Raw genomic sequence first — 112,621 nt, 5'->3', positions numbered from 1 at the left:
ACGAAAATTGCCAGATTGTCGGCGATTTTGTCCTTATTCTTGGGGATGATCGCCGTGTGTCCGGCAATAAAAGGCACCGGCACGCGGCGAAACAGCGCCACCACGGCAAACCAGTCGGCCAGCGCGCCGACCATCGCCGCCTCGGAAATGGCCTTCAGCCCCAGAATCCAAAAATTAGGCGGCAAAAAGAGGGTGACAACAAACAGGGCGGCGGCCGTCAGCAGCAACCCCAGCGCATTACGTTTACTTCGGCGAAGTTCATGTTCTTTATCCATTACAGAAGTTTAGGAACTGCGCGCAGGACTGTCAGCTTTTTTCTTTTTCTTCGAGGCTTGCTGGAATAATGAGAATTATTCTTGATATCGATTCACCGCTGATTAAACTGCCCAGCTATTCATATCTTTGCTGTATTTGTCGACTTTCTGGGAATCGAGATTTTATGGAGTTGTTACGCGTAGTGTTTAAGCAGTATCGCTGGCCTTTTCTGGCAGTGATGGCCCTGAGCCTGGCCAGTGCGGCGCTAGGGATTGGCCTGATTGCCTTTATCAATCTGAAATTGATTGAAACCACCGAAGCCTCTCTTGCCGTGCTGCCGGAATTCCTCGGTTTCTTACTGTTATTGATGGTGGTGACGCTCGGCTCCCAGCTGGCACTCACCACCCTCGGCCACCACTTCATCTACCGCCTGCGCGGGCAATTTATCAAACGCATTCTGGATACTGACATCGAGCGTATTGAGCAGATTGGTAACGCCCAGCTGTTAGCCAGCCTGAGTAGCGATATTCGCGCCATTACGCTGGCCTTTGTACGCCTGCCGGAGCTGGTACAGGGCATTATTCTGACTCTCGGCTGCGCCGCCTATCTGGCGTTTCTGTCGCCGAAAATGCTGCTGATCACCGTGGCGTGGCTGGTGGTGACCATTCTGGTTGGTTTCTCACTGGTGTCGCGAGTTTACCGCCATTTGAACCACGTGCGCGAAGCGGAAGATCGCCTGCAAAAAGATTACCAGATGGTGATCGACGGCCGTAAAGAGCTGGCGCTGAATCGCGAACGCGCCCGCAAGCTGTATGACGAGGAGTATGTGCAGGACGCAACCAGCTACCGCCACCACATTGTGCGCGCCGACACCTTCCACCTCAGCGCGGTCAACTGGTCGAACATTATGATGCTCGGTGCGATTGGGCTAGTGTTCTTTATGGCCAATACGCTGGGCTGGTCCGATACCAATGTCGCCGCCACTTACTCCCTGACTCTGCTGTTCCTGCGCACTCCGCTGCTACAGGCGGTTGGTGCGTTGCCGACTCTACTCAGCGCGCAGGTGGCCTTCCGCAAGCTCAACGGCCTGCGCCTTACCCCGTATCAGCCCGAATTTGCCGTAGCCCCTAAAACGCAGAGCTGGCAGACGCTGGAGCTGCGCGACCTGACCTTCAGCTATGGCGAGAAAGAGCAGAATGCCGGTTTTGGCGTCGGCCCGCTGAACTTGACCATCAAGCGCGGAGAGCTGGTGTTCCTGATTGGCGGCAACGGCAGCGGGAAGTCGACCATGGCGATGCTGCTGACCGGGCTGTATCAGCCGCGCTCGGGGCAAATCCTGCTTGACGGTGTGCCAGTCAGTGAGCCGGAGCAATACCGTCAGCTGTTTTCCGCCGTATTTACCGATTTCCACCTGTTTGGTCGCCTGATGGCCGCCGAGGGCCAGACACCCGATCCCGAGCTGGTGGAAGTGTGGTTGCAGCGCCTGAATATGAAAGAGAAGCTACAATTTGACGGCGACAGAGTCACAAATTTGCAGCTGTCTCAGGGACAGCGCAAACGCGTTGCGCTGCTGCTGGCGGCCTGTGAGGGGCGCGACTTCTTGCTGCTCGACGAATGGGCGGCGGACCAAGACCCGCAGTTCCGCCGGACTTTCTATCGTGAGCTGCTGCCGTTCCTGCGCGACATGGGTAAAACCGTGCTGGCTATTAGCCATGACGACCACTATTTTGAGCATGCCGATCGCCTGTTAGAAATGCGCGCGGGCAAATTGAGCGAATTACATGGCGAAGCCAGAGCAGACGCCAGCCGCGACGCCGTAGCGCAAATAGACCAAAAAAAGGAAATCGTTGATGAACTGGAATGAGGTGATGGTGTGGGGAGTGAGCGGGGTGGTGATTGCCGCAATACTTGCCGCGCTGTACAAGAAGGGCAAGCTGGGTAAAACGCCCGCCATTATCCTACTTTTGGTGTTGGTCATTGGCGGCAACGCACTCTACGCCGGGCTGATTAAACCGCGCATGCAAACTTCCAGCCAGACGGCGGAGATTGACCATGCGCTGGCCGAACTGCCTATTTTCAAGACCATCAATGAACAAGAGCCAGAGCTGTACCAGCAGATCCGCAGTAACATTCTGCGCCTGAGGGAAGAGGGGAAAACCCAGCAAGAGGCGATTGATACCGTCAAGCCTATGGTGTCGGCCTTAATTTCTCAGCGTATGAACACCGCCCCCGATGCCAACGTGCTGGCGGCGATGCGTGTCAGCCTGCAAGAGATGCAGGAGCTACAGGCGCGCCATGACGGCACCTGCTTTAAGTTCTTGTATCCGCACATCAGCGGCGGGGTGAACACGGCGCAGGTGCTGTCGCCAGAGTTGTTCAAAAAAGACCTCGACACCATGAACGACCTGCTGCAAGCCAGCGGCCGCGGGCAGAAAACCCAGCCTACCACCCTCAGTGCCGAGAGAGCTCAGGCGCTGATGGTGCCGGTGAGGGAGAAGTTGCATCAGGATTACGGCGACCAGTTGCAGATGTTTAATGATTTAGGCGCGGCGACCGTCGACCGTGCCAAGGTGTGTGACATTTCCATCAGCCTGTACTCCAATATTTTGGCCCTGCCGCAGGCTGACGCTGTCGGCCTGCTGCGCCTGATGCTGGGCAAGCAGGGGTGATCTGAACGCTCTCTGCCTCTGGCGTAGCAAACCGCTGGAGGCAGCTCTTTTTGGCATTCTGGGTGATTTTTCTTCCTTCCCGTTGCGATCCAGAAAAAACCTGATATTTTCCGCACCAATAATCGCTATTATCATCATTCTGAAAAATAATAATTCCCCCGAGTGTCGGATAGATTCCTTTATGCATAAATTCTTTAAAGCGCCCGTGGTGTGGGCACTCTTAGCCACACTGTTTATGGCGCCAATGGCAACATGGGCTGCCACTAACAATGACTCGGCCCAGACCAACGCCCCTGCGGGCGATGCCAACGCGACTCCTGAGCCGGTAAAAATCAACGTACCCGCCACGCTGACCGCGCTGCAAAAACGCCTTGATACCACTAAACAACAAGTTTCGTCGGCGAAAACTGAAAAGAAGCTCAACGGCTTAAACGACGATACGCTGAAGATTCTGGATGACACCGACAAGCTGATTGCGGCACTGGGGCCTATGCGTGCTCAGGTGCAGGCCCAGCTTGACGTCCTCGGCCCGGCTCCTGCGGCGGGGGCATTGCCTGAAACGGCCGAAGTGGTGCGCCAGCGCAATAAGCTTAATACCAGCAAAACTCAGCTTGATGCGCAAAATGAACAAGCCACGGCGATTCGCACCGGCGCGCAGAACCTCTCTACCCAAATTGGCGGGCTGCGACGCGACACCCTAAAAACCCAGATTGCCCTTAACTCAGGCAGTATTCTGGGCAAGAATTTCTGGATGGCGCTGTTTGAGCCGCAGGATAACGACCGCGCGCGTTTCGCTGATTTCGGTTCACAAATTAGTAGCGCTTGGGATCAGGCATGGCAGCCTGAATTCCGCGTGGGGTCGGCGCTTTACCTGCTGCTGGCATTAGCCGTTGGCCTGTTGGGGCGGCGTCTGTTGGACAAACCGTTGAACTGGATCCTCCAGCGCTGGCTGCCCGGCGGTCGTCTGCGCCGCAGCCTGCTGGCGACCATTGCGACGCTAGTGATTGTATTCACCCAATGGTTGAGCGTGAGTTTTTTCTGCCAGTTCTTCGTGCGCCTGCCGGATACCTCAGAAGCGCTGCTTGAGTTTGCTAACTCACTGATTGGCCTAACGGTCTTCTCTGCGCTGGTGGCCGGTTTAGGTTCGGCGCTGCTGTCGAACAAGCATCCTTCGTGGCGTCTGCCGGGGCTGGCGGATCCTATCGCCAAAACCTTGGCCTCCTTCCCGTTGATGCTGAGTGCCTTCATCCTGATTTTTGGCGTGGTGGAAGAGCTGAATAATCTGGTGGGGGCCAGCGTCTCTGCCACGCTATTCGGCAATGGCCTTTCTGCATTACTGGTGGCGGTAAGCTGTCTGATTGCGCCGATGCGCGTAAACCGTGTGCGCCGCCGCCTGCTGGCACGCGGGGAGCAGCCCGAAGCCCGTTCGACGCTGGCCGGTTTGATTCACTTGGCTATCAGCATTACCGCTATTGCCATCACCGTGGCGCTGCTGATTGGTTATATCCCGCTGGCCCGCTTCCTGACCTATGAACTGGTGTGGGTGGGCTTGGTTCTGACCTGCCTGTACTTGATGATTCATCTGGTGGTGGATTTCAGCGAGAGCTTCTTCTCACCCACCACCACCAGCGGCAAGTTGCTTAAAAGCAGCTTGAGCCTCAATGAGCGCCATCTGTCGCTGGCCGCCACGCTGTTCGCCGCCGTCGGTAAGACCCTGCTGATTCTGTTCGCGGCCGTGGCGCTGCTCAATGGCACCTTCGGAACTACCACGCCGATTGAGCTGCTCAGCAAAGTGGTGGATATCTGGGGTGGAAAAGGGCTGGAAGGGATGAATATCATTCCAGCTCACGCCGTTAACGCCTTCCTGTGTCTGGCGATTGGTCTGTATGTTCTGCGTTCGGCCAAACGCTGGCTGGATAACGACTTCCTGCCCAAAACCGCCATGGATCGCGGCATGCGCGCCTCGCTGGTGACGCTGTTCACCAACGTCGGTTATGTGCTGATCATCCTGCTGACGCTTTCCACGCTGGGTATCGAGTGGAACCGTCTGGCATGGATTGTCAGCGCGCTGTCGGTAGGTATCGGTTTTGGCTTGCAGGAGATCGTGAAGAACTTTATCTCCGGTTTGATTTTGCTGACCGAGCGCCCGGTGAAAGTAGGGGACTTGGTGACTATCAGCGGCGTTGAGGGGGATATTCGTCGCATCAACGTGCGCGCGACTGAGATCCAACTGAGCGACCGTTCGACGGTGATTGTGCCGAACTCACAGTTCATCTCGCAAAACGTGCGTAACGCCACCATGGGCAATGCGCAGGGTGTAGCAACTATCGCACTGACCTTCCCGCTGGACATCGACCCAGAGCAGGTGCGTTCGCTGCTGTTAGAGTGCTATGAGTTGCACGAGTCGATTCTCGAGACGCCTGCGCCTTCTGTCAGTTTCAAAGAGTTAGGCCCAAATGGCATTGTGCTGAGCGTCACCGGCTATGTCGCCAGCCCGCGCATGGTCAGTGGCACCAAGAGTGACCTGCTGTATGAGATCCTCAAGGCACTGCGCAATGCGGATATTAGTCTGAGTCAGACGCAGACCATGGTGTTGGAGCAACCGGTCGAAAAACGGTGATGTTTTTGCCTCGGCGGCAGGCCTAGACCTTGGGCCTGCCGCCCAAACCTGCTAACTTCAAATTCAAATTCAAATTCAAATTCAAAACCGTGGGCGTCGGCCCACACCGACCAAGGGAGGCGTAAACGCGCCTCCCTTGGAACCCTGCGTTTTTTATTGCTGTGAGATCGAGGCTTCGCAGGGTTGGAATGGACGTGTTCCAGCGGCCACGGTGTTCGCCGCGAAGTGCCGCCGCTTAGGCGGTTCCCTCTGTTCGGGATTACTCGGCCTCTGGCCTCGCCCTTCGGGTCGTTGCTTTGCAACGCTGTCTCGCTTCGCTCGGCTCGAGCCTTTGGTCTCGAACCACTCCCTCGGCGTCACTTCTGAACGCGGCCTACAGGCATTTACACCGAACCGTTCCATTGGGTTTTGGGTTTGCTTTGCTCCTCCCCCTGGTAAGGGGGAGGCTGGGAGGGGGTATTGCAGAAAAATCAGTGGCTTATGTGAGAAATACCCTACCCCAACCCTCCCCTAAATAGGGGAGGGAGCAGGTCAAAAACCATGAAACGGCTCGGTTGAAATGCCTCAAAACCGCAGTCAAAAATGGCGCTGAGCGAGAGGTTCGAGACCTATGGCTCGAATCCCGTGGCGAAGGCACCGCCTAAGCGGCGACATTTTGCGGTGAGGAACAGGTGTACCTGAAACACGTCCGCCCAACGAGCGAAGCGCGCAGTAAAGAGCCGGGGATTCTCAAGGGGTGCGGCGATAGGCGCCCCTTGAGGCCGGTGTGGCGGCAGCGCACGGTTTGGACCTTAAGGCCAGTTTGGGTGGCAACCCAATGTTTTAAAGCTGCCCTAAAGCCAGCCCGCTTTCTTCAATCGCCAGTAAAGCAACCCACATCCCACCACGGTTATTCCCAGCGTCAGCGGATACCCCCACCAGTCTTCCAGTTCGGGCATGTTTTTGAAGTTCATGCCGTACAGGCTAAATACCACGGTGGGAATGGCGAGGATCGCACCCCAGCCAGCGAGGCGTTGGACCACTTCGTTTTGATGCACGGACACCAGTGCGAGGTTGACGTGCATGGCGTTGGCCAGCATCTCGCGCATGTCGTCGGTGACGGTGATCACCTGATGGGCGTGGTCCTGCACGTCACGGATATAGGCGCGCAGGCCCTTAGGGATCAGATCTTCGAAATGGTGGCTGAGCTGATTACAAATATCTTCGGCAGGGACGGCGGCGTTGCGCAGCGAGAGCAGCTCGCGGCGCAGTTTATACACGTCCTGCACTGCGTTCTGGTCAAAGTCCGACTTAAACATCTTCTGCTCAATATGGTCGAACTGCTTGGTGTACTCGCTGACAATCGCCAAATAGTTATCCACCACCATGTCGAGCACGCAGTACAGCGCGTAGCCTGGGCCTTTGGCCAGCATGTCCGGGCACTCTTCGGCGTGGGCGCGGATCTGCTTATAGCTCGACGACGCGCCGTGGCGCACGGTGATCAAAAAGTTTTTGCCCAGAAACAGGTGCGTTTCGCCATATTCAATCTTGCCATCGACCAACTGGGCGGTGTGAATGACGATAAACAGCGACTCGCCGTACTGCTCGATTTTCGGGCGCTGATGGGCGGTGAGGGCATCTTCAATGGCCAAATCGTGCAGGCCGAACTCCTCCTGAATGGTGCGCATCAGGCTGTCTTCGGGCTGCCACAAGCCCAGCCAGACGAAGGTGTCCGGCTCTTTCAGCACCTCGCTGATATCTTCGGTGGTCACATCTTGCAGCCGCTTACCTTCACGATAAGCCACGCTGTTAACGACGGAATCACAACTCGGCTTCTTCTCTTCTTTGGTGATGGCATTCATTTCGCTGCTTCCTCAGACGTGGTCTGGACGCGTACATCGGTGGTTTCGGCCGGGCCGAAAACGGTGTAGGTCGGGAGTTTCACATTCTGATACGGCTCCCAGCCGCCGCCAAGGGCTTTATATAAAGAGACCAAGTCGGTACTGGTCTGCACGCGCGCGGCGGCAGACTGCTGCTTAGCCTGCGCCAGTTGGCGTTGCGCGTCGAGCACGTTGATGAAGGAGGATAGCCCTTTGCTGTAGCTGTCCGTCGCCAGTTCGAATGAGGTTTGCAGCGCCTCGGTGGTTTGATCCAACCCGGTGACCCGGTCCTGATCGGTGCGATAGTTGACCAGCGCGTTGTCGACATCTTGCAGCGCGGTGAGCACCGTCTGGCGATAGTTCAGCGCGGCGTTAGCCTGCTGCGCGCGCGACAGGTGCACACTGGAAACCAGACGGCCGCCCTGGAAAATAGGCAGGGTGACGGACGGGCCGAAGGAGTAGAAGTTGCTACTCCAGTTGTCCAGATAGCTGGCGTCGCTGTTACGCATGCCGAACTGGCCGGTCAGGGAGATGCTTGGGAACATCTGGGCGACGGACACGCCGATGTTGGCCGTCGCGGCGTGCAGGTCGGCCTCGGCTTTACGCACGTCCGGGCGGCGACGCGCCAGCTGTGACGGCACGCCCACCGGCACGGCGGCGGGCAGGGCGGGCATAGGTTTCACATTGGTCAGCTCGCCGTCGAGGGTGCCCGGCGCCTGTCCAAGCAGCACCGCCAGCCCGTTCATCGCCTGACGCTCCTGTGCCTGATATTGCGGCAGCTGGGCGCGCAGCGAGCCAAGTTGGGCGCGGGCGTTTTCCACATCCAGCTGTGGCGCAAGACCGTTCTTCTGCTGGCTCTGGGTCAGTTCTAAGGTTTGCTGGGCGACGTCTATCTGGGTTTGAATCGCCGCCGTGATGCTCTGCGCGCCGCGCAGCTGTAGATAGGCGCGAGCCACTTCGGCTTGCAGAGAGACTAATGCGTCATTGCGCTGCTCGATAGAAGACTGTTTCTGCGCATTGGCGGCTTCCACCTGCCGACGGGTGCCGCCGAACAAGTCCAGCTCCCAACTGGCATCAAAGCTGCCTTGGTATAGGTTCACTGGGCCGGTAGCGGCGTCGATGGCGCTGGACGCCTCAGGGCTGAGATTCTGCGCCTGATCGGCAAGTCCAGAAGACTCGAGCTCACCCTTCAACCCAAGCTGCTGGCGAGTAAATTTGGTGTTGGCCTGCACCGACGGCATCCACGCGCCGCGCGCCTGCGTCACCTGCTCGCGGGCGCCGGCGATGCGCAGCACCGCCTGCTGGAGGGAAATATTCCCGGCAATGGCGCGGTCAATCAGGCTATCAAGCTGAGGATCTTTGAAGGCTTTCCACCATACCGGATTTGGCTCCGAGGGCAAGGCGATAGAGGCTCCCTCTTTGGCCTGCGGGCGGCTCATATCGTTGTAAGCCGCAGGGGTTTTAGGCTTAGGCTGCTGGTAGTCCGGCCCGACAGAACAGCCAGTCAGAGCCAAAGCCAGCGCGGAAAGCGTAAATGTCAGAGTTTTCATTTTTATCAGTGTGCTCCGGCATTGCCTTCGCTCTTAACTGGCGAAAGCAGAAAACAGAAGGGGATCAAAATAGCGGCAACAATGGCGCAATAGCTGAACACGTCGATGTAAGCCAGAATGCGCGACTGGGAAATCATCTCCTGATACATGCGCGCGGTGGCGAGCTGCATCGGGTCGCCAACCACGTGGGCGAAGTCGCGAATGGCGGCGGCACTGCGGCTCACGGCCTGATTGAACTGCTCATTCAGCGGCGTCATGTTATGCACCATATGGGCGCTGTGTGCCTGAGTTCGCTCGGTCACGCCCGCGGTCGCCAGTGAAATACCAATCGACCCTGCCACGTTACGGAACATGGTGAACAGCGCCGAGGCGTCGGCGTTCAGGCGTTGAGGTATGGTCACAAACGCGATGGTGGTCAGCGGCACAAACAGGAAACCGAGGCCGAGAGACTGGGCGCTGCGGTACATCACCAGCGTTTCGAAATCGACGTTTGGCGTCAGGCTGCCGGAATAGAGGAAGGAAGCTCCCAGCAGGAAGAAGCCAAAGGCGATGATGTAGCGCGTCTGCACAATCGGCATCAGCTTCAGTACCAGCGGGATCGACAGTACAATCAGAATCGCCCCCGGCGACATCACCAGCCCGGATAAGGTCGCGGTATAGCCCAACTGCTGCTGGGCCAGCTGAGGAATCACCACCGAGCTGCCATAAAGAATCATCGCCATCCCGGCCATCAGCAGGCTGGAGACGGCAAAGTTGCGATCTTTCAGGCAGCGCAGGTTAACCACCGGTTTCTTAGCGTAGAGCAGCCAGTAGATTGCGCCGACAATGCCAATTGCCGCCAGAACCGCAAAGGTGACGATAAAGGCCGAGTTGAACCAGTTGTCGTCCTCGCCTCGGTCCATCATTACCTGCAAACAGCCCAGCCCAAGGGCAATCAGCCCGATACCGATATAGTCGATACTCAACTTGCCTTTGGCTTTGCGCTCCCACGGCGGGTCTTCCAACAGCTGGTAAATAGCCAGCAGGGCGATGATCCCCACCGGAATGTTGATGAAGAAAATCCAGCGCCAGCTGACGTTATCGGTGATATAGCCACCTAGCGTTGGGCCGACTACCGGGGCCACGATAATGGCGATGGATGACAGGCCAAAAGCTTTGCCGCGATCTTTCGGCGCGAAGTAGTCGAGCAGCACGGATTGCTGAATCGGCTGGAGGCCGCCGCCAAAGAAGCCCTGCAAAATGCGGAACAGGATCATCTGCCACAGCTCGGTGGCGATGCCGCACAGGAAGGAGCAGACGGTGAACATCGCGATACAGATCAGGAAATAGTTTTTGCGCCCCAACACCCGGCTAAGGAACGCCGAGATTGGCAGCACGATGCCGTTCGCCACCAGATACGAGGTGAGCACCCAGGTGGACTCGTCGTAACTGGAGGAGAGGGAGCCGGCGACGTGGGGCAGTGCCACGTTGACAATCGTGGTGTCCAGAATTTCCATGAACACCGCGATGGTCACGACGGCGGCAACCGCCCACGGGTTACTGGAGGGTCTCCAGCCGCTGCGATCGTCACTCATTCCACAGTTACCGTTGGGTCAACTGACAGGCCAAGTGGCAATGGCTGTTTTGGATCTAAACCACTGTCGATGACGATTTTCACCGGCACGCGCTGGACAATTTTCACATAGTTGCCGGTGGCGTTTTCCGCCGGGAAGGCCGAGAAGCGCGAGCCGGTGCCTTGCTGCACGCTGTCTACGTGGCCGTGCAGTTCGATATCCGGATAGGCATCAATCTTGATAACCACTTTGTTGCCGGGGCGCATGCGCTCAAGCTGGGACTCTTTGAAGTTGGCGGCGATCCAGATATTTGGAGAAACAATCGAGAACAGCGAAGAACCGGCCTGAACCAGAGTGCCTAACTGCACATTACGCATGGTGACGTAACCGTCATAAGGCGCGCGCACGTCGGCGTAGGAGAGGTTGAGATTGGCGGTTTCCAGCTGGGCTTTCGCCTGTTCGACCTGCTGTTGACGGGCTTCGACGTTGGTTTCGGCCTGACGTATTTGCAACTCAACCTGCGCCGCGACTTGCACCTGCGCCTTGGCATTTTCTAAATCAGCCTTAGCGGAACGCAATTGTGCACTGGCGGTATCAATGTTCTGTTGCGAGGTGGCTCTTGGGTCGACGCCGCGCTGACGACGGAAGTCGGCGGTGGCATTGAGCAAGTTGGCTTCGGCGCGGGTCTGCTGCGCCTGAGCCTGCGCCAGCTGGGCCGGATACTGCACTTTGGACAAGTCATATTGCACCTGAGCCTGATGCAGTTGCGAGACGGCAACGCCCAGCTGGGCCTGTGCCTGATCGCGCTGCGCCGTGGCGTCTCGTGGGTCAATCTGCACTAACAGCTGGCCTTTTTTCACCAACTGGTTGTCTTTGACCGCCAGATTGGTCACGTAACCGGAGATTTTTGGGGCGATTGTGACAGCGTCACCTTCGGTAAAAGCGTCATCGGTGTTGATTTGGTCCTTGGTCATGAACCACCACACCAGCGCCACAATCACCATGATGATCACCACCAGGCCGAGAATAATTAGCGGCTTTTTGCCCGGGCCTTTGCGCTTTTCGCCTTCTTCATCTTCGCCCTTATCTTCTTCATCTTCGCCCTTATCTTCTTCATCTGACGACTTTTTATCCTGCTTTTTACCCTCGTCGGAAGAGGGTGAGCGGTAACCTTCGCCTGATTTAACTTGGCTGGAGTCGAGTTCGTTGGAGGTGTCTGGAGACGATGATTCGTCAGGACGGTTGGCGTCATTTTTATTCGTTGTCATAATACTCATCTGGTTATCGGCGCTAGGCCGAACGTTAAATGAAACAATTCTCGTTTTACCCTAGATTGTATTGATGTAAAAGCAAGTAAATAACCGTCAACTTACCTATGTTAGAGCACGAAGATCCACACTATAGGTATGCTCCGAAAAAGCGCGTGAAGATGTATAATGCGTGGCTTGGCTTTAATTTTATCTGTGCGTATTTTCACTTTATGGAATCGCCGTATCAGGAACAGCGCGTGACTAATTCTTCCTATTTTATGAACTTGCGGGGCGCTCAATGAGCCGTCCAATCCCTTACCGTGGCCTAACGCGCGTGGCCTCGCTGATCTCCGTGTGCGTCGCACTGGTGCTGGTGTTTATCAAAGTGTGGGCGTGGGCCGCCACCGGCTCGATTGCCCTGTTAACCTCGGCGGCGGATGGCTTAGTTGACGTGTTGGCCTCGCTGGTGACGCTGATTGGCGTGCGCTACGCCGGGCGACCGGCGGACAAAGGCCATCGCTACGGCCATGGCAAAGCCGAGGCGGTTGCCGCCTTCGTGCAGGCTCTGCTGCTCGGCGCGGCGGGTCTGGTGCTCGGCGGTGAGTCTATCGGCCGCATCATTAATCCACAGCCGCTGGCACAGCTGGGGCTGGGTATTTGGGTGATTATCGGCAGCTGCTGCGCGGCCGTCGGGCTGGTATTGATGCAAACCTACGTGGTGAAGCGTACTGGCTCCACCGCTATTGCCGCCGACCGTGCGCACTACGTCACCGACGTGGCGGTTAACCTCGCGGTGCTGATTGCCTTGGTGCTCGAACGTCACCTCGGCTGGACGCGTTCTGACTCCATCGGCGCGCTGCTTATCTCTTTCTATATGATTTGGAATGCACGCGGCATGGCGGGAGATGCGCTCAAGCAGCTGCTGGACCGCGAGTTAGATATTGAAGATCGCAAGCGCGTGAAGGCGGCGGTGCTGAGCGTGGCGGGCGTGCGCGGGGTGCATGATATTCGCACCCGTAACGGCGGCGACCGGGTTTTCGTCGAGTTTCATGTGGAAGTGGATGGGTCGCTGTCCGTGGACGTCGGCCATGATATTGGCGACGCCGCTGAAATCGCCGTCAGCAAGTTGTTCACCGCCGCCGACGTCACCGCGCACCTCGAGCCCGAGGGCATAGATGACGACCGTCTGGACAATCTGCTGAATAATATTACTAAGTGATTTCTGCTCCCTCCCCTGGTAAGGGGAGGGCTGGGGTGGGGTATTATTCTCATATAAGGCACTGAGATTATTGCAATACCCCCTCCCAGCCTCCCCCTTTTCAGGGGGAGGAGCAAAAGCAAGTCTCAAATTTTAACTTAATGGTTTTTCATCCCCGCCGCTGTCATCAGCAACCTAAACACCGACGCCACGGCAAACAGGGCTAACACGCTGCCTAGCCAGATAATTGCCAGCCAGCCTACGCGCTTCCACCAAGGCTGACGGATAACCTTCTCATCATCCATTTCTCTGATCAGTTTCTTCATATTTCACCTCAATGATAACCCTGATCCGGGGTGACTTTGCCGCGGAACACGTAGTAGCTCCAGAAGGTGTAAACCAAAATTATCGGGATGATCACCAGCGCGCCAACCAGCATAAAGCCAAGGCTTTGCGGCGGGGCGGCGGCCTGCCAGAAGGTGATGGAGGGCGGTATGATGTTCGGCCAAATACTGATGCCTAAGCCACTGTAGCCAAGGAAAATCAGCGCCAACGTCAGCAAGAAAGGCGCATGGTGCGACTTACGGTTTACCGCGCGCAGCATCCAGATGGAGACCAGCACCACTAGCACCGGCACTGGCAAGAACCAGAGGATATTCGGCATGGTGAACCATCGGTCGGCAATCGCGCTGTGGGCGAGGGGCGTCCAAAGACTAATAATGGCGGTCACCAGCAGGAACACTAATAGCAGAGGTTTTGCGCGGCGCTGCATGTTTTCCTGCAACGGGCCTTCGGTTTTCATAATCAGCCAGGTACAGCCGAGCAGGGCGTAAGCCACCACGAGACCCACACCGCAGAACAGCGTAAAGGGGGAAAGCCAGTCCAGCGGGCCGCCCGCGTAGGCGCGATTCACCACCGGAATGCCGTTAATCACCGCCCCGAGCACTACGCCCTGACTGAAGGTGGCGAACAGCGAACCCCAGATAAAGGCTTTGTCCCAGATATGGCGCTTCTCCGCCGTGGCTTTGAAACGAAACTCAAAGGCCACGCCGCGAAAAATCAGGCCAAACAGCATCAAGGTTAGCGGAATAGCCAGTGCGTCCAAGATCACGGCGTAGGCCAGCGGGAAGGCACCAAACAGCGCCGCGCCGCCAAGCACCAGCCAGGTCTCATTGCCGTCCCACACCGGCGCGACGGTGTTCATCATTACGTCGCGTTCATGCTCCGCCTTAACCAGCGGGAAGAGAATGCCAATGCCTAGGTCAAATCCGTCCATGACCACGTACATCATCACGCCAAAGACGATGATTAAAAACCAGATTAGCGGAAGATCAATACCCATGGTGGTTACCCTTATTCTGGTCGTCGTTAGATTCCTGTGCAGCAGACAGCGGCCTTGCCGGAGTGCGATGCTGGCCTGGCCCGCCGTGGGTGGTTTCAGCACCTTCATGAGCCACAGGACCTTTGCGGATCAGGCGCATCATGTAGGCGTAACCCACGCCAAACACCGAGCAATAAATCACAATAAACAGCAGCAGGCTGATGCTCATCTGCATTGCGCCGTGGCCGGATACCGCATCTTTGGTGCGCAGCAGGCCATACACCACCCAAGGCTGGCGGCCAATTTCCGTCGTGAACCAACCGGCAAGCAGCGCCAACAGGCCGGAAGGCCCCATCCACAAAGCAAAGCGCAGGAAGGCGCGCGAGCTATACAAGGTGCCGCGCTTGCGCAGCCACAGGCTCCAGACGCCCGCCAAAATCATCAGCAGGCCTAGCCCAACCATGATGCGGAAGGAGAAGAAGATGATGCTGGAATTTGGCCGGTCCTCTTTGGCGAAGGATTTGAGCGCCGGGATCTGCTTATCCAGACTGTGGGTCAGAATCAGACTGCCGAGCCACGGGATCTCAATGGCGTAGCGCGTCTCTTCGCGGTTCATGTCGGGATAGCCAATCAGCACCAGCGGCGACGGCTTGCTGTCTTTATTCTCCCAATGGCCTTCAATCGCGGCAATCTTCGCGGGCTGATACTTGAGGGTATTCAGACCGTGAGCGTCGCCTAGGAAAGCTTGAATCGGTGCAACGATCAGGGCCATCCACATCGCCATCGACAACATGGTGCGCATCGCCGGGGTATCGCGCCCGCGCAGCAGGTGCCAGGCCGCAGAGGCGCCGACAAAGAAGGCAGAGGAGAGAAAGGCGGCGGTGGTCATGTGCAGCAGCCGGTACGGGAAGGAGGGGTTGAAAATGACTTTCAGCCAATCCACCGGTACCACCTGATTGTTGACGATTTCAAAGCCCTGCGGCGTCTGCATCCAACTGTTGGATGCCAGGATCCAGAAGGTGGACATCAGGGTGCCGAGCGCCACCATGCAGGTAGCAAAGAAGTGCAGGCCGGGGCCAACGCGGTTCCAGCCGAACAGCATCACGCCGAGGAAGCCAGCCTCGAGGAAGAAGGCGGTGAGTACTTCGTAGGTCAATAACGGGCCGGTGATGCTGCCCGCGAAGGAGGAGAAGAAGCTCCAGTTGGTGCCAAATTGGTACGCCATGACCAGCCCGGACACCACGCCCATGCCAAAATTCACGGCGAAAATTTTCGACCAGAAGTGATACAGGTCGCGATATTCCTCTTTCTTAGTTTTGAGCAACAGCCCTTCGAGCACGGCCAAGAAGCTGGCCAGACCGATGGTGATAGCGGGGAAAATGATATGAAACGATACGGTGAAAGCAAACTGGATACGGGCCAGTTCTAGCGCGTCTAGACCAAGCATAACAACCTCTTTTTTGCGTGGTAACCCTTTCAGCTTAGGCGTCATAAGCCATTTTGGCGCAACAACATTTGCAAATGAGGTTTCAGTGAAAGGGGCGGTACAACAGTAAAGCTTAGCGAGGAGGGGATTTAACCACAGGGCGGGTGAGATATAACAGTAACAGAAAAGTGAAATAGAGCTATAACAGTTCAGATTTACGCGTTGGCGTGAAAATCAAAACTCACTGCGTGAAAAAGCGATGACGTCAAGTTAGAAGCCGAAGCTCCTGCCTTCATCGCTTGGGTTAGCTCAGGTTATTTGGCTTTTTTCCGATTTTTAACAATCAGCGTGCCATCGGGGTGGAAATAGCGCGTTGGCCAAATTTCAGCTGGCGTCATACCCAGCGCATTGGCGATCAGCATCTCTCCCCGAGGCCAGCGGCGGCAAAGCGCGTTTGACAGGGTTGAAGAGCAGAGGCCGGATTGGCGGGATAGGGCTGCCAGCGTGGTGCCTCGTTTGTGCAGCTCAGCAATAATATCGGCCGGATGCCAGTTCTGAAAACGATGAGAGCCCACCGAAGCCTGAGATGTAGAGCGAGATAGATCGATATCTTGAGATTTTTTATTGGTCGTCATTTCGCATGATCCGTTGCAAAGTGATGATTACTAACACCCTAAGAGGTGCAAATCCCTTGGGTGATAGCCCAGACGGAGTTTGCACTACCGGCCACAACGGATCACCGGCCAGCCCGAAGGCTGCCCCGCCTGAGCCACCATAGAAGCATTGTTTATTACGTGAACGAGTAATGAGCAATAGGTGTGCAAAGGCTGACGTATAAATATTATATATACGTCAACGTTGTGGTATTCAGGGTGCAAATCCCGGCTGCGGATTTTGCCGCAGCGCAAGAACTATACTCTAATCACTTAGTTGATACCAAGTGAGAAAGGGGCGTTTCATTTAGTTATCTAAGTAAAAATTCAAAACTCAATAGAATAGTCGTCTAAAAGAGGGGGAGGTCTGCCAAACGAGATTCTTCATACTTCAAGGCTACGCGCTAAAATGATGATTGATTTTTTCCACGATCATACCTAAAGCTTTATTTTGCAATGAGGTTTTATTGTGCACCATATAGATACTGATGGGCGATAAAGGAAATTCAGTGCTCAAGCTTTTTATATTAAACGCATGTTCGACTTTTATGAAAAGCCAGGTTGGCACAATAGCAATGGTGTCCGAGTTTTCAACGACGGATAGAATTGAAAAGAGTGAACTGCTGCGGAAAGAAAAGACTCTTTCGCCAATATTTTCATTGATACTTTGCTGAGCAAGTTTGATCGCCGGGCCGTCCGATTCAAAAATAGAAAATTGCTCTAATGCCGCCTGCTCTTTGTTGATTGAATGACGTAATCTTGGATGTTCTTTGCGGCAAATAAATGTTAGTTGTTCATTTAAAATAGGGTAGGTGACAGAAGAAGAACTGTAATGAGGGTCGCAGTCAAAGACTAAGTCTGCTTTACGATATTGCAATGCTTCGCTTGAGAGCATGACCGAACTGCCATTATCGGCATGAACCACTTTGGTATTGGGCATGATTTCTTTGACCAATTCCATCAATACGGGAAGTACGCGCATTGAGATATAAGGTGGGCAGCTAACAATTAATCTATTTCGCGCCGTGGAGTTCATATAAACCGAGACATTTCTGGTTAATGTCTCAAAACTTTCCTGTGTGGCCGAAAACAGATTCACCGCCGTGACGGTTGCTGAAAGGTTACTCCCTTCACGGACAAAGAGGGGGTCTGAAAAGTAACCGCGCAACTTATTTAATGACTGGCTGACAGCAGAAGGGCTGATATTCAACAATACTGAGGCTTTAGTGACGCTTTTCTGCGAGTAGATCGCGTGAAAAGTGGTAAGAAGGTTGTAGTCAAAGCTTTTATCCCTCTTTAGGTCATCTTTCTTAAAATCATCTTTTTGTATGTCAGGGTTCACAATTACCTCCCCGTAAATGTAAATAAACTTTGTTATATATAAATGCTACAAATGATTTAAGTTACAATCAGTTGGTGCATGAATGATTTTTGTATTGCGCCAAAAATACTAAGAAAATAAAGCTCAATAAGATAGAGGGCAACACTTTAATTTTTAATTGTTACTTTGTTAATAGTTTCAAAGTCCTTTTGAAATAGTGGGATGGTTTTACTGTTAATATGCTAATTAATAAAAATAGTATCTAGAAAAAATGAAACTGCATAGATAAAATATATTATAGATTTAGTGAATGCTAGTATCATGACGGCATGGTTTTTAGTATGACTTCAATATTACTTTGCTTTTAGGTAGTGATGAATTTTAGCAGAAAAGGTAAGAATATTCTCGCATTGAAGAGTTGCACGATGCATTAATTATTTTAATAAATAAATTAACTTCGTCAGGAAGCGAATGTTAACGACTAAGGGACTATGATGAAAATGACTTCTTAATTTAAAATGAGGGTATTGGCAGCGGAGACGAAAGGGGCTGGAGGGGATCTTAAAAACGTCAATTGGGATTGTTATGCAGAGAAATGCAGGCAGATGACCGGAACGTAAAGTATCCCGTTAACGGCTGCTTATATGCAGATTGGGGACAAAATCACCCCGGGGGATGCTAACGCTGTCGCTAATTTCACCATTACTTACGAGTGATTCAGGTTGAAAAAAAAAGGCCGGAAAGTCTGCACTTTCCGGCCTTTTGCTTATTGATTAAATGACTGATTTACATCTTGCGGCATGATGACTTATTTAATCGCCATGGCCTCTTTCATGGTGAAGAACAGGTCAGTTTGATCCGTCAGTCCCACCACGTTGGCCGCAAACGGGCCGTAGGCCGCGACGCGCAGCTGAGTGCCGGTATGGCCTTGCGAATCCTCTTCCGAGTTGCCGTAGCTGATGGTCATTGGCGCACCGTCTTTGGTGGTCAGGGTCTGCGTCAGCCCCGGCGCTTTGGCATCTTTCTCCACAATCTGGCTGGAGTGCGCGTGGTCGGCGGTCACAATAACCAGCGTATTGCCGTCTTTACGAGCAAATTCCAGCGCTTTCTGCACGGCTTCGTCCAAATCAACGGTTTCGCCAAACTGGCCGCACGGGTTTGCCGCGTGGTCTTGTTTATCGATGGACGCCCCTTCAACTTGCAGGAAGAAGCCTTTCTCCTGCGTTTTCAGCAGATCGATGGCTTTCTCGGTCATTGCGGCAAGCGTTGGAATGTCGCTGGTGCGCTGTGGATTGGCTTCGCAGGTGACGGCCGGCTTGTCGATATTGCCGTGATAGCTGGCTTTCGGACCATTCCAGCGCACGGGTATATTGCCCGGCGAGAACAGGCCTAGCAGCGGTTTTTGCTGGTCGGCGAGGGTGATTTTTGTCAGTTCATCGGCGTTTTCCACCCACTGATAGCCCTGTGCGGTCGCCTGATCCTTCAGGGATTTCCCCGCGAAATCACCGCTTTTGGCTAACTGATTGAATGATTTCGCGCCGCCGCCCAGGGTCACGTCAGCCCGTGCTTTGATCAACTGCTCGGTGATTGAACCTTTGCCGCCGTTTTCCAGCGCATTGGTCGGGCATTTCTCACTGGTTTCTTCCGGGCCGTAGCACTTTCGGGAGGTGACGTGGGAGATTTGCGCGGCAGGGGTCGCATCTTGCAATTCTGCAGTGGAAACGTTACCCGTCGCTTTACCCGCGGCTTTCGCCAGTTCCAGAATCGTTACGTGATCTTTGCCATTCACATCCACACCCAGCGCGCCGTTATAGGTCTTCACGCCGCTAGACCATGCCGTGGCAGAGGCCGCGGAGTCCGTCACATAGTCGGGTTTGTGACTCTTCTTATCCAAAGAGTAGTGAGTGTATTGGCCCGTTAACGGCAGGGCATCGATGCCTTTGAAGTAGCCGCCCGCGCCTTCGGCATAGTTACGCGCCGAGGTGATTTCTGAGTCGCCCATGCCATCGCCAATCAGCAGGATGACGTTTTTTACCGTCTTATTGGTCAATGACGCTTTCAGGGCTTCGGTCTGATCGCCGGTCAAACGGCGCGCGCCGCCTTGTTCGGTGATGTCGCCTTTGGCGGCGCGGGAGGTTAGGGCGTCATCGGCAATCGCGCTGCTGGCAGAAGTCAGAAGCAGGGCGGTAACCACAGAACGAGCAACAAAAGAGAGAGGCAGGTGCATAACAAAACTCCGTGTAATGAAGACCAGAAAACAAGAGATACAGTTTGTCGTACTTTGTTACACGGGAGCATAAGTCAGCGGCGTGACGCTTTTATGACATGAAGGATTTTTAGCGAGGAAAATAAAAAAGCCCCTCGAAAGGGGCTTCAGGCAGGTCTACATGAGAGACTTAGTTAACCTGAGTCGGCATACCGGAACGCAGTTCGATAGCGCGCTGTACGATTGTTTGGTTAACGCTTGGGTCCATGGCGACTGCGCCCACTTTGCCAGTCAGAGAAACAGGCAGTGGCTCTTGCGAGTCAAACTCTTCCTGGTTAGCAGACAGTGGGTTATGGATCTCAATGTAACGCTTACCGTTTGGCTCAACGGTGGCTTTCAGCGGCTCGTTGATGAACTGTACGCGAGTGTCTTGCGGCACGTTGTCGAACAGCCATTTGATGTCAGCATCACGCAGACGAACACAGCCGTGGCTCACGCGCAGGCCAATACCAAAGTTGGCGTTAGTCCCGTGAATCGCATACAGGCGACCAACGTACAGCGCGTACAGACCCATTGGGTTGTCCGGGCCAGCAGGGAATACCGCTGGAAGATATTCACCGCGAGACGCGTACTCTTCGTGCATTTTCGCCGTTGGTGTCCAGGTTGGACCGGCTTTCTTACGCTGGATGGTGGTTGTCCAGTTCAGTGGGGTATCTTTGCCTAATTCACCGATACCGATTGGCAATACCACCACGGTGTTGCTGCCCTTCGGATAGTAGTAAAGACGCATTTCAGCACTGTTTACTACGATACCTTCATGCGGGGTATCTGGCAGGATCAGCTGCTGAGGAATAGTCAACACGGTGCCCGGCGTTGGCAGGAACGGGTCCACGCCTGGGTTGGCTTCGAGCATGTTGCTCAGGCCCATTTGATACTGTGCGGCAAAACTCTCAAGAGGTAATTTGCTGTTTTCTGGAACGGTAACGGTGATGTTTTCCCCGACTAACCGCCCGCCATTGGCAGGAAGAGGATACACCACGGCCGAAGCTGACTGGCTGTACGCAGCAACTGCCAAAACCATAGTAAGGATAGCGCGAATGCTCATTTTCATATTTGTCGTTGGTTCTTAATGCCACACAGGCAGTTGTTGTCGAAGTGTTCCCCCGGTGTTAACAGAAACAACCGGATGACTATTGTAGGTACACACTTGACCTGAACGAGAATCTTTATGTGTAACCAATCACATTTCTGGGCCGCCAATTATAAGGATTTATTTCAAACAGGCCAAAGCTTTTACAGGATGTCGGAAAAGTTCCCTAAACAATCGCATTTTTTGGAAGTAGGATCACAGACGTTTTACATTTCATGACACTAAACCGTTATTTCCGACAAAACGGCACCATCAATAAAGCCGCCAAAAACATCCACGCCATCAGCATAAAGACATCATTGAAAGCCAGCGTGAAGGCTTCATTGGCGACCTTGATGCCAAACAGGTTTTTCGCCATCAGCAAGGCATGAGCCGAATCCGGCGTCAGTTGCCCAATGCGCGTCGCCAGGCCGCCTATCACCGTCTGCGCCTCTTGCCCGTAACGGCCTAATACGTCGCCAAAGTGCGCGGTGTGTTCGCGAGTCCAGTCCTGCAACCAGGTGTTCACCGTGGCGATACCAATAGCGCCGCCAAGGTTGCGCATCAGATTGAATAAGCCCGATGCGTAGCGCAGTTCCGGCCCCTGAAAGGCGGTAAGCGCCATGTTTACGCTCGGCACAATGCACAGCATGATAAACAGCCCACGGACGATTTGCGGCCACAAGAACTGATCCGCGCCCCACTCGGGCGTGACTTGCGAGGTCAGCCACATGCTGGTTGAAAAGCCAATCAGCCCGGCGGTGATCAGTATGCGGCGATCCACTTTGCCAATCAGTCTGGCGGCCAAAATGGTGCTGAAGAACTGCCCAATCCCCACCACAAACACGGTGGTACCAATCTGTAAGCTGTTGAAATCACGAATGCGTCCAAGAAAAACCGGCGTCAGGTAGGTCGAGGCGTATAACCCAAAACCAATCACCAGATTAAATACGCAGGCAAAGGTAAAGGTCGGGTCGCGGAAGGGCGTCAGGCGCACAATCGGGTTTTTCGAATAGAAAGAACGCTCCAAAAACAGCACAAACGCCACCAGTGAAAACCAGGCTGAGATCTGAATGTCCGGGTCGCTAAACCAGTTCTGCCGCGGCCCCTCTTCCAGCACGTACTCCAGACAGCCCAGCGCAATTGCCATTGAGAACAGATGCACCCAGTCGATGCGTTTGAGCATCGGGAAATCGGCTTGGTCGACATGAATGAACATCACCGCGCCAATGGCCACCAGCACCCCCGGCACAATATTGATGAAGAATATCCAGCGCCAGTCGAGCCATTCGGTGACTACGCCGCCGACGGTCGGGCCGAGCGTCGGGGCCAGCACGCTGACCATGCCCAAAATCGCCGGGATCAGCGCCTGCTGCTTGCCTTTGAACAGCGCAAAGCCGGTGGAGAACACCGTCGGCACCATCGCCCCCCCGGTAAAGCCTTGCAGCGCGCGGAAGAAGATCATCGACTCGATATTCCACGCCAGCCCGCAGCCAATGCTGCTGAGGGTAAACAGCGCCGCCGAGGCGCTAAAGAGCCAGCGAGTGGAGAGCGCCTGAGTCAAAAAGGCCGAGAAGGGGATCATTACCAGTTCGGCAATCAAATAAGAGGTCTGCACCCAGCTGATTTCATCCGGGCCGGCGGAGAGTCCGGCCTGCACGTCATTGAGCGAGGCGGCGACGATCTGAATGTCGATCAGAGCCAAAAACATGCCGAAAGCCATGACGCTGAAGATTAAAAATTTGCGCGCAGTGGGCAGGTCGCTGGGGGCGATCGCCGGGGCGGCAGAAGAGGGAGCGGTCGCTTCTGACATATCAAACACCTTTTTGAACTTGTTTATATGATGCGCATCATATTAATATGATCACCATCATGCAATGAGTGAGAAGAAAAATGAGTGAAGCAACAGTTAACGGGGCGTCGGACATTCAGGGGAAAGAGAAATCGCGCCGTTCGCCGCGCATTTGGGTGGTGAGCGGTATTGCGCTGGCGGTGGCATTGGGCGGTGCTGCGTGGCTACTGGCCGCGCCGTCGTCAGAATCAACCGACGACGCTTACGTCAGTGCTGACGCCACCACCGTCGCGCCGAGGGTCAAAGGCTTTATCTCCAACGTGCTGGTGAAACATAACCAGTGGGTGAAGGCGGGGCAGCCGCTGGTGGTGATCGACAGTGAAGAGTTCAACGCGCGCGTCGCGGCGGCGGAGGGTGACGTGGCCGATGCTAGGGCGCAGGTTGAGGCCCAACAGGCCGCGCGCACCGCCATCCGTTCTTCCCTCGCCGAGCAGCAACACGCTCAAGACGAGCAGCGGCGTTATCAGTCGCTGGTCAACAGCGGCGCGACTTCACGCAATGACGCCGAACGCTTCAAAACCACCGCCGTGACCGCCGAGCAGAATGCCGCCCATGCCAGCGCGATGCTGGACGTGGCGCAGAATCAGGCGCAGGTGACTCATGCCCAGCGTGCTGAGATCCAGGCATCGCTGGCACTGGCGCAGGCCGCGTTGCAGAAGGCGCAGGCGGCATTAGATTTAGCCCAGCAGGATCAGCGCCATACCACCATCACGGCGGCGATTGACGGCGTGGTCGGCAACCGACAGGTGCAAATTGGTGACTACGTGACGCCGGGACAGCGCCTGATGACGCTGGTGCCGCTCAATGATCTGTACGTGGTGGCGAACTTTAAAGAGACGCAAACCGCGCATATTCAGCCGGGGCAGAAAGTATCCGTTAGCGTCGATGCGCTGCCCGATGTGAAATTACACGGCGTGGTGGACAGTCTGGCGCCGGGGTCGGGTTCCACCTTCGCGCTGTTGCCATTTGAGCCGGGCACGGGGAACTTCACCAAAATCGTTCAGCGCGTGCCGGTGCGCATTCATCTCGATAGTGATCAGCAGGGGCTGGCTGCGCTGCGACCGGGCTTGTCCGTTGATGCCAAGGTTAGCCTGCATGAGTGAATGTCGCGGCGCGCTGCGGTAGACTATCCGGGCTAGAGGTCTCACCAATCAGGGAGTTAATCATGCGTTACGAAAGTGAACATAAGGCGAAAATTCGCGAGCAGATCCTCAAAGAGGCGGCTAAGGCAATTCGCATTAATGGTCCGGAAAAGGTCAGCGTAGCCGGGGTGATGAGCCAGGCTGGGTTAACCCATGGCGGATTTTATGCTCACTTCGCTTCGAAAGAGGCTCTGGTTGAGGCCGCCATCGGCCAAATGTTTGACCAAAGCATGGCGCGCTGGGATAGAGACAACCAAGATTTGGCCCCGCGCGAACAGTTGGCGGGATATATCGACTTCTACCTATCGCCGTGGCATCGGGACAACCCGTCGCAGGGCTGTCCGGTGGCAGTATTACTCACCGAAGCGCCGCGTATGACGCCGCCGTGCCGCACGGCTTTCGCCCAAGGCATCGGCAGGCTACGTGGCATGGTGATTGGCCAACTGCGCGAGATGGGCGTGGATCAGCCAGAAACGGCGGCGGTGGCGCTGAGCGCCGAGCTGATGGGCACGCTGTCATTGGCGCGCTGTGAGCCGGACATTGCCAAGTCGGATGCCCTCTTAGCCGCTGCCAAAAAACGCATCATGGCCCGGCTGTCGCTTATTAATCACTGATCCGGCCTGATTCGTAGTAATAAAAAAGCCCTGAACATTCAGGGCTTTGTTTTTTTGTACTCAAGGGCAACGTGTGAAGGTTTTCCCTTTTAAGTCAGCAATTAGAAGTCGTAACCCACGGTGGCGACCACGGTGCGCTCCTGACCCCAATAGCAGTAGCTGGTGCCGTAACAGGCCGCGACATATTTCTTGTCGAACAGGTTGTTAGCATTCAACTGCACGTACGCGCCTTTCAGCTGCGGGTTGAACTGCGCCAGGTTCATACGAACGGAAGCATCAACCAGCGTGGCAGACGGCATGTGCACGGTGTTTTCGTTATCCGCCCACTGAGTGCCGATGTAACGCACGCCCGCGCCCAGATCAACACCGACCGGCGTATTGTACTGGCCCCAGATAGAAGCCATCTGTTTTGGCGTCACGTAAGGGGTGTTGCCGTCGTTAGTGGTTGAATCGTCAAAGCGCACTTTGTTGTAGGTGTAACCTGCCATCACGTTAAAGCGATCGGTAACTTGCTTCTTCGCTTCCAGCTCAAGGCCCTGTGAACGGATTTTACCCGCTGGCTCATAGTAGCTGCCGACCACCACGCGGTTGCCCACGTCGTCCTGCGTCAGATCATAAATCGCCGCGGTATACATGTCGGAAGTGCCGACCGGCTGGTACTTGATACCGGCTTCGTATTGCTCACTCTGCATCGGTTTCAGCAGGGTGTTGTTTGGACCCGGCAGAGCAGAAGGGGTCATCGCCTGACTGTAGCTGACGTATGGAGAGATGCCATTTTCAAACGCGTAAAGCAGGGAAGCGCGGCTGTTGAAGTGGCTGTCAGTACGCTCAGTGGTCACGTCGGTCAGGCCGATGGTGTCCACGGCGGCCGTTTTAGTTTTCAGACGGTCATAGCGGCCGGACAGGGTCAGGTGCCACTGGTTCCACGCCATATCATCCTGAATGTAAGTGCCATTCTGCTCATAACGGTTTTTGCCGGTTTTATCACTGTAGAACGCCAGATTTGGACCACCGGTGTAGCCGGTGTACGGGTTCAATTGGCTGGCCGTTGCGCCCAGAGATTTCAGGTCATTCATAAAGTAGGAGTAGTCGAAACCAACCACCACTTTATGTTCCAGCTCGCCGGTCGCGAAGTCCGCTTCCAACTGGTTATCCACGGCCACGCTGTCCAGGGAGGAGGTTTCGCCACTGTAATAGCGATTCATCAAGGTGCGATCGGCATTCCAGCCAGCCTGATAAACCTGATCCAACTCGGTGTTGGAGTGGGTGTAGCTGGTGTTTTGGCGGAAAGACCATACGTCGTTAAACGCGTGGCGGAATTCGTAGCTGTAAATCTGCTCCCAGCGTTTGAACTGGTTCAGCGAAGATTCGCCGTCGAAGAAGCCACGGCTCAGGCGATCGCCGTACAGGCTGCCGTCGGCTGGCACGGCGGCGTGATAGCCACCGGACGGATCTTTTTGCAGATAAGCGCGCAGTAACAGGGAGGTGTTTTCATCCGGTTGCCACATCAGCTGTGGAGAGATCGCATAACGCTCTTCACGCTGGTGGTCGTACTGAGTGTCGCTGCTGCGGGTCATACCAGTCAGGCGAAAAGCCCACTGATCATTAATGGCGTTGGTGTAATCGAACGCGCCGCCCTTGGTGTTTTGCGTGCCGCCGGACAGGCGGAAGTGGCCCTCTTCAGTAAATTGCGGGCGCTTGGAGGTTTCCATCACGATGCCGCCCGGAATGCTCTGACCGTAGAGAGCAGAAGATGGCCCTTTCAGCACGTCGATGCGCTCGAGGAACCAAGGGTCAACCTGAATGGAGTTGTAGCTGCCGCCGTCGCTCAGAATACGCAGGCCGTCGAGGAAGGTGTTGTTGACGTCACCGCCGTGGAAACCGCGTAGAGAAATGGTGTCGTAACGCGTTGCGCCACCGGCGAAGTTGGTGAACACGCCCGGCGTATAGTTCAGCGCGGCGTTAACGGTGGTGGCGTTCTGGTCGTCCATCTGCTGACGAGTCACTACTGACACAGCCTGACCGGTGGTGATGATCGGCTGATCTGTTTTGGTTGCTGTACGACTGGTTTTCGCGTTGTAACCCTGAGTCGGCGTGTCGGCAGTTTGTGGCGGAGCTGCGGTCACAACAACGGTATCTTCAGCGAATGAGGCAGCAGGAAGCGTCAGCGCCACGGCGCATAAGAGCACCGAGCGTTTTAGAGGGAAGGCCAACAACATATTCAAAGTCCCTATAGATATCGAGATGAAATATCGAGTTATGAAAAAAGTGTGTGTAAAAAGCCCATGACGGTGTCATCTGAGCTTAAAAGCCGGGCATTCGCGGGGAGTTATTCCCACAACAAAAACACCCGCTTAAAGTGGGTGTTTATTCATAACTTACGTGAATGCTAAACTTAATGATAATTGTTATCATTATTGTTTTTCAATTTCAAGGGAACTTTTAATAAAATTTTAAAATGAGGTTGTTTTTTATCCTTATATTTTTCATGGTATTGCCTACTTCCTGTCGGCTACGCGTCGTAGAGTAAATTTTATTTATTACTCAAATATCTCTAAACCTTTGCCCTAAATTTCCGATAAGAATTCAGTTCTTGGTCGTTCTATTTAATTTTTAGGGTTAATAAGGGATTTTTGATGAAAAAAGTATTACTTACCGCTGCTTTTGCCGTGCTGCTGTCCGGTTGTGCTCAACAGACTTTCAACCTGGGTCAGGGCGTGGCCACGAAGCCGAAAGAAGTGACCACGCATCACTTCTTCGTTAGCGGTATTGGTCAGCATAAAATGGTTGATGCGGCGAAAGTCTGCGGCGGCGCAGATAAAGTTTCTCGCGTAGAAGTTCAGGAAACTTTCCCTAACGTTCTGCTGAGCATCGTGACCTTTGGTATCTACACCCCACGTGAAGCGCGCGTTTATTGCGCATAATAGGAAATTTTTCCTAGCTAAACGGGCGCCTGGTGCGCCCGTTTTCACATCTGAACTCAGGCGGAAAAAGGCTTAGAAGCAGTAAGTTTAAAAGCTACATAACTCATTCACGATCCCTACAGGCAAAAGCCGGAACTTCACATTTTCACCAGAGTCTTATTGGCAAGTTTCACATGGATGAAACTGAAGGTCAGTTAAGGGCTGGGAAGGGCAATTTTGCCCTCCTGCAACAATGTTGGAATTTTTAAGGGATTAATGAAATGAAAAAAGTTTTACTTACCGCGTTTTTTGCCGTGCTGCTAACCGGTTGTGCTCAGCAGACGTTTAATATGGATCAGGGCATCTCTTCTGAGCCTAAAAAAGAGGTCACGCACCACTTCTTCCTGAACGGTATCGGCCAGACTAAGACCATTGATGCGGCGAAAGTCTGCGGCGGTGCGGATAAAGTCGTGCGTGTTGAAGTTCAGGAAACCTTCCCTGATGTGGTCTTGCGCGTGCTGACGTTTGGCATTTACGCGCCGCGTGATGCTCGCGTCTTCTGCTCTTAATGAGTCGACGTTAGAAATAAAAACGGGCGCTCATCGGCGCCCGTTTCTTGTTTTAAACTGTGGCTTAACCTAGCGCCAGTCCCAGCACCGCGCCCACCGCCAGCACCCACAGCGGATGAAAACGCTTGCTCACCGCCAGCAGCGTGCAGATAGCAATTACCGCCGCCATGCTCAGATTCGGCGCCGTGGCCTTGGCTATCAACAAGCCGCTGGAGACTACCAAGCCGACAGTCACCGGCACCAGTCCGCGCTGAACGATTTTCCGCCATGGCCGGTCTTTGTAGCGCTTCCAGCCTCCCATTACGATAAGCGTAATGATGGAAGAGGGCCCGAACTTCGCCAGAGACGACACCAGCAGCCCCGCCCAGCCAGCCACCTGCCAGCCAACCAGCGGCACTATCATCATATTCGGGCCGGGGGCCGCCTGCGCCAAGGCGAACAGGGCGCTGAACTCCTGAGCACTCATCCAATGATGCACTTGCACCACTTCGCGCTGCATCTCCGGCAGAATGGTATTACCGCCGCCGAAAGCCAAAACGGAAAGCTGGGTAAAGAGTAAAGCGAGAGAAATCAGCACCGCGCTCATGCTTTGCTCCTTGCACAGATGAAAATACTAATGGGTGCCAGTACCAGCATTACCGGGAGCATCGGCATTCGCAATCCGGCTATCGCAATAACGCCAATCGCCACCAGCGCTAGCTGTAACCATTTGCCCCACAGCGGCGCCAGCATCCTGATGCCGGTGGAGAGCAACAGGCCACCCGCCGCGGCCGCCAGCCCGGCAAACAGATGCTCGATCACCACGTCGTTTTGATAACGGGCATACACCAATCCGAGCAGCACCACGCACATGGTTGGCGCCAGAATCAGCCCCATCAGGGCCGACAGCGCGCCGCGCAGCCCACGAAACTCCATCCCCAGCGCCACGGATAAATTAATAATATTGCCGCCCGGTAGAAATTGGCACAGCCCTAACAATTCGGTGAATTGCTCAGCGCTCAGCCAACGGCGCTTCTCGACCAGCATGTGTCTCGCCATTGGCAGCACGCCGCCAAATCCGGTCAGCCCGAGAATGAAAAAGCCCATAAACAGTTGTCGACAGTCGGGTGAGTGCAGGTCGCTTTCATGGTGAGAACGAGTCTCTATAGAGTGTTGAGTCATAATGGCAATTCCCTGAACAGCGTGCTTTACGCTCTGGTTTTTTTGCCATAATGCGCGGCGGCGTGCCATGATGTCTAATGCATTTAATGACCACAAAGGATACCTAAAAGGTATGTCAAAACTGGATCTGCGAAAACTCCGCGCGTTTGTTACCGTGGTTGAAGAAGGCAGTATTTCCCGCGCAGCCGAGCGTCTTTTTATTCAGCAGCCGCCGTTAAGTCGCTTATTGCAGGGGCTGGAGCAGGATTTTGGCGTTCCACTGCTGGTTCGCCAGCCGCGCGGCGTGGTGGCGACCGATGCCGGAAGCGTGCTGCTGCAAGAGGCGCGGGCGCTGCTTTCACGCGCCGACCAGCTGGAAGCGGCGATGCAGCGCGCGGCGCAGGGCAAGCAGGGAAGTATTACCGTCGGCTTTACCAGCTCTTCCGCGCTGCACTCTTTTGTGCCGGAAGTGCTGCGCCGCTATCGGGAAATTTACCCTACGGTGAGCACCCAGTTGGAGGAGGCGGGAAGCACCGAGCTATTGCAGGGCGTGCTGGCGCAGCGCATTGACCTCGCGTTCGTCAGGATGCCGGTTCACGGTATGCCCGAGTTGAAGGTGGAGCGCGTGTTGCAGGAGCCGATGCTGGTGGCGCTCCCGGCGGGGCATCGGCTGGCAACGCTGCCGCGCGACGAGCCGATTTCACTCAAGCTCTTGGCGAACGAGCCTTTTGTACTTTACCGACGCCCGGCGGGACAGGGGCTGTATGACGCCATTTTAGCAGCCTGTTTCCGTGCCGGGTTTAGCCCGCAAATAGTGCAGGAGGCGCCGCGTCTGACCTCATGCCTGAGCCTGGTGGGCGCTGGGCTTGGCGTGTCTATTGTGCCGCAATCAATCACCCGACTGGGCGGAGAAGGGATGGTGTTTCTGCCGCTGGTGGCGCAGGCGCAGCTCAGCGCGCCACTCTATTTGGCTCGCCGCGAAGACAGCGACGCCTCGGCGATTATCAATACGTTCTGTGAGTTGCTGCGCACTCAGCTGATTGATAATTAAAGATGTTCTTCGGAGATGTGGCGCACCGTGGCTTCCAGCGTGCTGGAGTCGGATTCAATGGCGCTCAGCAGGGAGTCGAGTAAACCGGGGAAGCGTGCGTCGAGATCTTCGCGACGCAAAGATAACAAGTTGGCGCGGCCGTCCGGGCGCTGCCAGATAACGCCGCTGTCGCGCAGCACGCGCCAGTGGTGGGTTAGGGTCGATTTCGACAAGCCCTGCAACAGGGTTCCGCAAGGGTGTTCGCCGCCTTTGGCTAGCGTGCGTACAACGGCTAAACGCAGCGGATTGCCCAGTGCTGTCAGTACATTCTCTAAGCGAATCTGCTCGCGCTCGGGGTGGTTCGCTATCATTGGAATGATCCTCTTTCTTTCACGCCGATATGCGTGGGACGCGCAATATAGCTCATACAGCTACACTCTTTAAAGCACACATCACAACGATTTCACTAATAGAATAAATTTATTGTACGAATATACTCGTACAGTTGTATTATGCCTCTCGTTAAATGAAATGACGCAATACTGCACTAGGCAGTGCGTCAACTTTGCCATCCATCACGTAAGGACGTTATATGGCTCGCCAAACCCCCATTGAGCGCTACCGCAATATTGGTATCTCAGCACACATCGACGCCGGTAAAACCACCACCACCGAGCGCATCCTGTTTTACACCGGCATGAATCATAAGCTGGGTGAAGTGCATGATGGCGGTGCGACGACGGACTGGATGGCGCAAGAACAAGAACGCGGGATCACCATCACTTCTGCGGCAGTGACCTGTTTCTGGCAGGGGATGGATCACTCGTTTGAATCGCACCGCATTAATATCATCGACACCCCAGGGCACGTCGATTTCACCATTGAAGTTGAGCGCTCAATGCGTGTGCTCGACGGCGCGGTGATGGTCTATGACTCGGTCGGCGGCGTGCAGCCACAGTCGGAAACCGTATGGCGTCAGGCCAACAAATATAAAGTGCCGCGCCTGGCGTTCGTGAACAAAATGGACCGCCCTGGCGCTAACTTCTTCCGCGTTCGCCAGATGATGGTTGACCGGCTGAAGGCCAATCCGGTGCCGATTGTCATCCCGATTGGCAGCGAAGAGAACTTCGTCGGCGTGGTCGATTTACGCAAAATGCGCGCCATCCTGTGGGATGACGAAACGCAGGGCATGACCTTCCGCTATGAGCCGATCCCCGCCGAGTTGCAGGCTTTGGCCGAAGAGTGGCGTGAAAAAATGGTTTCTGCGGCGGCTGAGGCCAATGATGCGTTGATGGATAAGTACCTTGAAGAAGGGGACCTGTCCGAAGACGAAATCACTCAAGGTCTGCGCATTCGCACCATTGCCGGTGAAATTCAGCCAATGCTGTGCGGCAGCGCCTTTAAGAACAAAGGCGTGCAGCGCATGCTCGACGCAGTGGTCGAACTGATGCCTTCTCCGCTGGACATCCCGCCGGTCGCGGGTACCGACGAGAAGGATCAGGAAGTGTTCCGCCATTCTGACGACAACGAAAAGTTCTCGGCGCTGGCGTTCAAACTGATGACCGACCCCTATGTGGGGCAATTGACCTTCGTGCGCGTCTATTCCGGCGTGCTGAAGAAAGGCGATAGCGTCTACAACCCGGTGCGCGGCAAGAAAGAGCGAATCGGCCGTATTGTGCAGATGCATGCTAACGATCGTATTGAGATTGATGAGATCCGCGCGGGTGATATTGCGGCCTGCGTCGGCCTGAAAGATGTGACCACCGGGGAAACCCTGTGCGACCCATCTGACATTATCACTCTGGTGCGCATGGAGTTCCCTGAGCCGGTGATTTCACAGGCCATCGAGCCGAAAACCAAGGCCGATCAGGAGAAAATGGGCATTGCGCTGTCACGGTTGGCGTCGGAGGACCCGTCGTTCCGTATTCGCACTGACGAAGAGTCCGGGCAGACGATCATTTCCGGCATGGGCGAGTTACATCTGGAGATCATCGTTGACCGTATGAAACGCGAGTTTGGCGTCGAAGCCAATATCGGTAAGCCGCAGGTGACTTATCGTGAAACCGTGCGTAAAACGGTGACTGACGTTGACGGCAAATTTGTGCGCCAGTCCGGCGGTAAAGGCCAGTACGGCCACGTGGTATTCACCCTCGAGCCGCAGGAAGCGGGCAAAGGTTTTGCCTTTGTTGATGCCACCAAAGGTGGGGTGGTGCCGCGTGAATTTATTCCGGCGGTGGAAAAAGGCGTAGTAGAAGCGCTGAACAACGGCATTTTGGCGGGATACCCGGTGGTTGATGTCAAAGTGACCCTGACCTTCGGTTCCTCCCACGAGGTGGATTCTTCGGAAATGGCCTTCAAGATGGCGGCTATCTTTGGTTTCAAAGAGGCGGCGCGTCAGGCCAGCCCGGTGATCCTCGAACCGATGATGCGCGTTGAAGTGGAAACGCCGGAAGACTACGCCGGTAGCGTGATGGGCGATTTGTCTTCTCGTCGCGGTACGGTGCAGGGTATGGAAGAGATTGCGGGCGGCGGCGGTAAAATTATTAAAGCCGAAGTGCCGCTCTCCGAGATGTTTGGTTACTCGACTACGCTGCGATCTATGTCGCAAGGCCGTGCAACTTACACCATGGAGTTCAACCATTACGCCGAGGCACCGCGCAACGTCGCAGAAAGTATCATCGCCGCGCGTGGCTAATCAGTAGGAATGGAGTAAAACGAAACGGCCTGAAAGGGCCGTTTTTTATTGGGCGCAGGAAATAGAACTCAGAACACCGCGAAATAAGGAGGTTAGATGTATTGGCATGAGCGCCTGAAGTGTGTAAGTATTGTGCGCATTGTTGATGCGTACAAGGAGTGTGTAATGCCAGTTAATTCGTCCACGGCGAAGCGAAGAACCAACGTCACGTTAAACGCTGAGCTGCTGGAGCAAGCCAAAGCGTTGGGCATTAATTTATCCGCGACTTTTGATAAAGCGTTGAAAGAAGCCGTCAGGGAACAGCAGAGGAAACAGTTCATGGAAGACAATCAGCAAGCCATCGATTCATGCAATGCCTTCACCGAAGAGGCCGAGTTATTTTCACAAGGAAGGGGCGTGTTGTAATGGCGCAATTCGATATTTATGAAAACCTTGGCGCGGGAAAGAGCAAGTATCCCTTCTTTATGGATATCCAAAATCCGCTATTTGAACGGCTCAACGAGCGCGTGGTTATCCCTTTAACCTCAATTAACAACCTCAAGGCTATCAAGCAATTACATCCTTCCATCGAGGTTTCGGGCCAGTATTACCTCATCATGACCAATCTACTGACCAGTATTCGCTTGCAGGAGTTACGGCATCAGCCGGTGATGAATGCGAGCAGTGCGAGAGATGAGGTGGTGGCTGCCATGGATCTACTGGTGTTGGGGATTTAGCTGCCATAGCGCGATGGGATTTCCCTCCCCGAGTCAGGGGAGGGGAAGATGCGGCACAGCTTATTTCAAGCTTTCACTCAGGAAGGTCGTCGCCTCGCTGATGGCCGCGCGGGTTGCTGGCGTTTGTGACAGCGCGTTAAGCAGCACGAAGTCGTGGATGGTTCCGGCGTAGCGGGTTGCGGTGACGCGTACTCCGGCCTGAGTCAGTTTGCGGGCGTAGGCTTCGCCTTCATCACGCAGCACGTCATTTTCGTCAGTGATCACCATTGCCTGCGGTAGGCCTTTCAGCTGTTCAATCGTGGCATTCAGCGGCGAATGGTAGATATCTTCGCGTTTGGCGACATTAGGTTCGTATTGATCCCAGAACCACTTCATGCCATCGCGGGTTAACCACGGCCCTTGGGCGAATTCGTGGTAAGAGCCGTTATCAAAATTGGCTGAGGTCACCGGGTAGAACAGCAGCTGGGACTTAATCGCCGGCGTTTTGCGCTCTTTTGCCAGCAGCGTGACCACGGCCGCCATATTGCCACCGACGCTATCCCCGGCCACGGCCAGCCGCGAGGCATCGACGTTGAACTCATCGGCGTGGTCGGCAATATATTTCGTCACTGCGTAATCTTCTTCAATCGCGACCGGATAGTGGTTTTCCGGCGAGCGGCTGTAATCCACGAACACTAGCGTGGCTTTGCTGCCTACTGCCAATTCGCGAACCAGACGGTCATGGGTATTTTGGTCGCCCATTACCCAACCTGCGCCGTGGAAATAGACAATCACCGGCAGTTTCTGGCTAAAGCCCTGTGGGCGAATAACACGGATATTGGTTTTTCCTTTCGGGCCAATGGGTAGCACTTTGTCTTCGATGTCTATATTCAGCAGATGGTCGGGCTTGGCCTGCGCGCCTTCAAGCACTTTGCGGGCATTGGCCGGTGTCATTTTATAAATCGGGGTAGAACCGGCCAGGGAGTCGAGAAAAGCCTGAGTGGTTGGTTCAAGGACCGGCGCGGCGAAGGCGCTGGCAGATAACATGGATAACGCTAAGGTGCTGGCGGCAGTGATTTTACGTTTCATTATTTTTCTCTCTGATGTTGTGAACGCTATGTTGTGGTGATGGGAATTTTTATATCTCGCAATTAAATAGTGCACAAGTTAATTGTTCTTGCTTAAGTAGCGCGATAGTTAAATTTTTATTGAAACATGTGGTTTAACTCTTAAAAATCAATGGGATAACACTTTGTGCTTTTTTTGTAGCAACAATAGCTTTCAGCTGTGGGAGAAAAGTTAGGTGAGTGTGGTGATAAGGCGAGCTATTTAACTGAAAATTAATAAAAATTCGGGGTAATGCATACAGAAGGTAATGTCCTGTAAAGAGCAAAACCAACTTAGTGGAAGACGTGCTAAGCTCCTGCAACATTTTGAAATATCACGCTCAGGATAGACAGGGAATGGACGTGTTTTTGGCTTATATTATTGAAAACCCTTCGCGGGTTTTGGTGTCCATAGCGTCAATTGGCATGGTAATTTTCGCCGCGCTATTACGCGGTGCCCATGCCGTGTTTGCCAGCTTATTGGCGATATTCGGCTCATTTTTGGCGATGTTGTTATAGCGGGTCCGGCAAGGGGCGTGCGGGAAACAGCCTATCGCACTTCCACCAATTTCCCTTCAATGACCTTCAGCTGTTTGTCCAATACTACGTAGTCAGCCCGGGCTCCCGGCTCGGTTATCCCGCGGTCGTGTAAACCCAGGAAATCTGCCTGATAGCCCCAACGTCCAGTGCATCGCCACCTTGCATGATGTCCTTACCGCCGCCGCGAAAGTTTGTCCTTAGTGCTGCCCGCCTCCTGGGTGTTGGAGAAACCTCAACTGACGGCTGACTATTTGGCTCGCCAGCCGTTGTTAAGGATCTCTCCCAAGTGCGCAGCGGATTTTTATCGCTGCGCCATGTCACGGTTGGCAAAGCAAGGCGTGGCGACCAGACGAGGTGAAACATCACCGGCGGTGAGTCAGTTTTTAGCTTTGCTGGCCGTCATTGGCGATAAGCCACAGGCGAATGGCTTGGTCGAGCTGTAGGATATCGGCACACAGCTGGCGGAAGTCGGTATTCAGCGCCTCGGCGTCCGGATTACCAAAGGTTTGATCCTCCATCATGCTGGCCATCTCCTCAATCTGCTCGGCCCCGACTATCTGCGCCGCGCCGCTGATTTTATGCAGCGCCTCGGCGAAACTGAGCCAATCCTCTTTTTCCAACGCCGCGCTGGCTGCCGCCGCGTCGCGCCGGTTCTCATCCCGCGTCTGTTCTAGCATTTGCTTGAGCAGGGCGTCATCTTTCATCGCCAGCGACCTTAGGCTCGGCAGGTCGAGCAGGGTTTCCAGCGGTGGCGGGGTAGAAATCACCAACGCCAGTTGATGAAGCGCCGCGTTAAGCTGCTTCATGCGCAGGGGTTTGAAGAAGCACTCATTCATGCCGACGTCCAGACTGGCTTTGCGCTCGGCGGCCTGCGCGTTAGCCGTCAGCCCCCAAATCACCGCAGGTTGGCCGTTTTGGCGAATCGCGCGCGTCAGCGCTAATCCGTTCATGACCGGCATATGGCAATCGGTTATCACCAAGTCAACATGATGCTCCTGCCATAGCCGCAGCGCCTGCTCGCCATTCACCGCCTCAATCACCCGATGCCCCAGCGACGTCAACTGACGGCGCAACAGCAGGCGGTTGGTCGGGTGGTCATCGGCAATCAGAATATCCAGCGAGCGCGGCGTAAAGCGCAGACCGTCTTCGGTCACCGCAGGCGAATGCAGGGCCGCGCGAGCAGGCAGGTCGAAGGTGAGGATCACCCGCGTTCCCTGACCCGGCTGGCTGTCGAACCGGCAGGTGCCGCTCATCAGCTGGATTAACTCGGCGCTGATCACCAAGCCTAATCCCGTGCCGGTCTGCTTTTTACCCGCGTCGAGCTGCTTAAACGGCACGAACAGTTTTTTCTGGTCCTCGTCGCTGATACCAATGCCGGTATCATGCACCACCACCTGCATTTGCAGGCGATCCTCGGAACTCTGCGCGCCTGATAGCTCAATGCCCACCGTGCCGCGCGTGGTGAATTTCAGTGCATTGCTCAGGTAATTATAGAGCACCTGTTTCAGCCGCTGCGGGTCGAGCCAGACTTCAATATCCTGCGTCAGACGATTATCCCAGCTCAGCTTCAGCCCTTTCTGCTGGGCCAAGCCTTCAAAAATATGGACCACCGAGGAGCAGGTTTGCACTGGCGACACCCACTGCGGCGAAAGCTCAAGGTTGCCGGACTCAATCTTCGCCAGATCCAGTACGTCGCCCACTAACTCAATCAGCGACTGAGCCGAGGTGTAAGCCAGTTGCAGAGCCTCGCCGTCTGGCGTGTCGGCATTGCGGCTATTCTCTGCCAGTTCGAGCAGGCCGATGATCGCGCTGACCGGGGTACGAATCTCATGGCTCATGGTGGCGAGGAAGGTGCTTTTCGCCTTGTTGGCCTGCTGGGCGTTATCTTTTTCGGCGGAGACTTCCACCAACAGATTTTCGTAATCGGTGATGTCCTGCCAGCCGCAGATAAGCCCGTCAATCGCCCCTTTATGGTCGTTTAATACCGTGGTCCAGTGGGCGACAATGCGATGTTCTTCACCATTAAACAGGGTGGCGCGCTGTTGGTATTCGTGGCCGTCTTGTTCATTTTGCTGCTGTGACAGTAACGGCTCAAGGGCAGGCAGTAACGGCGACAGCGGATGGCGCTGGTCAAACAGCGGCAGCGCCATATGTTCGGGTGCTACTTGTGCAAAGAACTGGTCGTAGGCGCGGTTGTGACTTATCACCTCGCCGTGACGGTTCACCACGTAAATAGGCGTCGGCGAGCCGTTTAGCAGGGTGTCGCGGAAGTTAAGCTGCAGCAGCAGCGCGGCCTGCGCCTTTTGCTTCACTTTCATCGCCCGGCGCAGCCAGAAGGCCCAAAGCAGGGTGCTGATCACCAATATGCCCGCCAGCCCGAACATCAAATAATATTGGGTGCTGTAGAGCTTCCAGGTTTCCAGCGGCACTTCCGGGCTGCCTTGCCACTTGTTGAAGATTTTGGCGTAGGCGCGTGGCGGAATATCGGCCAGCGTCTTGTTGAGAATGCCTTCAAGCTCGCGCTGATCTTTACGCACCCCGAAGCTGACGGTGGCCGTCTGATCGCCTACGCGGGCGGCAATTTTCAGCCGACCGGCGAAGTAGCGGTCAATCATAAAGCTGGCACCGGTTTGAATATGAATCGCGGCGTCGGCGCGCTTTTCTTCCACCAATTTCATGGCTAGGGTGGCATTGGCCACGGGGAGCCAGACCACTTCTGGGTACAGCTCGGCGTATCTCTGCTGAATCTGATTACCGTCGACCACCGCCACGCGCATCTTGCCGCCCAGCTCTGTCGGCGCTTTGTCATCATTACGCACCACCAGAACGAAAGGTGCAAACATGAAAGGACGGGTAAAGGTCATCTTATCTTCGCGCAGCGTACTGTGGCTCAGAGCGGCAATCATATCACCTTTGTGATTGACCAAATCGTCGGCCATGCTGCTGACATTTCCTTCGGGGATCATCTCGAAATGAATGCCGGTACGCAGGGAAATCAGATGCAGCAGGTCCATGCTAATACCGTGGAAGCTGCCGTCGGCGTCGCGCAGGCTGATCGGCGCGTAGAACGGATTGGCGATCACCTTAATCACCGGATTCTCTTTAATCCACTGCTGCTCGTGGGCGGTCATTTTCACCGGCTGGTGCAGGAAGAAGAAGTCCGGTCCGAGGAACCAGGAGTTGATGATGGCGTCCTGTTGCAGCGGCGTGACGGCGGCCAGCACGCTGTTGACCGCGCGCAAAAGCACGGCATTGTCTTTGCGCATCACGAAGCGTGCTCCTGCGTCGAGAGCCGGGGAGACGGATACTACCGACAGGCTATTGCTGTAATTTCTGTCGATGAAGAAACTGACATTGGCCATATTGCCAAGCAGGTAGTCGTAATGGCGGTAGGCCAGGGCGGAAATAGCGCTTTGGCTTGAGGGGAAACGGGTTATCTGCGCGTCGGGATAGAGCTTTTTGATCTGGGCATCAGACAAGTAATTCTTGGCGACCACCAGGCTGAAAGGCTTACCCGGCGTGGGTTTGTCCATGTCGGTGGCTTCTTTGGTGACCAGCGCAGGATGATTGGGCAAATAGGCGAGGCTGGCTGAGAAGCGCTGTGGGTCGATGTCTGGCGAGCCGTGGTCGTCAATCATCATATCCACCTGACCGGACTCCACTGCCATCAGCGCCTCGGCACGGCTTTCAAAACGCACCGGGCGAGGTTGCACGCCGAGCTGGCGGCTGACGATTTGCAGATAATCGGCGGAGATACCTTCAAAGGTGGCCGGAGCGACCACGATATCCATCGGCTGGTTTTGCGGCTCCCAGGTGGCGACCGTCAGCTCTTTCTTGATGCCCAGCCAGCGCCAGTCGGCGTCGGAGAGGTGGAACTTCAATTCAGGCTGTTGCTGGCGGCTGTAAATCATCAATTGTTGGGGTGGCGGCGCGGCCAGCACCGACATGGATAACGTCAGCAGTAAAACAAAAAGCACTTTTAACATTACTTTGGGCCTGTCACTGGGTCATGAAATCTGGTTACGTCTGACAAAGTCGAGTAACTCCGTCCGTGTTTTCAGCCCCAGTTTGTCCATTAACCGGCTTTTATAGGTGCTGATGGTTTTATTGCTTATTTTCATTCTAGTGGCAATGGTGATCACTTCCATGCCCTGAGCTAAATATTGCAAAACCTGAAATTCCCGCGTGGAAAGGGTTTTAATTCGCTCGGCATCGCTGGTGGTTTCTTCTAATAAGGCGTTGCTATGGCTTTTAAGGGGAAAATAGCCATAACCATTGCGCACGGCTTCAATGGCAATATTTAAATCAGACAGGTTATTTTTCTTGCTGATAAAGCCGTTGGCCCCGCTTTTCGCGCTACGCAGGGCGTAGTAGTCGGCATTTTTACCACTCATGACGATGGCGGGCGTGTGGTTACGCTGGGTTCTTAAATTTTCGATCACTTCCAGCCCGTCCATATTATTTATATCAATATCAATAATTAACATGTCTGGTTCTAACTCGGCCATCAAACCAAAAACTTCCTGACCATCGGCGGTTTCAGCCACCACTTCATGTCCGTTATTTTCTAGCAAAAAGCGTATTGCGGTACGGGCCAAGGGATGGTCATCAACGATAAGAAATCGACTCATTATTATTCCAACCTAAAGTAAATGCTGTCGCAGTCTCTAAGAATAAGAGTAGATGACTGTAAGATTATTCGTATCTTAAATAGCCGCACTCCCTATAACAAGATGAATTCGCCTTTGTAGGCCAGTTCCTACAGGGGGTGATGATTTGGCTGATACGAGATGCTGGGCAAGGGATAAAAAAGGAGGAAAGCAGAGCTCTGGCTGTTCCCCTTCATCACTAAAGTCAGCTGACTTGGTTGTCCATGTCACTGTCAGATTGAGTTCTGGGTTAACTTAGCCTCTTTGACTCGCGCCGTAATAGTGTTGAATGCAACATCGTCAGCCGCGGAGGTATCAGTATCGGCTCTTTAATCTCGGCTGTGGGGATTTCACCCCACTCGGCACGGGGTTGGCGTCGGGCAGATATTAATGGCGCATTCATAATCATTACTCATTTTGAGTTAGAGGATTAAAAGGAATAAGCGGTCACTAAACGGGCAGGCTGTTTCCTTTTAACTTAAAGTGAAAAAATGACGTAATAAAAAATTCGTGGAATAACATTTGGCGTCATTCCATCAAGATTTTTCTTATTAAACATTATTTAAATAAAGGGAAAAATCAGCCAATTCGTCAGGCGGCGTAGGCGCTGGACTACGGGGTGTGTAGTCAGAATGAAATAGAAAATAGGCGTTTTTCTGTAATCACTTTTAAGATAATCTGTTTCGTTGTTAGTGCGTTTATATTTGCTTTTTCCTTCGCGGACTCATGTCGAATGAGTGTCGTAGTCTTGTCATCCATTTCCTACAGCTCATGATGATTTCGCTGATTATTATCCCTCGCAATAACTCGTTTTATGGTTCCATGCTGACCGATTAATACCTCATCCCCAGATGCTTGGTCAGCTGCCTGCGTAACCCGATGGAGGGTATACCACGCTTTATTTGGCAACGCTTTCTGTTCCACACCAGGGAATATTTGCCACGATGCTGTGGCATTTTTTTTATCATGAGAATAGATATGCTTAATATCGCAATGATGGACGCCGATACCTATATTAAATATGGCCTTTCTGTTTACTTTAATTCCAAGGGGATTAACGTGATGGCCGCATCCAATATCAGTGATCTGACTGTTAATCTTCGAAGCAATGAGATCGACGTGGTGGTTATGGAGTTATTCAGCCGCGATGATGATGTGTTCGAATGCATTGAATTTGTCCGTTCATTCTCATCTAAATGGCCGCGTAGCAAATTGGTGATTTATACTCAAGTTGCTAATGAAGACGCCGTGAAATTATTAATTTCCGTCACCGGCCAGAAAGAGATTGTTTATAAAACCGACAGTATGCACGAACTGGCTTCTTGCGTATTCTCACCATGGAAAGACAGCCTGACCTGCTTTGACATGGCACATTAATATGGCGATACCCTCAAACAGATTTGCCAAATTAACGGCGCGGGAATGGTGTGTGATGCGCATGTTGGCCGACGGCATTGTGCCGATGCAAATCGCCGATAATCTGTCGATCAGTGTCAAAACTGTCAGTCAGCACGTCAATAATATCGAAAAAAAACTTGGCGTTGAAAACCGTCTGTATCTACAAAAAATGTTGATAAAGATAAAAAAAGAGGCTAATGCATATTCAACGCCTTCAGATGCTATTCGGTTTTCCAAGCGAATGCCGGGGAAGCGCCACCCTTAATCGGCAAGGGGCCAACTAAAGAATATCTTATGAGCGCGGCACTTACCGCGCTCTCTCAGTCCAGCTTATTTTTCCAGTGTTTGAATGATGTTGTAAGTCGCGTTGACCCGGTCATCATTCGGGAACCATTTGTTTGCCAGCATCACGACGGCAATTTTGCGCGACGGGATAAACACCGCATAGGTGGAGAACCCGCCGGTGGAGCCGGTTTTGTTATACCAGTTCTCAGGCGTGCCCGGTTTTGGCGGCGTGATGGCGGTGGCTGGCATACCCTCCATAATCATCCCCGCTGCATTGCCGGTCACCAGTTGCTTGAGTTCTGGCGGGTAGGCGTAGCTTTCCCACATCATATCTTGGGTGAATTCGCTCGCTTTGAAATAGCCGGTATGGGTATCGTTAATGGCTTTCTGCCATGAGTCGTCGATTTTCTTCACTTGCATATTGGCATCAAGGAAGCGAATTAAATCCAGCGAGTTGGATTTCAAGCCATAAGACTCGGCATCCAGCGGGCCGGGATTCACCCGAACCGGCTTATCAGCCTTGTTATAACCTTGCGCATAGTCGTGCATCTGATCTTCTGGCACGTTGACATAAGTACGGGTCATGCCCACGGCTGGGAGCAGTTGCTTCTCCATCGCGTCGCTGAATTTCATATTCAGGCTTTGCGCGGTGATCATCCCCAGCATGCCGATACCCAAGTTGGAATAAACCCGATAAGTGCCAATCGCATGCTTTGGCTGCCAGTTTTTGTAGTAAGTCATCAACTGGGTGTTATTGGTCACGTCGTCCGGTACGAATAGCGGCAGACCGGAGGTGTGGGTTGCCAGATTCAGCAGACTGACATGGTCGAAGGCAGAACCTTTCAGCGACGGCAGGTATTTACTTGCCGGATCGTTGAAGTCTATTTTGCCCTGATTATTGGCATAGGCCGCCAGCGTCGCGGTAAAGGTTTTGCTCAGCGAGCCAATTTCAAACAGCGTGGTGTTAGTAATTGGGGCCTTGGTCTGTTTCGAGGCCACGCCGTAGTTGTAGAATGTGTGCTTGCCGTTTTCAGAGACGGCGATGGTCATGCCCGGCACATGGTATTTCTGCATCAAGGGCTGGATTATTTTATCGATCTCGGCTTTGTCGGTGGCCGCGCTGACGGATGCACTTAATAGCGTCAGTGGGAACAGAGCCAGAACTAACATCTGGTTTTTTTTCATGGTGAATTCTCAGGTATTGAAAAAATAAATGGATTTAGATGAATCGTTTGACGTCGCGAATAAGTTTTATCCATTCGCCATCTTCTCACAAGCGACAAGAATTTCAGGGAGCCTAAAGGAAAACTTATGCCACACGCCATGCGCAACCGACTACCATTAAACGCCTTACGAGCCTTCGAGTCTTCTGCCCGTCATTTAAGTTTCACCCGCGCCGGGTTGGAACTGTGCGTGACACAGGCCGCCATCAGCCAGCAGGTCAGAAGTCTCGAGGAGCAGCTGGGTATCGTGCTGTTCCGCCGTCTGCCACGGGGATTAGATTTGACTGAGGAAGGTCAGGCGCTGTTTCCCGTTCTCAGTGACGCCTTTGAGCGCATCAGCGCGGTGCTGCATCAGTTTGAGGACGGCCATTTTCACGAGGTGCTCACCGTGGCGGTGGTCGGTACCTTTGCCGTGGGCTGGCTAATGCCCCGGCTGGCCTCATTCCGCGAAGCTCATCCGTTTATCGATCTGCGCATTCTGACTAACAATAACGTGGTGAATCTGGCCTCTGACGGCATGGATTTAGCCATCCGTTTCGGCAATGGCCAGTGGCCGATGACGCAAAACCTTAAGTTGCTGGACGCGCCTCTGACCGTGCTCTGTACCCCTGAGATTGCCCGCCAATTGCAGACGCCAGAGGACCTGAAACGCCATCCGCTGATGCGCACTTATCGCAAGGATGAGTGGGATCAGTGGCTCAGCGCCGCGCAAATCACGCCGTGGCGCATTGGCGGCCCGGTGTTTGACTCCTCGCGGCTAATGGTGGAAAGCGCCATTCACTGCGGCGGCGCGGTGCTGGTCCCAGCCAACATGTTTAGCCGCGAAGTGCAGAGCGGCCAGCTGGTGCAGCCATTCCCGATAGAAGTAGATCTTGGCAGTTATTGGCTGACCCAGCTTAAATCGCGCGCCAAAACCCCGGCGATTAAAAGCTTTGAGAACTGGCTGATACAGCAGGTGGCGGCGGGCTAAGCCACGATTAGCCACTCACAACGCACCTGAGATCTCAGTATGCTGGGCCATCATCGCCATATCGGCGACATTAAGGACATCGCGTAATGAAAATTATCATCTTTGGAGCTTCAGGCATGGTCGGGCAGGGCGTATTGCGCGAATGCCTGCTGGCGGCGGATGTCGAGCAAGTCACCACCGTCGGGCGCAGCCGCTTAAAAGAAACAAACCCCAAGCTGCGCCAGGTGGTGCTGCCAGACCTGCTGCAACCTGAAACGCTGGATGAAAGCGAATGGCAAGGCTTTGATGCCTGCTTCTTCTGCCTCGGGATCTCCGCCTCGGGCCTGAGCGAAGTGCAGTATCGCCGCCAAACTTATGACCTGACGCTGGGTATCGCCAAAAAGCTGGCGCAGCACTCGCCAAATCTGACCTTTACTTATGTCTCGGGCACTGGGACCGACAGCAGCGAGAAGGGCCGTGTAATGTGGGCACGGGTGAAAGGCAAAACCGAGAATGACCTGCAAAAGCTGCCGTTCGCTAGCGTCTATTTATTCCGCCCTGGGGTGATTGTGCCGCTGCACGGTATTGAGTCGAAAACCGCCAGTTATCGGGCGTTTTATCGCTGGACCAAGCCCGTCTTGGCGCTGTTCCGCCAGTTATTCCCCAATCGCTTAGTGACCACGGAGAGCCTCGGCAACGCCATGCTGAACGCGGCGCGGGGAGCTAAAGGCCGCTATGTGATTGAAGCTAAACAGATCAATGCGCTGGCCAAGGCTCCGCGCTGATAGTCCGTTTTCTCTGCTTAACCCTCGCGCGGGGACTGAACCGCGCGGGAAAACGCCGGACCAGCGGAGAAGGGGGATGAGTTCGCCAAGGGGGAAATCGCCGTGGCTAATAATCATCTGAGTAAATGTAATGTAATAACCTTTCTATTTGAGTTTAATGTTTTCCAGCAATGAGGTCGCGAATATCACCAGAATATAAACAAACCTATTTATTATTACTTTGCGGGTTGACAATATTATGGCTCATGGGTAGATTGCACGGGCCGGAAGTTGAGGCCTTTCCTAACTTAACATAAGAGAATAATGGACACTGTATCTAGTCACTTGCCGAATGACGCTTTCTTAGCGGTTCGGAATAATAAACATGAAATTGATTGTGATCATTTCATCGTTCGGGTGTGCCTCGCCAGAGCTTAGTCTCTTGTGTCTTAGCACCTCAACCTGAAGTATCACGGTCCCGAGGTGTGTTATGAACTTCAAAATGATCCTTTTCCCTGATGTCAAAGCACTGACATCCACTTTGCGCGTTCGCCCGTCCCGCGATCGGACTTTGGCTGCGCGTAAAAAACATTCCAATTCGATTTTTTCAACTAAAATCAATGAATTGAATCAGCGTGTTACTAACTGGCGTGTCAGTCCTGTCACCGGCCAGCTGGAGCAACGCTGCACCTTTTCTGATACCGAAGACCCACAAAGTCGGACCTTCTCTGCCTGATATCACCCCTGGCGGCGTCGTGGCGTTAATCCCTGAGTGGATTAAGGCTAAACGCGTCACGCAATCTGTCACCGAGGTGCCATCAGTTATTATTTGCGTATTTTTTGATTGCCTGAATTTATTTAAATATTCAGGACGGCGAAGCTATGCGTAAATAAATAAAACCAAAATGTTTTACTCCGTTCATTAATTGAATGGCGGGAACGCTTGCGCAAAATTAATTAAAAACCGATCGCATAAACGATACGGACTATTTCCGGCTGCCTGCAACTCTGCTTATGCCGTGAAGAGTTCCCTATTGTCTGGCGACAGGAGCACTACCATGACTGTAGAACACAAAACCCGGGATAAAAAAAATCCGAAGGCCAACGCGCTGTCAATGCGTGCCGCCCAGGAAGCCAAAAATGGCGTGGCGACCACGCTGATTAACATGGGAGCCACCAAAGAGGGGCTGCTGCACGCCAACGCGGCGTCGCGACTGGAAAAAGATGGCTATAACGAAGTGGCGCACGATAAGCCGCCTCACGCGCTAGTGCAGTTGATCAAGGCGTTTAACAACCCGTTTATTTACATCCTGTTAGCCCTTGCCAGCATCAGCTTCTTTACCGACTACTGGCTGCCAACCCACAGCGGCGATGAGGGGGATTTGACTACCGTTATCATCATCGGCGCGATGGTTAGCCTTAGCGGATTACTGCGTTTTTGGCAGGAGCATCGCTCGGCAAAATCCGCCGAAGCGTTGAAAGCGATGGTCAGAACCACCGCCACCGTGTTGCGCCGCGACAGCGTGAGCAAGCCTGGCAAGCTGTGTGAAATCCCAATGCGCGAGCTGGTGGTCGGAGACATCGTGCAGCTCTATGCCGGGGACATGATCCCAGCCGACGTGCGGCTAATTGAGTCTCGCGACCTGTTTATCAGCCAGGCGGTGTTAACCGGCGAAGCCTTGCCGGTTGAGAAATACGACACGCTGGGCGACGTGGCGCAGAAGTCAGCCAGCGAAGTGGCAATGGACAATGACAACCTGCTGGATATGCCGAACATCTGCTTTATGGGCACCAACGTGGTCAGCGGCACGGCGCAGGCGGTGGTGGTAGCGACCGGGCCGCGAACCTACTTTGGTTCACTGGCGAAAGCCATCGTCGGCACCCGCGTGCAAACCGCCTTTGACCGTGGCGTGAACAGCGTGAGCTGGCTGCTGATCCGCTTCATGCTGGTGATGGTGCCAGTGGTGTTCATGATTAACGGCGTGATGAAGGGAGAGTGGTGGGACGCGCTGCTGTTCGCGCTGGCGGTGGCGGTCGGCCTGACGCCAGAAATGCTGCCGATGATTGTCAGTGCCAACCTCGCCAAAGGCGCGGTGGCGATGGCGAAACGCAAAGTGGTGGTTAAGCGTCTGAATTCCATTCAGAACTTAGGCGCAATGGACGTGCTTTGCACCGACAAAACCGGCACGCTGACTCAGGATAAAATCATTCTCGAGCACCACATTGATACCGCCGGGCAGAAGAATGAGTCAGTGCTGTCACTGGCGTGGCTGAACAGCCATCACCAGAGCGGCATTAAGAACCTGATGGATCAGGCGGTGATCTACTTCTCCGAAAACGAGGCGAACTTCGTCAAACCGGAGGGGTATAGCAAGGTTGACGAGATGCCGTTCGACTTTATCCGCCGCCGCCTGTCGATCGTGGTGAAGGATAAACAGGCTAATCACCTGCTGGTGTGCAAAGGCGCGGTGGAAGAGATGTTGAGCATTTCGACCCACATGCATGAAAACGGCAAAGTCGTGGAGCTGGATCAGACGCGTCGCGATGAGCTGCTGGCGATGGCCAACGACTACAACAAAGACGGTTTCCGCGTGCTGGTGGTAGCCACTCGCGACATTAAAAAGGGTGATACCAAGCCTCAGTACAGCACGGCAGATGAGCACGACCTGATTATTCGCGGGTTCCTGACCTTCCTGGATCCGCCGAAAGAGACCGCAGGCCCGGCCATTGCCGCACTGCAAAATATCGGCGTGGCGGTGAAAGTGCTAACCGGGGATAACGCAATTGTCACTACGCGCATCTGCCGTCAGGTGGGGCTGGAGCCGGGCGAGCCGGTGCTCGGTCCGCAGTTGGAGCATCTGGATGACGCCACGCTGCAAATTTTAGTGGAAGAGCGCACGGTGTTCGCCAAACTGACGCCGCTGCAAAAATCACGGGTACTCAAAGCCTTGCAAGCTAACGGCCACACCGTCGGCTTCCTCGGCGATGGGATTAACGATGCCCCGGCGCTGCGCGACGCCGACGTGGGGATTTCCGTCGACAGCTGCACGGATATCGCCAAAGAGTCTGCCGATATCATCCTGCTGGAAAAGAGCCTGATGGTGCTGGAGGAGGGGGTACTCAAGGGGCGCGAGACCTTCGGCAACATCATGAAGTACCTGAACATGACCGCCAGCTCCAACTTCGGCAACGTGTTTTCGGTGCTGGTGGCCAGTGCGTTTATTCCGTTCCTGCCGATGATGGCGATTCAGTTGCTGCTGCAAAACCTTATGTACGATATTTCACAACTTGCTCTGCCTTGGGACAAAATTGATAAGGAGTTCCTGAAAAAACCCCGTAAGTGGGACGCGAAAAACATCGGCCGCTTTATGGTGTGGATTGGTCCAACCTCGTCGATTTTCGACATGACCACCTTCGCGCTGATGTGGTTTGTGTTTAGCGCCAATAGTGAACATATGCAGACGCTGTTCCAGTCCGGCTGGTTTGTCGAAGGGCTGCTGTCACAGACCCTGGTGGTGCATATGCTGCGTACCCAGAAGATCCCGTTCATTCAGAGTACGGCCGCGCTGCCGGTACTGTTAATGACCGGCATGGTGATGGCGATTGGTATCTATGTGCCGTTCTCGCCGCTGGGGCCATTGGTCGGGCTGCAGGCACTGCCGTGGCAGTACTTCCCATGGTTGGCAGGCACCTTACTGGCCTACTGCTGCGTGGCGCAGGGCATGAAAACCATTTATATCCGTCGCTTCAAACAGTGGCATTAAGATTGAACAGAAATAATCTTTATTGATGTGACCTCAAACGGGTGTCGTCTAATCGCGGCACTCGTTTGAATAAAGGAAAAGAGTTATAGGAAGTCACCATGAAACACGCTTATTTAATTAGACCTAAGCGTGGCGTTATTTTGCTGATTAAAAATAAGATCATCATTTTGGTGGTGTTATTTTTAATGAAAGTAACCCGCATCCTGCGCGTTAATTCTCTGAAGTGGTACAGCAAGGAGAAAATAAGTTATACCCAAACTAAAACTGTTTTAGATTTCGCCAGCGCTATTAATCGAATTTCGATCAGGTTACTGCGTTTTACCAAAGCACCATCCCTGAATAAGGGGGAATAATTATGTTCGGAACTACTCTGTCTGGAACCACCCTGTTAATTAACCTGGCTGGCGCCATTGCCCTACTGTTGTGGGGCAGCCATATGATTTCCACCGCGCTACAGCGCGGATTCGGCACCCAACTGCGTCACTGGATGGGCCGCCATTTGAGCAACCGCTGGATGGCGCTGCTGTCCGGCATCGGCATCACCGGCATTCTGCAAAGCAGCACCGCCGTGAGCCTGATGGCAACCTCCTTTACCGCTGCCGGGACGCTAAGCCTTTCCCCCGCGCTGGCGGTGATGCTTGGTGCCAATATTGGCTCCACGCTGGTGGTGCAATTGATGAGCTTTAACACCGCGATTGCTATCCCGCTGCTGATGCTGGGGGGCTTTGTGGTGTTCAAAATGCGCGACCACTCCAGCTTTGAAAGTGCGGGCTGCGCCATGATCGGGCTGGGTTTGATGCTGCTGGCGCTCAGCCTGTTGGGCAGCACGCTTGAGCATATTGAGTCGACTCCGGTGTTTCACGCCGTGATGCAAGGGCTACAGGGCGACACCCTGATTGCCCTGATGGTGGCGATGATTCTGACTCTGATTTGCCACTCCAGCGTGGCGGTGATTTTGCTGATTGCCTCGCTGGCCACTACCGGAGTGATGAATCAAGAAACCGCGCTGGTGCTGGTGTTGGGTGCCAATATCGGCGGCGCCTTGCCACCGGTGTTGAGCGCCGGAACGCCGGTAGCTCGCCGCCTGCCGATTGGCAATCTGCTGGTTCGGGTATTGGGCAGTCTGGTGGCATTACTGCTGTTGCCGCTGCTGGCCGACGGCGCGAGAAGCCTGGCGCTCACCACGCCGCAGCTGGTGGTGTGGTTCCACACGGCGTTTAGCGTGGTGCTGGCGCTGGTGTTTATCGGGCTGATTTCCCCACTGGCGCAGGTACTGGAGGCGCTGTTCCCGGAAGAAGAGCGCGTTGGCGATCCGGGCATGCCGATGTATCTCGACGAAGCCGGGCTGGACGTCGCCTACCTCGGGCTGTCTAACTCGGTGCGGGAATCACTGCGGGTGGCGGACATGCTGACCATTATGCTCGACCGGCTGTTCGTGCTGTTCCAGCATCTTGAGCAGGGCGTCGCCGACGAAATTCGTCAAGTCGATCAGTCGCTTGATCTGCTCAGCGCGGCGGTTCGCGCCTATCTGGCGGATCTCGGGCAGGACGGTTTGAGTGACTCGGATGCCGACCGCGCGCAGGAGATCTTGATGTTTGTGATCAATTTCGAGCACGCCGGGGACATTCTCTCCAGCAACTTGACCCAGTTGGCGACGCGCCGTTCGCGCCGTGGCGAGCTGTTCAACGAGTTCGAGTTAAACAACATCCGGCTGCTGCACTGGGAAGTGCTCACCAGTTTGCGTCTGGCGGTGACGGCATTCTTGGGGGAAGACCTCTCGGCGGCGCACCAGCTGGTGGCGCGCAAAGAGTCGATTCGCCAACTTGAGGCGTCGGCCAGCCGTGAGCATTTTAAAAAATTGCGGGAGGATAAAAATGCTTGGGCGGAATCTGGAGATATATTCCAGCGCGTATTACGTGATTATCGTCGCGTGCATCATCATATTGCCGCAATTGCTTATCCCGTTATTGAACGTTTAGGCAATGACAATATTCTGATCAGTGAAAACAGACCGGAAATTTAATCAAGATAATAACAACAACCTATTTATACAAAGGTGAAGATGGATGAGAGTATTAATTTGCGCCGGTCGGTTTTATGCCGATATGCATTCTGTCACGCGGGTGCTGGATTTATATCATCAGTCGATAGCGATTTCGGTGGTTATTCACGGCGGCCACCAATCGCTGGGCGGGGTAATAGAGGGCTGGGCGAGGGAAAACAGTGCTCACGTGGTGCGTTATCCGGCCAACTGGTCACTGTATGGTAAATATGCCGAAATCCGCCGCAACCTCTTTATGCTCGAGGATAGCCAGCCGGAGTTGCTGCTGGCTTTCCCCGGCGGAGAGGACACGGCGGAGTGCATCAAACTGGCGAGGAATGCCGGGATTAAAGTGATTGAAGTGGAGATATAGGCTCGACCACTTCGCCATCTTCTTTAATAAATGGCTCCGGCAGCGGGTGGGGCAAAATAGCCAGCACCTGCTCCGACGGCCTGCAAAGCCGCGTGCCCAGCGGCGTCACTACTATTGGGCGATTAATTAAAATCGGCGCGGCCAGCATGAAATCAACCAACTGGTCGTCGCTGAATTTATCCTCGGCCAGCCCTAATTCGGCGTATGGCTCCACGTTTTTACGCAGCAGCGCGCGGGGAGTAATGCCCATCGCGGCGATCAGCTGTACCAGTTCATTGCGCGACGGCGGGGTGTCGAGATATAAAATCACCTCGGGTTCTGTGCCGGTGGCGCGGATCATCGCCAGCGTGTTGCGCGAGGTGCCGCAGGCCGGGTTGTGATAAATCTTTACAGTCGATTTCGTCATAACATTTTTCCTTAGAAAGAGAGGCGTAAGGCCAATGCGGAGAGTGTCACCAGTAATACCGGCAGGGTCATAACGATGCCGACGCGGAAGTAGTATCCCCAGCCGATCTTGATGCCTTTTTGACTCAAAACGTGCAGCCAGAGCAGAGTTGCCAGGCTGCCAATCGGGGTGATTTTCGGCCCTAAATCGCTGCCAATCACGTTGGCGTAAATCATGGCCTGTTTGATCACGCCGCTGGCGGTGCTGGCGTCAATGGACAGCGCGCCGACCAGCACCGTCGGCATGTTATTCATTACCGAAGAGAGCAAGGCGGTGAGGAAACCGGTGCCCAGCGTGGCGGCCCACAGACCGTGTTCGGCAAAGCGATTGAGCAGGGCAGAAAGCATGTCGGTCAGCCCCGCGTTGCGCAGCCCATAGACCACCAGATACATGCCGAGCGAAAACACCACTATCTGCCACGGCGCGCCGCGCAGCACTTTGCCGGTATCAATAATGCGTTGGTGTCTCGCCACCGCCCATAAAAGCAGTGCGCCAACCGCCGCCACGGCGCTGACCGGCACGCCCAGCGGTTCCAGCCCAAAGAAGCCGATTAATAACAGAATGAGCACCAGCCAGCCGGTTTTAAAGGTCAGAGGATCGCTAATAGCCTGATGCGGCTCGCGCAGTTTGCCAAGATCATAATTGGCAGGGATATCGCGGCGAAAGAACAGGTGTAGCATCACCAGCGTGGCGACTATCGAGGCGATATTCACCGGCACCATCACCGCCGCGTACTCGTTAAAGCCGAGTTTGAAGAAGTCGGCGGAGACGATATTCACCAGATTGGAGACAATCAGCGGCAGGCTGGCGGTATCGGCAATAAAGCCCGCCGCCATCACGAAAGCCAGCGTGGCTCCCCGGCTGAAGCCCAGCGCCAGCAGCATGGCAATCACGATGGGGGTTAAGATCAGCGCCGCGCCGTCGTTGGCAAACAGCGCCGCCACTACCGCGCCCAGCAGCAGAATATAGGTGAACAGCCAGCGGCCTTTGCCGCCTCCCCAGCGCGCCACGTGTAGCGCCGCCCACTCAAAGAATCCGGACTCATCCAGCAGCAGGCTGATGATGATCACTGCGATAAACGTCGCGGTGGCGTTCCACACGATATTCCACACCACCGGCACATCGCTGAGATGCACCGCCCCGGACACCAGCGCCAACACCGCGCCGAGCAGGGCGCTCCAGCCGATACCCAAGCCTTTGGGTTGCCAAATCACCAAGAATAGGGTGAATACAAAAATTGCCACCGCCAAAATCATACTGCCTCCATCATGCTTAATATATGAAAATTCATATATGATTAGATAAAACTTTCCCTAATCACTATTAGGGAAAAAAATCAGTTATTCCGCCGGGACGGCGCAGTTCTGCGCGGCGCGCAGGGCAAGCTGGGCAATGTGCTGCTGCTGGCTCATTAGGGCTTGGTCGATTATAGCCGCGGCCCACACCGGGATGTGTGGCGAAAGGCGATAATGTACCCATTTTCCACTGCGCCGATCTTGCAGCAGGCCGCTTTCGCGCAGCATCGCCAGATGGCGGGAGATTTTGGGTTGAGAAAGTTCGAGGGCGGTGGTCAGTTCACATACGCAGAGTTCGCCCGCCTGTTTCAGCAATAAAATAATGGTCAAACGGGTGTCATCTGACATATTTTTAAACAGTTGCAGTGCGGTAAGTGATGACATGCCAATGCCTTTAATTGTAAACAATGTTCGGCAGCATAACGCTGAAAACATATTCAGTAAAGCATATGTGTTGCTGGCCGGTAGGGTTTACATTTATTGGGAACTATTTTGCGTTTTCAGCCACAGAGCCTCATTGAGTTTTATTGCAGGATTAACTCACATTTCGACAGGTTGAATTTCAGGGGGTAAACATGGCGTTGTCCAATGACATAGAAAATCTAAAAAAAATCGATCAGTGCTACAAACAGCTGACGGGGCAGGGATTGTTCTGTCCGGAAGAGGTGGAAGATCGCTACCAGTGGCTGCATAACGAAGCGCCTTACAGCATTCTGGCCCACGGCCGCGGGCCGGACCCGGTGTTCTTCTATGCCAACCAGTGCGCGCTGAACTGCTTCAAATACAGCCCCGAAGAGATGGTGCAACTGCCATCCCGCCTCAGCGCAGGGCCGATGGATCGCGCAGAGCGTCAGGTGCTATTAGACACCGTAACTCGCGACGGTATCGCCAAGAACTATCAGGGGCCGCGAGTGGATAAATTCGGCGAGACGTTCATCATTTATGATGGTGAAGTGTGGCAGTTAGGCTTCAACACGGACGATGTGTGGGGGCAGGCCGCGCTGTTTTGGCCATTTCCCCGCCAGTAATATTGTCAAAGTGGACCCGTTTTTGCGCCAAGGATGAGTTTAAGCCGCGCTGATTAAAGCTTCGTGATGGTTTAGCGGGGCTTTTTTTTATGGCTCATTAAACACGTCACCATCGGGCTTGATGTTAAGCGGATAGCCAATTCTTATTTTATAAATAATCAATAGACAATGTTGCATTGCCGTCGATGTTTTCCACATCGGTAATGCTGGATGCTGCAGATGACAGGCCCACTCGTGTCATGATGTTCATAGATAAACTTGAGATAGCTTTTGGCGATAAAGAGCCTACATCAGAAACTGTTACATAATTTCTATCCCCATCAATGCCTGCAGGCATTATAGCGTGGGGGTGAGCCACATGAACCCAGTTTGATTTATCTTCGCTTCCAAGAACATCATAGGGACCGCTTGCTCTCAAGCTGTCCAAATCCCATCTCGGGTACCAGTTGCCGATATTTTTGCCCGATGAAGTTTTTCCTAGCCCCATTAACGCAAATGGATAATTACCCGATTCCAATACTTCATTCGATATGGAATCAGAACGGTTATCTGTGATAGTAAAGGCGATCTTTGTTGGGCTAGAACATACAATACGGAATACGTTTGTTTTACCCGGGGCTTCAAACATATTTTGTCCAGCGGGCTTTAATTGATCAACGCTGATATTTCCCACGTCGTAAACACCGTTATTAGTTAATGTTGGCGTACAGGCCCCCTGCGTCACCGTGCCTTTAACCTGCAAATTCGCACTCGGGCCAGCTACTGCATTTGACGCCGCCGCCATCAGGCAGGCCAGCGCGGTGACTTTAAAGATATTTTTCATCATTTTGTTTTCCATTTCAGTGATTTCCTTTTTTGTCGTTTCGCTTTGTCGCATATTCAGGGCGCCCACTGGGACGCCCTCGTCCTGCTTACAGATATTCGAAGTTAATGGTCGCGTTGCCGTCCAGGTTTGCCGTTTCGGTAATTCCGGTTAGCGCCGAACTCAGGGCAGGCGTGGCTTTCAGGTCAAAGGTGAACACCGTCGCTTCTTTGGGTGCTGTGGTGCCGGTAGCCGCAAAGGTCAGGTACTGCTGCGCGGTGTTGTTGTTGGCGAAAGTGTCCAGCGTCATTTTGCTCCACGCGGTTTTGTCGCTGCTCATCAACAGGTCACCGGCGGTGCCGTCGCCGTTAATGCTCACAATGCTCAGGCCGTAAGAACCAATTTTGATATCGCCTGACTTGCCCAGGCCAAATGCGCTGGAAGCGGTGGTGGCCTCATTGCTGTGCGCTGGCACGGAGTCTGCGCGGTTATCGACAAAGCTCATGGCCACTTTGGTCGCACCGGTACAGGTCACGGTGGCGGTCACCGATTTGCCGGCCAGCGCCAGCGTGCCGGTAGAGGGTAGTGAGTCGACTGACGTTGCGCCGAAGTCGATGATGCCGCCGTTGGCCAGCACCGGGGTACAGGCACCCGGGGTGATGGTCCCGGTGATGCGCAGGGTGGCGGTCGGACCCGCAAAGGCGGAGGTCGCAGAGGCCAGCAGGGCGGCGATAGCGGTGGCTTTAAACAGTGATTTCATTTCCATTGTGTATTTCTCCATGTATTTTTTACATTATTGAGTTCATTAATCTTTATTGCTCCATGAACCCACTTCAACTGCCGACTTAATAACTTCTGATGCTATTTAGAATGTTTTATTGGCCCAAAAAAAGCCGCAATGCTATTTTATGAGCAGGCGTACAGGTGCATAACCAAGCCTGTGCGTAATAGAAAATAAAAAACGTGAGTTTGTAGGGCAGGTGAACTATTACCATCCGCCAAAACACAAATCATTGGAATCTCAAAAAGAATACGGCGGATGGCGCTGCGATTATCCGCCCTACGCTTGCTTTCTTTTAAGGAATTATAAATAATTAATATTAAAGGTTAAATTGCCATCGATATTCAGAGCTTCCACAACATTCTTTATTTCTGGAGATAAATAAGGTAATACACCAAATTTAAAAGTTGCATTCTGAATAGGTGTTGGCACTACACTACCGGATTCGGCTATAGAAATAGTAAAACTGCTAGCCGCAAGAGTTGTCCATCCACCAGCCGGTACATTAGACCAATTTGACGGCCCTCCTTGATTATAAACTATTGGTTTATTTTCGCCGTCAGCAACAAGCGTGCCATCGGTTTTATAAAATGCAAGTGTATACGCTCCAATTTTCACACCATCAGCTGTTTTACCTAATCCATTATTAACACCCCCCCCTGCTATATTAGGAAATGCTCGTCGATCAGCCGTATCCGCACGGTTATCTATGGTTGAAAGTTGAACTTTAGTTGCAGAGCTGCAATTTATATTTAAATCGAAGCTCTGTCGTGAAAAACCAAAACCTGAGGAAGTTATCTGATTAACTCCAATTTCCCCTAAATCAATACTCCCACCATTACTTAATGTTGGCGTACAGGCCCCCTGCGTCACCGTGCCTTTAACCTGTAAATTCGCACTCGGGCCAGCTACTGCATTTGACGCCGCCGCCATCAGGCAGGCCAGCGCGGTGACTTTAAAGATATTTTTCATCATTTTGTTTTCCATTTCAGTGATTTCCTTTTTTGTCGTTTCGCTTTGCCGCATATTCAGGGCGCCCGCTGGGACGCCCTCATCCTGCTTACAGATATTCGAAGTTAATGGTCGCGTTGCCGTCCAGGTTTGCCGTTTCGGTAATTCCGGTTAGCGCCGAACTCAGGGCAGGCGTCGCTTTAAGGTCGAAAGTGAACACCGTCGCTTCTTTTGGCGTGGTGGTGCCGGTAGCCGCAAAGGTCAGGTACTGCTGCGCGGTATTGTTGTTAGCGAAGGTGTCCAGCGTCATTTTGCTCCACGCGGTTTTGTCGCTGCTCATCAACAGGTCACCGGCGGTGCCGTCGCCGTTGATGCTGACAATGCTCAGGCCATAAGAACCAATTTTGATATCGCCTGACTTGCCCAGACCAAATGCGCTGGAAGCCGTAGTGGCCTCATTGCTGTGCGCTGGCACGGAGTCTGCGCGGTTATCGACAAAGCTCATGGCCACTTTGGTCGCACCGGTACAGGTCACGGTGGCGGTCACCGATTTGCCGGCCAGTGCCAGGGTGCCGGTAGAGGGCAGAGAGTCGACTGACGTTGCGCCGAAGTCGATAATGCCGCCGTTGGCCAGCACCGGGGTACAGGCACCCGGGGTGATGGTGCCGGTTATGCGCAGGGTGGCGGTCGGGCCCGCAAAGGCGGAGGTCGCGGACGCCAGCAGGGCGGCGATAGCGGTGGCTTTAAACAGTGATTTCATTTCCATTGTGTATTTCTCCATGTATTTCTTACATTATTGAGTTCATTTTTTTTAATAACTCGTTCTTAATCACGATATTTATAATTTAAATATCATTTAAAAATTTTCAGCCAAAAACTCGTCGTAACGCTACTTTATAAGCAGACGTACAGGCCGATTGTCAGGCCCTTTATAAATAATCAATAGATAATGTTGCATTGCCGTCAATGTTTTCCACATCGGTAATGCTGGATACTGCAGATGATAGGCCCACCCGTGTAAAGATATTCATAGATAAACTTGTGATAGCTTTTGGCGTTAAAGAGCCTACATCAGAAACCGTTAGATGATCAGGACTCCCCTCCGTGACAGTCATTATAGCGTAGCCGTAATCAAATTTTTCCCAGTTTGATTTATCTTCGCTTTCAAGGACATCATAGGGGCCGCTGGCTCTTAAACTGTTCAAATCCCATTTTGGGTACCACTTACCAATATTTTTGCCCGATGAGGTTTTTCCTAACCCCAACATCATCCCTGGATAATTTTCTGAATCAAATAATTCATTCGATACGGAATCAGAACGGTTATCTGATAAACTCATGGCGACCTTTGTTGGGCTAGAACATACAATTCGGAATACGTTTGTTTTTACCGGGGCTTCAAACATATTTTGTCCAGCGGGCTTTAATTGATCAACGCTGATATTTCCCACGTCGTAAACACCGTTATTAGTTAATGTTGGCGTACAGGCCCCCTGTGTCACCGTGCCTTTAACCTGCACATTGGCACTCGGCCCAGCTACCGCATTTGCAGCCGCCGCCATCAGGCAGGCCAGCGCGGTGACTTTAAGCAGTGATTTCATTTCCATATTGCAAAACTCCCTTTGTTAAACGTCTAAAAATCAGATTATAAGGACGTAATAGACTATGAGGCGCTGTCCTGCTTCCGTGCAATTAATGAAAGCATGTTCGATGTAGATAATATTTTTATTATTTCAGGTTCCTTTTGTTCTAATAATTATCTTATAAGTCGAGAGGGAAGTGAAGACGGGTTTTACTATAAAACTTATTAGGTAAATTGTAATAAGTTGGGGTTTTATATGGGAATTATAATTTTAAGGGTATTTAATCATTTAAAAACATAAGGTTAAAAATGTTATCTCATTAACATAAGCATAACAAACCAAGGGGAGAGAAAGATCTGAAGGCTATAGTAACATAATGTGTGTGGCATTTATGTTCATATTATCGGTATTATTTGTAGAGCTAAGATGAATCCTGCATTAGTATCATCCTTTGAATTATTGAAGATCGTATTTTTTATATCTAATGATTTCATAATCTCCTACCCGCTGTTTGTCTGCAACGGTATGATATTGATGGCGTCAACCAGGGCGGATGCCATCCCCATCCCCATCCCCATCCCCATCCCCAACATTAACGGTTATGGTTCTTGGCATCAAACCCCCTGTAAGATTATGTCTTACATAAGTCTAGGTCTTTTTAAAGCCTGTCGCTAGTGGATATTCAGGTCCTTGTTGGGGTTAGGATTTTTAGTATGTTTAAATGATTTACTGATCAAAACGCAATGCGTATGATTCTCATTCTTTTTATTGTTTGGGGTTTGCGCAGTGAATATAAAAAATACAAAGGTAGGAATAAAGACCTCTGGCGGACGCTTTTCTCTCTCCGTGATGGCGGTTTTTGTGGCTTCATCATACCAAGGGGTGATGGCAGAACAGGTAGCGCCGACGAAGGCGGCGGATGACACTGTGGTGGTTAGCGCCACCGCCCCCGCGCAGGGTGAGGCGGGCATGCAGGATTACAGCGTGCCGGTGACTACCGCAGGCACTAAGATGCTACTGGTGCCGCGCGATATTCCTCAGTCGGTGAGCATTATCAGCAAGCAGCGCATGGCGGACCAAAACCTGCAAACCGTGGGTGACGTGCTCAACAACACCGTCGGCATTACCGCCAGCAACATCGACTCAGACCGTTCGACCTACTACTCTCGCGGCTTCTTCATTAATAACTTCCTGTTTGACGATATCCCAACCACCCTCAGCCCGGTATGGAACTTCGGTGACGGCGGCTCAGATACGGCAATCTATGACCGAATCGAAGTGGTGCGCGGCGCGACTGGCCTGCTGACCGGCGCGGGCAACCCGTCGGCGGCGGTGAATATGGTGCGTAAGCATGCCGACAGCAAAGAGTTCCAAGGCTCGGTCACCGGCAGCTACGGCAGCTGGGATAAGCAGCGTATCGTGGGTGACTTATCCGCGCCACTCACCGAATCAGGCAAGGTGCGCGGCCGTGTGATTGCCGGTTATCAGGACAACGACACTTGGCTGGACCGTTATCACTATCGGAAAAAATTCCTCTACGCCGTGGTGGATGCCGACCTGACGGACTCCACCCAGCTCTCTCTCGGCTACGACTACCAGCAAAATGACACCACCAACCCAACGTGGGGTGGCATTCCGACGTGGTATAGCGACGGCAGCCGCACCCATTTCGACCGCAGCTTTAACGCCGCGCCGGACTGGGCTTATTCCGATATCGAGTCAAAAAAGGTCTTCGCCAACCTGACGCAAAAGTTTGATAACGGCTGGCAGGCGCGCCTCAACGGCACTCATGCTGAAACCGATTTCGATACCAAAATGATGTACGGCTCAGGCTACCCAGATAAGCAGACGGGCGCGGGCGTGATGGGCTACGGCGGCTGGAACATCGGTACCCGTAAAGTGGATTCGGTGGATGCCTTCGCCAACGGGCCGTTCGAGCTGCTGGGGCGTGGGCACCAGCTGATGGTCGGCACCAGCTACAGCCGCCAGCGCAATCAGTATCGCAATACTCAGGCGACGCTGAGTGAAGCCGATATTGGCAATTATAATAACTGGAATGGCCACACTGGCGATCCGCAGTGGAGTGACTGGGCCGATCTTTCCAATGATACTATTCGCCAGAAGTCGGCCTATACCGCCGCGCGCTTCTCGCTGGCTGACCCGCTGTCGCTGATCGTTGGCGCACGTTACACCGACTGGCGCGCCGACGGCACCACGGCCACCAGCTATAAAACCGACGTCACCCCATACGCGGGCGTGGTGTATGACATTGACGATACCTGGTCGGCCTACGCCAGCTACACCTCGATTTTCCAGCCGCAGACCCAGCGCGATAGCAACAAAAACTACCTCGATCCGATTCAAGGCAAAAACTACGAAGCAGGCGTGAAAGGTGACTGGAACAACAGCCGCCTGACGGCGTCCATCGCGGTGTTCCGCATCGAGCAGGATAATCTGGCGCAGGAAGACGGCACTTATATTTCGGGCACCACCGAATCGGCTTATCACGCGGTTAACGGTACGGTGAGTAAAGGCGTGGAGTTTGAGGTCAACGGCGCAATGACAGACAACCTGCAAATGACCTTCGGCGGCTCGCGCTTTGTTGCCAGCGATAACAATGGTAATGCGATTAACTCCGATTTGCCGCGCACCACCCTTAAGCTATTTACCCGCTATCAACTGCCGATGCTGCCGGACCTGAGCGTCGGCGGTGGCGTGAACTGGCAAAACACCACCTTCCAGTATGCTGATGGCCCGCAGGGCAATATGCGCGCCGAGCAGGGGAGTTATGCGCTGGTCAACCTGTTTAGCCGTTATCAGGTAACGCGCCAGATCTCCGTGCAGGCCAACGTCAATAACCTGTTCGACAAAGAGTATTACGACTACCTCTCGTCTTACGCGGTTTATGGCGCGCCGCGCAGTGTCTCCGTTACGCTCGGATATACTTTCTAACCTATTAATATTGAGAATTAATCTCAGTGAGTAAACTAGCGGTATATAATTTAATATATATCGCTAGGTTTTAATTCTCATTCTCATGTTTAGTCTGGTAAATATGAAGGCGGGCTTAGGTGATTGCCTACTTTTTTAATGTGATATAAATCCAAAAAAATAGTTGCCCCCTGAAACTGACAGTTATTATTTGATCGCTATTTATCAACGGTTTAGCGTTGTAACTTTTTAGTCATAAAACAACAAAATGTAATAAACAAAATACCAATAAATAATTAAATTCTGTTTATGCTTTGTATTCTTTAAGGAGAATATAAATGCTTACACGTCGTGATATGTTGAAGATGTCTGCCGCTGGCGCGGCGACAGTCAGCTTGGCCAGTGCCATGATGAATACTGCCTCTGCGGATGAAAACCGTAATATCGTTCCGCCAACCTCTTTTGTACCGAAAAAAGATGCCAAAGGACTTTATAAATATAAATTTTCCGACAGTGAAAAACGCTCTCTGCCCGGTGGCTGGGCGCGGGAAGCGACGGTAAAACAATTCCCTATTTCTGAAGGTATTGCCGGGGTGGATATGACCCTCGAAGCGGGCGCAGTGCGTGAATTGCACTGGCACGCCATTGCCGCTGAATGGGCGTATATGATCTCCGGCAAAGCGCGGATCACTATTATTGACCCGGAAGGCACGTCAGAAGTGGCTGACTTCGGCGAAGGCGATGTATGGTATTTCCCGAAAGGCTACGGCCATTCCATTCAGGCATTGGAAGGCGGCGCGCACTTTATTCTGACTTTCGATAATGGCCATTTCTCCGAATTCGGTACTTTCAGTATTACCGACTGGATTGCCCACATGCCGAAAGAAGTCTTGGCGAAAAGCACTAACATGCCGTCGTCTATTTTCTCTAAAGCCAAGCAGGGCGAGGCCTATATTGTTGCTGGCCGCGTACCGCCGGCACTGCCACTGCCGCACGACAACGGCGGCAGAGATGACTCCAAGCTGAAGCACCACTACCCGTTGTTGAGCGAGCCACCGTTCTTTGAAAGTGAGGACGGCAGCGTTCACATCGTCTCTTCCAAAGAGTTCCCAGTTTCGACCACCATGACCGGCGTGATTGAAATCATGAAGCCGGGCGCGGTGCGCGAACTGCACTGGCACCCGAATGCCAACGAGTGGCAATACTACATTTCAGGCAAGGGCCGCATGACCGTCTTCGGCTCACACGGTCACGCGCAAACCGAAGAGTTTGTCGCCACCGACGTCGGCTATGTGCCACAGGGCTTTGGTCACTATATCGAGAACACCGGTGACGAAGACCTGAAAGTGCTGGTGGTGCTGGATAACGGCATCTATCAGGATATTTCACTGTCCGACTGGCTGGCGAAAACCCCGTCTTACGTGCTGGCGCAGAACTTCGATACCACCGAAGAAGAGTGGAATTCTCGCCCGGCGGAGAAGTTGGTTATCTCCAAAGGCGCGAAATAACCTGCCTGACTTGCCATACCAAACTGCCGCTCCGTGCGGCAGTTTTCTTATACACAGTTTATGAACTCGGAAGATGCCAAGGCACGCCGTCGGCCCAGCGTTCCACCAGTAAATCAATAAATCCGCGAATGCGCGGCGAGAGGTGCTGTTTGCTCGGGTAAAGCAGGCGGATAGGCTCCGGCTCCATGTTGAAGGCCGTCAGCAGCGGCACCAGTCGGCCCGCTTTAATATCTTCAGCAGTCAGATAAGTCGGCAGATTAATAATGCCGAATCCCGCCAGCGCCGACTCGCGCATCGCCTCCGAGCTATCAATATTCAACCTTCCGGGGCAGTCAAAACTGTAAATTCCCTCTGACGTTTTAAACTTCCAGTCGCGGCGACGCATCACGCCCGACAGAAACAGATTGTCGTGGTTGAACAGGTCTTCCGGGCGCTGTGGAATGCCTTTGCGTTGCAGGTACTCCGGCGAGGCGCAGGTCACCACCTGCAGCCAGCCGATGGTGCGCGACAGCAGCCGCGAGTCGTCGCGCTCATCGCCAATGCGAATGGCAATGTCGTAACCTTCCTCAATAATATCGACATAGCGGTCGGAGAAGGAGACATCAGCCTGCAGCTCGGGCCACTGGCGCAGGTATTCGCCGACCAACGGCAAAATGTGGCGCTGACCAAACGACAGCGATGAGGTGAGCTTCAACCTGCCGGTCGGCACCACCCGGCGCAGCGCCATGGTGCTGTCCACTTCCTCCAGATCTTCTAAAATCTGCCGGCAGCGCTCATACATAATCCGGCCTTCGTCGGTTAGGCTCAGGCTACGCGTGGTGCGATTCAACAGCCGCACGCCGAGCCGGGTTTCTAAACGCACGATACTCTTGCCAACGGCCGAACGGGTCAGCCCCAGAGTGACCGCCGCGCGGGTATAACTTCCTGCTCTGACCGCGGCCACAAAGGCGGCGATATCATTGATACTGTTCAGCTCCACGCCATTCTCCCAGCCGCAGTTTGTGGCTAATTGCTTCCCTAAGTGGGGAAACACATTCCCCAATGTTTTCTATAGCATTCCTTTCTGTCGTAAATCAACGCTAATCACATTAAGAGGAAAGATCATGCTGAATCAAAAAACGCAGGCCGCGCTGGCGGAAAGTAACCAGATTTTATCGGCGCTGGGGCCAGTGCTTAGGGGCGACAACTCGGCGTCGGATATCCATCAGGTGCGCGCGGCTTATAATGCTATGCAGGCCAAACAGCCGCACCCCGAGGATGTCAGCCTGACGTCGGTAGATATGGGCGGCGTGCCGGGCTTGCTCATCACGCCGGACGAACTGAAAACCGACGCGGTGGTGATGTATATCCACGGCGGCGGATATCTGGTCGGTTCCCCAGAAGGCTATGTGGGAATTGGTGGCAACTATGCCAAGCTGGTGGGGGCGAGGGTTTATCTGCCGGACTATCGGCTGGCGCCTGAACACCCATTCCCTGCGCCGATTGATGACGTGCTCCGCGCCTATGAATGGCTGCTAGAGCAGGGCATTGAGGGGGAAAGCATCGTGCTGGCCGGGGAGTCAGCGGGCGGCGCGATGGTGGTCAGCGTAATGGTGGCAGCGCGCAACAAGGGGCTGCCATTGCCCGCCGGGGGCGTGGCCATCTCCCCGTGGGCCAACCTTGAGCATACCGGCGCGTCAATGTTCAACCGCGATGGCTATGACCCAGCCTGTAGCCGTGAAAGCCTGAACCTGCTGGCCCGCAGCTTCTTAGGAGACGCTTTGCCAAACCATCCGATGGCGTCGCCGGTTTTTGCCGACGTCACCGAGTTGCCGCCGATCATGATTCAGATTGGTGAAAACAAAGTGATGCTCAGTGACGCCATGCGTCTGGCGACGCACCTTGGCGACCATCGGGTGCGCGTCACGCTGGAAGTGTGGCCGGGCATGTTCCACGCCTGGCATTTTTACGCCACCATTTTGCCGGAAGCGATGCAGGCGATGACCAACTCCGCGCGCTTTATCGAGCAAGTGTTGCAAGACGCCGCGCACTAAATCGCCCGCCTAACCAGTCAGCTTCGCTGGCTGGTTTTACTCATCAAACTGCATCTGATTCTTCTTCATACCTTCAATCTTCATCAGCATATCGTACAGCGGTGCCAGCTTGTGGAAGTCTTGGCTGAGCTGGCTTGCCAGCTTGCCGGAGAACAGCGGCTCCATATCCTGATGATGGCTAATCAGCGCGAAGGACTTTTTGTTGTACCAGGTGGCGATTTCAGCCGGCTGATCCTTCACCAGCGGGCGCTTGTAGCTGTCACCTTCCACCGTGAAATGCGACGGAATGCGGCGCGCCAGCTTGAGGAACTCCTCGGGTTTTTGATTCAACTGCTGGCGGAACAGGTCCATGGTGACGCGCGTCGCGCTGTAGTAGCCCAGCCCGTAGCGCCACCAGTCAGGCCCCAGTTCGAAGAAGTAAGTCGGGGCGTCGGTCCAGTTCTTGCGTGAACGCTTGAACGACAGCCACATATTGCTGCGGTAAATCGACTTATCGTTGGAGAAGCGCGTGTCGCGGTGCATTCTCGACAGGGTTTTACCAATGGACGGACGCACCTCGAACAGTTCGTCAATCACCAGCATGTCTTGGCTCAGGTCAGACACCAGATGGCGAAACGGGCTGAGCAGGTTCTCCTGATAAACCTCGCGATGCTCTTCAAACCACTCTTTATTGTTGTTCTGGCTGAGTTGCAGCAGGAAGGTCAAACCCTGCTGATTGAAACCGGAAAACGCGCCCATGATCGTCCCTCGTGGTTAACTGTCGCCGCCTGTGGGTTTACACAGGCTGTTCATGCACACAGTATTGCCGAAGATGGCGGCGGATTAAAGCAGCAATCAAAAGTGTCTCCCTATTAATTGTGCAAAGTGTGTCTATATTTGTGTCGCGCGGCGTGGAAAATGGTGGCCGGAGCATTTCAATCACCTTTTAAAATTTTAATAAAAATCAGCGGGGCAGTCTGGGAATGGGTAGTCAAACGGCAGGGGTAGAGCATCGCGGCGGGGCCGAGGGCGCAGAGGGAAAACGCGCAACGCAGGGTTGGATTAACGGTTTCTTGGGCATGGTGATTTTTAGCGGATCGCTGCCCGCCACGCGGGTGGCGGTGCTGGAGTTCGACCCGCTATTTTTAACTGCGATTCGCGCCCTGATTGCCGGAGTGCTGGGCGCCGCCATGCTGCTATTGACGGCGCAAAAGCGCCCGCAGAAGCAGGACATTATTCCATTGATTCTGGTGGCACTCGGCGTAGTGATTGGCTTCCCGCTGCTCACCGCGCTGGCCTTGCAACACACTACCTCGGCGCACTCGCTGGTTTATATCGGCCTGCTGCCTCTGGCGACCGCCTGCTTTGGCGTGTTGCGCGGCGGCGAGCGTCCGCGCCCGGCATTTTGGGCTTTTTCAGTGCTGGGAAGCCTGCTGGTGGCGGCTTTCGCCCTCAGCCAAGGCTCGGGCAGTTCGTGGCTGGGTGACCTGTTTATGCTGGCCGCCGTGGTGCTCTGCGGGCTGGGCTATGCCGAAGGTGCTGTCCTGACGCGCAAGCTGGGCGGCTGGCAAGTTATCTGCTGGGCGCTGGTGATTTCTCTGCCGGTAGCTTTGGCGCTGGCGTGGTACGCCGCACCCGCAAGCTGGCCGGTCGCCAGCCCGCAGGCGTGGGCTTCCCTCGGCTATGTATCGATTTTCAGCATGCTGATTGGCTTTATCTTCTGGTATCGCGGCCTGTCGATGGGCGGGATCGCCGCCGTCGGCCAGCTCCAGCTGCTCCAGCCTTTCTTCGGGCTGGCGCTGGCAGGGTGGCTGCTGCAAGAGACCATTCAACCCTCAATGATCGCCGTCATGGCCGGGGTTCTGGCCTGCGTGTTTGGCGCGAAGCGCTTCTCACGTTAAGCCTTTCACACGCCATGACACAGCTGTCGTCATGGCGTTTTCACTATTTCTTCCTCTGTTACTCGGCGTACTGTGCGATGCCGTTGCCGAACGACCAGTTCTCTTTCTTCACTTCAATCAGACTGATAAACACATCGCCTTTCGGGATGCTTAACTGCTGCGCAAGCTGGTCGGCAATGGTCTTATACAGCCCCTTTTTCTGATCGACAGTTCGGCCTTCATTGAGGGTGATTTGAATGATCACCGTCTGGTCCGTGCGCTGAATGCCAAGATATTCCGGGTCATAGACGAAGTGATCCCGCGCGTGCTCGTTCAAGATTTGGAAGTTGTCCTTGTCCGGCACATTAATGGCGGTGCGCATCGCCTGATAGATTATCTTGCCAATTTTCCCGATATAGCTGCTATCGGAGTTTTTGATGATATCAACGCGTACGATCGGCATGGTCAGTCTCCAGTTTTATAGGGAAGAGTTAAGTGCTCTACTGCTTAAAAAATAAATTACGACTATAATTTATTTTTGGCAAGGGATATTTAATCCGCCATCAGCCGTAGAGCAATGGCCTAAATTGTAATATGATACATATCATCTATTGCCAAGTTTAGCAGGAGTCTGTCCTATGCCACGGGTATCTAAAGCCGAAACCGAGCGCAACCGCGCCCTGATCGAGGAAGTCTCCTCAAAGCTGTTTCGCGAGCAGGGGCTGAAAGTCAGCGTTGCCGACGTGATGTCCGCCGCCGGGCTGACCCACGGCGGCTTTTACGGCCATTTCAAATCCAAAGATGAGCTGATCGCCATTGCCTGTGCCAACGCTTTCGACACGGCGGTACACAACTGGCAAGAAGAAGCGGCGTCCGGCGAGACGTTAGCCGAAAAACAAAAAGCGCTGGTGGAGCACTATCTCTCATCTTCCAATATCAAGAACATGGGCGACGGCTGCCCGCTGGCTTCGCTGGCGAGCGACGTGGCGCGGGAAGATGAAGATAAGCCGGTGCGCGAGGCGTTTCATCAGGGCACTGAGAAGCTAGTGGAGATCTTTGCCGCCGGGGAGAGCAACCACGCGAAGGCGCTGGCGGCGGTATCGACCATGGTCGGCGCGCTGATCCTGGCCCGTGCTAACAGCGGCTACTCGGTGGCGGATGATTTTATCTCGGTGGCGAAAGCGCAGCTGTTGGCGGAGATTAAAAACGCCGAGTCCTAGAATTTAGCTTCCGCCTAAGCTGCGAAACTTTTTGGTGGTAGCCCAGACAGGGTTCGCAGTACCGGCCTACAAGGATACCGGCCAACCCGAAGGTTGCCCTGCCTGAGCCACCATAGATATTGTCGCAACATGGCGTGTTGCGAGAACAATAGCCGAACAAAAGCATTAACACTCAGTGTTATACCACTAAGTGATCCTCATAAGTTAACCGGGCTGCGAAACCCGACTGCGGATTTTGCCGCAACGGGGCAACTATAGTTAAGTCAGAAGCCTTAACCAAGCGGCTAAATTCTATTCTGCGGCATGCTTTCTAAGAAAATTGTCTATATTGCAAAGGGTTACATTGAGCGGATGAATGATTAGGGCGGCGAGCCTCTACCCGTGGGGGATTATTGCCTGCGCCAGCTCAGGGTCTGCTACTCTTTCGCCATTGCCTCCGCACACTCAAAGGACGATTTATGATTTCGGTTTTTGGTCATCTCAACCCCGACAGCGATACGATTTGCAGCGCCCTGATGACGGCCGACTGGCTCAACGCCATGGGGAAGCCAGCGCAGGCTTTTCGCCTTGGCGAGCTAACACCGGAAACCCTCTATATTCTGAAGCAGGCCAACAGGGCCGCGCCGCCGCTGTTAGTGGAGGATTTAACAGACAAACCCGTGTGGCTGGTGGACTTTACCGAGTTCGAGCAGGGGCCAGTGTCGCTGCCCGCCAGCAACATTCTTGGCATTATTGATCACCATCGCCTTGGCACGGTAATGACCAAGAACCCGCCAGATATCTGGGTTCGCGCGGTGGGCTGCTGTGGCACCATCATCTGGCAGATTATGACTCGCGAGAGTGAAATGGCCGTGAGCTCGAGCCAGGCGACGCTACTGTTGGGGGCGATTTTGAGTGATACCGTGGGGCTGACGTCGCCAACCACCACGGCGCAGGATAAGCAGGCGGTGAAAGCCCTGCTGGCAATTAATGGGTTGAATTATCAGGATTTCCTCGACGGCTTGCTGGCGGCGAAAACCGATATCAGCGGCAAAACGGCTGCGGAATTACTGCAAAAAGACGCCAAAAATTACACCATTAACGGTGTGTCACTGCTGTTGGCGCAAATTGAAGTGAGCGCCTTCGCCGCCGTGACGCCGCTCGTGCCGCAGCTGCTCGAAGAGATAGAGCGCGAGCGGCAGGCCAGGGGATTGGACATCGTGGTACTGATCCTGACCGATATTTCCCTGCGCAACTCGACGCTCTACTTCTCTCACAACGCCATTTTGCCGCAGGGCGCGTGCTCGCTGCCGGGAGCAATTAGCCGCAAAAAAGAGATCCTGCCTTATATCACTGACTTACTGACTAAGGCCCATTAGCCCGCCAGCTGGTTCAGTTTATCCATCGCGTCCTGCGGAATATCCAGCCCGGCGGCGGCGAGGTTGTGCTGCAAATGGCTCACCGACGAGGTGCCGGGGATCAGCAGAATGTTTGGCGAACGGCGCAACAGCCACGCCAGCGCCACTTGGATGGTTGAGGCATTCAGCTCATCCGCCACCTGCTGCAAACCCGCTGACTGCAAGGGGTTGAAGCCGCCGAGCGGGAAGAAGGGCACGTAGGCGATGCCTTGCTCTGCCAGTTCGTCAATCAGCGCGTCGTCCTTGCGGTGAGCCAAATTGTACATATTCTGTACACAGACAATCGGCGCGATACTGCGCGCTTCGGCGACCTGTTTCGCGGTGACATTACTCACCCCAATGTGGCGTATCAGCCCCTGATGCTGCAGCTCGGCCAGCGCGTTAAGCTGTTCTTCTATCGATCCTTCCGTCGGTTTATGGGTATCAAACATGATGCGCAGGTTAACCACGTCGAGCACGTCCAGTTGCAGATTGCGTAAATTATCATGCACCGCAGAGGTCAACTCCTGCGCCGAATAGGCCTTCAGCCATGAGCCGTCATTCCCACGCTTCGCGCCCACTTTAGTGACAATCGTCAAGTCATCGGAATAAGGATGCAGCGCCTCGCGCACCAGCTGATTGGTGATGTGCGGGCCATAAAAATCACTGGTATCAATGTGATTTACGCCCGATGCCGCGGCCTCACGCAGCACGGCCAGCGCTGCGTTTTTATCTTTTGGCGGGCCGAACACGCCCGGACCGGCGAGCTGCATGGTGCCGTAGCCCAGACGTTTTACACTGTGCGTGCCGAGGGTGAATGTGCCGCTGTTATCGATGCTCGTCATAGTTGTCTTCTTGCTTTCGCTGAGTAGGGGAAGTACAAGTATATGAATCATCCTTCAGGTTTAGAATTCGCATTTATGAACACACCTCCTAAGACGCTCAAGCCCCGTAAATCGCCAGTTCAGGCCCGATCGGCGGCCACCGTTGCGGCTTTACACACGGCAACCATTCAGGTTTTAACTCAAGAGGGTTTAGCGCGCTGCAACACTACCCGGGTTGCCGAGCGCGCTGGCATGTCGGTGGGCAGCGTCTACCAGTATTACCCCAACCGCGATGCGCTGCTGGCGACGGTGTTAGCCCATCATCTGGAGAGGGTGGCGATAGCGGTAGAAGAGGTGTGCGTCGCCTGTCAGGGCCAGCCGGTGGATGTGATGGCGGCAAGGCTAGTGAAGGAGTTTTTGGCGGCAAAACTGCATGACACCGAGGAGTCAAAGGCGCTGTATCGCGTGGCGGCGGAGCGCGACGGCGCGCGCGTGGTGGCTATTGTGCATCGGCGGATGTCGGCGGCGGTTTCAACCATGCTGGTGAGCGCGACGGACGCCCAGTTTAAAGACCCAGATGTCACGGCGGCCATTGCCCTCGGCGCGCTGGCAGGCCCGGTGCGCGCCTTGCTGGAGGGGCTTTCCTCTCCCGAGTTTGACCAGCATCTGCCCGAGCAGCTGACTTTGCTGCTACAGGGTTATTTTCGGCGTGGCGGGGGCGGTTCAGCCTGACTTTTCTGCCAGCTCCTCCGCGCTGAGCACGTAGTCCGGCGCATCCAGCAGCCTTTCGATAGTCAGGTCGATAAAGGCCCGTACCCTTGATGGCTGGGCCGCGCGGCTGCCGTAATAGGCGTGAACACTCATATGGTCGGTGACGTGCTGGGTGAGCAGCGGCACCAGCCGTCCGGCGCGGATTGGCGCGGCCGCCGACAGGCCGGAGAGCAGGCCAATCACGTGGCCTGAGAGCACTGCCTGAGTCTCGAGCTGCGCGTCGTTGCTCGACAGCGCCGGGCGCACGTCAACTGAAGTCACTTCGCCATCCACTTTTAGCAGCCAAGGCAGCACGCGCCCCGAGCCGGGGTGGCGGAAGGTGCTGCAACGGTGCGCGGCCAATTGCTCGATATTCTGCGGCGCGCCGTGGCGGGCGAGATAAGCCGGAGAGGCGCAGACAATCAGCTGCATGGCGAACAGGCGGCGAACCGAGACACCGTCTTCCGGCGGCTGACCAATACGAAAGCCGACGTCGGTGCGATCTTCCACCCAACTGCCAATGCGATCGTCGAGTTTGATGTCCGGCTCGACGTCGGGATGGCGTCCGCAGAACTCATCAAGCAGCGGCCAAAGCACCGGCAAAAACGAATACTTTGGCGCGACGATGCGCAGCGGGCCCGCAATCGCGTCTTTCACATTACGCACCCGATCTCCGGCTCGCTCCAATGCCGCCAACGCGGGCTGGGCGGCGTCAAGAAACTGCTGGCCTTCGGTAGTCAGCGCCAGACTGCGGGTGGTGCGATGCAGCAGGCGCACACCGAGCCGCTGCTCAAGGCCCGCCAGCGCCTGACTCGCCGCCTGTGGGCTGACTCCCTGAGCCGCCGCGGCTCGGCGAATACTGCCCAGTTCGATGGCTTTGATAAAGGTTTCGATGGCGCGCAGGTCGCTAACAGGCATGGCTATTCCTCTCCTTATAGAATGTCGAGTATCAACCTCTACTTGTTACTGAGTCAATAACTGGCCTACTAGTGGCTTGCTACTCTTTTACCTACCATCGGCTCTGACATCATTTTTCGGAGCTTGTTATGAACAACAATATCAAAGATAAAGTCATTGTGATCACCGGCGCGAGCAGTGGTCTTGGGCTGGCCGCCGCACGCCGACTGGCACAGCAGGGGGCTTGTCTGGTACTGGGCGCGCGGCGTATCGACCGCCTGCAACAGCTGGCGGACGAGCTGAATGGCGAAGGGCATCGGGCGATTGCCGTCGAGGCCGACGTCACGCGTCGTGATGATGTAAAACGGCTGGTGGACAGCGCGGTGCAGACCTTCGGGCGAGTTGACGTGATGGTTAACAATGCCGGGCTGATGCCCATTTCTGCGCTGGAAAGGCTAAAAGTTGAAGACTGGGAGCGCACTATCGATGTGAACATCAAGGGCGTGCTTTATGGCATCGCGGCGGCGCTGCCGCACATGCAGCGCCAGATGTCCGGCCATTTTGTTAACGTGGCATCGGTGGCTGGGCACAAGAACATGCCTAACGGCACGGTCTATTCTGCCTCCAAATTTGCCGTGCGCGCCCTGTCGGAAGGGCTGCGGCAGGAGGTAAAACCTTGGAATATCCGCACCACTATTTTGTCGCCGGGGGCGGTGGACACTGAGCTTCCCGCCAGCATTACCGAGGCTGACGTCGCCAAGGGGATGCTGGGGTTCTACCAGTCTACGGCTATTTCGGCTGACTCATTCGCCCGCGCCATTATCTTCGCCATCGAGCAGCCCGAGGATATGGATGTGAATGAAATCGTCTTCCGGCCAACTCGCCAGCAGGCTTAACGCAGCCTCCCGTGTCGGCACTCTGCTTGCCGACACGTCTTCCTTCTTCATTGTTTTTCACGTATTTCAAAATAAATGTCATATAACATCTATTGTATAAATGCTAGGTGACATCTATTATAGCTGCGACTGAAACATACATTGGAGAAAATTATGAGTTTAAAAGACAAGATCATCGGCCGCCTTGGCTTCGGCACCGCCCCTCTGGGGAATATGTTCCGCGCGCTGTCTGACGAAGAGGCCGCAGAAACGGTGGAAGCCGCTTGGCAGCAGGGGATCCGCTTCTATGATACTGCGCCGCTGTATGGCGCTGGCCTGTCTGAAACCCGACTCGGCGAGGCGCTGGCGAAGTATAAGCGCAGTGAATACACCTTAAGTACCAAGGTCGGGCGACCCATTTCTGACGAGCTGCACGCTGCTCCTCGCGCCGGGGCTTTTGGGCTGGGTAACCAGAACAAGATGCTGACCGACTATTCGGCAGATGCCACCATGCGTTCTATCGAGGGGAGTCTGGAGCGGCTGAAAACCGACCGTCTTGACTTAGTATTTGTGCACGATGTGGCTCAGGACGCGCATGGCGACGAGTGGATCGAGCATTTCAATATCGCTCGCAAAGGAGCTTTTAAAGCACTTTCCCGGTTGAAAGAAGAGGGGGTTATCAAGGGTTGGGGGCTGGGCGTGAACCGCGTCGAGCCTTGCGAACTGCTGCTGGATCTCGATGACGTCCGCCCAGACGGCTTCCTGCTGGCGGGCCGCTATACGCTGCTCGATCACCAACAACCTCTGCAACGACTGCTGGCCAAGGCGAGAGCCAACAACGCCGAGTTTATCGCCGGAGGCCCTTACAGCTCGGGCGTGCTGGTGGGCGGCAAGCATTTTGAGTACAGCGAGGCGTCTCCGGAGATCCTCGAGAAGGTCAAAGTCATTCACGACATCGCCCGCCAGTACGGAGTAGATGTTAAAGCCGCGGCGCTGCAATTCCCGCTGGCCGAGCCGCTATTCGCTGCGGTGATCCCCGGCGCCAGCCGACCTTCGCGCCTTATCGAAGACAGCAAAGCAATGGCAGAAGTCATCCCTCAGGGCTTCTGGCAAGCTTTAAGAAATAAAGGCTTAATTGCTCCACAGGCCGAAACGCCGAATATTGGTTAATGCTGTTTACACAGCGGGGTGGGGACATCCCGCTGGATTAGATTTTGTCTTTTATTAATTAAGGCCGTGGTGATTGGGCTGGTCAACACAATATGCAACATGGGCAGAAGCAACAACGGTGCTGTCGTGACATCAGCTTGTAAAGTAGTATGAGTTCTTCTCCTGTCCAACTCTGGATGCTCAATGACATTACAAGCGACCTATCATGAACAGCCAACGCCCGGTGATGAAACGGAAGGTGTTTCAATCATAGACGTCAATCCTTTTGGCACTAATGGAGAAAAGGATCGGCGACTACTAATCAGTAAGGACGCTGAGCCCATTCTTATTTTACAGTTGTATGTTCGTGCGGATGAAGATGGCTGGCTAATTTCCAGCGCCTTTTCTGAATTTCTCCTGAATGACTCTCACATAGCAATCATTTGTGGCGATCACTTTCATGTTATTGACATGACCACTCACTCGTTCAGAAGCCATTCACTAGGTGATTACGTTGCTCATATTTATTCAATTCCTGACGTCCATTCTGACAGGCTACATGATCGGGTTATGGTCACCACTTACTGTCACGTTTTTCTGATTGAAATTGCAGGGGGCATTCTCTGGAAATCCATTCAATGCGCCATTGATGGCGTGATCATTACATCAATAGAGAATGATACGGTGCTTGGCCTTGGAGAGTGGGATCCGCCAGGAGGATGGGAGCCGTTTAAGCTTGATCTCAAAACGGGTATCCCGATTTGAAGAAGGAATTTCCCTCACAGTAATTGCTAGAAAGGGATTTTGCTAACTTTTTATGTTATCTGCTGACGCGGCCTCGATCACATCAGCATTAGATCCTGCTTCATCCATAACTGTGCTACTCGTTAACCTGCCCGGGAGTTCTCTTTTAACCAATAGTAATAAGAATCGTGAACTTCCGCTCCTCGCTCAAAGCGGACATTTTGTCCCGTTAGCAATGTCTGCTTCATGCCAATAACAGATTGCTAATATACAGGTGTATTAATCAATCGGAGCAGGTTAGAAGCGCTGAAACTTTTATTTGTCAGACTGCTGCAGAATGGGCGTATTTTTGACAAAAAACCGACAGCATCAATACTGCCGGCTTCTTTGTCAGGATGAGCTTATTGCCGCGTCAATTCAAAAACGCTCTTATCACCATCAATCTCGATAGTCATAAGCATCTTATCATTGGGCAACAGACGGATTTGAGTTGGGGTTTGTGATTTGTGGAACGGGTGATCAAATAGCTCTGGCTTTTCGGAATAGGCATAGCTGTTAAAATTCAACTCGTCGCCGACCCAGTGCACATTATTAAACAGGTAATGCCAATTATTATCTGCCGCATTGAACAGTCTGAATTGACCCTGTTTATCCTTAATGATCTCTAACTGAGTAATCTTTTTCGACTGCCATTTGCCAACGAATTTCTGGAGACCATTATGTTCAGGGATCGATGAAGCCTCAATAAAATCGCCGGGCTTAAAGGCCGTCTTTTGACTTTTGTCCTCTGGTTTATACATCCCACACAAGGGCATGACTTGCGTCACTTTCAGATAGAAAAAAGTCAGGCTTTCATTCTCAAAATCAATAGGTTGTTTCAGCTTCATCACCCGCCCAATGATACCAAGAATCTTCAGTTGGGAGGCATGGTTTGACGATGTCAAACGAATAGTCTGGCTGCTTTTGTCAACCACATAGTGAGATTGCTCAACCCCCATTTTTACCTGTGGGTTTTCACAGTTAAATGAATGCAGCAGCACCTGATCATCGGCGCGGAACTCAACAACATTAGCGATACCGTTTTTTAATGGCAGCATCGCCCAGATTCCGATGAGAGCCTTTTTATCAACAGCAGAAGGTGAGGTAGGCTGAGCAGTTGGATGGGCACAGCTACTGAGTAGGGTCACAAGCAATACAACAATCATGTGTTTAAACATGGTACATCCTGTAAGGAAATAGCGAAAAAAGGTGAATATAAACCAGTCTGCGTAAAGAGATAATAAATATAACAAAGTTTTCTTCAGCCCTGCTGACAGTAGCTTAGCCAAAATTTATTATGATTTTCATATCGTTTTAAATACTGCTTTAAACCTATGCTATGTACCTCAGGTCACTGGCTGCATGATCATTACTAATGTCCGCTATGTGCCAAAAGCGGACATAACGAATATCGCTAAATAGGTCATTTCTTATAGCGATTCTAAATCGGAAAATATCCCTCAAAAACCGATATAAGGTGCCAGGAATGCTTACCGCATTATGGCTATGGCAGATAAACAATGATTACGGCTGAGAAGTGACTACCTGATGACTCGCAGTCCTCTGGCAACAACCATTTTAAACTCTTCACATTCGATATGCTCATGTTCTGTACACCGGGCAACATGCTTCAGGCCTTTGCTCAACAGCTGTAACCTGTGAATAGTGCTGTCAATTTGCCGGGCTCGTTGTTCAAGAAGCTTACGCTCGATTACAGTCCGGCCTTCCGTATTTAACATTACAGCCATTTCAGCCAGAGTAAATCCGGCAGCCTGTCCCAGCGTTATCAGCTGAAGTTTATTCAAAACATTTCTGTGGAACTGCCTTCTCAGGCCATTGCGGCCGACAGGGTTGATTAACCCTTTCTTTTCGTAAAACCGTAATGTTGAGGGCGGAACGCCGGAAAGCTCCGCCACTTCACCTATATCCAGTTCTTTCATTGTTGACTTAAACCTTACTTTAAGTTGCACACTAGTAGCTAGCTTAACATCCCCCAAAATATAAGGACGCAAAAAATGGATATTGATACCTTCTTTCATGCAGTTATAACGGGTATCGGCGCAACGCTTGTTATGGATTTATGGTCACTATTTCAGAAATACATTATTAGCATTCCCCCTCTGAAATATGCGTTGGTTGGTCGCTGGGTTTTGTGGATGTTCAAAGATAAATTCAGGCATAACACAATCGTTTCAACTGATTCTGTGCGGGGAGAAATTTTTACTGGCTGGGTATTTCATTATCTGACCGGAATATTGTTTGCCTTTATACCATTTTTACTGGAGGGACCAGACTGGTTCCACGAACCTTTTCTGGTCACGGCTCTGCTGGTCGGTCTGTTGACATTATTTGCCCCATTCATGATTTTGCAGCCTGCTTTTGGTTTTGGCATAGCTGCATCTCGTACACCCCGGCAGTGGCTGGCTCGACTGCTAAGTGTGCTCACCCATGTGGCGTATGGACTTGGGCTTTACATCACAGCTTTTGCCATTAGATTTTGAAGGTAACGTTTTTGAGTTCAACCATGAAAGAATGTCTGCTTCTCGCTCAAAGCGGACTTTGCCGAGCATGAATTCCTTCTGTGCCCAGAAGTAGAAGTGGCTAACAATAATCTGAGTTGTTCAACGGGGAATGGGTCATTCCATTGATCTAATCATCTAGCACTGTAGGATTTATAATTATCTTTGTAATTCACCACTAACAAGGAAAAGGCATGTTCAAAATCTTTAGAAAGAAAACACCTGAAACTGAGCCTGGGCAAGGTTCCTCAATCACGGCAAAACAGTTTATTGCGCTGACGCTGAGTGATGAAAAGCTGTCTATGCCCGTCTATCTTCCGGGGATCCGTAACGAAGATGATTGCGAGGATATTGGGCTAGGTCCTCTCATTTATATCTGGAATGTGGATCGTGCCGCTGGCACATTCAGCCTCTCAGTTAACGGTAAAGCGATTGCCCACCTCCTTGAGCCATTTGTGCCTCGAGATAACCCTGCGTATGTTGAAATCCGTGATGAGGCAATGAAGGTTATCGCTGACGTGTCTACTCAGTCCGTGCTGACAACTATAGAGAAAACTGGCCTCATGCCCGATATTTTGTTTGCTTACCACGTTGAGGATGCACAGCAGGAGCAAAGCTGACAGTCAGGTAGAGTTTGAGATTGCGCTAGGGAGACTAAGTTAATCAGTCCTGTCATCGCAACGCTAAATTAGCCTCAAGAAACGCTTTAGATTGCCGAAATATATTTAGCGTTATTCCTGAAAATAAACAAAATGGATTGATCCGTATGAAAAAACTCTTACTTCTTGTTCCGCTGGTGTTTACTGCGCCGGTACATGCTTCTGAAGTCACGGTAGGTCAGGTTTGCAAGGCTGCTTCTGCTGCAATGTTTGGCCGTGACCATAAGATCATGCAGCTGGATAAAGTCGAATCAGGTATTGCCTACGTACATTATATCAGACAGAACGATGGCACTCGTTGGGCAATCAAGTGCAAACTTGTAGGTGATCAAGTTATGTGGGCATCTGACAATCCTGACAGCATAGGTCGCTGGCGGGATGATCCTGCAGACAGTACAGTCAAATATGCTATTGATGGCAAAAAAATTATTATTACCGAGCTCTACAGTGACGGCTCCAGTACCACTAACTCTTATCCCTTGAAACAGCTAAAGTGACTATGACCTGCTCTCCTTGAATACAACACCTCAATGTTGGTCGTGTAGTTGTGGGAGTTGCCAACTTCCACTCCTCGCTCAAAGCAGACATTGACGCAAGCCAAATTATTTTAAACCCCGCGCTGTTTCTCTAATTTGATATCAGTGTCGTTAATAGCTGTTTTATTGCCCCAGCCGAGTTGCATATAGAATTTCGCTGCGCGACTATTTTTATCGGTTTCCAGCCAAGCAATCTCATGATGTTTGAATAATTCCTGCTCAGCGAGGGAAACAAGCCTGCGACCTACACCTCTGCCTTCATATTCTGGGAGAACAAAGGCTGCAAAAAGACAGCCTTCATCCGGCAAAATCATTGAAAAGCCGATGATTTTGTCGTTTTCAGTCGCTACCCATGCACAATGATTATTCTCAATCATCTCGGCCACGGCGCTTTCGGTGATCCCCATCTGCCGCATTTCTTCACGACTCAGGTGATTCTCAGTTACCGATGTTCTTACGTCGAATATCCCATCAATATCAGCAAGTTGAGCTGTCCTTATATTAATACTCATTCACCTTACTCCCTGTATTATTATAAGTTTTTGATAAGAGTACCCGCCATTATCATCAGAGATCCATAGGAATTTGAGCAACAAGGCCGCAAACTCAGGTGGCTATTTCGCCACCGGCAGGTCCGCGTATCGGGTGGTGTAAGCAGGGGAAAGCATGTCACGTTTCATTGCCCAGCTTTTCTGGATGCCTTGTCCTGCGAACCATAATTTACCTTTGCCACTCTGGTTCAGGCCATCGACGACGCGCATTAGTGCTTCGCTGTTGGCCTGCGGCTTGAATTCGTCAAATAGGTTCAGTTGCGAGATGCCCTGACTGAAGAAGTCGCCCAGCATCACGCCGGCTTTCATATATCGCGGCCCGTCCAACCAGATGCTATCAAGGGCATTCATGGCAACACGGACAATATCGCGCGTATCGTTTGATGGCGTTAATAGCTTGCCCATCGCCTGATTCCCGTAAAAGGTTTCGCCAACGGCATGCGGGCTGCTGCGGACAAATACGGCGATCTGCCGGCAGTACTGTTTTTCGCTACGCAGCTTTTCGGCGGCCCGTTCGGCATAGGAGCAGACCGCCTGGCGCATATCGGCATACTCTGTGACGCGATAACCAAAGGAGCGAGAACAGACGATCTGCTGTTTAGTAGGCGCGAACTCTTCCATCTCGAGGCAGGGCTCTCCGCGCAGTTCCCGCACCGTGCGCTCCAGCACCACGTTGAAGTGTTTGCGAATGACGTAGGTGCTTTGCTCCGACAGGTCTTTAGCCGTCAGGATACCCATGGCATTCAGCTTCTTGCTGATGCGTCGGCCCACGCCCCATACGTCCTCTACCAGCGTTAGCGCCAGCAGTTTTCGCTGGCGTTCGACGTTTGACAGGTCCACCACGCCGCCCGTTTGCGGCCACTTCTTCGCCGCGTGGTTGGCCAGCTTTGCCAAGGTCTTGGTGGGAGCAATGCCGACACCCACGTTCAGATGCGTGTCGCGCTTGACGCGATCCCGGATCTCCCGCCCGAACTCTTCCAAACTCCGGCTGTTGCGAAACCCGGTCAGGTCAAGAAAAGCTTCATCAATGCTGTATATCTCAACCGACGGCGCTAGCTCCTCCAGCGTGGTCATCACTCTGCTGCTCATGTCCGCGTACAGCGCATAATTAGAGCTAAATACGTGGATTTTATGCTTCTTTATCTCATCTTTTATTTTGAAATAAGGCGCGCCGGTACGGATCTCTAAGACTTTAACTTCGGCTGAACGGGCAATCACACAGCCATCATTATTGCTGAGGACCAGCACTGGTTTGCCGCGCAAATCAGGTCTGAATACCGTCTCGCAGCTGGCATAAAATGAGTTCACATCAACGAGCGCGAACATTAGCGCCTCAAGGTCATGATGGAGTGCTTGACGACGCCAAAGATTTCAAACTGATCCGGCTCGGTGATCGGGATGATGGCGTGGGCTGCATTCATCGGCTTCAGGTGCAGAAAGGGTCTTACCATCAACTGCTTAACGGTGAATTCCCCCGACAGTGCAGCCACAATAATGTCGCCATGCTCGGCTTTGATGGAGCTGTCGACAATCAGCATGTCGCCATCCTTAATGCCCGCATCAACCATGGAGTCGCCGCTCACCTTAATGAAATAGGTCGAGCTAGGGTGGCTCACCAGCAGATTGTTCAGGTCAAGGCGCTGCTCAACATAGTCCTGAGCGGGGGAAGGAAACCCGCAGGGAACGCGATCAATGAACAGCGGCAACTCTGACACGGCGCGGATGTCCGCAGGCTTGAAAAACTCCATGGTTCTACTCTCAACGGTAACTGTGTTTATATACAGTATTATTGATCTGCGTGATGGATCAAGTCGATTTAGAGCCGTTTGGATAAAGGCCTTGTCAGCAAAGGGAATTTAGTTGGGAGCCTAATGGCGAGCCTCTGAAACAAGATCCTGCTGTCGGTGAGTTACTGTCAATTTGACCGTGGTGAGATTAATTATTCTAAAAATCAATGAAATAACTATTTCTACACTGGTTGCTTTCCCTATACCAACAAGTCCCTTAATGATTGAAAGGTAAGAAGATGGCGATACTGGGAAATACGCGATTTTCACGGACAGAGTACAAAACCCTGCGAGGCAGCAGAGGGTGGGAACAAACCTTCTCGCGTCACTCGCTGAAAAGCTGCCGGCTGGCACCGGGGGATTGTCCTGTGATGCGTTTGAACGCCCGGCTGAACGCCGCCTGCGAGGTATAACCCAGACGCTGAGCCACGGTTTCTATCGACAACCTTTCTTGAGTCAGTAGCTGATTAGCCAGCCGCATTCTTAATTCTGCCACATAGCGCAGCGGCGGCACGCCGATAGTGTCGCTAAAGCGTCCGGCGAACACCGAGCGCGAAGTATGGGATTCCGCCGCCAGTTCGGCCACGGTCCAGTCTCGGCCCGGTTGCCGATGCAGCGCCAGTATAGCGCGTGCCAGCCGGGGATCGCGCAGTGCCGCCACCAACCCCGACGCGTTATCACACCCGCACTCGACCCAGCCGCGCACCATCATCGCCGCGACCACGTCTGCCAGCCTCGCCAGAATGCCCGCAAAGCCAATGCGTCCGGCACAAATCTCGCGCTTCATCGCGTCAAGCATCGGCACTAAGTCGGAATAACGCGCCCCCGTGACGTCAGCCACCATGATGTCCGGCATCAGTTTGCCCAGACTCTGCATGCCGCCAAGGTCAAACTCCATGCAGCCATAGAACAGTACGGCGCTTGGGATAGGATGGGTGCTCGGGCAGGTGTTCACGCCGCTGACATTATCGCCGAGCGGAGCCGCGGCGAGGGTGTCGATGCCCTGCACCGGCAGGTCAGGGGCGGAGAGCAACTGATGAGCACTGCCCTGCGGCAGCAATACCGCATTACCCGCAGACAGCCGGTGCAGGGTGCCGTCGTGAGTGCGCAGGAAGGCCGATCCCACGGCCAAAAAGTGGAAATAGGCATGGCCCGGCCGGCTTTCAAACGCCAGACCAAAATCAGGCCCGGTTTGAATGCGGCGATATCGCACGCCGCGCAGGCGCATGCCGGTCAGCAGCTCGCTTATCAGATCCGACGACAGCGCAAATTGTTCGTGTTCCGTCATTTCAGGTGTTTTGGTCAAAGATTCAGGAGTGACCATCATAGATCATCCTAAGCCTTCTCCCTAGAATTTCGCTCTACGATTCTTTAAGGGAAGTTTTCCATGAGTAATAACCGTTGTGATGCCGTAGCGGCAGGCCAGATTGAACCCGCCTCCGCCGCGTGGGTGGCCGTGTTTTCACTGGCGATGGGGGTGTTTGGGCTATTAACGGCGGAGTACCTTCCCGCCAGCTTGTTGACGCCGATGGCCGCTGACCTTGGCGTTTCTGAGGCGCTAGCCGGGCAGGCCGTCACCGTGACCGCCGTCGTGGCGCTGTTTGCCGGGCTGTTGGTGCCACGGCTGACGCGCACCTTAGATCGCCGCCTGGTACTGCTGAGTTTCACCCTGCTGATGATTGTCTCCAACCTGCTGGTGGCCTTATCGTCCAGCCTGACAATTGTTTTAATCATGCGCATCCTGCTGGGGATTGCGCTCGGAGGGTTCTGGAGTATGGCGGCGGCGGTTGCCATGCGTCTGGTCCCGGAAAAAAGGGTGCCGCGCGCGCTGTCGATTATCTTCAGCGGCATTGCGGTGGGCACGGTCGTCGCCGTCCCACTCGGAAGTTACCTCGGCGGGCTGTATGGTTGGCGCAGTGCGTTTGTGGCCGCCGCCGCCGTGGGCGCAATCACGCTGGTTTTCCAGTGGTGCACCTTGCCACAGATGGCGGCGCGAAAACTGCTGAAAACCGCGTCAGTGCTGGCGTTGCTTCGCCGGCCCGGTATCAGCATTGGCATGTTTGGCTGCGTGCTGGCCCACACCGGGCAGTACGCGTTGTTTACCTATATTCGACCTGCCTTAGAAAGCGTGGTGCAAATAGATGTCGACGGTTTGGCACTGATGCTGCTCGGCTTCGGTATTGCCAACTTTGCCGGCACGCTGTTGGCCGGGTGGGTGATGGAACGCAGCCTGCGGGCCACCTTGGTCATCATGCCGTCGCTGGTGGGCATTGCCGCGCTGGCGATGGTTTCTCTGCCGGTTCAGGCCACGGGCCTGATGCTGCTAGTGGCACTGTGGGGGCTGGCTTTCGGCGGCATCCCCGTCGCCTGGTCAAACTGGGTGGCGCGATCCTTACCCGATCAGGCCGAAAGTGCAGGGGGCATGGTGGTTGCGGCAGTGCAATCCTCCATCGCTGCAGGCGCGGCTTTGGGCGGGCTGGTGTTTGGATTTAGCGGCGTCAGCGGGGTCTTTGTGGTTTCTGGACTAGTGATGTTGCTAGCCGCGCTGGTGATTGCATTACGGGTAAAAGGCTAGGGGGAGAAGTGCGCAAAGGGGGCAATAGGGAGTGGCGTGGCCGGGCAGCACGGTGTCACGCAGAGACTTAATCCCTCACCAAATGCTGAAATTCGGCCTTCTTCAGCCCGGTGATGGCTTCAATATCTTGTAAGGAGAGGCCCAGCTGAGAAAGGCTGGTGATCCTCTGATGATCCAGCGAGTGGGAACAGATAACGCGAAGCTCGCCATGGTTGCCTTGGGGATTGAAGTCCAGTTGTTCTGCGGGCATGGTCACTCCTTCTCTATCGTTGTAGCATCGTTATGGTCGTAAAAAAAGGGGGATGGCGACATCCCCCGATTAACAACAACTAGATATCGAATCTGTCCAGATGCATCACTTTGCTCCAGGCGGCAACAAAGTCTTTCACAAACTTCTCTTTGGCGTCGGCGCTGGCGTAAACCTCGGCAATTGCACGCAAAACGGAGTTAGAGCCGAAAACAAGATCCGCGCGGCTGGCGGTAAATTTCACCTCGCCGGTCACGCGATCGCGGCCTTCAAACAGCTGTTTCGCGCCATCAATGGCTTTCCACTCATTACGCATGTCGAGCAGATGAGTAAAGAAGTCAGCATTAAGTTCCCCCACGTTATGGGTGAAAATCCCGTGACGGCTGCCGTCGAAGTTGGCACCCAAGGCTCTTAACCCACCCACTAACACGGTGAGTTCAGTGACGGTCAGGGTCAGCTGCTGGGCTTTATCAATCAGCAGGTTTTCCGTCGCGCCGTGCAGGGTGTTTTTCAGGTAGTTGCGGAAGCCGTCTGCCTTAGGTTCGAGCAGGTTGAAAGATTCCACATCCGTTTGCTCCTGACGCGCATCGACGCGGCCTGCGACAAACGGCACTTCGATGGTCACGCCTGCGGCTTTCGCAGCTTGCTCCACGCCCACAATACCCGCCAGCACGATGATGTCGGCCAGAGAGGCTTTGTGGAACTGCTGCTGAATGCCTTCCAGCGTTGGTAACACGCGAGCCGCCGTGGCGTTAACTTCCCACTCGCGCTGTGGCAGCAGCGCGAGGCGCGCGCCGTTGGCTCCACCGCGTTTATCACCACCACGGAAGGTAGAAGCAGAAGCCCATGCCACCGAGGTCAGTTCGCTAACGGTCAGACCAGAATCAGCAATCTTCTCTTTCAGGAAGGCGATATCGCCGCTGGTTGGCTGATAGGTGGCTTCCGGCAGTGGATCTTGCCAAATCAGGTTTTCAGCCGGGACTTCAGGCCCGATGTAGCGCGCCTTTGGCCCCATATCGCGGTGAGTCAGCTTGTACCAAGCGCGGGCAAAGGCTTCGTTGAAGGTCTGCGGATCGTTGAGGAAGCGACGGGAGATCTTCTCAAACTCAGGGTCGAAGCGCAGCGTCAGGTCGGTAACGAGCATGGTCGGCTTGTGTTTTTTCGACGTATCAAAGGCGTTAGGAATGATGTCTGGGGCATCCACGGCTTCGAACTGGATCGCGCCCGCAGGGCTGCGGGTCTGCACCCATTCGTATTTGAACAGGTTCTCGAAGAAGTAGTTGCTCCACTGGGTCGGGGTCTGGGTCCAGGTCACTTCCAGACCTGAGGAGATAGCATCCGCGCCGGAGCCTGAGCCGTAGCTGCTGTTCCAGCCAAAGCCTTGGGCTTCGATCGGGGCGGATTCCGGGTCAACGCCAACATGGTCGGCGGAGCTGGCACCGTGAGTTTTACCCAGCGTGTGACCACCGGCAATCAGGGCCACGGTCTCTTCGTCGTCCATACCCATGTTGCCGAAGGTAGCGCGAATAGCCGAAGCAGCGGAAGCCGGGTCGCCGCTGTGCTCTGGGCCTTCCGGGTTAACATAAATCAGGCCCATTTCGGTGGCGCCTAGTGCGCCCTGAGCCAGTGATTCCGGGTGACGATGCTCAAGCCAAGTCTTCTCGCCGCCCCAGTTGATATCCTGATCTGGCTCCCAAACGTCTTCACGCCCGGCACCAAAACCAAAGGTGCGAAAACCTGAATTTTCCAGCGCGACGTTACCCGCCAGAATATACAGGTCGGCCCAAGAGATTTTCTGGCCATACTTCTGTTTTACCGGCCACAGCAGGCGGCGTGCTTTGTCGAGGCTTACGTTGTCTGGCCAAGAGTTGAGGGGAGCAAAACGTTGCTGACCGCGACCCGAGCCGCCGCGACCGTCAACAGAACGGTAGGTACCTGCGCTGTGCCACGCCATACGAATGAACAGCCCGATATAGCTACCCCAGTCGGCTGGCCACCAAACCTGAGAGTCGGTTAATAGGGTTTTGATATCGGCTTTAAGCGCGTAGTAGTCGAGCTTTTGGAACTCTTTACGGTAATCAAAATCTTCACCTAAAGGATTAGAACGGTCGGAGTGCTGATTTAAAATGTCGACTCTTAACTGGCTTGGCCACCAGTCTCTATTATTTGTCCCGCCGCCAGCAGTTTCATTAGGCTTCGCTTGATGAAACGGACATTTACCGGGAGATGACTCGCTCTTGTTATCAATTAATTCGCTCACTTGCATACCCTCTTTATGGATGTTTCATCATTAAGATAGCCAAGCGAATGATTAAGCGATAGCCGCCTTATTCTATGGATTTGATAGTTGTTTCCAACCATTAGGAATAGTGACTCACAAGGTATTAGCGAAAAAAACTACACATAAATTTAATAATTAAAATATTTTTTTGAAAAAGAAAAAACTTTATGCGCTTTAAAGCTGAACTGTTACATATGGCGTTAGGAATTTAGGTATGGTCAACGCCACCATTACCAGCGTAGGTATCTATGCTCCCTGAGTCACCGCCTCTTTAACCTGCAAATTAGCACTCGGGCCGGCAAAGACGGAGGAGGCAGTGGTCATCAGGCAGGCGATGGAGGTCATTTTCAGGACTGATTTCATGTTAATACTCTCCATATTTGGTTTTCCATATTAGTTGTTTTCCTTTTATCGCGTCTTTAATCCTGCCCGCTTATTTCGGCGAGCCGAATTAACCATATTAACCTTTAAGGCTTTTACAGATATTCAAAATTAATGGTGGCGTTGCCGTCCAGATTAGCCGTCTCGGTAATGCCGCGCAGGTCAGCGCTGAGGGCCGGCGTGGCCTTCAGATCGAAGGTGAACACGGTGGCCTCTTTCGGCGCGGTGGTGCCGGTTGTTGCGTAGGTCAGGTACTGACGCGCGGTGTTGTTATTGAGCAGGGTGTCGAGGGTCATTTTGCTCCACGCGGTTTTATCCGAGCTCATCAGCAGGTCGCCGGCGGTGGCGTCGCCGTTGATGGCGGAGATGCTCAGGCCGTAGGAGCCGATGTTGACATCGCCCGCTTTGCCCAGGCCAAACGCCGTGGTCGCCGACGTTGGCTCATTGCTGTGCGCCCCCACGGAGTCCGCGCGGTTGTCAACAAAGCTCATCGCCACTTTGGTGGCGCCGGTGCAGGTGACGGTGGCGGTAACGGAGCGCGCCGCCAGCGCCAGGGTGCCGGTATTTGGCAGTTGGTCGACAGAGGTTGCGCCAAAGTCGATAATGCCGCCGTTACCCAGAACCGGCGTACAGGCACCCGGGGTGATGGTGCCGGTGATGCGCAGGGTCGCGGTCGGGCCAGCGAAGGCGGAGGTGGCGGCTGCCATCAGGCAGGCGATAGCGGTCATTTTCAGGGCTGATTTCATGTTAATACTCTCCATTTGTTTAACTTTCCATTTAAGACAGCAATAAAAACCATGGTTTTTATTTAACTGTTAATAAGTGCTCTGCGTTTAACGCAGGGTACTCACTGCTTCTTTTACAACGCTTTTCACTACTTCGGCTTAATTCACGGGTACTAATTCAATATTGAGCAACTCTTCTTGCACATAAGCGTCCGGTACCACAAAAGCTGACTCCATTAGGTAAGGAGTGATGGTGAGTACGGCATTCAAATTCGTTCCTTGCAGGCTGCTAGTGTCACCAATGGTGATCTCATCATCTGAACTTAAGGTTTGGCTGTCTGCGATAGCAGGCGCAATAGCCACGCCTTTATGCTTGGTTTTTGTCAGTTGCACGGCATTACCGTCGAGCACTGCTGAACTCAAGATGGCGCTGACTTTGCCTTTTTGACCAAATGAGAAGTCACCATCATTTAGACGGTTGCCAATGAAGCGCAAATGCATCTTTTCTGCCTGTGGACAGATGATCGTAAGGTTGCTACTACGCGGAGTCAGCGCTGTGGCATTTCCTTGCGCAGTGCTAACAAAAGTTTGGCGGCTTTTGAGCAACTCACCGTAGCTTTGCCCGCTAGGGGAGAGCGTTATCGTGCAGTTATTGATATCAGCCTGGGCCGGCTCGCTGACCAGCATGGTGCAGGCCAGCGCCAGTAGCATGATGATCACATAACCGGCGTCTCCCTTAAGTTTGGGGGCTTTGGTTTTCAATATATTTCTAAATTTTTGCATGTCTTTATCTCCTGTGGGCGATAGCAGTTAGCTGGCCTTTATTCGGCCAGGCAGGTTGCGCCTACGTTTTCATAGAATTCATTCAGATCGGGCGTGTCGCTAAGCGAGAATTTAAGTTTGCACTTATGGCCGGCATCATCCGTCAGGGCGAACAGATCACCTGCGTTGGCTACGTCAGTCACAAACACCACGCCGTCTTCCACCGCAGTGGTGACGTACTGGTTGTTCCTGTCGAAAATTACCGCGCCTTTCTGGACGAGTTTGCCGTCTGGCATCGTCAGCTTCAGCATGACCCTTCTGACAGTCAGCACGCCAAAATGCAGTTTGCTCACCGAGCCGTGCCCGGCACTCAGAGATTTCATCCCGTTGTTCACATCAACGTTTTTCGGCAATGTTTCGGTATTGACCATCACGTTAGAGTTTTTATATGGACTGAGGGAAGGCACGACAGCCTGACCCCACTTATCTGTCCATACCGTGCCTTGTGGCGTGCTGATTTCTACTCCAGACACATTATTGCCAAGTGAGGCAATGCCGAAGGTATCCTGCACAGCATAAGGAGAGAAGGTTACGCCGCCGCTGTGGGCTACAATTGCACCATCAAGCGTCGCAGATCTATTACGACTATTGTCCGAGTCTCCACCCGCATTCACGCTAAGTCGCGTGTAATGCAGGTTGGCGTTCAGGCCGCCATTAACGCTGTTTTTGCTACCCGGATTGGCATTTTCAGCCGACACGGTGTAACCCAGATCGCGCGTAATATTGCCCGCTGTCTGCATGCCGTAGCTGGTGTCTTGACCATCGTTACGTGCATAGCTGTTGAGGCTTTGTTTACCAAACGGAATGCTAACGTTGATGTAAAAAGTGTCGCCCCGGTCGTCATTGTAATTCTGGTAATTATTGGTATTGCTGCTACTCCTGTTGTTGTTACTGTCAATTTCGTGCTGCCAGTTAGCGCTCACCGAAGCGTACTTAAAGGTCTTACTCCATGAAGCAATGACGCGTTTGGAGTCGCTGCTGCTGTCAAAACCCACTGATCGGGAATAGCCCAGAGAGAAGCTACCCATGATGTCGTTTGACCAACCGGTGGAGAGCGAGTAGTCGTTTTTGGTATGGCTGCTCTTATCGTCCTGAACATAGGTGTCTTGTAGGTCACGATAGCCCTGGCTGTTCTGCGTGCCGGACACATTGAAACTCAGTTGATAAGGCGCGGCATAGCTGGCAGAGAGGGTGAGCTGCTCGCCTCTATTGTTGTTACGTTTATCAGCGGCGCTTAGCACTTTGGCGCTCAGCATGAGGTCTTTGATTGGCAAAAGGTCAACGCCGCCCGCCACGGCCTGATATTGATTAGCCCCCATCAGACCTGCGTTGAGGTTCATATACTTGGTGGCTTTCCAGCCATTGGAAACAGTGGCAAGCCACGGATCGCCAAAATTGGTATCAACGTCACGTACTTTACCTACCGCCATGGACATCCCTTGAGGGCGGCCAAGATTGGTCCCTGAAAGGCTGGCTGCGGGGACGGTAAAATGGCTAGTGGAGCCGGAGGACTCAGTGATGGTGACATTCAGGTCGGTGTTAGCACTAATAACAGGGACGTTGTCCAGCGTGAACGGGCCTGCCGGAACCAGCGTCGAATAAATCAGTGCACCGGACTGTTTGATATCTACACGTGCCTGCGATGTTTGTGCCAAACCTGTGACGGTCACGCCACTGCCGCCGTCTCCATCAAGGGCGGTTTCCGGTATCAGTTGCGCACCGTTAATGGCGCTCCCAGAGAACAGCGTGCTGCTGACGTTAATCTGCCCGATCTGGGCAATTTTTTTGATGCCAGTGAAGGAGTGCTGGGCATAGGTGTAGAGGGAATCCCTGGTTACCTTGCCGTCACTATCGCTGACCATCTGCTTACTGCGCAGTAACCAATCGGAGATATTGAAACCCGCTTCGAACATCCCTTGGTTGTACTTGCTGCTACCACCGTCAAAACTATTGTTACTGGTAAACAGTGAGTAGTTAAGAAGAGCTGCCGTGCCGCCAGTATTGTAGTTACCGGTCTGCATGGACAGGGGCTGAAGTGCTTCTGGCGGAGTCACCAGCTCAATGCGGTCTTCACTCGGATAGAGGCTAAATGCGGTACCGGGAAAAGCGTTCGCATAGTCGTAGCACACCCCAGCATCATCTTTTGCAGGGATGCCTTCAGGTAACAGAATATCAACGGGAGCTGCATCGGCAGTTGGCTGACCTTTCTGCTCAGGGAGTGGCTCGGTGGGTTGAACCGGCGTGGAATGCACGTCTTTGGGTATTTTCAGACCAGCAGCTTCTAAAAAGGCGCGATCAACGCAGGGTCGCCCCTGAGAATCAAAGGTGACCGAAATATTGCCTTTCGGATTACCGTTTAATGAAAATGACACTAACTTACGACCGGGCGAAAAGCGTGCAGCTCGGGCAAAGTATTTAGCGATAGAGGGGTCGACGCCGCGAGAGCGTAGCGTTTCCATATCAAAATTTAATGCCAAATCACTGCCCGAGTCTGAGGGGGTGATGGCTGCGGTATCTATAGGTGCAGGGCTTGGTGTCACTGCGGCCATCGCGACTGGGTCTTTGCTGGCTTGAATCTCTCTTGCCATTTCACCAGCCCGGACATCGTACGAGCCGCCGGCTAATGCCGCCGCAATGAGCAACGACAGGTGCGTCTTTTTCATTTTGCTTTCATCCATCCTTGAGAACTGATATCCCTGATATGAAAATCATTTCAGCGTGGCGATGTAGCTTCCTGCATCAAAGCCGAAACGTGATGATGGGAAAATTTTCACTTGTTTGTCAGAAGTGGCGGAAGCCAGGTTGATGCTGAGCGTCTCGCCCGGGAGGATGAAGGTCTTGCCAAGAGTGCCTGCGATATTGGATGGCTGAGTCAGCACCTGCGGTGACATACGCACGACATAGGCGCTCGGATTGGTAACTTTCAGAACTTTACCTTCAGCCTTCCACTCCAGTTTTTCCCACGGTGTAGTGAATTCCGGCAGGCCTTTCGGATGAATGATGACCGGCAGATTCTGGCGAATGGTGGTGGTGATTTGCTTTTTACCCACGGCCTTGGCCTGCGGGATCCCTTCGAAGATAACGCGTTTGTATTGTTCAACTTGCAGCGGAGCCGTGGTGTTCAAGACAAAGCGCACACGCTGGGTCTGGCCCGCTTCGAGGCGCACAATTGGCTGTGTCGCAACCAGCATGACCCCTTTGTTGCTGCTGCCATCAGTTTCCTGAATGGTGGTGTAGAGCAGGGCAGCCTTGTCGTCAGTATTTTTGACGTTCATGCTGCCGCCGCCATCAGCTTCATCAATAAGCAAAACTGAGGTTTCTGGAACCATGCCGGTGGCTTGAGTCAGCGCAGGGGTTAATGCTAACAAAGCGCCAGTAATCATGAGGCTGCAACAAGTCATTTTACTTTTCATGAATGCCTTTCTCTTAATAAGGGAGTCGCGTAACACAACGTAATAGCCCAGCTTTCATCGATGTGATCGAGCGATTTGTTATTAAGTTGGCTGCGTAAACTAAAGGTAAAAGATGATTAATAGTTACTTCTTAAATAGAATCACCCAATAAGATCTTTAGTGCATATTTATATCTGCACTGAGTTAAGTTGCATGATCATCCACCAAAATACAAATATTGTGAACCCGCAATAATACGAAAAGCGTTTTCGTAATTTATGAATTAGCCATAAAAAAACAAACCTTGATAATCTCGAAAAAGCATTTTGGTATAGCTATCATGCGGTTGTGTTTGTTAAATGAATAACATGTCATTTACATTTATTAAGTTGTGGTATAGCAAATTGAGATGCAGTTTTTTATTAAATTACTCATTCTTTTAATGTGGGAATAATTGTAGTTAGAATAGATGGATAACCTCTGTACTGAGCCTAGAATAAAACATTAATTTTTTTTCGATTCCACTAAAGAAGACTATGAAAAGGGTCGCTTTTACCTATGGCAAAACCAGGTGCAGCGATCTTAATCATGAAGGTTAGGTTTAAGAATTTATGACTCAGAGTGCTAACCGCCAAATCTATATTTTGTGAATATATAATTTTTAACAATATTTTCCTGGAGAACAGAATTGCAAAAAAAACAAAAGAGCGCGGTTAGCCAGTTCGATCTGAATCTAATGAGCGTGTTTGATACAGTTTATCGGCTGAATAGCGTGACCAAGGCTGCTGAAGCAATGGGGCATGCACCATCCTCAGTCAGTCAGTCATTACACAAACTGCGTGAATTTTTTTCTGATCCATTATTTGTACGCGCGGGTTCTGGACTGGCTCCAACGGCTACGGCAACGGATGTTCACCGCAAGCTGTCCGAAAAATATGACAGTTTGATCGCAAGCCTTGAGGATCTGTCGCAGACAAGTAGTAAAAATCTTCTCATTATTCAATGCCATCCATATGTTGGCTTGCGTATGATGCCGGCTATTGCCTGGTGGATGGAGCAGAATGCGCCCTGTTGTAAGATTGTCCATCGCGAATTGGTCCGTTGCCAGAATACCCCCGAAGATCTGCTATTACAGCGTGGGGTAAATTTGGTGCTGGATGTTCTCCCTGCCTACAATTTATCTCTTGAAACTCATAGAGTGCTGGAAGAGCAGGCCGTATTTGTTTGTCGGGAGAGGCATCCAAGGCTTGGAAGTTGTATTACCCGGGAGGAGGCAGCATTAGAACGCTTCAGCATGCTGGACTCTTCAGGTATAGATATACAGCGTTTTCAGGTTCACATTAACAAGTCTATTGGTGAACGCAATTTCGCTATAAAAAGTAGTTCACTGATGACTATTCTTTCCGTCATTGAAGCGACGGATGTTGTCGGCGTTATTCCCGTTTGGCTCTATGAGCGCCTGAAAGGTAACTTTAAAGTACGAACCCTCACTCAAGCATTCACTTCCATTCCTATCCCGATTTATATGATGTTTAATAAATCATCATTAAAAAATGAAATGTTCACCTCATTAACCACGTGGCTTGAAAAGCATTTTCATGAGGGGGGCGACACCTTAGGATTAACTCAAGACGCGGTAATAAATAATTAAAATATATAGCCCTATTATCATTAACTTTTAATCATCATCACTAAGAATGGTAGCTGCATGAAATTAATCAATGATGTGACCGAGTTCAGAACATGGCTGATTGAGGAGTTTTATTATTCATCAGAAACCGCGTTGCGCGACATTTACTCGCCAATTTCGTATGAATTTGATTTCCTGCCGGAAGCAGAGCGACTATGCCCTAAATTTTTCCCTTGTTTGGTTTATTTAACGACGTCGGATAATCCGAAAGAACCTACTCAGATTAAAGTCATCTCTAAAGAGCAACTTACCGCCTGGGCCAATGAGATGGGACAGCATGTTGCCTGACTGATTTTTCTCCGGCAGGAGAAGAAGGCTTATTGCTTCGCCCGCCTGAGCGGCGGGCAGAGAGTGGGAAAGTGAGCAGTGAGAAATGAAAATGAAAAGGGCTTAACGGCCCTTTTTCTTGCGCCCCGGTTGGGCAAATCGCTTGCGGGAGGCCGCGTTGCCGTCGGGTTTTTCGGCCACTTTAGGTTTGCTGATAGTCGGTTTTTTGGCCGCTGGCTTGGACTGAGGTTTCTTCGCCGGTTTATCTTCTGAAGAAGAGTTTTCAATAAGCTTGAACAGCTCGATCAGCTCGTCGTCGGTCAGGTCACGCCATTCACCCAGCGGAATTCCCTTCAGATTGACGTTCATGATGCGCGTGCGCTCAAGCTTGGTGACTTCATAACCAAAGTGTTTACACATGCGACGGATCTGGCGGTTAAGCCCCTGAACCAGCGTAATGCGGAAGACAAAAGGGGCTTCCTGCTTCACTTTGCATTTCTTGGTCACGGTGCCGAGCATCGGCACACCGGCGCTCATGCCCTGAATGAATTCGTCGGTCACCGGCTTATTCACGGTCACCACGTACTCTTTCTCATGATTGTTGCCAGCACGCAGAATTTTGTTGACCAGATCCCCGTGGTTGGTCAGGAAAATCAGCCCCTGCGAGTCTTTGTCCAGACGGCCAATCGGAAAGACGCGCTTGCTGTGATTGACGAAATCACTGATGTTGTCGCGCTCGCCTTCTTCCATCGTGGTGATAATGCCCACCGGCTTATTCAGCGCGATTAGCACTAAATCTTCTTCATCGCGCGGCTCGATAAGCTGACCGTTAACCTTCACAACGTCACCGGCAAATACCTGAGCGCCAACGGCGGCGCGCTTACCGTTGATAAAAACGTTGCCTTGCTCAATGTAGCGATCGGCGTCACGGCGAGAACAGATGCCGCTCTCGCTAATGTATTTGTTAAGACGAATAGATGAGTTAGTCAGCATGGTTTCTCCGTAAAACGCGGACTATACATTATGCGAGTTAGCTTGCGAAGCCTGTTTGCGGCGAATCGTGCAGGGGATCAACGGGTTGAAATGGCGCGCAAAGCTGCCTTGATGAGGCAATAGGCAGACGATTGGCAATCAGGAAAAACACATTGGCGGATTGGCGAAAGAAACTAATATTTATTGCTTATAAACTTCAGTCATCAACTTACCATCTGGGTAGATGCCTTGACCGGAGTGAACATGAACACAACTTTGAAAGTGGCGGGGATTGCCGGAAGTCTGCGCGCAGGCTCTTTTTCTCACATGATTATGAATACGCTGGCGGAACAACTGCCCGCAGGCGGCTCGCTGCACAATATCGATATCGGCGCACTGCCGCATTACAACGAAGATCTTGAGCGCCACGCCTTGCCGGAATCCGTGGTGAATGCCCGCGCGACGGTCAGTGAGTCCAACGCGGTGTTTATCGTCACGCCGGAGTTTAACCACGGTATGCCAGGCGTGCTGAAAAACACGCTGGACTGGCTCTCACGCCCGGCTTTTAACAGCCCGATGCTACACAAATATGTGTTCTTTATGACTCATTCGCCGGGGGCGCTGGGCGGCGTGCGTGCGCAATATCAGCTGCGCGAAACCTTGGCATCCATGCACTGTAACTTTGTGCCGATGGGTGAAATTGCCATCCCGCACATCGGGGAGAAGGTCGAAGATAATCGCCTGATTGACCCGCGCAGCGTCGAGTTTATCCGCCAGCAAATGGCGCGGTTTATCGACAAGGCGCAGGCCGCGTCGGCCCAGTTAAATCAGGCTGGGGGCTAAGTGATGCAGATGCTGCTGGCGCTCGGCGCGGGCCTGTTTGTCGGCCTGCTGTTCTCATGGCTGCGCGTGCCTTTGCCTGCACCGCCCACGCTAACCGGCATTATCGGCGCGTTCGGGGTGTTTATGGGCAGCGTGCTATTTCGGCTAATCGTAAGGTAACCAATGAAAATACAGATCGTTATTGGCAGTGTTCGAGAAGGCCGTATTGGCCCGCAAATCGCCCAGTGGGTGCATGACAGCGTGATAGCCGCAGGCGAAGAGTGTCGCGCAGAAATTATCGACTTGGCGCAGTGGCCGCTGCCGATGGACGACGAGCCGTTTATGCCTTCTTCCGGCCAATATCTTCAGCCGCATACGCTGCGCTGGAGTGAGAAAATCAGCCAAGGGCAGATGATGGTTTTTGTCTTCCCGCAATACAATTGGGGCTATCCGGCGGCGCTGAAAAACGCCATTGACCACCTTTATCATGAGTGGAAAGGCAAACCAGCCCTGATGATCAGCTACGCCAATCGCGGCGGCGGTAAGGCCGCAACTCAGTTAAAGCAAGTATTGGAAGGTATTCACATGCAGCCGCTGAGTGCGGGCATTGAGATTAAACTCTCCGAGCTGGAGTTCGCTGAGGATGGCGCGATTGCTCAGGCGGCCAAAGGGCTGAGTCCTTATCTTCCACGGCTGGTTGACGCGCTAAAAGAGGCACTTTCGCTCACTCACGCAAGCCGTTAACTCTAGGCCTCTTCCGACTGTTCGCGCATTAAAGACATATAGCGTCGCGGCGGCACGCCCAGCACGCGGGTGAACAGGGTGGTGAAGCTGCTGGCGCTGAAATAGCCCAGCTCCAGCGCGGTGGCGGTGATGGTATGACCGCGAGCCAGCTTATCGATAGAGGTCACCAGGCGCATATGCTCGCGCCAGCGGCGGAAAGTCATCCCCGTCTCGGCGACAAACAGCCGGGAGAGGGTGCGTTCACTGCTGTTCACCCGTGCGGCCAGCGCCTCAATGCTCAAATCCGCCCCCGGTTCCTGATGCAAAATAGCAATCGCCTTGCGCAAGCGTCGGTCCTGCCCGTGAGGCACAAACAGGCCGGGCGTGGCGACGGGGCGCACCAGCTGTAACACCATCAGTTCGGCAATCAGCCCCAACGATTGCGCCACGCGCTCCGCATTTTTCTCCTGCTCATCCTCCAGCCTTACCGCCTCGCGGGCCAGTTCACGCAGCAAATCAGAGACCGCCAAAGCCCGACACTCGGCGGGCAGGCGCTGGGCAATCTGCGGCGGGAAGTTAACATTTATCAGCGAGGACGTTTCACTGTAAGACGCGGCGTGCGGCGTCTGTGGTGGCACCCATACGGCAAGTCCCGGCGGGGCCAGCCACCAACCTTTATCCGCCGTGACGCGCATTGTCCCGCCCAGCACCACCGTCAATTGCCCGCTATGGTGTTGATGCGTCGGCACACCGCCACCGGCAGGATGGACAATTAAACGGGCACTAAGAGGTAATGAGGATGGGGTGGTGGGCATAGTGGATTCGGTGGGCTAATGAGTTAGCCAGTAATAATAGCTCGATCAGCAACAAAAACTACCTTGTCCATAAAGGGCACATAGAAGAGGGGAAGTGCCTGCGCCTGATACCTTAATATCAGGCGCGAGGAAGGGCGGGTTAAGCCTGCGGGTCCTGCGTGATGTCGGTGATTTTAGGGCCTTGCGGGTCCTGAGGTTGTGGCTCGGCCACGGCCTGTTTGGTCGGCGGGGTGCTTAGCTCGGAGAAGGCTGGCTTGGAGGTGGCAACCGAGTAACCGACATACTTCTCATCATCCGGCGACGTGGTGACTTCTACCGATGGAATGGTCACGCGGCCAATCAGCGAACGGGCATAGCCGCCCACTTGGTGCTTACCGGCTGGCAGGTGGACTTCCATGCTTTCACCAATCGCCAGTGCACCGGCATCGCTGCCGTCTACGGTGACAAATACTTTGGTGCCATCGTCAGTTTTAGCCGGAACGTGGGTCACGGTGACGCGCGTCGGGCCTGAGGTAAAGTCAGGTGCTGGCTCGGCTGGGGCGTGTTTTGCACAACCGGTAAGCGCAAAAGCAGCCGCAACGGCGGCGAGGGTGAAACGATGAATCATAGCGCGGCATTTTCCTCTAAGGATTTTGTGATCTAAGTAGCAATATACCCGATCGGGAGAAAGAGATGAATGCAGCGACGGGGAACTCGGAGGATTCTATTGTCAGCAATAATAAATGGCGACTTACTGATTTAAGGGGAAAGCCCAACGTTTCAGCCAGACTCCCCTAAGGCTAATTTTCTAAAGCGCTCAGGCCGGGCGCTTCACCGCGATACATTTCACTTCAACCAGTAAGCCCGGATGAGCCAACTCGGTGACGCCGATGCAGGTCCATGCGCATTTCCCGCGAGGGAAAAGACGGTCTTTGACCCGGCGGAAAACGTCCATATGTTGTTTCATATCAACGTGATAAGTTGTCATCTCCACCACGTCGTCGAAGGTGCATCCCGCCTGTTCCAGCACGGTACGCAGGTTCTCCCAGCAGGCGGTGAACTGTGTTTCAGGATCGCTGATCACTTGCAAATCTGCCGTACGGCCAACCTGACCAGCGCAATAAAGGGTATTGCCGACCAGCACCGCTGGGGCGTAACCGGCTCTCTCTGCTAACGCTTGCATCGCCGGGGGCGTGATGATTTGTCTGTCTGACACGACGGAAATCTCCTAATTAGGATAGAAATTTACATGGGCAAATGCCCATCGCCTGAGGATTATCATACCTTTAGCAGAAGGAGATAGGGAGAGAGGCGGATTGTCATAAAGAGCTAAAGTAGCCTGCTAACGAATACCGAAAAGGGGGAAATAACGCCCTTGTTGAAAAGGGCGTTCGGGGCAGTGCACGCTTCGCTAGAACATTTCACCCATATTTAATTGCCCCATCAGCAGGGCGTTGTCGCTGTAATCCACCGGCACGGCGACCACCGCCGGGCCTTGCACGTCCATGGCGGCGCGCAGGGTGCTTTCGAGGGTGTCGGACGAAGTGACGGCAAAACCCTTAGCGCCGAAGGCTTCGGCATAGGCTTTAAAGTCTATTGGCCCGAATTTTACGCCGGAGGTGCGCTGGTATTTCTTCTCTTCCTGAATCGCCACCATGTTGTAGCAATCATCCACCCAGATGATGTGCAGCAGATTCACGTCGAGCCGCACCGCGGTTTCCAGCTCCATGCTCGACTGCATAAAGCCGCCATCGCCGGACACCGACACCACTTTGCGGCCGGGCTCCACCAGCGCAGCGCCAATCGCCCACGGCAGTGCCACGCCCATGGTTTGCTGTCCGTTGGAAATCAGCACCTGACGCGCCCGGAAACTGTACAGATAGCGGGCGATCCAGATGTGGAAACTGCCCATATCCACGCACAGGGTGACGTCGCTGTTGACGATGTCCTGCATCGCGCGCACCAAACGAAGAGGATGAATAGCGAACTGGTTCAGGCTGCGGCCTTTCTGCGCCAGCAGTTCGCGCTGTTGGCGGCGGTCGTCGAGAATCGAAAGTGTCTCGGTGCTGAGGGTAAACTGCTGGTGGACCTGCTCGGTCAGCAGGTCCAGCGTGTCGGCGATGTCGCCCACCAGTTCAACATCCGGCGTGTAATCGCTGTCCGTCTCGGCAGGCACCACGTCGATATGCACTAGCTCCGCCGTGCCGTTACTCCATTGCGCCGGTTCATACTCCACCGGGCTGTAGCCGACGGTGATCACCAGATCAGCATTGCGCAGCAGGCGGTCACCGGCCTGATTGTTGAACAAGCCGACGCGTCCGGCAAAACGATGGAAGTGCGCCTGTTCAATCACGCCCGCCGCCTGATAGGTGCTGGTGACTGGCAGGTCGCTTTTGTTGAGGAAGCGGCGAATGGCTTGTGCATTGCGCGGCTGGCTAGCCATCAGGCCGAGCAGCAGCACCGGCCTTTTGGCTTTTTTCAAGCAGGCGGAGACTTGGCGGATCGCGTCGTGCGGCGCGCTGCCGAGAGTTGGCGGCTGTGAACTCAGCAAACGTCCCTGCGCCGGTTCATTGATAATGTCCATCGGCAGGCTGATAAAGGAAGCGCCGGGGCGGCCAAATTCGGCGGCGCGAAAGCCGTTCGCCAGCACTTCGGACAGGGCAGATGACGAAGTCACTTCAGCGGCGAACTTGGTCACCGGGCGGAACATCGACACCGTGTCCATGGTCTGGTGCACCTGTTTCACATGGTCGGCGCGTTTTACCGCGCCGCCAATGGCCACCAGCGGATCGCCTTCTGAAGTGGCGGTCGCCACGCCGGTGATCAGGTTTGAGCAGCCGGGCCCCGAGGTGACCAGCGCCACGCCCGCTTTACTGGTTAGGCGGCCGACGGCCCCGGCCATAAAGGCGGCGTTAGCCTCGTGGCGCACCGGAATGGTCACGATCGAGGAGTCAACCAGCGAGTCAAAGACCCGGTCGATTTTCGCGCCGGGAATACCAAACACGTGCTTCACGCCCTGCTGTTCAAGCTGGGCTACCACCAAATCCGCGCCACAGTTCCACGCATTTTTGCTGTCTGAATTTTTCATGATTACTGCTCCTGAGAGGATGTTGTGGATTAGCTTTCAACGGTGCGAATGGCGTCATCGAGGTTTTCAGGGCTGAGGTCGGCCTGCATAAAGTCACTGTCTGTCGGGAAGTCGATCAGCAATTTGTCTACCGTGCCGAAGGTTAAGACGCCGCTTTCCAACTGATAATCCAGCACGTGGCCGCCGCTGCTGCGCTCGCGATTAATAAAGTGCTCGTGGTAACCGGCGACGTTAATGCCTTGCATATATTCCGGCGTGAGGAAGCCAATCAGCACCCCTGCGGAATTCTCAATATGGAAGGTCGGCTGGGCCTCAATGGCTTCCAGCATCGGCTTGTACGGACGGTGCTGTTCCGGCACGGTGCGGGTGTCCACGCGGCTAAACACTCCGTCAATGCGCAGGGCGCAGAAGGTGTTATTGCTGGCAATCACTTCATCAATGATCTGGTGAATTTCGTCGCGGCTGTGGGGCTTGTCGAGGTGGTACTCATTAGTCGGGTTGAAGAATGTCATCACGGCAAACGGGGTTTTCTGATCCGGCTGCGCCCGTCGCGCCGTACCGTCGCCGCGCAGTTGGAAGATGTTGCTGTTAAAGGCGATCAGCTCGCCGTCAAGATGGTTGAAAGTGCCGAGGCCGAAATCGCCATGTTTCAGCAGGTCAGCCATGGTGGTGTTGCCTTCATAAACGCCGCTCAGCAGGGCGCTCATCATCGAGGACTGGTAGATGACGCGCTCAGGATGCTGCTGCTGGAGTTGCAGGGCGCTACGCGTGATATCCGCCACGCAAGAGCAGTCGCTGTGGTCGTCGTGGCGGTGAAGTTTGTGGGCTGTCATGGTGTCGCTCCGGTTGAAAATGGTTAGCGTTGTTAACTAAAGGTTGACTCCATTCAGCAGGGAGTTCCAATATGATGGAATGTTCACTTTGAGACGTTTTTGATATGGAACTTCGTCATCTGCGTTATTTCGTGACGGTGGCTGAAACCGGGAACTTCACCCGCGCGGCCGAGCAACTTGGGATCTCACAGCCGCCGCTTAGCCAGCAAATTCAACGGCTTGAGCATGAAATTGGCGCGCCGCTGCTGCGGCGATTAACACGCAGTATTGAGCTGACCGAGGCGGGGAAGACCCTGTATGACGACGCGGTAAACATCCTCAAGCTGACCGATGTGGCGCTGGAAAGGGCGCGCAGCGTGGCGCGAGGTGTTAGCGGAACGTTACGCATTGGTTTTGCCAGCTCCACGGCGTTTAACCCGCAGGTGTTTGCGCTGCTGCATCGTTTCCGCGACAGCTATCCGGCAATGGAGCTGTTGCCGCAGGAGAAGGAGATGTCGGCGCTGATGACCGCGCTGGCGGACGGCGCGATTGACGTGGCGTTTATTCGCCTGCCGTGTGAGCGCAGCAAAGATTTTGCCACGCGGGTGATTGATTTCGAGCAGATGGTGGTGGCCTTGCCGCACGCCCATCCGCTGGCGCAGGGGGGCAATATCAGCCTTGAATCGCTGAAAGATGAAACCCTGATCACCTTCCCACGCGACATCTCGCCGAGCCTGTATGACTCAGTGATTGCCGCCTGCAATGAAGCCGGGTTCACGCCGAAGCTGGGCCAGCAGTCACCTCAGGTGACGTCGGCAATCAGCATGGTTGCGACCGGTTTTGGCTACGCGGTGGTGCCCGCGTCGCTGGGGAAAATCGACGACGAGAATGTCAGCTTCCTGCCGCTGACCGGCCCGCCGTTGACCACGCAGGTGGCGCTGGCGTGGCGACGCAATGACAACGCCAAGGCGGTGCTGCGCTTTCTTAAACTGCTGGAAAATAAATAGCTTATCAGCCGGGGCCGTCGCTGGCGGCGGCCAACAACGGCACCACTAAGTCGCTGATTGGGGTGGCAATGCCGTGTTTGCGGCCATAGCGCTGCACCCCGCCGTTGCGAATATCCCATTCAAGCTGCCGTCCCGCCTGTCGGTCGGCGAGAATCGATGTACCCAGATCCGCGGGGGCTTGATGGAAGCCCGCGATGATCTGCTGTGGGACATCATCCCCCAGCGTTGCTCCTTCGGCGCGCGCCACGAGCAGGCATTCGCGCAGGTAGGCCAGCGACAGGTCGGTGATATCGCTGCGAGAGAACATCCCCGCTCGGCGGCCGGTCAACACCATCAGCCCGGCGACGGCGTTCTGCAACAGCTTGCGCCACGCCACCGAAATGAAGTCAGCCTCGACTTCAACTGAACACCTCGTCCCCTCGAGTGCCTGAATAACACGCTGAGCGGCGGGCATGTCGGGCAGGGTGAGGCGCGGCTTGCTGCGCAGCCATACTGACGCGTCGGCTTCGCGCTGGGCGGGGAACCATACCACCGAAGGCAGCACTGGCCCTCCGGCAAGATAAGGGGAAAGCAGGGTTTGCTGTTCAACACCGTTTTGCAGGGCGCAGACCACCGTTTGCGGGCCACAGAGTGCGGACAACCAGGGGGCTATGGCGTCAATCTGGGTGGTTTTCACCGCCACAAAAACCAGATCGTAAGGCTTACCCAACTGTGGAACATCCACCTTTATCGGCCCCGGCACGCGGATCTCGCCGCCGTCGAAGCGCAACTCAAGGTGCGGATGGGGCGTGCGGCCATAAATCGCCGGAGTACGCCCGACTTCGTGCATCACGGCGGCGATAGTAGTGCCAATTGCCCCGGGGCCAATCAGCGCAATACGTGGGGAATCAAAGCTGTTCATGATTATCTTCCTGCCTGTTAGGTGACTGCGGTTTAGCGCCTGCTAACATAATAAACATCTTATATGACACTTTCCCATGCCTATTTTGGCCCAATATGACTGCTTTTGGTGACCCCGGTGACTGTCTGAAAAGTGCGGCGAGTCGCACAATGCATCCCACAAATTGCGACGGGAAATGTCTTCTGTCGACCAATGATTAGGATGAAATTCAATGAAAAAGTTATTTGCATGCAGCGTACTGGCGTTATCTATGTCAGCTTCTAGTTTGGCGTTTGCCACCACGGCGGCACAGGCTCCGACTATTCGCACCATGTCCGGCGCGCAGGCGACGACTTCTCTTGAAGCCAACGCCACGGCGCTGATTGTGATCGACTTCCAAAACGAATATTTCAGCGGGAAAATGCCGATTCCTGATGGTATGAAAGCCCTAAAAAACACCCAGCGTCTGGTGAAATTCGCCCATGACCACAAAATGCCAGTGTTCTTCGTCCGCCACCTTGGCCCAGCCAATGGCCCGCTGTTCGCCGAAGGCAGTAAATTTGCTGAGTTCCACAAAGACCTGCAACCGACCAGCGTTGACCACGTAATCACCAAAGCCACGCCAAGCTCCTTCGTCGGGACTGACTTGGATAAACAGCTGAAAAAGCTGGGGATCAAGAAGCTGCTGGTCACCGGTTTGATGACCCACATGTGCGTCTCTTCCACGGCGCGCGACGCCGTGCCATTGGACTATGAAGTGATTATTCCAGAAGACGCCACTGCAACCCGTGACCTGGCGACGTGGGATAACAAGGTGGTAGATCACGCAACGCTGCAACGCGCAGCACTGGCGGGCGTAGCTGACGTGTTTGCCGAAATCAAAACTACCGACGCCGTGCTGGAACTGCCGGTTCACTAATTCACACTAAGCCTGCATCCACTATTCCCGCCCGGTGATATCAGCCGTGGCGGGATTTTTATTGGCGACATTCCAACCGCGTTATTCTCCCAGCGTTTTAAATTCCCGGCGATACAGTGAAGGCGAGGTTTTAAATTGCTGCTGGAAGTGGCGACGCATGGAAAGAGCAGAGCCGAAACCTGATTCTTGCGCGATGCGTTCAACCGGCTGGTCCGTTTTTTCCAGAAAGCGTTGGGCGACGGAAAGGCGCTGGTTTAACAGCCATTGGGTGAAAGTGGTGCCAGTGACCTGCTGAAAACGGCGGGTGAAGCTGCGGCGGCTCATCAAGGCTTTGTCTGCCAGTTGCTCTACGGTCAATGCCTGTTGCAGGTGGGAAGAGGCCCAGTTCAAAGCCTGCATAAAGCGGTCGCCGCCCGCCGTGTTATACACCGGCTGCTCAACAAACTGCGCCTGTCCGCCCTGACGGTGGGGCGGAACCACCAACTGGCGTGCCACCGAGTTGGCAATGTCCGCGCCACACTGCTGGCGAACCAGATGCAGACAGCAGTCAATGCTGGCCGAGGTGCCTGCGGAGGTCACAATGTCGCCGTCATCTACATAAAGTACGTTTTGGTCCACCTTCAGCGACGGGTAGAGACGCATAAAATCGTTCATCCAGTTCCAGTGGGTGGTGGCCGGGCGGCCATCGAGTAACCCCGCCGCTGCCAGAACAAAAGCCCCCATGCATAAGCCGACCACTTTGGCACCGCGCTGGTGGGCGCGAAGCAGGGCATCAATCAGCTCTTGTGGCGGCAAAACCTCCGGCTGACTCCAGCTCGGCACAATCACCATATCCGCCTCTTCCAGCTTATGTAGCGGATGATCCGCTACGATGGAAAAGCCGGTGTTGGTGCGCAACGGGCCGGACTCTATGCCACAAACAAACAGTTGATACAAAGGCTTACCCTTGGCATCCACTGCCTTTTCAAACACGGCGCAAGGCACGGAGAGGTGGAAAGGGATGATGTCGTTAAATACTACAATTCCGATTTTAATCGCGGACATAAGTCCTCCTGTGCCTGCTGAATCGGCACCAAGCTCGACAGCTAATCAGGTTTTAGGAGGTTCGAGAAAGGTTGTCAACACGTTTGGGCCCTCGCTGACAATTATCATTTTTGTCCTACACAGAACCCGGCAAAGAGCACTTAAAGCAGATTCTCCGCGGGCTGGCGATGGTGCAGCACGCGGTCAATCAATCCCCATTCGGCCGCCTGCTCGGCGGTCATAAAGTTATCGCGATCCAGCGCTCGCTCGACCTCTTCGGTGGTGCGCCCGCAGTGCTCGGCATAGAGCTTAATCATCAAGCTTTTGGTTCGCTGCATGTTCTGCGCGTGGATGAAAATATCCGTGGCTTGCCCCTGAAATCCGCCCGACGGCTGATGTACCACCACGGAGGCATTAGGCAAGGCAAGGCGATGCCCCGGCTCTCCGGCCATCAGCAAGAATGACCCCATCGACCCCGCCGTGCCCATACACAGCGTGTGAACCGGTGCCTGAATAAAGCGCATGGTGTCGTAAATCGCCAATCCGCTGGTCACTGACCCGCCGGGGGAATTGATGTAGAGATTAATCGGCCGCTGAGGGTTTTCTGCCTCTAAAAACAGCATTTGCGCGCAGATTAAAATCGCCATGCCGTCATTTACTTCGCCATTGAGAAAGATGATCCTTTCACGCAGCAGACGCGAATAGATGTCGAAAGAGCGCTCGCCGGTGCTGGATTGCTCCACCACCATCGGGATAAGTTGCATCGCGTCTGGCATAAAACCTCCAAAGTTTACATGTGGTTAGGCGGCGCACATCAGCAGGGCGTCGGCATCGTTGGCGGCAGTTCTGACATCATCTAGGGTGTGAACAATCTTCAGCACGCTGCCGTCGCCGTGGTCAGGCCGAATCTGAAACAGCACAGTGCTTTCGAGGTACGGCGGCTGGTCGTCGCGCATGCGTAAACGCAGCTCTTGGTTGGGCGTGGCGCTCAGCGGTTCGGCGCTGGCGAGCAGGCTATTCGGCAGCCACTGCTGGCGCAAAGTGGGGGTGCTGATGGCCCGCCAGACCTTCTCCGGCGGGGCGTCGAGCCGGTATTCCAGCTCAAGCCGTGGGGGCGATTTTTGCGTCATTATTCCATGTCCTTCAACAAGGTTTTAAGACTGTCGATACGCTCAGGCCAGAAGGCGCGGTACTTCGCCAGCCATTGCGCGATAAGGGCGACGCCATCCGGGTCGACGTCGTAATTCACAAATCTTCCCTGTTTTTCTTCGCGGATCAGATGGGCGTTACGCAGCACCGCCAGATGCTGCGACATGGCGGACTGGCTGATGGGCAAACCTTCGCGCAGGGCGCTGGCATTCATACTGCCCGCCACCAGTTTGTCGAAGATGGCGCGGCGGGTGGGGTCCGCCAGCGCTTTAAAGATGTCATTTTCATTCATATGAACACATTAGTAGATACTTATGTGTTGCGCAAGTTTTAGGCCGAGGCTATTTTTCCTTCAGCAAAACACCAGTCATCGAGGCTATTGAATTGCACCGTCACCATCACGTCTGACGGGCTGATTGCCAGGGCCGCAACTAGCCTGTCGGTCAGCAGCTGGTAGAATTCGGCTTTCTGCGCGTTGCTGCGCGGCTTGCCGCCAAGAATTGAAAACAGCAGAAAACGCGGGGTCCGGCCCTGCGCCAGATAGTGCGGGTCATACACCAGTTCGCCCGGCGCTTTGGGTTCTAGCACCTGAAAACGGTCATCGGCGGGAACCGCAAAGGCCTCCACCAGCGTTTGATGCAATATCTCGGAAACCTGCGCCATTTGCTCTGCGCTATAGCTGGCTTGGTGAAAGGTAATACGCGAAATCGGCATGATTTACTCCTGCGGCAAGCATTCAAGGGCGGCCACGGCGGCGGGCCATCCGGCGTAAAACGCCAAATGGGTGAACAGTTCGACCATCTCTTGGCGCTCGACGCCGTTGCTCAGCGCAAAATCAATATGCCAGGGGATCTGCCCGCTGCGGCCAAGGGCGGTGAGCGTCGCCAGCGTGATCAAACTCCGGTCGCGGGGTGTTAAATCCGGGCGTTGCCAGATATCACCAAACAGCACGTCGCGAGTGAGTTCGGACAGTTTTGGGGCAACCCGTTGCAGGGTTTCTCGATTTAAAGGCTGGGACATGGGTAACTCCTGATAAGTGGTGACAGGAGGATTGTTGCTCGGGTATAAGGTTTATAAAATCGAAATATTCGCAATAAAATGTCCATAAAATCGGGAGTGTTATGACGCCTATTACCTCAACGCTGGACCTCGACGCGCTGCGCAGTTTTGTGGTGGGAATTGAGTGCGGCAGCTTTGCTCAGGCCGCCGCGCGCCTGCACCGATCCACCTCGGCGGTGAGCGTGCACGTCAAAAAGCTCGAGCAGCAGTGTCAGGCGCAACTGGTGAAAAAGCAGGGGCGTCACTTGGTGCTGACACCCAGCGGTGAGCGGCTGATGGGCTACGCCAAACGACTTTTGGCGGTCAATGATGAAGCCCTGATGTCGCTGCGGGGTGCGTTATTGCAGGGCAGCGTGCAGCTCGGCTTGCAGGAGGATTTTGGTGAAAGCTTAATTCCGCCGGTGCTCGGGCAGTTCGCCAAAGCCCACGACGGCGTGCAGGTGACGGCGCATATCGCCCGCAATCAGGTGCTGATAGAAGCGACGGAAAGCGGCGAGATGGATTTGGCGCTGATCTGGTGCCAGCAGCCGCCGCACAATGCGTTTATGCCGTTGAAAAGATTGCCGCTGCGCTGGATCTCCACCCCGGATTTCCCCCTCAGCGACTTTATCCAGCGCGGCGATCCGGTGCCGCTGGTGATGTTCGACTCACCGTGCCTGTTTCGCAAATGCGCCACCGACGCGCTGGACGCGGCGGGCATTGCGTGGCGGGTGGCCTTTGTCAGCCAGAGCCTGGGCGGGATATGGGCGGCGGTGAATGCCGGGCTGGGGATCACCGTGCGCTCGGCCATTGGCGTGCCGCACTCGCTGACGTCAAACCTCAGCGCCCAGCTGCCCGCGCTGCCTTCCATGGGCATCGGCCTGATCCAACGCCAGCCGAAGCCCCCGGCAGTGGTGGAACAACTAAAGCAATTGCTATTACTGGAGCTGGAGCGGCAGCTGTGAGCTAGCTCATTAACCCCGCCGCAACGTTTACCGACAGCCCCAGCACCGCCAGATTAAACACAAATGCCAGCACCGACTGGATCAGCGTAATGCGCCGGACTTCGGTATTACCGGTGGCGACATCGGCAGTCTGGCAGGCCACCGCCAGCGTGAAAGAGAAGTAGAGGAAATCCCAATATTCCGGCTTGTCGATTTTATCCGGAAATAGCAGCGCCTTGTGGGACTCCGCGCCGCGCCGGTAATAGAGATGGGCGTAATGCATCGAAAAGGCCGTCGGCAGCAGCGACCAGGAGACAATTAGCGTGGTCACGGTAAGAATTAAATGGAAGGATTTCGCCGTGCCGGAGAGCTGTTTCACCGTGCTCAGCTCCATAAAAATCACCAGCATACTCACCAGACAGGTGATGCTGACCAGCGTCAGCACCTGCGTGGCGCTCTCATCCTGCGACTGCGCCACCTCGCGAATTCGCTCGGGCTTAGCGGTCATCATCTGTACCCAAATCAAAATCAGGTAGAGCCACGCCAGCACATTCCAGCTGACCATTAACCGTTCAAAAACAGACAGATGTACCGCAAATAGTGGCAATAAAAAGTAGCACGCCACTCCCGCGATAATGGCGCAGAGCAGGCGCGGGCGGTTATGAACATAGTGCTTTATGGGGAAGAGGGACATGGCGCGGCAAAACCTCAGGTTAATCAGTTAAGTTAACTGTAGCCGTGAAATGGTTTTCTCACCTTAGGCCCACTCTGGATCGCAAAGATCGAAAAAGATAACAAATTGTTAAAAATCTTCGCGTAGAACAAAATCCAGTCATCTCGCCTGTCATTACCTCTCTCCGCCAAAGTAAAAACTGTCCATTTTTTATCTGCTGCTATTAAACACCATCCCCAATCGCTTTGCGCCAAATGCCCCTGCCTTGTCAGCGCATAAGAAACATGCAAGTCTGCATTTTCTCCTAAAATGAAACGTTGGTTCATCTAGTGAACCGATTGATAATAAAGGAAATTTAATGACGGAATTCAATGTGGCTAGCGTGGATAGCGCGCTGCGTTTGCTTAACCTGCTGGCGGAAAACCCGGGGCTAGGGCTGAGTGCGATCGCCCGCAAAAGCGGCCTCACCAAGTCGCGCACCTATCGCCTATTGTGCACGCTGGAAAACCAGTTTTTTGTCCAACGCTCCGGGGAGCCGGTGACTTACCGGCTGGGGCATCAGCTGCTGGTGCTGGGCGTCAATGCCCGTCGGCAGATTAACCTGACGGAAATCGCCGAGCCGGTGCTCGACCAGCTCAGCCAGCAGTTGAATGAAAACCTGCAAATTCGCCTGCGCGAAGGGAGTGAAATCGTGCAGATCGCCGTGCGCACCTCGCGGCAAGTGCTGCAAGTGCGCAGCGCGGTGGGCAACCGCCGCAAGCTGGGGGCCGGGGCCTCCGGTAAGTTGCTGCTGGCCTATGCGCCGGAAGAGCTGCGGGATGAATTTTTGCAGCAGTCGCCGCAGCCGGAGGCTCTCCGCGCCTTATTAGCCGATATTCGTCAGCGGCAGCTCTGCTGTTCACAGGGCGAATTAACCACGGGCGTCTGGGCATTCGCCGTGCCGGTTTTTGATAATCACAATCGCTGCGCGGCCTCCCTCAGTCTTAGCGCCCCCGCCGGTCGGGCGGAACAATATCAGCAGCCGATGATTGAGGCGCTGCATCGCGCCGCGGCGCAGATCTCTCACCAGTTGGGCAGTCCGGCCTATGGCTCGCTGCCGCTGGCTCCACTCCTCGCTTCCTATCATGACAATAAGGCGGAAATTGATGGCTGATCTCTCAAAAGAGGCTGCACCGGCGAACTCGCCAATGCGCCAGATGAATCCAACTTTGGTACTGCTGTTTATCGTGCTGCTGGCAGTGGTGATGACCTGGGTGCTGGACTCCGGGCAGTTTCAGCATGAAGGCAAAAAAGTGCTGCCCGGCACCTATCAGGTGATCGACAAAAGCTTCTCGCTGGGGCAAGTGGTGGGGCTTGGCGCAGCGGACAGCAGCGCGCAGGCCCAGCCCGCCAGCCTGATTGACGGCTTTCTGGCGATCCCGGCTGGCATCATCAAGCAGGCCAGCCTGATTGTCATGGTGCTGTTCATCGGCGGCATGTTTGGCATTTTGAACGAGGCGGGGGCGATCTCGGCGTCGCTCGAAAGGCTGCTCAGCGTCACTAAAGGCAATATCTACCTGCTGGTGCCTTTCCTGATGATTGCCTTCTCGGCGGGTAGCACCTTTATGGGGCTAGCCAAGGAGTATCTGCTGGTGATCCCCATTGTGGTGGCGCTGATGAATCGCCTCGGGCTGCCGAATATTCTGGGGCTGGCTATTGTGGCGATCGCAGTAAAAGTCGGCTATTTGGCGTCGATCACCAACCCTTACGCACTCTCCATCGCCCAGCCGCTGGTCGGCCTGCAAATTTTTAGCGGCCTGAGCATGCGCGTCTTCTCTTACTGCGTGTTTATGTTTTTTGGCGTGCTGTACGTGCTGTGGGCCATTCGCAAACACGGCAAGCTGAAGGACGCCACGGTGGCGTTTTCCGCCACGCGCCTCTCTTCGCGCCACACCCTGATGATGCTGACCCTGACGGTGGGCATCGCTTTCATGGTGTACGCCGCCAACCAGTGGCAGTGGAAAAACGCCCAGTTGGCCTCTTACTATCTGTTTATGAGCATGATTTTCGCTGCGATGAGTGGTTTAGGGGCCAGCGCCTCGGCCGACGCCTTTGTCAGCGGCATGAAGAAAGTGCTGATTGCCGGATTGCTGATTGGGCTGGCGACCGCGGTGGAAATCGTCCTTAGCCAAGGCAAGGTGATGGACACCCTGATTAACGATCTGGTGCAGCTGGTGGGGCAGCACGGCGCCTATGTCTCGGCCTACGGCATGTTTATCTGCCAGCTGCTGCTCGACATCGTGATCCCTTCAACCTCGGGGCAGGCCGCCGTGACCATGCCGATCCTCGGGCCGCTCGGCCAGCTTTCCGGCGTCGCGCCGCAAACGACCGTGCTGGCGTTCTTATTCGGTAATGGGCTGACCAACATGATCACCCCAACTTCCAGCGGGCTGCTGATTTTCCTTGCCTCGGCGCAGGTGGGCTGGACCCAGTGGGCGAAATTCATCCTGCCGCTATTTATCTTTTTCATGCTGTTGAGCATCGCCATGCTGACCTTTGCCGTTTCGATTGGCTATTAATGAAAACAAGGAGCGTTTTGTGAACAGAAGTCAGTCTGAAGTGGTCAGGCAGGGGATGGTGCGTTTGGCCGATTGCCGGGTAGCGATGCGCGACGGCGTGCATCTGTCGACCGATGTCTATCTGCCGGATGCGCCGATTGCGCGCCTGCCAGTGGTCATCGAGCGCACGCCCTATGACAAGCGCGGGCAGTCGCGCTCGGAGGTGAATCGCGACGGTACGCAGATATCGCGCGAAGCCATGGCGCTGGCGCTGGTCCGGCGTGGCTACGCGGTGGTGTTTCAGGATTGTCGCGGTCGCTACGGCTCGGAGGGAATATTTACCAAATACACTTCGGAAGGGCCGGACGGCGTCGACACGCTGGCGTGGATCCTCCAGCAGTCTTGGTGTAATGGGCAGATTGGCAGCATGGGGTTATCTTATGCCGCCCACACCCAGATGGCGATGGCCTGCCTTAACCCGCCTGGGCTGAAAACCATGGTGCTGGACTCCGGCGGGTTCAGCAATGCCTATCGCTGTGGTATTCGTCAGGGCGGTGCGTTCGAGCTAAAACAGGCCACCTGGGCCTACAAACAGGCAAAAGAAAGCCCCGAGGCGCAGCAAAATCCGCTGATCCTTCAGGCTCTTGAGCAGGAAAATATCCGCGACTGGTTTGCCGCCATGCCGTGGACGCCGGGCCATTCGCCGCTGCGCCACGTGCCGGAGTATGAGGCTTATCTGTTCGAGCAGTGGTCGCAGGGCACCTTCGGGCCATACTGGCAGCAAAACGGTATTTGTGCCGAGGGGAGCTATGAGCACATCCCGGATATGCCGGTGCTGTTTATGTCGAGCTGGTATGACGCCTACGTCAGCTCCACGCTGGATAACTTTAATGCATTTTGCCGTGGGAAAACCGCGCCGCAGCGCCTGATCATGGGGCCGTGGCTGCACGGCGATCGTAATGTGACTTATAGCGGCAACGTGGAGTTTGGCGAGGCGGCGGCCTTTGACGCCAATGTGGAGACTGACTGGCTGAGTTGCCGAATCGACTGGTTCGACCGCTGGCTCAAACCGGCTGAAGCCCAGCCGGAGGGCCATCAGGTTACTGTTTTCTCCATGGGCGGCGGCAGTGGCAAGCAAGATGACAATGGGCGACTCATTCACGGCGGCCAGTGGCTGCACGATGTGCAATGGCCGCTAGCGGAGAGTCAAAAGCAGGTGCTGTATCTGCATGCCGACCACAGCCTGCTGTCGCAGCCGCCGGAGAGCGCGCAGGGCGAATTGCGCTATCAGGCGGACCCGCGCCACCCGGTGCCAACCCTCGGCGGGGCGCTGACCTCCGGCCTGCCGGTGTTTGCGGGGGGCGCTTTTGACCAGCGGGAAACGCCGGAGTTCTTCGGCAGCCGGGGAGACAATCTGCCGCTCAGCGCCCGCTCTGACATTCTGGTGTTTGAAACCGGCCCGCTGACTGAAGACCTGCTGGTGGCGGGGGAGATCCGCGTCCACCTGTGGGTAGCCAGTGACGCGCCAGACACCGATTTCACCGCCAAACTGGTGGATATCTACCCGCCCTCGGAGGACTACCCGCAGGGCTATGCGATGAATATCACCGACGGAATCATTCGCTGCCGTTATCGCAACGGCTGGGAGCAGGAGCAGATGCTGACGCCGGGCGAGGCGGTGGAAGTGGTCATCGAGCCTTTCGCCACTTGTAACCTGTTCCGCGCTGGCCATCGCCTGCGACTGGATATCGCCAGCAGCAACTTCCCGCATTTTGACTGCAACCCCAATAGCGGCGAGCCGGAGGGGCAGGCGCGATTAAAACGGGTGGCGACCAATAGCGTATTTGTTGGCGCGGGGAGAGCCTCAAGGCTGGAGCTGACGGTGAAGAAAGTGAATTAAAGCGGGAGGAGAAGCAGGGTGCAGCCGTGGCGGCTGCACCCTGAGAGTTCGCGGGGATTAACGGTAAACCAGACCCACGATTGAAGCAGACAGCAGGCTCACCAGCGTTGCGCCAACCAGCAGGCGGAAGGCGGCGCGAGCTACCATGTTACCCTGAACTTCTTCGATACTTTTTACGGCACCGGCGATGATGCCGACGGTAGAAATGTTAGCGAAGGAGACCAGGAACACCGACAGAATCGCCACGGTGCGGGGTTCCAAATGGGCAATCAGGTCTTTCATCTGCAACATAGCAACAAATTCGTTAGCCACGATTTTGGTGCCCATGATGCTGCCAGCGGTCAGTGAGTCTTGGCTCACGATGCCGGTCAACCACGCCACAGGGTAGAACAGATAACCGATGATGTCTTGGAAGCTCTTACCGAAGCCGCCGAGGAAGATGGCGTTAACCATCGCCAGCAGGGCGTTAAAGCCAACCAGCATCGCGGCAACGATCATCGCCATTTTGAAACCGGCCATGATGTACTCGCCCAGCATTTCTACGAAGCTGTGTTTCGGCACGTTCAGTTTCGGCATTTGATTATCGGCTTCGTCAGAATACGGGTTAACCACCTGCAACACGGCGAAGGTCGAAAGCATATTCAGGATAAGCGACAGCATCACGTAACGCGGTTCCAACAGGGTCATATAAGAACCCACAATAGACATGGAAACGGTAGAGATCGCGGTTGCCGATAATGTATACATGCGGCGTTCATTAAGGTGCGGAACAATATCTTTAATAGCGATGAAGTTTTCTGATTGGCCGACCAATAAAGAACTCACGGCATTAAAGGATTCCAGACGCGGCATTCCATTAATTTTGGATAAGAGATAGCCGATGCCTTTAATCATTAATGGCAGAATACGTAAATGCTGGAGAATACCAATCAGCGCGGAAATAAAGATGATTGGGCATAATACGAATAAGAAGAAGCTGAACTGGTTGTCATTCACCAGACCGCCAAATACAAAGTCTGTACCGACGCGAGCGTAGCTCATCAAGTTAGTAAACACGCCAGATAGCCCAGAGATCA

110 protein-coding genes and 1 other RNA gene (2 of these 111 cut by a window edge) are annotated in these 112,621 nt (G+C 53.9%); 47 read left to right on the top strand and 64 right to left on the bottom strand.

The genetic code is table 11. The features are described 5' to 3' along the window. Window positions 1-275, bottom strand: partial view of a DUF445 domain-containing protein gene (locus tag ACT3RT_RS06535; protein WP_485903231.1) — the beginning only. It extends 1,012 nt beyond the left edge of the window; 275 of the gene's 1,287 nt are visible here — the first part of the coding sequence; the start codon lies at window positions 273-275; its stop codon lies off the left edge, out of view. Window positions 276-439: 164 nt separating this feature from the next. Between ACT3RT_RS06535 and ACT3RT_RS06530 the strand changes: the two genes are divergently transcribed. From ACT3RT_RS06530 to ACT3RT_RS06520, 3 genes are all read left to right on the top strand, one after another. Beyond that, complete coding sequence (locus tag ACT3RT_RS06530; protein ID WP_396132583.1) at window positions 440-2,119, top strand: multidrug ABC transporter permease/ATP-binding protein; 1,680 nt, start codon at window positions 440-442, stop codon at window positions 2,117-2,119. Beyond that, window positions 2,106-2,924 (top strand): hypothetical protein, encoded by an 819-nt coding sequence (locus ACT3RT_RS06525; RefSeq protein ID WP_496202696.1) that lies wholly within the window; start codon window positions 2,106-2,108, stop codon window positions 2,922-2,924. Before ACT3RT_RS06530 ends, ACT3RT_RS06525 begins: the two co-directional genes overlap by 14 nt. Before the next feature lie 181 nt (window positions 2,925-3,105). Further along, window positions 3,106-5,544: a DUF3772 domain-containing protein gene (locus ACT3RT_RS06520; protein ID WP_353501702.1), complete on the top strand. Its 2,439-nt coding sequence runs from the start codon at window positions 3,106-3,108 to the stop codon at window positions 5,542-5,544. A 256-nt stretch (window positions 5,545-5,800) separates the two neighbouring features. On the opposite strand, the gene ACT3RT_RS06515 is transcribed toward ACT3RT_RS06520, so the two are convergent. The 5 genes from ACT3RT_RS06515 to ACT3RT_RS06495 form a co-directional block, all read right to left on the bottom strand. Further along, window positions 5,801-5,888, bottom strand: a non-coding RNA gene (locus ACT3RT_RS06515) — RtT sRNA. A 489-nt stretch (window positions 5,889-6,377) separates the two neighbouring features. Next, window positions 6,378-7,385 carry a magnesium and cobalt transport protein CorA gene (locus ACT3RT_RS06510; RefSeq protein WP_353501703.1) on the bottom strand — a complete coding sequence of 336 codons (1,008 nt, stop codon included), beginning with the start codon at window positions 7,383-7,385 and terminating at the stop codon, window positions 6,378-6,380. Then, on the bottom strand, window positions 7,382-8,953 hold the full coding sequence (locus ACT3RT_RS06505) for an efflux transporter outer membrane subunit (protein WP_353501704.1): 1,572 nt from the start codon (window positions 8,951-8,953) through the stop codon (window positions 7,382-7,384). Before ACT3RT_RS06505 ends, ACT3RT_RS06510 begins: the two co-directional genes overlap by 4 nt. A 5-nt stretch (window positions 8,954-8,958) precedes the next feature. Continuing rightward, window positions 8,959-10,527, bottom strand: coding sequence for a DHA2 family efflux MFS transporter permease subunit (locus ACT3RT_RS06500; protein WP_486029946.1), 1,569 nt, complete (start codon window positions 10,525-10,527; stop codon window positions 8,959-8,961). Then, complete coding sequence (locus ACT3RT_RS06495; protein ID WP_496202695.1) at window positions 10,524-11,774, bottom strand: HlyD family secretion protein; 1,251 nt, start codon at window positions 11,772-11,774, stop codon at window positions 10,524-10,526. The genes ACT3RT_RS06500 and ACT3RT_RS06495 overlap by 4 nt, the downstream gene beginning before the upstream one ends. Before the next feature lie 280 nt (window positions 11,775-12,054). On the opposite strand from ACT3RT_RS06495, the gene ACT3RT_RS06490 reads away from it, so the two are divergent. Beyond that, window positions 12,055-12,975 carry a cation diffusion facilitator family transporter gene (locus ACT3RT_RS06490; protein WP_396132579.1) on the top strand — a complete coding sequence of 307 codons (921 nt, stop codon included), beginning with the start codon at window positions 12,055-12,057 and terminating at the stop codon, window positions 12,973-12,975. A 137-nt stretch (window positions 12,976-13,112) separates the two neighbouring features. On the opposite strand, the gene ACT3RT_RS06485 is transcribed toward ACT3RT_RS06490, so the two are convergent. The 8 genes from ACT3RT_RS06485 to ACT3RT_RS06450 all read right to left on the bottom strand — a co-directional run bounded on the left by ACT3RT_RS06485 (window position 13,113) and on the right by ACT3RT_RS06450 (window position 22,823). Further along, a complete protein-coding gene (locus ACT3RT_RS06485; RefSeq protein ID WP_496202915.1) occupies window positions 13,113-13,259 on the bottom strand; it encodes a DUF2474 domain-containing protein in 147 nt (48 codons plus the stop codon). Window positions 13,260-13,288: 29 nt separating this feature from the next. After that, window positions 13,289-14,296 (bottom strand): cytochrome d ubiquinol oxidase subunit II, encoded by a 1,008-nt coding sequence (gene cydB, locus ACT3RT_RS06480; protein ID WP_353501708.1) that lies wholly within the window; start codon window positions 14,294-14,296, stop codon window positions 13,289-13,291. After that, a complete protein-coding gene (locus ACT3RT_RS06475) occupies window positions 14,286-15,722 on the bottom strand; it encodes a cytochrome ubiquinol oxidase subunit I (RefSeq protein ID WP_496202694.1) in 1,437 nt (478 codons plus the stop codon). Before ACT3RT_RS06475 ends, cydB begins: the two co-directional genes overlap by 11 nt. A gap of 293 nt (window positions 15,723-16,015) precedes the next feature. Further along, entirely contained in the window at window positions 16,016-16,336 is a 321-nt protein-coding gene (locus ACT3RT_RS06470; RefSeq protein ID WP_485903224.1) for a helix-turn-helix domain-containing protein, read from the bottom strand. A 415-nt stretch (window positions 16,337-16,751) separates the two neighbouring features. Continuing rightward, entirely contained in the window at window positions 16,752-17,696 is a 945-nt protein-coding gene (locus tag ACT3RT_RS06465) for a LysR substrate-binding domain-containing protein (protein WP_496199741.1), read from the bottom strand. A gap of 787 nt (window positions 17,697-18,483) precedes the next feature. After that, window positions 18,484-19,902, bottom strand: a complete 1,419-nt coding sequence (gene phoA, locus ACT3RT_RS06460; RefSeq protein ID WP_496202693.1) for an alkaline phosphatase — start codon at window positions 19,900-19,902, stop codon at window positions 18,484-18,486. Between the two features lie 169 nt (window positions 19,903-20,071). Next, a complete protein-coding gene (locus tag ACT3RT_RS06455) occupies window positions 20,072-20,992 on the bottom strand; it encodes a L,D-transpeptidase family protein (protein ID WP_485903221.1) in 921 nt (306 codons plus the stop codon). Window positions 20,993-21,260: 268 nt separating this feature from the next. Next, window positions 21,261-22,823, bottom strand: a complete 1,563-nt coding sequence (locus tag ACT3RT_RS06450; protein WP_496202692.1) for a DHA2 family efflux MFS transporter permease subunit — start codon at window positions 22,821-22,823, stop codon at window positions 21,261-21,263. Window positions 22,824-22,903: 80 nt separating this feature from the next. On the opposite strand from ACT3RT_RS06450, the gene ACT3RT_RS06445 reads away from it, so the two are divergent. Both ACT3RT_RS06445 and ACT3RT_RS06440 read left to right on the top strand, forming a co-directional pair. Continuing rightward, complete coding sequence (locus ACT3RT_RS06445) at window positions 22,904-23,965, top strand: HlyD family secretion protein (protein WP_496202691.1); 1,062 nt, start codon at window positions 22,904-22,906, stop codon at window positions 23,963-23,965. 62 nt (window positions 23,966-24,027) lie between these two features. Next, on the top strand, window positions 24,028-24,618 hold the full coding sequence (locus tag ACT3RT_RS06440; RefSeq protein ID WP_496202690.1) for a TetR/AcrR family transcriptional regulator: 591 nt from the start codon (window positions 24,028-24,030) through the stop codon (window positions 24,616-24,618). A gap of 101 nt (window positions 24,619-24,719) precedes the next feature. Here the strand turns inward: ACT3RT_RS06440 and ACT3RT_RS06435 are convergent, their stop codons facing one another. Continuing rightward, window positions 24,720-26,837, bottom strand: coding sequence for a TonB-dependent siderophore receptor (locus ACT3RT_RS06435; protein ID WP_353501717.1), 2,118 nt, complete (start codon window positions 26,835-26,837; stop codon window positions 24,720-24,722). A 417-nt stretch (window positions 26,838-27,254) separates the two neighbouring features. Here ACT3RT_RS06435 and ACT3RT_RS06430 point away from each other — a divergent pair, with 417 nt between their 5' ends. Together ACT3RT_RS06430 and ACT3RT_RS06425 are read left to right on the top strand one after the other, a co-directional pair. Further along, window positions 27,255-27,542 carry a Bor family protein gene (locus tag ACT3RT_RS06430; protein WP_034789579.1) on the top strand — a complete coding sequence of 96 codons (288 nt, stop codon included), beginning with the start codon at window positions 27,255-27,257 and terminating at the stop codon, window positions 27,540-27,542. Between the two features lie 260 nt (window positions 27,543-27,802). Beyond that, entirely contained in the window at window positions 27,803-28,090 is a 288-nt protein-coding gene (locus ACT3RT_RS06425) for a Bor family protein (protein ID WP_185688001.1), read from the top strand. A 64-nt stretch (window positions 28,091-28,154) separates the two neighbouring features. Here the strand turns inward: ACT3RT_RS06425 and ACT3RT_RS06420 are convergent, their stop codons facing one another. After that, a complete protein-coding gene (locus tag ACT3RT_RS06420; protein ID WP_353501719.1) occupies window positions 28,155-28,676 on the bottom strand; it encodes a chromate transporter in 522 nt (173 codons plus the stop codon). Further along, window positions 28,673-29,251: a chromate transporter gene (locus ACT3RT_RS06415; protein WP_496202689.1), complete on the bottom strand. Its 579-nt coding sequence runs from the start codon at window positions 29,249-29,251 to the stop codon at window positions 28,673-28,675. The genes ACT3RT_RS06420 and ACT3RT_RS06415 overlap by 4 nt, the downstream gene beginning before the upstream one ends. 112 nt (window positions 29,252-29,363) lie before the next feature. Here ACT3RT_RS06415 and ACT3RT_RS06410 point away from each other — a divergent pair, with 112 nt between their 5' ends. After that, window positions 29,364-30,281, top strand: coding sequence for a LysR family transcriptional regulator (locus tag ACT3RT_RS06410; RefSeq protein WP_485903216.1), 918 nt, complete (start codon window positions 29,364-29,366; stop codon window positions 30,279-30,281). Here ACT3RT_RS06410 and ACT3RT_RS06405 read toward each other — a convergent pair. Continuing rightward, on the bottom strand, window positions 30,278-30,631 hold the full coding sequence (locus ACT3RT_RS06405; RefSeq protein WP_034789596.1) for an ArsR/SmtB family transcription factor: 354 nt from the start codon (window positions 30,629-30,631) through the stop codon (window positions 30,278-30,280). The genes ACT3RT_RS06410 and ACT3RT_RS06405 overlap by 4 nt on opposite strands. Before the next feature lie 221 nt (window positions 30,632-30,852). On the opposite strand from ACT3RT_RS06405, the gene fusA reads away from it, so the two are divergent. The 3 genes from fusA (at window position 30,853) to ACT3RT_RS06390 (ending at window position 33,671) form a co-directional block, all read left to right on the top strand. Then, a complete protein-coding gene (gene fusA / locus ACT3RT_RS06400) occupies window positions 30,853-32,955 on the top strand; it encodes an elongation factor G (RefSeq protein ID WP_496202688.1) in 2,103 nt (700 codons plus the stop codon). A 96-nt stretch (window positions 32,956-33,051) separates the two neighbouring features. After that, window positions 33,052-33,360, top strand: coding sequence for a type II toxin-antitoxin system CcdA family antitoxin (locus ACT3RT_RS06395; RefSeq protein ID WP_496202687.1), 309 nt, complete (start codon window positions 33,052-33,054; stop codon window positions 33,358-33,360). After that, window positions 33,360-33,671, top strand: a complete 312-nt coding sequence (locus tag ACT3RT_RS06390) for a CcdB family protein (RefSeq protein ID WP_353501724.1) — start codon at window positions 33,360-33,362, stop codon at window positions 33,669-33,671. Before ACT3RT_RS06395 ends, ACT3RT_RS06390 begins: the two co-directional genes overlap by 1 nt. Window positions 33,672-33,731: 60 nt before the next feature. Here the strand turns inward: ACT3RT_RS06390 and ACT3RT_RS06385 are convergent, their stop codons facing one another. The 3 genes from ACT3RT_RS06385 to ACT3RT_RS06375 all read right to left on the bottom strand — a co-directional run bounded on the left by ACT3RT_RS06385 (window position 33,732) and on the right by ACT3RT_RS06375 (window position 39,927). Continuing rightward, a complete protein-coding gene (locus ACT3RT_RS06385; protein WP_353501725.1) occupies window positions 33,732-34,739 on the bottom strand; it encodes an alpha/beta hydrolase in 1,008 nt (335 codons plus the stop codon). Window positions 34,740-35,679: 940 nt separating this feature from the next. Then, window positions 35,680-39,282: a transporter substrate-binding domain-containing protein gene (locus tag ACT3RT_RS06380; protein WP_485903213.1), complete on the bottom strand. Its 3,603-nt coding sequence runs from the start codon at window positions 39,280-39,282 to the stop codon at window positions 35,680-35,682. 21 nt (window positions 39,283-39,303) lie between these two features. Next, window positions 39,304-39,927, bottom strand: coding sequence for a response regulator (locus tag ACT3RT_RS06375; RefSeq protein ID WP_396132556.1), 624 nt, complete (start codon window positions 39,925-39,927; stop codon window positions 39,304-39,306). A gap of 996 nt (window positions 39,928-40,923) precedes the next feature. Here ACT3RT_RS06375 and ACT3RT_RS06370 point away from each other — a divergent pair. Further along, window positions 40,924-41,322 (top strand): response regulator transcription factor, encoded by a 399-nt coding sequence (locus ACT3RT_RS06370; RefSeq protein WP_034789615.1) that lies wholly within the window; start codon window positions 40,924-40,926, stop codon window positions 41,320-41,322. Window position 41,323: 1 nt separating this feature from the next. Further along, a complete protein-coding gene (locus tag ACT3RT_RS06365) occupies window positions 41,324-41,608 on the top strand; it encodes a helix-turn-helix domain-containing protein (protein ID WP_485903212.1) in 285 nt (94 codons plus the stop codon). Window positions 41,609-41,673: 65 nt separating this feature from the next. Here ACT3RT_RS06365 and ampC read toward each other — a convergent pair whose 3' ends face one another. After that, a complete protein-coding gene (gene ampC, locus ACT3RT_RS06360; RefSeq protein WP_353501727.1) occupies window positions 41,674-42,813 on the bottom strand; it encodes a class C beta-lactamase in 1,140 nt (379 codons plus the stop codon). 138 nt (window positions 42,814-42,951) lie between these two features. On the opposite strand from ampC, the gene ACT3RT_RS06355 reads away from it, so the two are divergent. The 7 genes from ACT3RT_RS06355 (at window position 42,952) to ACT3RT_RS06325 (ending at window position 50,742) form a co-directional block, all read left to right on the top strand. After that, on the top strand, window positions 42,952-43,821 hold the full coding sequence (locus tag ACT3RT_RS06355) for a LysR family transcriptional regulator (protein WP_353503944.1): 870 nt from the start codon (window positions 42,952-42,954) through the stop codon (window positions 43,819-43,821). An 86-nt stretch (window positions 43,822-43,907) separates the two neighbouring features. Beyond that, on the top strand, window positions 43,908-44,585 hold the full coding sequence (locus ACT3RT_RS06350) for a Rossmann-fold NAD(P)-binding domain-containing protein (protein WP_485903211.1): 678 nt from the start codon (window positions 43,908-43,910) through the stop codon (window positions 44,583-44,585). A gap of 469 nt (window positions 44,586-45,054) precedes the next feature. Continuing rightward, entirely contained in the window at window positions 45,055-45,300 is a 246-nt protein-coding gene (locus ACT3RT_RS06345) for a hypothetical protein (protein WP_485903210.1), read from the top strand. A gap of 322 nt (window positions 45,301-45,622) precedes the next feature. Continuing rightward, on the top strand, window positions 45,623-48,328 hold the full coding sequence (mgtA, locus tag ACT3RT_RS06340) for a magnesium-translocating P-type ATPase (protein ID WP_496202686.1): 2,706 nt from the start codon (window positions 45,623-45,625) through the stop codon (window positions 48,326-48,328). 98 nt (window positions 48,329-48,426) lie between these two features. Then, entirely contained in the window at window positions 48,427-48,681 is a 255-nt protein-coding gene (locus tag ACT3RT_RS06335) for a hypothetical protein (RefSeq protein WP_496202685.1), read from the top strand. Window positions 48,682-48,698: 17 nt separating this feature from the next. Then, window positions 48,699-50,351, top strand: a complete 1,653-nt coding sequence (locus ACT3RT_RS06330) for a Na/Pi cotransporter family protein (RefSeq protein ID WP_496202914.1) — start codon at window positions 48,699-48,701, stop codon at window positions 50,349-50,351. A gap of 43 nt (window positions 50,352-50,394) precedes the next feature. Continuing rightward, a complete protein-coding gene (locus ACT3RT_RS06325; RefSeq protein ID WP_353501731.1) occupies window positions 50,395-50,742 on the top strand; it encodes a DUF2493 domain-containing protein in 348 nt (115 codons plus the stop codon). On the opposite strand, the gene arsC is transcribed toward ACT3RT_RS06325, so the two are convergent. The 3 genes from arsC to ACT3RT_RS06310 all read right to left on the bottom strand — a co-directional run bounded on the left by arsC (window position 50,717) and on the right by ACT3RT_RS06310 (window position 52,866). Then, on the bottom strand, window positions 50,717-51,148 hold the full coding sequence (arsC, locus tag ACT3RT_RS06320; protein ID WP_496202684.1) for an arsenate reductase (glutaredoxin): 432 nt from the start codon (window positions 51,146-51,148) through the stop codon (window positions 50,717-50,719). The genes ACT3RT_RS06325 and arsC overlap by 26 nt on opposite strands. An 11-nt stretch (window positions 51,149-51,159) precedes the next feature. Continuing rightward, window positions 51,160-52,443 carry an arsenic transporter gene (locus ACT3RT_RS06315; protein ID WP_496202683.1) on the bottom strand — a complete coding sequence of 428 codons (1,284 nt, stop codon included), beginning with the start codon at window positions 52,441-52,443 and terminating at the stop codon, window positions 51,160-51,162. Between the two features lie 84 nt (window positions 52,444-52,527). Further along, entirely contained in the window at window positions 52,528-52,866 is a 339-nt protein-coding gene (locus ACT3RT_RS06310; RefSeq protein ID WP_496202682.1) for a metalloregulator ArsR/SmtB family transcription factor, read from the bottom strand. A gap of 191 nt (window positions 52,867-53,057) precedes the next feature. On the opposite strand from ACT3RT_RS06310, the gene ACT3RT_RS06305 reads away from it, so the two are divergent. After that, window positions 53,058-53,510, top strand: coding sequence for an MEKHLA domain-containing protein (locus tag ACT3RT_RS06305; RefSeq protein WP_034789641.1), 453 nt, complete (start codon window positions 53,058-53,060; stop codon window positions 53,508-53,510). Window positions 53,511-53,658: 148 nt separating this feature from the next. On the opposite strand, the gene ACT3RT_RS06300 is transcribed toward ACT3RT_RS06305, so the two are convergent. The 5 genes from ACT3RT_RS06300 to ACT3RT_RS06280 all read right to left on the bottom strand — a co-directional run bounded on the left by ACT3RT_RS06300 (window position 53,659) and on the right by ACT3RT_RS06280 (window position 57,651). After that, complete coding sequence (locus tag ACT3RT_RS06300; RefSeq protein ID WP_496202681.1) at window positions 53,659-54,348, bottom strand: DUF1120 domain-containing protein; 690 nt, start codon at window positions 54,346-54,348, stop codon at window positions 53,659-53,661. A 73-nt stretch (window positions 54,349-54,421) separates the two neighbouring features. Next, window positions 54,422-55,078, bottom strand: coding sequence for a DUF1120 domain-containing protein (locus ACT3RT_RS06295; RefSeq protein WP_496202680.1), 657 nt, complete (start codon window positions 55,076-55,078; stop codon window positions 54,422-54,424). 318 nt (window positions 55,079-55,396) lie between these two features. After that, window positions 55,397-56,080 (bottom strand): DUF1120 domain-containing protein, encoded by a 684-nt coding sequence (locus tag ACT3RT_RS06290; protein WP_496202679.1) that lies wholly within the window; start codon window positions 56,078-56,080, stop codon window positions 55,397-55,399. Between the two features lie 73 nt (window positions 56,081-56,153). Beyond that, the gene (locus tag ACT3RT_RS06285; RefSeq protein ID WP_353501738.1) at window positions 56,154-56,810 is read right to left on the bottom strand and encodes a DUF1120 domain-containing protein; all 657 of its coding nucleotides are present in this window, start codon (window positions 56,808-56,810) and stop codon (window positions 56,154-56,156) included. 163 nt (window positions 56,811-56,973) lie between these two features. Then, window positions 56,974-57,651, bottom strand: a complete 678-nt coding sequence (locus ACT3RT_RS06280) for a DUF1120 domain-containing protein (protein WP_496202678.1) — start codon at window positions 57,649-57,651, stop codon at window positions 56,974-56,976. 825 nt (window positions 57,652-58,476) lie between these two features. Here ACT3RT_RS06280 and fhuE point away from each other — a divergent pair. Continuing rightward, on the top strand, window positions 58,477-60,579 hold the full coding sequence (gene fhuE / locus ACT3RT_RS06275; protein ID WP_496202913.1) for a ferric-rhodotorulic acid/ferric-coprogen receptor FhuE: 2,103 nt from the start codon (window positions 58,477-58,479) through the stop codon (window positions 60,577-60,579). A gap of 317 nt (window positions 60,580-60,896) precedes the next feature. Then, window positions 60,897-62,066 (top strand): cupin domain-containing protein, encoded by a 1,170-nt coding sequence (locus tag ACT3RT_RS06270; RefSeq protein WP_396132543.1) that lies wholly within the window; start codon window positions 60,897-60,899, stop codon window positions 62,064-62,066. 58 nt (window positions 62,067-62,124) lie between these two features. Here the strand turns inward: ACT3RT_RS06270 and ACT3RT_RS06265 are convergent, their stop codons facing one another. Next, entirely contained in the window at window positions 62,125-63,045 is a 921-nt protein-coding gene (locus ACT3RT_RS06265) for a LysR family transcriptional regulator (RefSeq protein WP_485903197.1), read from the bottom strand. A 124-nt stretch (window positions 63,046-63,169) separates the two neighbouring features. Here ACT3RT_RS06265 and ACT3RT_RS06260 point away from each other — a divergent pair, with 124 nt between their 5' ends. Beyond that, window positions 63,170-64,099, top strand: a complete 930-nt coding sequence (locus ACT3RT_RS06260; RefSeq protein ID WP_496202677.1) for an alpha/beta hydrolase — start codon at window positions 63,170-63,172, stop codon at window positions 64,097-64,099. A gap of 36 nt (window positions 64,100-64,135) precedes the next feature. On the opposite strand, the gene ACT3RT_RS06255 is transcribed toward ACT3RT_RS06260, so the two are convergent. Continuing rightward, window positions 64,136-64,840, bottom strand: a complete 705-nt coding sequence (locus ACT3RT_RS06255; protein WP_353503947.1) for a DUF2461 domain-containing protein — start codon at window positions 64,838-64,840, stop codon at window positions 64,136-64,138. Window positions 64,841-65,061: 221 nt separating this feature from the next. On the opposite strand from ACT3RT_RS06255, the gene ACT3RT_RS06250 reads away from it, so the two are divergent. Continuing rightward, a complete protein-coding gene (locus ACT3RT_RS06250) occupies window positions 65,062-65,979 on the top strand; it encodes a DMT family transporter (RefSeq protein WP_496202676.1) in 918 nt (305 codons plus the stop codon). A 58-nt stretch (window positions 65,980-66,037) separates the two neighbouring features. Here the strand turns inward: ACT3RT_RS06250 and ACT3RT_RS06245 are convergent, their stop codons facing one another. Then, entirely contained in the window at window positions 66,038-66,421 is a 384-nt protein-coding gene (locus ACT3RT_RS06245; RefSeq protein ID WP_496202675.1) for a tautomerase family protein, read from the bottom strand. Between the two features lie 175 nt (window positions 66,422-66,596). On the opposite strand from ACT3RT_RS06245, the gene ACT3RT_RS06240 reads away from it, so the two are divergent. Further along, window positions 66,597-67,178: a TetR/AcrR family transcriptional regulator gene (locus ACT3RT_RS06240; protein WP_185687976.1), complete on the top strand. Its 582-nt coding sequence runs from the start codon at window positions 66,597-66,599 to the stop codon at window positions 67,176-67,178. A gap of 66 nt (window positions 67,179-67,244) precedes the next feature. On the opposite strand, the gene ACT3RT_RS06235 is transcribed toward ACT3RT_RS06240, so the two are convergent. Continuing rightward, window positions 67,245-67,328, bottom strand: coding sequence for an ash family protein (locus tag ACT3RT_RS06235; RefSeq protein ID WP_353503948.1), 84 nt, complete (start codon window positions 67,326-67,328; stop codon window positions 67,245-67,247). A gap of 308 nt (window positions 67,329-67,636) precedes the next feature. Here ACT3RT_RS06235 and ACT3RT_RS06230 point away from each other — a divergent pair, with 308 nt between their 5' ends. Continuing rightward, a complete protein-coding gene (locus ACT3RT_RS06230; RefSeq protein ID WP_496202674.1) occupies window positions 67,637-68,536 on the top strand; it encodes a DHH family phosphoesterase in 900 nt (299 codons plus the stop codon). Here the strand turns inward: ACT3RT_RS06230 and ACT3RT_RS06225 are convergent. Further along, entirely contained in the window at window positions 68,533-69,399 is an 867-nt protein-coding gene (locus ACT3RT_RS06225) for an aldo/keto reductase family oxidoreductase (protein ID WP_496202673.1), read from the bottom strand. The genes ACT3RT_RS06230 and ACT3RT_RS06225 overlap by 4 nt on opposite strands. Window positions 69,400-69,474: 75 nt before the next feature. On the opposite strand from ACT3RT_RS06225, the gene ACT3RT_RS06220 reads away from it, so the two are divergent. After that, entirely contained in the window at window positions 69,475-70,110 is a 636-nt protein-coding gene (locus ACT3RT_RS06220) for a TetR/AcrR family transcriptional regulator (protein WP_496202672.1), read from the top strand. Here ACT3RT_RS06220 and ACT3RT_RS06215 read toward each other — a convergent pair. Continuing rightward, window positions 70,102-71,046 (bottom strand): LysR family transcriptional regulator, encoded by a 945-nt coding sequence (locus ACT3RT_RS06215; protein WP_496202671.1) that lies wholly within the window; start codon window positions 71,044-71,046, stop codon window positions 70,102-70,104. The two genes, ACT3RT_RS06220 and ACT3RT_RS06215, sit on opposite strands and share 9 nt — an antisense overlap. A 128-nt stretch (window positions 71,047-71,174) precedes the next feature. Between ACT3RT_RS06215 and ACT3RT_RS06210 the strand changes: the two genes are divergently transcribed. The 3 genes from ACT3RT_RS06210 (at window position 71,175) to ACT3RT_RS06200 (ending at window position 73,814) form a co-directional block, all read left to right on the top strand. Continuing rightward, window positions 71,175-71,921, top strand: a complete 747-nt coding sequence (locus tag ACT3RT_RS06210; protein WP_353501749.1) for an SDR family oxidoreductase — start codon at window positions 71,175-71,177, stop codon at window positions 71,919-71,921. A gap of 153 nt (window positions 71,922-72,074) precedes the next feature. Next, window positions 72,075-73,070 (top strand): aldo/keto reductase, encoded by a 996-nt coding sequence (locus ACT3RT_RS06205; protein ID WP_353501750.1) that lies wholly within the window; start codon window positions 72,075-72,077, stop codon window positions 73,068-73,070. 183 nt (window positions 73,071-73,253) lie between these two features. Then, a complete protein-coding gene (locus ACT3RT_RS06200) occupies window positions 73,254-73,814 on the top strand; it encodes a hypothetical protein (RefSeq protein ID WP_353501751.1) in 561 nt (186 codons plus the stop codon). A 380-nt stretch (window positions 73,815-74,194) separates the two neighbouring features. Here the strand turns inward: ACT3RT_RS06200 and ACT3RT_RS06195 are convergent, their stop codons facing one another. Further along, a complete protein-coding gene (locus tag ACT3RT_RS06195; RefSeq protein WP_353501752.1) occupies window positions 74,195-75,010 on the bottom strand; it encodes a hypothetical protein in 816 nt (271 codons plus the stop codon). A gap of 363 nt (window positions 75,011-75,373) precedes the next feature. After that, entirely contained in the window at window positions 75,374-75,772 is a 399-nt protein-coding gene (locus ACT3RT_RS06190) for a helix-turn-helix domain-containing protein (protein ID WP_496202670.1), read from the bottom strand. Window positions 75,773-75,847: 75 nt separating this feature from the next. On the opposite strand from ACT3RT_RS06190, the gene ACT3RT_RS06185 reads away from it, so the two are divergent. From ACT3RT_RS06185 to ACT3RT_RS06175, 3 genes are all read left to right on the top strand, one after another. Further along, complete coding sequence (locus tag ACT3RT_RS06185) at window positions 75,848-76,333, top strand: DUF2938 domain-containing protein (RefSeq protein WP_496202669.1); 486 nt, start codon at window positions 75,848-75,850, stop codon at window positions 76,331-76,333. 212 nt (window positions 76,334-76,545) lie between these two features. Next, window positions 76,546-76,971 (top strand): hypothetical protein, encoded by a 426-nt coding sequence (locus tag ACT3RT_RS06180; RefSeq protein ID WP_496202668.1) that lies wholly within the window; start codon window positions 76,546-76,548, stop codon window positions 76,969-76,971. A 146-nt stretch (window positions 76,972-77,117) separates the two neighbouring features. Continuing rightward, window positions 77,118-77,507, top strand: coding sequence for a hypothetical protein (locus tag ACT3RT_RS06175; protein ID WP_496202667.1), 390 nt, complete (start codon window positions 77,118-77,120; stop codon window positions 77,505-77,507). Between the two features lie 110 nt (window positions 77,508-77,617). Here the strand turns inward: ACT3RT_RS06175 and ACT3RT_RS06170 are convergent, their stop codons facing one another. From ACT3RT_RS06170 to ACT3RT_RS06155, 4 genes are all read right to left on the bottom strand, one after another. Beyond that, the gene (locus ACT3RT_RS06170; RefSeq protein ID WP_496202666.1) at window positions 77,618-78,058 is read right to left on the bottom strand and encodes a GNAT family N-acetyltransferase; all 441 of its coding nucleotides are present in this window, start codon (window positions 78,056-78,058) and stop codon (window positions 77,618-77,620) included. A 102-nt stretch (window positions 78,059-78,160) separates the two neighbouring features. Further along, on the bottom strand, window positions 78,161-79,423 hold the full coding sequence (gene umuC / locus ACT3RT_RS06165; RefSeq protein WP_353501756.1) for a translesion error-prone DNA polymerase V subunit UmuC: 1,263 nt from the start codon (window positions 79,421-79,423) through the stop codon (window positions 78,161-78,163). Then, entirely contained in the window at window positions 79,423-79,845 is a 423-nt protein-coding gene (gene umuD, locus ACT3RT_RS06160) for a translesion error-prone DNA polymerase V autoproteolytic subunit (protein WP_100936762.1), read from the bottom strand. Before umuD ends, umuC begins: the two co-directional genes overlap by 1 nt. A gap of 364 nt (window positions 79,846-80,209) precedes the next feature. After that, a complete protein-coding gene (locus tag ACT3RT_RS06155; RefSeq protein WP_353501758.1) occupies window positions 80,210-81,211 on the bottom strand; it encodes an AraC family transcriptional regulator in 1,002 nt (333 codons plus the stop codon). Between the two features lie 60 nt (window positions 81,212-81,271). On the opposite strand from ACT3RT_RS06155, the gene ACT3RT_RS06150 reads away from it, so the two are divergent. Then, window positions 81,272-82,459 carry an MFS transporter gene (locus tag ACT3RT_RS06150; protein ID WP_496199771.1) on the top strand — a complete coding sequence of 396 codons (1,188 nt, stop codon included), beginning with the start codon at window positions 81,272-81,274 and terminating at the stop codon, window positions 82,457-82,459. Between the two features lie 67 nt (window positions 82,460-82,526). Here the strand turns inward: ACT3RT_RS06150 and ACT3RT_RS06145 are convergent, their stop codons facing one another. The 6 genes from ACT3RT_RS06145 to ACT3RT_RS06120 form a co-directional block, all read right to left on the bottom strand. After that, complete coding sequence (locus ACT3RT_RS06145; RefSeq protein ID WP_353501760.1) at window positions 82,527-82,709, bottom strand: hypothetical protein; 183 nt, start codon at window positions 82,707-82,709, stop codon at window positions 82,527-82,529. Between the two features lie 79 nt (window positions 82,710-82,788). Then, window positions 82,789-84,966, bottom strand: coding sequence for a catalase/peroxidase HPI (katG, locus tag ACT3RT_RS06140; RefSeq protein WP_437341996.1), 2,178 nt, complete (start codon window positions 84,964-84,966; stop codon window positions 82,789-82,791). A gap of 497 nt (window positions 84,967-85,463) precedes the next feature. After that, the gene (locus tag ACT3RT_RS06135) at window positions 85,464-86,114 is read right to left on the bottom strand and encodes a DUF1120 domain-containing protein (protein ID WP_496199772.1); all 651 of its coding nucleotides are present in this window, start codon (window positions 86,112-86,114) and stop codon (window positions 85,464-85,466) included. Between the two features lie 138 nt (window positions 86,115-86,252). Next, window positions 86,253-86,876 carry a DUF1120 domain-containing protein gene (locus ACT3RT_RS06130; protein WP_485903181.1) on the bottom strand — a complete coding sequence of 208 codons (624 nt, stop codon included), beginning with the start codon at window positions 86,874-86,876 and terminating at the stop codon, window positions 86,253-86,255. A gap of 38 nt (window positions 86,877-86,914) precedes the next feature. Continuing rightward, window positions 86,915-89,578, bottom strand: a complete 2,664-nt coding sequence (locus ACT3RT_RS06125; RefSeq protein ID WP_496202665.1) for a fimbrial biogenesis usher protein — start codon at window positions 89,576-89,578, stop codon at window positions 86,915-86,917. A gap of 45 nt (window positions 89,579-89,623) precedes the next feature. Further along, on the bottom strand, window positions 89,624-90,298 hold the full coding sequence (locus ACT3RT_RS06120) for a fimbria/pilus chaperone family protein (protein WP_485903179.1): 675 nt from the start codon (window positions 90,296-90,298) through the stop codon (window positions 89,624-89,626). A 697-nt stretch (window positions 90,299-90,995) separates the two neighbouring features. On the opposite strand from ACT3RT_RS06120, the gene ACT3RT_RS06115 reads away from it, so the two are divergent. Next, the gene (locus tag ACT3RT_RS06115; RefSeq protein ID WP_485903178.1) at window positions 90,996-91,958 is read left to right on the top strand and encodes a LysR family transcriptional regulator; all 963 of its coding nucleotides are present in this window, start codon (window positions 90,996-90,998) and stop codon (window positions 91,956-91,958) included. A gap of 57 nt (window positions 91,959-92,015) precedes the next feature. Then, the gene (locus ACT3RT_RS06110) at window positions 92,016-92,285 is read left to right on the top strand and encodes a hypothetical protein (RefSeq protein WP_485903177.1); all 270 of its coding nucleotides are present in this window, start codon (window positions 92,016-92,018) and stop codon (window positions 92,283-92,285) included. Window positions 92,286-92,387: 102 nt separating this feature from the next. Here ACT3RT_RS06110 and rluF read toward each other — a convergent pair whose 3' ends face one another. Next, window positions 92,388-93,257 (bottom strand): 23S rRNA pseudouridine(2604) synthase RluF, encoded by an 870-nt coding sequence (gene rluF, locus ACT3RT_RS06105; RefSeq protein ID WP_353501768.1) that lies wholly within the window; start codon window positions 93,255-93,257, stop codon window positions 92,388-92,390. Window positions 93,258-93,500: 243 nt separating this feature from the next. Here rluF and ACT3RT_RS06100 point away from each other — a divergent pair, with 243 nt between their 5' ends. Genes ACT3RT_RS06100 through ACT3RT_RS06090 form a run of 3 tightly spaced genes read left to right on the top strand, consistent with a single transcriptional unit; the run spans window position 93,501 to window position 94,802 of the window. After that, window positions 93,501-94,079 carry an NADPH-dependent FMN reductase gene (locus ACT3RT_RS06100; RefSeq protein ID WP_496202664.1) on the top strand — a complete coding sequence of 193 codons (579 nt, stop codon included), beginning with the start codon at window positions 93,501-93,503 and terminating at the stop codon, window positions 94,077-94,079. A gap of 3 nt (window positions 94,080-94,082) precedes the next feature. Next, window positions 94,083-94,238 (top strand): XapX domain-containing protein, encoded by a 156-nt coding sequence (locus tag ACT3RT_RS06095; protein WP_154147579.1) that lies wholly within the window; start codon window positions 94,083-94,085, stop codon window positions 94,236-94,238. A gap of 3 nt (window positions 94,239-94,241) precedes the next feature. Next, the gene (locus ACT3RT_RS06090) at window positions 94,242-94,802 is read left to right on the top strand and encodes an NADPH-dependent FMN reductase (protein ID WP_496202663.1); all 561 of its coding nucleotides are present in this window, start codon (window positions 94,242-94,244) and stop codon (window positions 94,800-94,802) included. Between the two features lie 2 nt (window positions 94,803-94,804). On the opposite strand, the gene ACT3RT_RS06085 is transcribed toward ACT3RT_RS06090, so the two are convergent. The 5 genes from ACT3RT_RS06085 to budA form a co-directional block, all read right to left on the bottom strand. Continuing rightward, on the bottom strand, window positions 94,805-95,596 hold the full coding sequence (locus tag ACT3RT_RS06085; protein ID WP_496202662.1) for a helix-turn-helix domain-containing protein: 792 nt from the start codon (window positions 95,594-95,596) through the stop codon (window positions 94,805-94,807). Between the two features lie 139 nt (window positions 95,597-95,735). Beyond that, window positions 95,736-96,203 carry a hypothetical protein gene (locus tag ACT3RT_RS06080; RefSeq protein WP_353501772.1) on the bottom strand — a complete coding sequence of 156 codons (468 nt, stop codon included), beginning with the start codon at window positions 96,201-96,203 and terminating at the stop codon, window positions 95,736-95,738. A 189-nt stretch (window positions 96,204-96,392) separates the two neighbouring features. Beyond that, window positions 96,393-96,791: a RidA family protein gene (locus tag ACT3RT_RS06075; protein ID WP_353501773.1), complete on the bottom strand. Its 399-nt coding sequence runs from the start codon at window positions 96,789-96,791 to the stop codon at window positions 96,393-96,395. A gap of 195 nt (window positions 96,792-96,986) precedes the next feature. After that, a complete protein-coding gene (gene alsS, locus ACT3RT_RS06070) occupies window positions 96,987-98,663 on the bottom strand; it encodes an acetolactate synthase AlsS (RefSeq protein WP_485903173.1) in 1,677 nt (558 codons plus the stop codon). 29 nt (window positions 98,664-98,692) lie between these two features. Then, on the bottom strand, window positions 98,693-99,496 hold the full coding sequence (budA, locus tag ACT3RT_RS06065) for an acetolactate decarboxylase (protein ID WP_485903172.1): 804 nt from the start codon (window positions 99,494-99,496) through the stop codon (window positions 98,693-98,695). 104 nt (window positions 99,497-99,600) lie between these two features. On the opposite strand from budA, the gene ACT3RT_RS06060 reads away from it, so the two are divergent. Further along, entirely contained in the window at window positions 99,601-100,482 is an 882-nt protein-coding gene (locus tag ACT3RT_RS06060; RefSeq protein WP_496202661.1) for a LysR family transcriptional regulator, read from the top strand. 4 nt (window positions 100,483-100,486) lie between these two features. Here ACT3RT_RS06060 and ACT3RT_RS06055 read toward each other — a convergent pair whose 3' ends face one another. Beyond that, window positions 100,487-101,383, bottom strand: coding sequence for an oxidoreductase (locus ACT3RT_RS06055; RefSeq protein WP_496202660.1), 897 nt, complete (start codon window positions 101,381-101,383; stop codon window positions 100,487-100,489). A gap of 211 nt (window positions 101,384-101,594) precedes the next feature. Here ACT3RT_RS06055 and ACT3RT_RS06050 point away from each other — a divergent pair, with 211 nt between their 5' ends. Continuing rightward, window positions 101,595-102,281, top strand: coding sequence for an isochorismatase family protein (locus ACT3RT_RS06050; protein ID WP_353501777.1), 687 nt, complete (start codon window positions 101,595-101,597; stop codon window positions 102,279-102,281). An 81-nt stretch (window positions 102,282-102,362) separates the two neighbouring features. Here ACT3RT_RS06050 and ACT3RT_RS06045 read toward each other — a convergent pair whose 3' ends face one another. The 6 genes from ACT3RT_RS06045 to ACT3RT_RS06020 form a co-directional block, all read right to left on the bottom strand. Next, entirely contained in the window at window positions 102,363-103,325 is a 963-nt protein-coding gene (locus ACT3RT_RS06045) for a GlxA family transcriptional regulator (RefSeq protein ID WP_496202659.1), read from the bottom strand. A 140-nt stretch (window positions 103,326-103,465) separates the two neighbouring features. After that, complete coding sequence (locus ACT3RT_RS06040; protein WP_485903167.1) at window positions 103,466-104,080, bottom strand: ATP-dependent Clp protease proteolytic subunit; 615 nt, start codon at window positions 104,078-104,080, stop codon at window positions 103,466-103,468. A 24-nt stretch (window positions 104,081-104,104) separates the two neighbouring features. After that, window positions 104,105-104,434, bottom strand: coding sequence for an SRPBCC family protein (locus tag ACT3RT_RS06035; RefSeq protein ID WP_396132518.1), 330 nt, complete (start codon window positions 104,432-104,434; stop codon window positions 104,105-104,107). Further along, window positions 104,434-104,745, bottom strand: a complete 312-nt coding sequence (locus ACT3RT_RS06030) for an ArsR/SmtB family transcription factor (protein WP_485903166.1) — start codon at window positions 104,743-104,745, stop codon at window positions 104,434-104,436. Before ACT3RT_RS06030 ends, ACT3RT_RS06035 begins: the two co-directional genes overlap by 1 nt. 38 nt (window positions 104,746-104,783) lie before the next feature. Further along, entirely contained in the window at window positions 104,784-105,167 is a 384-nt protein-coding gene (locus ACT3RT_RS06025) for a tautomerase family protein (protein ID WP_485903165.1), read from the bottom strand. 3 nt (window positions 105,168-105,170) lie between these two features. Then, window positions 105,171-105,473 carry a carboxymuconolactone decarboxylase family protein gene (locus tag ACT3RT_RS06020; RefSeq protein WP_485903164.1) on the bottom strand — a complete coding sequence of 101 codons (303 nt, stop codon included), beginning with the start codon at window positions 105,471-105,473 and terminating at the stop codon, window positions 105,171-105,173. 101 nt (window positions 105,474-105,574) lie between these two features. Between ACT3RT_RS06020 and ACT3RT_RS06015 the strand changes: the two genes are divergently transcribed. Further along, on the top strand, window positions 105,575-106,456 hold the full coding sequence (locus tag ACT3RT_RS06015) for a LysR substrate-binding domain-containing protein (RefSeq protein WP_396132515.1): 882 nt from the start codon (window positions 105,575-105,577) through the stop codon (window positions 106,454-106,456). A gap of 1 nt (window position 106,457) precedes the next feature. On the opposite strand, the gene ACT3RT_RS06010 is transcribed toward ACT3RT_RS06015, so the two are convergent. Then, window positions 106,458-107,129 (bottom strand): DUF1345 domain-containing protein, encoded by a 672-nt coding sequence (locus ACT3RT_RS06010; protein ID WP_485903163.1) that lies wholly within the window; start codon window positions 107,127-107,129, stop codon window positions 106,458-106,460. Window positions 107,130-107,161: 32 nt separating this feature from the next. Continuing rightward, window positions 107,162-107,434, bottom strand: a complete 273-nt coding sequence (locus tag ACT3RT_RS06005) for a hypothetical protein (protein ID WP_485903162.1) — start codon at window positions 107,432-107,434, stop codon at window positions 107,162-107,164. A gap of 32 nt (window positions 107,435-107,466) precedes the next feature. Here ACT3RT_RS06005 and ACT3RT_RS06000 point away from each other — a divergent pair, with 32 nt between their 5' ends. Genes ACT3RT_RS06000 through ACT3RT_RS05990 form a run of 3 tightly spaced genes read left to right on the top strand, consistent with a single transcriptional unit; the run spans window position 107,467 to window position 111,545 of the window. After that, window positions 107,467-108,261: an IclR family transcriptional regulator gene (locus ACT3RT_RS06000; protein ID WP_353501786.1), complete on the top strand. Its 795-nt coding sequence runs from the start codon at window positions 107,467-107,469 to the stop codon at window positions 108,259-108,261. Further along, the gene (locus tag ACT3RT_RS05995; protein ID WP_353501787.1) at window positions 108,254-109,666 is read left to right on the top strand and encodes a YfcC family protein; all 1,413 of its coding nucleotides are present in this window, start codon (window positions 108,254-108,256) and stop codon (window positions 109,664-109,666) included. Before ACT3RT_RS06000 ends, ACT3RT_RS05995 begins: the two co-directional genes overlap by 8 nt. Before the next feature lie 19 nt (window positions 109,667-109,685). Further along, window positions 109,686-111,545, top strand: coding sequence for a CocE/NonD family hydrolase (locus ACT3RT_RS05990; protein ID WP_496202658.1), 1,860 nt, complete (start codon window positions 109,686-109,688; stop codon window positions 111,543-111,545). A 57-nt stretch (window positions 111,546-111,602) separates the two neighbouring features. Here the strand turns inward: ACT3RT_RS05990 and ACT3RT_RS05985 are convergent, their stop codons facing one another. Continuing rightward, on the bottom strand, window positions 111,603-112,621 hold the 3' portion of the coding sequence (locus ACT3RT_RS05985; protein WP_496199788.1) for a NupC/NupG family nucleoside CNT transporter. The gene runs 169 nt beyond the window's last position; the window shows 1,019 of its 1,188 coding nt (coding positions 170-1,188); its start codon lies off the right edge, out of view; the stop codon is at window positions 111,603-111,605.

The sequence above is a fragment of the Ewingella sp. AOP9-I1-14 genome, assembly GCF_052375995.1.
GTDB classification, from domain to species: domain Bacteria; phylum Pseudomonadota; class Gammaproteobacteria; order Enterobacterales; family Enterobacteriaceae; genus Ewingella; species Ewingella allii.
The sequence above is the reverse complement of the archived record's forward strand: the minus strand, read 5'-3'. Positions and strand labels throughout refer to the sequence as shown.

Excerpts from the sequence above, each read along its gene's own strand:
- ACT3RT_RS06530 (WP_396132583.1), top strand. The coding sequence starts at position 440 with ATGGAGTTGTTACGCGTAGTGTTTAAGCAGTATCGCTGGCCTTTTCTG.
- ACT3RT_RS06525 (WP_496202696.1), top strand. The coding sequence starts at position 2,106 with ATGAACTGGAATGAGGTGATGGTGTGGGGAGTGAGCGGGGTGGTGATT.
- ACT3RT_RS06520 (WP_353501702.1), top strand. The coding sequence starts at position 3,106 with ATGCATAAATTCTTTAAAGCGCCCGTGGTGTGGGCACTCTTAGCCACA.
- ACT3RT_RS06510 (WP_353501703.1), bottom strand. The coding sequence starts at position 7,385 with ATGAATGCCATCACCAAAGAAGAGAAGAAGCCGAGTTGTGATTCCGTC.
- ACT3RT_RS06505 (WP_353501704.1), bottom strand. The coding sequence starts at position 8,953 with ATGAAAACTCTGACATTTACGCTTTCCGCGCTGGCTTTGGCTCTGACT.
- ACT3RT_RS06500 (WP_486029946.1), bottom strand. The coding sequence starts at position 10,527 with ATGAGTGACGATCGCAGCGGCTGGAGACCCTCCAGTAACCCGTGGGCG.
- ACT3RT_RS06495 (WP_496202695.1), bottom strand. The coding sequence starts at position 11,774 with ATGACAACGAATAAAAATGACGCCAACCGTCCTGACGAATCATCGTCT.
- ACT3RT_RS06490 (WP_396132579.1), top strand. The coding sequence starts at position 12,055 with ATGAGCCGTCCAATCCCTTACCGTGGCCTAACGCGCGTGGCCTCGCTG.
- ACT3RT_RS06485 (WP_496202915.1), bottom strand. The coding sequence starts at position 13,259 with ATGGATGATGAGAAGGTTATCCGTCAGCCTTGGTGGAAGCGCGTAGGC.
- cydB (WP_353501708.1), bottom strand. The coding sequence starts at position 14,296 with ATGGGTATTGATCTTCCGCTAATCTGGTTTTTAATCATCGTCTTTGGC.
- ACT3RT_RS06475 (WP_496202694.1), bottom strand. The coding sequence starts at position 15,722 with ATGCTTGGTCTAGACGCGCTAGAACTGGCCCGTATCCAGTTTGCTTTC.
- ACT3RT_RS06470 (WP_485903224.1), bottom strand. The coding sequence starts at position 16,336 with ATGACGACCAATAAAAAATCTCAAGATATCGATCTATCTCGCTCTACA.
- phoA (WP_496202693.1), bottom strand. The coding sequence starts at position 19,902 with ATGCACCTGCCTCTCTCTTTTGTTGCTCGTTCTGTGGTTACCGCCCTG.
- ACT3RT_RS06455 (WP_485903221.1), bottom strand. The coding sequence starts at position 20,992 with ATGAAAATGAGCATTCGCGCTATCCTTACTATGGTTTTGGCAGTTGCT.
- ACT3RT_RS06450 (WP_496202692.1), bottom strand. The coding sequence starts at position 22,823 with ATGTCAGAAGCGACCGCTCCCTCTTCTGCCGCCCCGGCGATCGCCCCC.
- ACT3RT_RS06445 (WP_496202691.1), top strand. The coding sequence starts at position 22,904 with ATGAGTGAAGCAACAGTTAACGGGGCGTCGGACATTCAGGGGAAAGAG.
- ACT3RT_RS06440 (WP_496202690.1), top strand. The coding sequence starts at position 24,028 with ATGCGTTACGAAAGTGAACATAAGGCGAAAATTCGCGAGCAGATCCTC.
- ACT3RT_RS06435 (WP_353501717.1), bottom strand. The coding sequence starts at position 26,837 with ATGTTGTTGGCCTTCCCTCTAAAACGCTCGGTGCTCTTATGCGCCGTG.
- ACT3RT_RS06430 (WP_034789579.1), top strand. The coding sequence starts at position 27,255 with ATGAAAAAAGTATTACTTACCGCTGCTTTTGCCGTGCTGCTGTCCGGT.
- ACT3RT_RS06425 (WP_185688001.1), top strand. The coding sequence starts at position 27,803 with ATGAAAAAAGTTTTACTTACCGCGTTTTTTGCCGTGCTGCTAACCGGT.
- ACT3RT_RS06420 (WP_353501719.1), bottom strand. The coding sequence starts at position 28,676 with ATGAGCGCGGTGCTGATTTCTCTCGCTTTACTCTTTACCCAGCTTTCC.
- ACT3RT_RS06415 (WP_496202689.1), bottom strand. The coding sequence starts at position 29,251 with ATGACTCAACACTCTATAGAGACTCGTTCTCACCATGAAAGCGACCTG.
- ACT3RT_RS06410 (WP_485903216.1), top strand. The coding sequence starts at position 29,364 with ATGTCAAAACTGGATCTGCGAAAACTCCGCGCGTTTGTTACCGTGGTT.
- ACT3RT_RS06405 (WP_034789596.1), bottom strand. The coding sequence starts at position 30,631 with ATGATAGCGAACCACCCCGAGCGCGAGCAGATTCGCTTAGAGAATGTA.
- fusA (WP_496202688.1), top strand. The coding sequence starts at position 30,853 with ATGGCTCGCCAAACCCCCATTGAGCGCTACCGCAATATTGGTATCTCA.
- ACT3RT_RS06395 (WP_496202687.1), top strand. The coding sequence starts at position 33,052 with ATGTATTGGCATGAGCGCCTGAAGTGTGTAAGTATTGTGCGCATTGTT.
- ACT3RT_RS06390 (WP_353501724.1), top strand. The coding sequence starts at position 33,360 with ATGGCGCAATTCGATATTTATGAAAACCTTGGCGCGGGAAAGAGCAAG.
- ACT3RT_RS06385 (WP_353501725.1), bottom strand. The coding sequence starts at position 34,739 with ATGAAACGTAAAATCACTGCCGCCAGCACCTTAGCGTTATCCATGTTA.
- ACT3RT_RS06380 (WP_485903213.1), bottom strand. The coding sequence starts at position 39,282 with ATGTTAAAAGTGCTTTTTGTTTTACTGCTGACGTTATCCATGTCGGTG.
- ACT3RT_RS06375 (WP_396132556.1), bottom strand. The coding sequence starts at position 39,927 with ATGAGTCGATTTCTTATCGTTGATGACCATCCCTTGGCCCGTACCGCA.
- ACT3RT_RS06370 (WP_034789615.1), top strand. The coding sequence starts at position 40,924 with ATGCTTAATATCGCAATGATGGACGCCGATACCTATATTAAATATGGC.
- ACT3RT_RS06365 (WP_485903212.1), top strand. The coding sequence starts at position 41,324 with ATGGCGATACCCTCAAACAGATTTGCCAAATTAACGGCGCGGGAATGG.
- ampC (WP_353501727.1), bottom strand. The coding sequence starts at position 42,813 with ATGAAAAAAAACCAGATGTTAGTTCTGGCTCTGTTCCCACTGACGCTA.
- ACT3RT_RS06355 (WP_353503944.1), top strand. The coding sequence starts at position 42,952 with ATGCGCAACCGACTACCATTAAACGCCTTACGAGCCTTCGAGTCTTCT.
- ACT3RT_RS06350 (WP_485903211.1), top strand. The coding sequence starts at position 43,908 with ATGAAAATTATCATCTTTGGAGCTTCAGGCATGGTCGGGCAGGGCGTA.
- ACT3RT_RS06345 (WP_485903210.1), top strand. The coding sequence starts at position 45,055 with ATGAACTTCAAAATGATCCTTTTCCCTGATGTCAAAGCACTGACATCC.
- mgtA (WP_496202686.1), top strand. The coding sequence starts at position 45,623 with ATGACTGTAGAACACAAAACCCGGGATAAAAAAAATCCGAAGGCCAAC.
- ACT3RT_RS06335 (WP_496202685.1), top strand. The coding sequence starts at position 48,427 with ATGAAACACGCTTATTTAATTAGACCTAAGCGTGGCGTTATTTTGCTG.
- ACT3RT_RS06325 (WP_353501731.1), top strand. The coding sequence starts at position 50,395 with ATGAGAGTATTAATTTGCGCCGGTCGGTTTTATGCCGATATGCATTCT.
- arsC (WP_496202684.1), bottom strand. The coding sequence starts at position 51,148 with ATGACGAAATCGACTGTAAAGATTTATCACAACCCGGCCTGCGGCACC.
- ACT3RT_RS06315 (WP_496202683.1), bottom strand. The coding sequence starts at position 52,443 with ATGATTTTGGCGGTGGCAATTTTTGTATTCACCCTATTCTTGGTGATT.
- ACT3RT_RS06310 (WP_496202682.1), bottom strand. The coding sequence starts at position 52,866 with ATGTCATCACTTACCGCACTGCAACTGTTTAAAAATATGTCAGATGAC.
- ACT3RT_RS06305 (WP_034789641.1), top strand. The coding sequence starts at position 53,058 with ATGGCGTTGTCCAATGACATAGAAAATCTAAAAAAAATCGATCAGTGC.
- ACT3RT_RS06300 (WP_496202681.1), bottom strand. The coding sequence starts at position 54,348 with ATGGAAAACAAAATGATGAAAAATATCTTTAAAGTCACCGCGCTGGCC.
- ACT3RT_RS06295 (WP_496202680.1), bottom strand. The coding sequence starts at position 55,078 with ATGGAAATGAAATCACTGTTTAAAGCCACCGCTATCGCCGCCCTGCTG.
- ACT3RT_RS06290 (WP_496202679.1), bottom strand. The coding sequence starts at position 56,080 with ATGGAAAACAAAATGATGAAAAATATCTTTAAAGTCACCGCGCTGGCC.
- ACT3RT_RS06285 (WP_353501738.1), bottom strand. The coding sequence starts at position 56,810 with ATGGAAATGAAATCACTGTTTAAAGCCACCGCTATCGCCGCCCTGCTG.
- ACT3RT_RS06280 (WP_496202678.1), bottom strand. The coding sequence starts at position 57,651 with ATGGAAATGAAATCACTGCTTAAAGTCACCGCGCTGGCCTGCCTGATG.
- fhuE (WP_496202913.1), top strand. The coding sequence starts at position 58,477 with ATGGCGGTTTTTGTGGCTTCATCATACCAAGGGGTGATGGCAGAACAG.
- ACT3RT_RS06270 (WP_396132543.1), top strand. The coding sequence starts at position 60,897 with ATGCTTACACGTCGTGATATGTTGAAGATGTCTGCCGCTGGCGCGGCG.
- ACT3RT_RS06260 (WP_496202677.1), top strand. The coding sequence starts at position 63,170 with ATGCTGAATCAAAAAACGCAGGCCGCGCTGGCGGAAAGTAACCAGATT.
- ACT3RT_RS06250 (WP_496202676.1), top strand. The coding sequence starts at position 65,062 with ATGGGTAGTCAAACGGCAGGGGTAGAGCATCGCGGCGGGGCCGAGGGC.
- ACT3RT_RS06245 (WP_496202675.1), bottom strand. The coding sequence starts at position 66,421 with ATGCCGATCGTACGCGTTGATATCATCAAAAACTCCGATAGCAGCTAT.
- ACT3RT_RS06240 (WP_185687976.1), top strand. The coding sequence starts at position 66,597 with ATGCCACGGGTATCTAAAGCCGAAACCGAGCGCAACCGCGCCCTGATC.
- ACT3RT_RS06230 (WP_496202674.1), top strand. The coding sequence starts at position 67,637 with ATGATTTCGGTTTTTGGTCATCTCAACCCCGACAGCGATACGATTTGC.
- ACT3RT_RS06225 (WP_496202673.1), bottom strand. The coding sequence starts at position 69,399 with ATGACGAGCATCGATAACAGCGGCACATTCACCCTCGGCACGCACAGT.
- ACT3RT_RS06220 (WP_496202672.1), top strand. The coding sequence starts at position 69,475 with ATGAACACACCTCCTAAGACGCTCAAGCCCCGTAAATCGCCAGTTCAG.
- ACT3RT_RS06215 (WP_496202671.1), bottom strand. The coding sequence starts at position 71,046 with ATGCCTGTTAGCGACCTGCGCGCCATCGAAACCTTTATCAAAGCCATC.
- ACT3RT_RS06210 (WP_353501749.1), top strand. The coding sequence starts at position 71,175 with ATGAACAACAATATCAAAGATAAAGTCATTGTGATCACCGGCGCGAGC.
- ACT3RT_RS06205 (WP_353501750.1), top strand. The coding sequence starts at position 72,075 with ATGAGTTTAAAAGACAAGATCATCGGCCGCCTTGGCTTCGGCACCGCC.
- ACT3RT_RS06200 (WP_353501751.1), top strand. The coding sequence starts at position 73,254 with ATGACATTACAAGCGACCTATCATGAACAGCCAACGCCCGGTGATGAA.
- ACT3RT_RS06195 (WP_353501752.1), bottom strand. The coding sequence starts at position 75,010 with ATGTTTAAACACATGATTGTTGTATTGCTTGTGACCCTACTCAGTAGC.
- ACT3RT_RS06190 (WP_496202670.1), bottom strand. The coding sequence starts at position 75,772 with ATGAAAGAACTGGATATAGGTGAAGTGGCGGAGCTTTCCGGCGTTCCG.
- ACT3RT_RS06185 (WP_496202669.1), top strand. The coding sequence starts at position 75,848 with ATGGATATTGATACCTTCTTTCATGCAGTTATAACGGGTATCGGCGCA.
- ACT3RT_RS06180 (WP_496202668.1), top strand. The coding sequence starts at position 76,546 with ATGTTCAAAATCTTTAGAAAGAAAACACCTGAAACTGAGCCTGGGCAA.
- ACT3RT_RS06175 (WP_496202667.1), top strand. The coding sequence starts at position 77,118 with ATGAAAAAACTCTTACTTCTTGTTCCGCTGGTGTTTACTGCGCCGGTA.
- ACT3RT_RS06170 (WP_496202666.1), bottom strand. The coding sequence starts at position 78,058 with ATGAGTATTAATATAAGGACAGCTCAACTTGCTGATATTGATGGGATA.
- umuC (WP_353501756.1), bottom strand. The coding sequence starts at position 79,423 with ATGTTCGCGCTCGTTGATGTGAACTCATTTTATGCCAGCTGCGAGACG.
- umuD (WP_100936762.1), bottom strand. The coding sequence starts at position 79,845 with ATGGAGTTTTTCAAGCCTGCGGACATCCGCGCCGTGTCAGAGTTGCCG.
- ACT3RT_RS06155 (WP_353501758.1), bottom strand. The coding sequence starts at position 81,211 with ATGATGGTCACTCCTGAATCTTTGACCAAAACACCTGAAATGACGGAA.
- ACT3RT_RS06150 (WP_496199771.1), top strand. The coding sequence starts at position 81,272 with ATGAGTAATAACCGTTGTGATGCCGTAGCGGCAGGCCAGATTGAACCC.
- ACT3RT_RS06145 (WP_353501760.1), bottom strand. The coding sequence starts at position 82,709 with ATGCCCGCAGAACAACTGGACTTCAATCCCCAAGGCAACCATGGCGAG.
- ACT3RT_RS06135 (WP_496199772.1), bottom strand. The coding sequence starts at position 86,114 with ATGAAATCAGCCCTGAAAATGACCGCTATCGCCTGCCTGATGGCAGCC.
- ACT3RT_RS06130 (WP_485903181.1), bottom strand. The coding sequence starts at position 86,876 with ATGCAAAAATTTAGAAATATATTGAAAACCAAAGCCCCCAAACTTAAG.
- ACT3RT_RS06125 (WP_496202665.1), bottom strand. The coding sequence starts at position 89,578 with ATGAAAAAGACGCACCTGTCGTTGCTCATTGCGGCGGCATTAGCCGGC.
- ACT3RT_RS06120 (WP_485903179.1), bottom strand. The coding sequence starts at position 90,298 with ATGATTACTGGCGCTTTGTTAGCATTAACCCCTGCGCTGACTCAAGCC.
- ACT3RT_RS06110 (WP_485903177.1), top strand. The coding sequence starts at position 92,016 with ATGAAATTAATCAATGATGTGACCGAGTTCAGAACATGGCTGATTGAG.
- rluF (WP_353501768.1), bottom strand. The coding sequence starts at position 93,257 with ATGCTGACTAACTCATCTATTCGTCTTAACAAATACATTAGCGAGAGC.
- ACT3RT_RS06100 (WP_496202664.1), top strand. The coding sequence starts at position 93,501 with ATGAACACAACTTTGAAAGTGGCGGGGATTGCCGGAAGTCTGCGCGCA.
- ACT3RT_RS06095 (WP_154147579.1), top strand. The coding sequence starts at position 94,083 with ATGCAGATGCTGCTGGCGCTCGGCGCGGGCCTGTTTGTCGGCCTGCTG.
- ACT3RT_RS06090 (WP_496202663.1), top strand. The coding sequence starts at position 94,242 with ATGAAAATACAGATCGTTATTGGCAGTGTTCGAGAAGGCCGTATTGGC.
- ACT3RT_RS06085 (WP_496202662.1), bottom strand. The coding sequence starts at position 95,596 with ATGCCCACCACCCCATCCTCATTACCTCTTAGTGCCCGTTTAATTGTC.
- ACT3RT_RS06080 (WP_353501772.1), bottom strand. The coding sequence starts at position 96,203 with ATGATTCATCGTTTCACCCTCGCCGCCGTTGCGGCTGCTTTTGCGCTT.
- alsS (WP_485903173.1), bottom strand. The coding sequence starts at position 98,663 with ATGAAAAATTCAGACAGCAAAAATGCGTGGAACTGTGGCGCGGATTTG.
- budA (WP_485903172.1), bottom strand. The coding sequence starts at position 99,496 with ATGACAGCCCACAAACTTCACCGCCACGACGACCACAGCGACTGCTCT.
- ACT3RT_RS06060 (WP_496202661.1), top strand. The coding sequence starts at position 99,601 with ATGGAACTTCGTCATCTGCGTTATTTCGTGACGGTGGCTGAAACCGGG.
- ACT3RT_RS06055 (WP_496202660.1), bottom strand. The coding sequence starts at position 101,383 with ATGAACAGCTTTGATTCCCCACGTATTGCGCTGATTGGCCCCGGGGCA.
- ACT3RT_RS06050 (WP_353501777.1), top strand. The coding sequence starts at position 101,595 with ATGAAAAAGTTATTTGCATGCAGCGTACTGGCGTTATCTATGTCAGCT.
- ACT3RT_RS06045 (WP_496202659.1), bottom strand. The coding sequence starts at position 103,325 with ATGTCCGCGATTAAAATCGGAATTGTAGTATTTAACGACATCATCCCT.
- ACT3RT_RS06040 (WP_485903167.1), bottom strand. The coding sequence starts at position 104,080 with ATGCCAGACGCGATGCAACTTATCCCGATGGTGGTGGAGCAATCCAGC.
- ACT3RT_RS06035 (WP_396132518.1), bottom strand. The coding sequence starts at position 104,434 with ATGACGCAAAAATCGCCCCCACGGCTTGAGCTGGAATACCGGCTCGAC.
- ACT3RT_RS06030 (WP_485903166.1), bottom strand. The coding sequence starts at position 104,745 with ATGAATGAAAATGACATCTTTAAAGCGCTGGCGGACCCCACCCGCCGC.
- ACT3RT_RS06025 (WP_485903165.1), bottom strand. The coding sequence starts at position 105,167 with ATGCCGATTTCGCGTATTACCTTTCACCAAGCCAGCTATAGCGCAGAG.
- ACT3RT_RS06020 (WP_485903164.1), bottom strand. The coding sequence starts at position 105,473 with ATGTCCCAGCCTTTAAATCGAGAAACCCTGCAACGGGTTGCCCCAAAA.
- ACT3RT_RS06015 (WP_396132515.1), top strand. The coding sequence starts at position 105,575 with ATGACGCCTATTACCTCAACGCTGGACCTCGACGCGCTGCGCAGTTTT.
- ACT3RT_RS06010 (WP_485903163.1), bottom strand. The coding sequence starts at position 107,129 with ATGTCCCTCTTCCCCATAAAGCACTATGTTCATAACCGCCCGCGCCTG.
- ACT3RT_RS06005 (WP_485903162.1), bottom strand. The coding sequence starts at position 107,434 with ATGAACCAACGTTTCATTTTAGGAGAAAATGCAGACTTGCATGTTTCT.
- ACT3RT_RS06000 (WP_353501786.1), top strand. The coding sequence starts at position 107,467 with ATGACGGAATTCAATGTGGCTAGCGTGGATAGCGCGCTGCGTTTGCTT.
- ACT3RT_RS05995 (WP_353501787.1), top strand. The coding sequence starts at position 108,254 with ATGGCTGATCTCTCAAAAGAGGCTGCACCGGCGAACTCGCCAATGCGC.